The sequence below is a fragment of the Streptomyces aurantiogriseus genome (genome assembly GCF_014649375.1).
Lineage (GTDB): Bacteria > Actinomycetota > Actinomycetes > Streptomycetales > Streptomycetaceae > Streptomyces > Streptomyces aurantiogriseus.
Genome location: NZ_BMSX01000004.1, coordinates 1 through 115343 on the forward strand (window position 1 = coordinate 1; position 115343 = coordinate 115343).

At 71.3% G+C, this 115343-nt stretch carries 94 protein-coding genes, 1 tRNA gene, 2 pseudogenes and 1 riboswitch (1 of these 98 running past the window's edge); of the genes and pseudogenes, 31 read left to right on the forward strand and 66 right to left on the reverse strand.

Annotated elements, in window-relative coordinates; translation table 11 throughout:
- Positions 1 to 372: 372 nt before the first annotated feature.
- Entirely contained in the window at positions 373 to 1377 is a 1005-nt protein-coding gene (locus IE263_RS09535) for a stage II sporulation protein M (protein ID WP_189934387.1), read from the reverse strand.
- A 131-nt stretch (positions 1378 to 1508) separates the two neighbouring features.
- On the opposite strand from IE263_RS09535, the gene IE263_RS09540 reads away from it, so the two are divergent.
- On the forward strand, positions 1509 to 2465 hold the full coding sequence (locus IE263_RS09540; RefSeq protein ID WP_189934389.1) for an RDD family protein: 957 nt from the start codon (positions 1509 to 1511) through the stop codon (positions 2463 to 2465).
- A 26-nt stretch (positions 2466 to 2491) separates the two neighbouring features.
- Here the strand turns inward: IE263_RS09540 and IE263_RS09545 are convergent, their stop codons facing one another.
- The 9 genes and pseudogenes from IE263_RS09545 to IE263_RS09580 form a co-directional block, all read right to left on the reverse strand.
- The gene (locus IE263_RS09545) at positions 2492 to 3106 is read right to left on the reverse strand and encodes a hypothetical protein (RefSeq protein WP_189934391.1); all 615 of its coding nucleotides are present in this window, start codon (positions 3104 to 3106) and stop codon (positions 2492 to 2494) included.
- A gap of 189 nt (positions 3107 to 3295) precedes the next feature.
- Positions 3296 to 4753, reverse strand: coding sequence for an adenosylhomocysteinase (ahcY, locus tag IE263_RS09550; protein WP_189934393.1), 1458 nt, complete (start codon positions 4751 to 4753; stop codon positions 3296 to 3298).
- Between the two features lie 335 nt (positions 4754 to 5088).
- Entirely contained in the window at positions 5089 to 6069 is a 981-nt protein-coding gene (locus IE263_RS09555; RefSeq protein ID WP_189934395.1) for a cation diffusion facilitator family transporter, read from the reverse strand.
- Positions 6070 to 6206: 137 nt separating this feature from the next.
- Positions 6207 to 7358 (reverse strand): mannose-6-phosphate isomerase, class I, encoded by a 1152-nt coding sequence (gene manA, locus IE263_RS09560; RefSeq protein WP_189934397.1) that lies wholly within the window; start codon positions 7356 to 7358, stop codon positions 6207 to 6209.
- A 122-nt stretch (positions 7359 to 7480) separates the two neighbouring features.
- Entirely contained in the window at positions 7481 to 8614 is a 1134-nt protein-coding gene (locus IE263_RS09565; protein WP_189934399.1) for an SIS domain-containing protein, read from the reverse strand.
- Between the two features lie 142 nt (positions 8615 to 8756).
- Positions 8757 to 8927: a Trm112 family protein gene (locus tag IE263_RS09570; RefSeq protein WP_189934401.1), complete on the reverse strand. Its 171-nt coding sequence runs from the start codon at positions 8925 to 8927 to the stop codon at positions 8757 to 8759.
- Between the two features lie 264 nt (positions 8928 to 9191).
- Complete coding sequence (locus IE263_RS09575) at positions 9192 to 10556, reverse strand: phosphomannomutase/phosphoglucomutase (protein ID WP_189934403.1); 1365 nt, start codon at positions 10554 to 10556, stop codon at positions 9192 to 9194.
- A gap of 259 nt (positions 10557 to 10815) precedes the next feature.
- A pseudogene (locus tag IE263_RS48345) lies at positions 10816 to 11115 on the reverse strand (L-lactate permease); the annotation flags it as partial.
- 190 nt (positions 11116 to 11305) lie between these two features.
- Positions 11306 to 11728 (reverse strand): DUF3499 domain-containing protein, encoded by a 423-nt coding sequence (locus IE263_RS09580; RefSeq protein ID WP_187826098.1) that lies wholly within the window; start codon positions 11726 to 11728, stop codon positions 11306 to 11308.
- Positions 11729 to 12023: 295 nt separating this feature from the next.
- Between IE263_RS09580 and IE263_RS09585 the strand changes: the two genes are divergently transcribed.
- Positions 12024 to 12473 (forward strand): metallopeptidase family protein, encoded by a 450-nt coding sequence (locus tag IE263_RS09585; RefSeq protein WP_189934405.1) that lies wholly within the window; start codon positions 12024 to 12026, stop codon positions 12471 to 12473.
- Positions 12474 to 12507: 34 nt separating this feature from the next.
- Here the strand turns inward: IE263_RS09585 and IE263_RS09590 are convergent, their stop codons facing one another.
- The 3 genes from IE263_RS09590 to IE263_RS09600 form a co-directional block, all read right to left on the reverse strand.
- A complete protein-coding gene (locus tag IE263_RS09590) occupies positions 12508 to 14019 on the reverse strand; it encodes a DUF5719 family protein (RefSeq protein ID WP_189934407.1) in 1512 nt (503 codons plus the stop codon).
- Positions 14016 to 17723 (reverse strand): glycosyltransferase family 2 protein, encoded by a 3708-nt coding sequence (locus tag IE263_RS09595; protein WP_189934409.1) that lies wholly within the window; start codon positions 17721 to 17723, stop codon positions 14016 to 14018. The genes IE263_RS09590 and IE263_RS09595 overlap by 4 nt, the downstream gene beginning before the upstream one ends.
- Before the next feature lie 200 nt (positions 17724 to 17923).
- Positions 17924 to 18187 carry a WhiB family transcriptional regulator gene (locus IE263_RS09600; protein WP_030792866.1) on the reverse strand — a complete coding sequence of 88 codons (264 nt, stop codon included), beginning with the start codon at positions 18185 to 18187 and terminating at the stop codon, positions 17924 to 17926.
- Between the two features lie 717 nt (positions 18188 to 18904).
- On the opposite strand from IE263_RS09600, the gene IE263_RS09605 reads away from it, so the two are divergent.
- The 4 genes from IE263_RS09605 to IE263_RS09620 all read left to right on the forward strand — a co-directional run bounded on the left by IE263_RS09605 (position 18905) and on the right by IE263_RS09620 (position 22982).
- Positions 18905 to 19411 (forward strand): cysteine dioxygenase, encoded by a 507-nt coding sequence (locus IE263_RS09605; protein ID WP_189934411.1) that lies wholly within the window; start codon positions 18905 to 18907, stop codon positions 19409 to 19411.
- 85 nt (positions 19412 to 19496) lie between these two features.
- Positions 19497 to 20456 carry a 2-phospho-L-lactate transferase gene (gene cofD / locus IE263_RS09610; RefSeq protein WP_189934413.1) on the forward strand — a complete coding sequence of 320 codons (960 nt, stop codon included), beginning with the start codon at positions 19497 to 19499 and terminating at the stop codon, positions 20454 to 20456.
- Positions 20453 to 21772 carry a coenzyme F420-0:L-glutamate ligase gene (locus IE263_RS09615; protein ID WP_189934415.1) on the forward strand — a complete coding sequence of 440 codons (1320 nt, stop codon included), beginning with the start codon at positions 20453 to 20455 and terminating at the stop codon, positions 21770 to 21772. The genes cofD and IE263_RS09615 overlap by 4 nt, the downstream gene beginning before the upstream one ends.
- A 196-nt stretch (positions 21773 to 21968) precedes the next feature.
- On the forward strand, positions 21969 to 22982 hold the full coding sequence (locus IE263_RS09620) for a DNA-3-methyladenine glycosylase family protein (protein WP_189934417.1): 1014 nt from the start codon (positions 21969 to 21971) through the stop codon (positions 22980 to 22982).
- A gap of 598 nt (positions 22983 to 23580) precedes the next feature.
- Here the strand turns inward: IE263_RS09620 and manB are convergent.
- The gene (gene manB, locus IE263_RS09625) at positions 23581 to 24663 is read right to left on the reverse strand and encodes a mannose-1-phosphate guanylyltransferase (RefSeq protein ID WP_189934419.1); all 1083 of its coding nucleotides are present in this window, start codon (positions 24661 to 24663) and stop codon (positions 23581 to 23583) included.
- A gap of 208 nt (positions 24664 to 24871) precedes the next feature.
- Positions 24872 to 26314: a peptidoglycan recognition protein family protein gene (locus IE263_RS09630; protein ID WP_189934421.1), complete on the reverse strand. Its 1443-nt coding sequence runs from the start codon at positions 26312 to 26314 to the stop codon at positions 24872 to 24874.
- 127 nt (positions 26315 to 26441) lie between these two features.
- Here IE263_RS09630 and IE263_RS09635 point away from each other — a divergent pair, with 127 nt between their 5' ends.
- From IE263_RS09635 to IE263_RS09650, 4 genes are all read left to right on the forward strand, one after another.
- The gene (locus IE263_RS09635; protein ID WP_189934423.1) at positions 26442 to 27200 is read left to right on the forward strand and encodes a TIGR03089 family protein; all 759 of its coding nucleotides are present in this window, start codon (positions 26442 to 26444) and stop codon (positions 27198 to 27200) included.
- A gap of 491 nt (positions 27201 to 27691) precedes the next feature.
- On the forward strand, positions 27692 to 28885 hold the full coding sequence (locus IE263_RS09640) for an LCP family protein (protein ID WP_189934425.1): 1194 nt from the start codon (positions 27692 to 27694) through the stop codon (positions 28883 to 28885).
- A gap of 268 nt (positions 28886 to 29153) precedes the next feature.
- Positions 29154 to 30899: an LCP family protein gene (locus IE263_RS09645; RefSeq protein ID WP_189934427.1), complete on the forward strand. Its 1746-nt coding sequence runs from the start codon at positions 29154 to 29156 to the stop codon at positions 30897 to 30899.
- 82 nt (positions 30900 to 30981) lie between these two features.
- On the forward strand, positions 30982 to 32700 hold the full coding sequence (locus IE263_RS09650; RefSeq protein ID WP_373311927.1) for an LCP family protein: 1719 nt from the start codon (positions 30982 to 30984) through the stop codon (positions 32698 to 32700).
- Positions 32701 to 32728: 28 nt separating this feature from the next.
- Here the strand turns inward: IE263_RS09650 and IE263_RS09655 are convergent, their stop codons facing one another.
- Positions 32729 to 33763 carry a glycosyltransferase family 2 protein gene (locus IE263_RS09655; RefSeq protein WP_189934429.1) on the reverse strand — a complete coding sequence of 345 codons (1035 nt, stop codon included), beginning with the start codon at positions 33761 to 33763 and terminating at the stop codon, positions 32729 to 32731.
- Positions 33764 to 33896: 133 nt separating this feature from the next.
- Here IE263_RS09655 and IE263_RS09660 point away from each other — a divergent pair, with 133 nt between their 5' ends.
- Positions 33897 to 35363, forward strand: a complete 1467-nt coding sequence (locus tag IE263_RS09660; RefSeq protein ID WP_189934431.1) for an LCP family protein — start codon at positions 33897 to 33899, stop codon at positions 35361 to 35363.
- 242 nt (positions 35364 to 35605) lie between these two features.
- Here the strand turns inward: IE263_RS09660 and IE263_RS09665 are convergent, their stop codons facing one another.
- The gene (locus IE263_RS09665) at positions 35606 to 36163 is read right to left on the reverse strand and encodes an acyl-CoA thioesterase (protein ID WP_189934432.1); all 558 of its coding nucleotides are present in this window, start codon (positions 36161 to 36163) and stop codon (positions 35606 to 35608) included.
- A 120-nt stretch (positions 36164 to 36283) separates the two neighbouring features.
- Between IE263_RS09665 and IE263_RS09670 the strand changes: the two genes are divergently transcribed.
- Together IE263_RS09670 and IE263_RS09675 are read left to right on the forward strand one after the other, a co-directional pair.
- On the forward strand, positions 36284 to 37561 hold the full coding sequence (locus IE263_RS09670) for an LCP family protein (protein WP_189934434.1): 1278 nt from the start codon (positions 36284 to 36286) through the stop codon (positions 37559 to 37561).
- Positions 37554 to 38183 carry an HAD-IA family hydrolase gene (locus tag IE263_RS09675; protein WP_189934436.1) on the forward strand — a complete coding sequence of 210 codons (630 nt, stop codon included), beginning with the start codon at positions 37554 to 37556 and terminating at the stop codon, positions 38181 to 38183. Before IE263_RS09670 ends, IE263_RS09675 begins: the two co-directional genes overlap by 8 nt.
- A gap of 26 nt (positions 38184 to 38209) precedes the next feature.
- On the opposite strand, the gene IE263_RS49470 is transcribed toward IE263_RS09675, so the two are convergent.
- From IE263_RS49470 to IE263_RS09690, 4 genes are all read right to left on the reverse strand, one after another.
- On the reverse strand, positions 38210 to 38335 hold the full coding sequence (locus tag IE263_RS49470; protein ID WP_268256009.1) for a hypothetical protein: 126 nt from the start codon (positions 38333 to 38335) through the stop codon (positions 38210 to 38212).
- On the reverse strand, positions 38332 to 38562 hold the full coding sequence (locus IE263_RS09680; RefSeq protein WP_189934438.1) for a methyltransferase domain-containing protein: 231 nt from the start codon (positions 38560 to 38562) through the stop codon (positions 38332 to 38334). Before IE263_RS09680 ends, IE263_RS49470 begins: the two co-directional genes overlap by 4 nt.
- A gap of 58 nt (positions 38563 to 38620) precedes the next feature.
- On the reverse strand, positions 38621 to 38983 hold the full coding sequence (locus IE263_RS09685; RefSeq protein ID WP_189934440.1) for a four-helix bundle copper-binding protein: 363 nt from the start codon (positions 38981 to 38983) through the stop codon (positions 38621 to 38623).
- 179 nt (positions 38984 to 39162) lie between these two features.
- Complete coding sequence (locus IE263_RS09690) at positions 39163 to 40320, reverse strand: acyl-CoA dehydrogenase (protein WP_189934442.1); 1158 nt, start codon at positions 40318 to 40320, stop codon at positions 39163 to 39165.
- A gap of 208 nt (positions 40321 to 40528) precedes the next feature.
- Here IE263_RS09690 and IE263_RS09695 point away from each other — a divergent pair, with 208 nt between their 5' ends.
- Both IE263_RS09695 and IE263_RS09700 read left to right on the forward strand, forming a co-directional pair.
- Complete coding sequence (locus IE263_RS09695; RefSeq protein ID WP_189934444.1) at positions 40529 to 41872, forward strand: UDP-glucose dehydrogenase family protein; 1344 nt, start codon at positions 40529 to 40531, stop codon at positions 41870 to 41872.
- Positions 41873 to 42093: 221 nt separating this feature from the next.
- A complete protein-coding gene (locus IE263_RS09700; RefSeq protein ID WP_189934446.1) occupies positions 42094 to 42492 on the forward strand; it encodes a VOC family protein in 399 nt (132 codons plus the stop codon).
- 8 nt (positions 42493 to 42500) lie between these two features.
- Here IE263_RS09700 and IE263_RS09705 read toward each other — a convergent pair whose 3' ends face one another.
- Genes IE263_RS09705 through IE263_RS09715 form a run of 3 tightly spaced genes read right to left on the reverse strand, consistent with a single transcriptional unit; the run spans position 42501 to position 45396 of the window.
- Positions 42501 to 43679, reverse strand: coding sequence for a dipeptidase (locus IE263_RS09705; RefSeq protein WP_189934448.1), 1179 nt, complete (start codon positions 43677 to 43679; stop codon positions 42501 to 42503).
- A 5-nt stretch (positions 43680 to 43684) separates the two neighbouring features.
- On the reverse strand, positions 43685 to 44209 hold the full coding sequence (purE, locus tag IE263_RS09710) for a 5-(carboxyamino)imidazole ribonucleotide mutase (protein WP_189934450.1): 525 nt from the start codon (positions 44207 to 44209) through the stop codon (positions 43685 to 43687).
- Positions 44206 to 45396 carry a 5-(carboxyamino)imidazole ribonucleotide synthase gene (locus IE263_RS09715; RefSeq protein ID WP_229910927.1) on the reverse strand — a complete coding sequence of 397 codons (1191 nt, stop codon included), beginning with the start codon at positions 45394 to 45396 and terminating at the stop codon, positions 44206 to 44208. Before IE263_RS09715 ends, purE begins: the two co-directional genes overlap by 4 nt.
- Positions 45397 to 45615: 219 nt before the next feature.
- Here IE263_RS09715 and IE263_RS09720 point away from each other — a divergent pair, with 219 nt between their 5' ends.
- The gene (locus tag IE263_RS09720; protein ID WP_189934454.1) at positions 45616 to 46128 is read left to right on the forward strand and encodes a GtrA family protein; all 513 of its coding nucleotides are present in this window, start codon (positions 45616 to 45618) and stop codon (positions 46126 to 46128) included.
- A 495-nt stretch (positions 46129 to 46623) separates the two neighbouring features.
- Here the strand turns inward: IE263_RS09720 and IE263_RS09725 are convergent, their stop codons facing one another.
- Positions 46624 to 47898, reverse strand: coding sequence for a sensor histidine kinase (locus IE263_RS09725; RefSeq protein WP_189934455.1), 1275 nt, complete (start codon positions 47896 to 47898; stop codon positions 46624 to 46626).
- A 204-nt stretch (positions 47899 to 48102) separates the two neighbouring features.
- A complete protein-coding gene (locus tag IE263_RS09730; RefSeq protein WP_189934457.1) occupies positions 48103 to 48780 on the reverse strand; it encodes a response regulator transcription factor in 678 nt (225 codons plus the stop codon).
- Positions 48781 to 49296: 516 nt separating this feature from the next.
- On the opposite strand from IE263_RS09730, the gene IE263_RS09735 reads away from it, so the two are divergent.
- Complete coding sequence (locus tag IE263_RS09735; protein WP_189934459.1) at positions 49297 to 50835, forward strand: peptide MFS transporter; 1539 nt, start codon at positions 49297 to 49299, stop codon at positions 50833 to 50835.
- 79 nt (positions 50836 to 50914) lie between these two features.
- On the opposite strand, the gene IE263_RS09740 is transcribed toward IE263_RS09735, so the two are convergent.
- From IE263_RS09740 to IE263_RS09770, 7 genes are all read right to left on the reverse strand, one after another.
- The gene (locus IE263_RS09740) at positions 50915 to 51208 is read right to left on the reverse strand and encodes a hypothetical protein (protein ID WP_189934461.1); all 294 of its coding nucleotides are present in this window, start codon (positions 51206 to 51208) and stop codon (positions 50915 to 50917) included.
- Positions 51209 to 51412: 204 nt separating this feature from the next.
- Positions 51413 to 52705 (reverse strand): hypothetical protein, encoded by a 1293-nt coding sequence (locus IE263_RS09745; protein ID WP_189935316.1) that lies wholly within the window; start codon positions 52703 to 52705, stop codon positions 51413 to 51415.
- 71 nt (positions 52706 to 52776) lie between these two features.
- The gene (locus IE263_RS09750) at positions 52777 to 53856 is read right to left on the reverse strand and encodes a hypothetical protein (protein WP_189934463.1); all 1080 of its coding nucleotides are present in this window, start codon (positions 53854 to 53856) and stop codon (positions 52777 to 52779) included.
- Positions 53853 to 54665 (reverse strand): COG1470 family protein, encoded by an 813-nt coding sequence (locus IE263_RS09755; protein ID WP_189934465.1) that lies wholly within the window; start codon positions 54663 to 54665, stop codon positions 53853 to 53855. Before IE263_RS09755 ends, IE263_RS09750 begins: the two co-directional genes overlap by 4 nt.
- A gap of 86 nt (positions 54666 to 54751) precedes the next feature.
- Positions 54752 to 55420, reverse strand: a complete 669-nt coding sequence (locus tag IE263_RS09760) for an LPXTG cell wall anchor domain-containing protein (RefSeq protein ID WP_189934467.1) — start codon at positions 55418 to 55420, stop codon at positions 54752 to 54754.
- Between the two features lie 421 nt (positions 55421 to 55841).
- Complete coding sequence (locus tag IE263_RS09765; protein WP_189934468.1) at positions 55842 to 56324, reverse strand: ATP-binding protein; 483 nt, start codon at positions 56322 to 56324, stop codon at positions 55842 to 55844.
- Positions 56325 to 56660: 336 nt separating this feature from the next.
- Positions 56661 to 57038: an STAS domain-containing protein gene (locus IE263_RS09770; protein ID WP_189934470.1), complete on the reverse strand. Its 378-nt coding sequence runs from the start codon at positions 57036 to 57038 to the stop codon at positions 56661 to 56663.
- A gap of 236 nt (positions 57039 to 57274) precedes the next feature.
- Between IE263_RS09770 and IE263_RS09775 the strand changes: the two genes are divergently transcribed.
- Positions 57275 to 58192 carry an RNA polymerase sigma factor SigF gene (locus IE263_RS09775; protein ID WP_189934472.1) on the forward strand — a complete coding sequence of 306 codons (918 nt, stop codon included), beginning with the start codon at positions 57275 to 57277 and terminating at the stop codon, positions 58190 to 58192.
- Positions 58193 to 58691: 499 nt separating this feature from the next.
- Here IE263_RS09775 and hutI read toward each other — a convergent pair whose 3' ends face one another.
- The 4 genes from hutI to hutU are packed head-to-tail and all read right to left on the reverse strand — an operon-like array spanning position 58692 to position 64367.
- Positions 58692 to 59879, reverse strand: coding sequence for an imidazolonepropionase (gene hutI, locus IE263_RS09780; RefSeq protein WP_189934474.1), 1188 nt, complete (start codon positions 59877 to 59879; stop codon positions 58692 to 58694).
- A 38-nt stretch (positions 59880 to 59917) separates the two neighbouring features.
- On the reverse strand, positions 59918 to 61291 hold the full coding sequence (locus IE263_RS09785) for a formimidoylglutamate deiminase (RefSeq protein WP_189934476.1): 1374 nt from the start codon (positions 61289 to 61291) through the stop codon (positions 59918 to 59920).
- The gene (locus tag IE263_RS09790; RefSeq protein WP_373311929.1) at positions 61288 to 62706 is read right to left on the reverse strand and encodes an allantoate amidohydrolase; all 1419 of its coding nucleotides are present in this window, start codon (positions 62704 to 62706) and stop codon (positions 61288 to 61290) included. The genes IE263_RS09785 and IE263_RS09790 overlap by 4 nt, the downstream gene beginning before the upstream one ends.
- The gene (gene hutU / locus IE263_RS09795; protein WP_189934480.1) at positions 62703 to 64367 is read right to left on the reverse strand and encodes a urocanate hydratase; all 1665 of its coding nucleotides are present in this window, start codon (positions 64365 to 64367) and stop codon (positions 62703 to 62705) included. Before hutU ends, IE263_RS09790 begins: the two co-directional genes overlap by 4 nt.
- 442 nt (positions 64368 to 64809) lie before the next feature.
- On the opposite strand from hutU, the gene IE263_RS09800 reads away from it, so the two are divergent.
- The 4 genes from IE263_RS09800 to IE263_RS09815 are packed head-to-tail and all read left to right on the forward strand — an operon-like array spanning position 64810 to position 66973.
- The gene (locus tag IE263_RS09800) at positions 64810 to 65217 is read left to right on the forward strand and encodes a hypothetical protein (protein ID WP_189934481.1); all 408 of its coding nucleotides are present in this window, start codon (positions 64810 to 64812) and stop codon (positions 65215 to 65217) included.
- On the forward strand, positions 65214 to 66038 hold the full coding sequence (locus tag IE263_RS09805; RefSeq protein WP_189934483.1) for a transcriptional regulator: 825 nt from the start codon (positions 65214 to 65216) through the stop codon (positions 66036 to 66038). The genes IE263_RS09800 and IE263_RS09805 overlap by 4 nt, the downstream gene beginning before the upstream one ends.
- Positions 66039 to 66072: 34 nt before the next feature.
- Positions 66073 to 66579 (forward strand): roadblock/LC7 domain-containing protein, encoded by a 507-nt coding sequence (locus tag IE263_RS09810; protein WP_189934485.1) that lies wholly within the window; start codon positions 66073 to 66075, stop codon positions 66577 to 66579.
- A gap of 19 nt (positions 66580 to 66598) precedes the next feature.
- Positions 66599 to 66973, forward strand: coding sequence for a roadblock/LC7 domain-containing protein (locus tag IE263_RS09815; RefSeq protein ID WP_189934487.1), 375 nt, complete (start codon positions 66599 to 66601; stop codon positions 66971 to 66973).
- Positions 66974 to 67092: 119 nt separating this feature from the next.
- On the opposite strand, the gene IE263_RS09820 is transcribed toward IE263_RS09815, so the two are convergent.
- From IE263_RS09820 to IE263_RS09830, 3 genes and pseudogenes are all read right to left on the reverse strand, one after another.
- Positions 67093 to 67686, reverse strand: a complete 594-nt coding sequence (locus IE263_RS09820) for a hypothetical protein (RefSeq protein ID WP_189934489.1) — start codon at positions 67684 to 67686, stop codon at positions 67093 to 67095.
- A gap of 116 nt (positions 67687 to 67802) precedes the next feature.
- Entirely contained in the window at positions 67803 to 68675 is an 873-nt protein-coding gene (locus tag IE263_RS09825; protein ID WP_189934491.1) for a MurR/RpiR family transcriptional regulator, read from the reverse strand.
- Positions 68672 to 68845 (reverse strand): annotated as a pseudogene (locus tag IE263_RS09830) (histidine ammonia-lyase); the annotation flags it as partial. The pseudogene IE263_RS09830 and the gene IE263_RS09825, both read right to left, overlap by 4 nt.
- A 232-nt stretch (positions 68846 to 69077) precedes the next feature.
- Here IE263_RS09830 and IE263_RS09835 point away from each other — a divergent pair.
- Positions 69078 to 69506 carry a hypothetical protein gene (locus tag IE263_RS09835; protein WP_189935318.1) on the forward strand — a complete coding sequence of 143 codons (429 nt, stop codon included), beginning with the start codon at positions 69078 to 69080 and terminating at the stop codon, positions 69504 to 69506.
- Positions 69507 to 69515: 9 nt separating this feature from the next.
- On the opposite strand, the gene IE263_RS09840 is transcribed toward IE263_RS09835, so the two are convergent.
- Positions 69516 to 70277: an SDR family oxidoreductase gene (locus tag IE263_RS09840; RefSeq protein WP_189934493.1), complete on the reverse strand. Its 762-nt coding sequence runs from the start codon at positions 70275 to 70277 to the stop codon at positions 69516 to 69518.
- A 145-nt stretch (positions 70278 to 70422) separates the two neighbouring features.
- Here IE263_RS09840 and IE263_RS09845 point away from each other — a divergent pair, with 145 nt between their 5' ends.
- Entirely contained in the window at positions 70423 to 71292 is an 870-nt protein-coding gene (locus IE263_RS09845) for a helix-turn-helix transcriptional regulator (protein WP_189934495.1), read from the forward strand.
- Here IE263_RS09845 and IE263_RS09850 read toward each other — a convergent pair.
- Together IE263_RS09850 and IE263_RS09855 are read right to left on the reverse strand one after the other, a co-directional pair.
- A complete protein-coding gene (locus IE263_RS09850) occupies positions 71260 to 71682 on the reverse strand; it encodes a DUF6924 domain-containing protein (protein WP_189934497.1) in 423 nt (140 codons plus the stop codon). The two genes, IE263_RS09845 and IE263_RS09850, sit on opposite strands and share 33 nt — an antisense overlap.
- 441 nt (positions 71683 to 72123) lie before the next feature.
- Complete coding sequence (locus IE263_RS09855) at positions 72124 to 73512, reverse strand: cystathionine beta-synthase (RefSeq protein ID WP_189934498.1); 1389 nt, start codon at positions 73510 to 73512, stop codon at positions 72124 to 72126.
- Between the two features lie 152 nt (positions 73513 to 73664).
- Between IE263_RS09855 and IE263_RS09860 the strand changes: the two genes are divergently transcribed.
- The 3 genes from IE263_RS09860 (at position 73665) to IE263_RS09870 (ending at position 77646) form a co-directional block, all read left to right on the forward strand.
- The gene (locus IE263_RS09860; RefSeq protein ID WP_189934500.1) at positions 73665 to 74687 is read left to right on the forward strand and encodes an SGNH/GDSL hydrolase family protein; all 1023 of its coding nucleotides are present in this window, start codon (positions 73665 to 73667) and stop codon (positions 74685 to 74687) included.
- A 635-nt stretch (positions 74688 to 75322) separates the two neighbouring features.
- Positions 75323 to 76540, forward strand: coding sequence for an acetyl-CoA C-acetyltransferase (locus IE263_RS09865; RefSeq protein ID WP_189934502.1), 1218 nt, complete (start codon positions 75323 to 75325; stop codon positions 76538 to 76540).
- A gap of 305 nt (positions 76541 to 76845) precedes the next feature.
- Positions 76846 to 77646, forward strand: a complete 801-nt coding sequence (locus tag IE263_RS09870; protein WP_189935319.1) for a hypothetical protein — start codon at positions 76846 to 76848, stop codon at positions 77644 to 77646.
- Between the two features lie 151 nt (positions 77647 to 77797).
- On the opposite strand, the gene IE263_RS09875 is transcribed toward IE263_RS09870, so the two are convergent.
- A complete protein-coding gene (locus tag IE263_RS09875; RefSeq protein ID WP_189934504.1) occupies positions 77798 to 78109 on the reverse strand; it encodes a hypothetical protein in 312 nt (103 codons plus the stop codon).
- A gap of 104 nt (positions 78110 to 78213) precedes the next feature.
- On the opposite strand from IE263_RS09875, the gene IE263_RS09880 reads away from it, so the two are divergent.
- Positions 78214 to 78441: a DUF4287 domain-containing protein gene (locus IE263_RS09880; RefSeq protein ID WP_189934506.1), complete on the forward strand. Its 228-nt coding sequence runs from the start codon at positions 78214 to 78216 to the stop codon at positions 78439 to 78441.
- A gap of 110 nt (positions 78442 to 78551) precedes the next feature.
- Here the strand turns inward: IE263_RS09880 and IE263_RS09885 are convergent, their stop codons facing one another.
- From IE263_RS09885 to IE263_RS09895, 3 genes are all read right to left on the reverse strand, one after another.
- Positions 78552 to 79466: a Bax inhibitor-1/YccA family protein gene (locus IE263_RS09885; protein ID WP_189934507.1), complete on the reverse strand. Its 915-nt coding sequence runs from the start codon at positions 79464 to 79466 to the stop codon at positions 78552 to 78554.
- A 202-nt stretch (positions 79467 to 79668) separates the two neighbouring features.
- On the reverse strand, positions 79669 to 80844 hold the full coding sequence (locus IE263_RS09890) for a 4-hydroxybenzoate 3-monooxygenase (RefSeq protein ID WP_189934509.1): 1176 nt from the start codon (positions 80842 to 80844) through the stop codon (positions 79669 to 79671).
- A gap of 198 nt (positions 80845 to 81042) precedes the next feature.
- Positions 81043 to 81125, reverse strand: a tRNA-Leu gene (locus tag IE263_RS09895).
- 400 nt (positions 81126 to 81525) lie between these two features.
- Here IE263_RS09895 and IE263_RS09900 point away from each other — a divergent pair.
- Complete coding sequence (locus tag IE263_RS09900; RefSeq protein ID WP_189934511.1) at positions 81526 to 82296, forward strand: ABC transporter ATP-binding protein; 771 nt, start codon at positions 81526 to 81528, stop codon at positions 82294 to 82296.
- Between the two features lie 176 nt (positions 82297 to 82472).
- A complete protein-coding gene (locus IE263_RS09905) occupies positions 82473 to 85001 on the forward strand; it encodes an ABC transporter permease (RefSeq protein ID WP_189934513.1) in 2529 nt (842 codons plus the stop codon).
- A 59-nt stretch (positions 85002 to 85060) separates the two neighbouring features.
- On the opposite strand, the gene IE263_RS09910 is transcribed toward IE263_RS09905, so the two are convergent.
- The 15 genes from IE263_RS09910 to IE263_RS09980 all read right to left on the reverse strand — a co-directional run bounded on the left by IE263_RS09910 (position 85061) and on the right by IE263_RS09980 (position 101620).
- Entirely contained in the window at positions 85061 to 86350 is a 1290-nt protein-coding gene (locus IE263_RS09910; RefSeq protein WP_189934515.1) for an SAM-dependent methyltransferase, read from the reverse strand.
- A gap of 282 nt (positions 86351 to 86632) precedes the next feature.
- Positions 86633 to 88024 carry an NAD(P)/FAD-dependent oxidoreductase gene (locus tag IE263_RS09915; protein WP_189934516.1) on the reverse strand — a complete coding sequence of 464 codons (1392 nt, stop codon included), beginning with the start codon at positions 88022 to 88024 and terminating at the stop codon, positions 86633 to 86635.
- Positions 88025 to 88478: 454 nt separating this feature from the next.
- A complete protein-coding gene (locus IE263_RS09920) occupies positions 88479 to 89471 on the reverse strand; it encodes a Ppx/GppA phosphatase family protein (protein WP_189934518.1) in 993 nt (330 codons plus the stop codon).
- Positions 89472 to 89562: 91 nt separating this feature from the next.
- Complete coding sequence (locus IE263_RS09925) at positions 89563 to 90084, reverse strand: DUF501 domain-containing protein (RefSeq protein ID WP_189934520.1); 522 nt, start codon at positions 90082 to 90084, stop codon at positions 89563 to 89565.
- A gap of 35 nt (positions 90085 to 90119) precedes the next feature.
- Positions 90120 to 90596: an FtsB family cell division protein gene (locus IE263_RS09930; protein ID WP_189934522.1), complete on the reverse strand. Its 477-nt coding sequence runs from the start codon at positions 90594 to 90596 to the stop codon at positions 90120 to 90122.
- Between the two features lie 119 nt (positions 90597 to 90715).
- Positions 90716 to 92005, reverse strand: coding sequence for a phosphopyruvate hydratase (gene eno / locus IE263_RS09935; RefSeq protein ID WP_189934524.1), 1290 nt, complete (start codon positions 92003 to 92005; stop codon positions 90716 to 90718).
- Between the two features lie 372 nt (positions 92006 to 92377).
- Positions 92378 to 93073, reverse strand: a complete 696-nt coding sequence (locus tag IE263_RS09940; protein ID WP_189934526.1) for a LysM peptidoglycan-binding domain-containing protein — start codon at positions 93071 to 93073, stop codon at positions 92378 to 92380.
- A 4-nt stretch (positions 93074 to 93077) separates the two neighbouring features.
- Positions 93078 to 93244, reverse strand: a riboswitch (cyclic di-AMP (ydaO/yuaA leader).
- A 204-nt stretch (positions 93245 to 93448) separates the two neighbouring features.
- On the reverse strand, positions 93449 to 94486 hold the full coding sequence (locus IE263_RS09945; RefSeq protein ID WP_189934528.1) for a LysM peptidoglycan-binding domain-containing protein: 1038 nt from the start codon (positions 94484 to 94486) through the stop codon (positions 93449 to 93451).
- A 230-nt stretch (positions 94487 to 94716) separates the two neighbouring features.
- Complete coding sequence (locus IE263_RS09950; protein WP_189934531.1) at positions 94717 to 96018, reverse strand: cytochrome P450 family protein; 1302 nt, start codon at positions 96016 to 96018, stop codon at positions 94717 to 94719.
- Positions 96015 to 97613, reverse strand: coding sequence for a tetratricopeptide repeat protein (locus IE263_RS09955; protein ID WP_189934532.1), 1599 nt, complete (start codon positions 97611 to 97613; stop codon positions 96015 to 96017). The genes IE263_RS09950 and IE263_RS09955 overlap by 4 nt, the downstream gene beginning before the upstream one ends.
- 127 nt (positions 97614 to 97740) lie before the next feature.
- Positions 97741 to 98733, reverse strand: a complete 993-nt coding sequence (locus IE263_RS09960; protein ID WP_189934535.1) for a nucleoside triphosphate pyrophosphohydrolase — start codon at positions 98731 to 98733, stop codon at positions 97741 to 97743.
- 121 nt (positions 98734 to 98854) lie between these two features.
- Entirely contained in the window at positions 98855 to 99505 is a 651-nt protein-coding gene (locus IE263_RS09965; RefSeq protein ID WP_189934537.1) for a SurA N-terminal domain-containing protein, read from the reverse strand.
- Between the two features lie 192 nt (positions 99506 to 99697).
- Positions 99698 to 100324, reverse strand: a complete 627-nt coding sequence (locus IE263_RS09970; RefSeq protein WP_189934539.1) for a type 1 periplasmic-binding domain-containing protein — start codon at positions 100322 to 100324, stop codon at positions 99698 to 99700.
- Positions 100325 to 100426: 102 nt separating this feature from the next.
- A complete protein-coding gene (locus IE263_RS09975; protein ID WP_229910880.1) occupies positions 100427 to 100762 on the reverse strand; it encodes a hypothetical protein in 336 nt (111 codons plus the stop codon).
- 27 nt (positions 100763 to 100789) lie between these two features.
- On the reverse strand, positions 100790 to 101620 hold the full coding sequence (locus IE263_RS09980; protein WP_189935322.1) for a glycoside hydrolase domain-containing protein: 831 nt from the start codon (positions 101618 to 101620) through the stop codon (positions 100790 to 100792).
- Positions 101621 to 101851: 231 nt separating this feature from the next.
- Between IE263_RS09980 and IE263_RS09985 the strand changes: the two genes are divergently transcribed.
- Complete coding sequence (locus IE263_RS09985; protein ID WP_189934541.1) at positions 101852 to 102247, forward strand: hypothetical protein; 396 nt, start codon at positions 101852 to 101854, stop codon at positions 102245 to 102247.
- 83 nt (positions 102248 to 102330) lie between these two features.
- On the opposite strand, the gene IE263_RS09990 is transcribed toward IE263_RS09985, so the two are convergent.
- The 4 genes from IE263_RS09990 to IE263_RS10005 all read right to left on the reverse strand — a co-directional run.
- Positions 102331 to 102609, reverse strand: coding sequence for a hypothetical protein (locus tag IE263_RS09990; RefSeq protein WP_189934543.1), 279 nt, complete (start codon positions 102607 to 102609; stop codon positions 102331 to 102333).
- 7 nt (positions 102610 to 102616) lie between these two features.
- Positions 102617 to 113554 (reverse strand): LamG-like jellyroll fold domain-containing protein, encoded by a 10938-nt coding sequence (locus IE263_RS09995; RefSeq protein ID WP_189934545.1) that lies wholly within the window; start codon positions 113552 to 113554, stop codon positions 102617 to 102619.
- Positions 113555 to 113954: 400 nt separating this feature from the next.
- Positions 113955 to 114698 (reverse strand): GNAT family N-acetyltransferase, encoded by a 744-nt coding sequence (locus IE263_RS10000; RefSeq protein WP_189934547.1) that lies wholly within the window; start codon positions 114696 to 114698, stop codon positions 113955 to 113957.
- 72 nt (positions 114699 to 114770) lie between these two features.
- Positions 114771 to 115343, reverse strand: the 3' portion of a protein-coding gene (locus tag IE263_RS10005) for an HNH endonuclease family protein (RefSeq protein ID WP_189934549.1). Its footprint extends 168 nt past the window's final position; 573 of the gene's 741 nt are visible here — the last part of the coding sequence; its start codon lies beyond the right edge, outside the window; it ends in the stop codon at positions 114771 to 114773.

Here is a 115343-nt window from a genome sequence, read left to right on the forward strand (position 1 = left end):
ACCCGAGAGACTCTCTCAGGCTTTCCTCCGGGCGCTTCCCTTCGGTCTTGCGTTTCCGAGTCTATCAGATCTTTTCTCGATCCGATTTCCTCGGTGCTTTCCAGGCCACCGCTTTTGTTTCGCGGTTTCCTTTCCGGCGGTTCCGACTTTATCAGAAGTTCCAGGCCGGTCTGACCGGCCACTCATTTCCGATTCATCGGGAGGGGCTTCTGCGGAATCGATGTTCCGAGATGCCATATAGATACTCACTCGCTGCCGACCGAACCACGTCCAGTCCAGGCAACTGTTCGAATCTACCTCCCCACGCGCTCCGTGTCAACGGCTCTTGTGGGGCGAAGAGGAGACTAGCAGTTCAGCAAGCGTTCACGCACATCAGGCGGCCGTCGGCACCGTCGCGCTGCGCTCGGCTGCGTCGACATCGCCCGTGTCTCCGGCGCGGGCAGCCCTGCCGCCGAGGACGTAGACGTAGGCGAGGAAGGCCAGCTCGGCAGCGATGCCGATGGTGATGCGGGTCCAGGTGGGCAGACCGGAGGGGGTGACGAAGCCTTCGATGGCTCCCGAGACGAAGAGGACCAGGGCGAGGCCGATGGCCATGCCCACGGCGGCTCGGCCCTCCTCGGCGAGGGCGGTGCGTCGGGTACGGGGGCCCGGATCGATCAGGGTCCAGCCGAGGCGTAGGCCGGTACCGGCGGCGACGAAGACCGCGGTCAGTTCGAGGAGGCCGTGCGGGAGGACCAGGCCGAGGAAGGTGTCGAGTCGGCCCGCTGAGGACATGAGGCCGACGCCGATGCCCAGGTTGAGCATGTTCTGGAAGAGGATCCAGAGGACCGGGAGGCCCAGGAAGGCGCCCAGGACCAGGCACATCGCTGCGGCCTGGGCGTTGTTCGTCCAGACCTGGGCGGCGAACGAGGTCGCCGGGTGGCTCGAGTAGTACGTCTCGTACTGGCCGCCGGGTCGGGTGAGCTCCCGCAGTTCGCTGGGGGCCGCTATGGAGGACTGCACTTCCGGGTGGGTGCCGATCCACCAGCCCAGGAGGGCGGCGATCGCGGTGGAGGCGAGCGCGGTGGGTACCCACCAGTGCCGTGACCGGTAGACGGCGGCGGGGAAGCCCTGAGTGAGGAAGCGGGTGACGTCGCGCCAGGAGGCGCGTCGGGTGCCTGTCACGGCGCTACGCGCGCGTGCCACCAGTTGACTGAGGCGGCCGGTGAGCTGGGGGTCGGGGGCGCTGGACTGAATGAGGGAGAGGTGGGTGGCGGTGCGCTGGTACAGGGTGACGAGTTCGTCTGCCTCGGTGCCGGTGAGGTTGCGTCGGCGCAGGAGGGCGTCGAGGCGGTCCCACTCGGCTCGGTGGGCGGAGACGAAGACGTCGAGGTCCATCGGTGTGCCTGCTCCTCGGCTGTTTCCTCGGCGGCCGGTCGTAGGTGTCAGCTTGTCGTACTGCGGCGCCGTGTGCGCTCAGCTTGGCAGACTGGCCGTTGTCGGGGCAGGTCAGGGAAGGGACGGCGGGCGTGAGTGAGCTGGTGACCGGTGAGGCGGTGGCGCTGGAGCTGCGGCCTGCCAGGCTGCCCAGCAGGGCCTTGGCCGCGTTGCTGGACGTGACCGTGGCCCTGGTGGCCTACGTCGTCGTGAGCTTCGGCTTGCTGATGGCCACTGCGTCCTTGGACGAGGCGGCGCAGATCGCGGTGTCGATCGCCACGTTCCTGCTTGTGCTGGTGGGTGGGCCGATCGCGGTGGAGACGCTCAGCCATGGGCGGTCGCTCGGGAAGACGGCGTGCGGGTTGCGTGTGGTGCGGGACGACGGTGGGCCGATCCGGTTCCGGCACTCACTGGTGCGGGGCGCGCTCGGTGTCGTCGAGATACTGCTGACAGCGGGGGTGGTGGCGTGCATCGCCTCGCTCGTGTCGGCTCGTGGGCGGCGGCTCGGTGACGTCTTCGCCGGGACGCTGGTGGTGCGGGAGCGGGTGCCGGTGGCGCGGACGGGTTTCCTGCCGCCTCCGCCGCCGTGGCTGGCCGGGCAGTTCTCGGGGCTGGATCTGTCGGGGGTGCCGGACGGTCTGTGGCTGGCGATCAGGCAGTACCTCGGGCGGATGAGCCAGTTGGATCCGCAGGTCGGGTGGGCGATGGGAGAGCGTTTGGCTGGGGATCTGGCGGCGCGTACGGGGGTTCCGATGCCTCAGGGGGTGCCGCCGGCCGCGTATCTGGCGGCTGTGGTGCAGGAGCGGCAGGTCCGGGAGTCGCGGCGGGCGTTCGGGGGTGCGGGTGGTGTCGGGCAGTCCGGCATCGCGCCTGTCCACGGTCCGGCGGGTGCGCCGTCTCGTGGTGCACCGGTCGTTCAGGAGTCTGGTGCGGTCGGCGGGGTTCCGCCTGCGGCGCCGGAGCCTCCCGGTCAGGGCCGGCCGGCGGCGCCTGCGGATCGGATACCGCCGGCCGAGCGTCCGGCCACGGGGTTCGTGCCGCCTGCCTAGCTCCTTCTCGCGTTCGGTTCACGCGCTCAGTCGAAGGTCGACGGGGGCGATTCGAGGTCTTCCAGTTCGATGCCGGGTGCCGCGAGGACCACGTCGCCGGTGATGTGGACGGCGTGCTGTTCGCCCGTGTCCAGGGCTGTGACCTGGTATTCGTCCACGGTCAGGGGGCCGTTGTCAGTGGTGTGTGTTTGTCTGTTCACCAAGGCCCAGGACTGGTCCACGGTGCGCGGGGCGAGGACCGGGTCGGTGAAGGCGACGAGGCGTAGGCGGGTCGCGGGCGTGGAGGGGGTGAGGCGTAGGAGTCGGGTGGTGGCGATGAGGAAGGCGGGGGATGTGCCGGTGAAGGCATGGGCCTGGACGTTGCCTTCCGTGGCGTGGGTGCCGGTGGGGTCGGTGCGGACCCAGGTGACGCCGTCGAGCGCGGCGCCGCGGACCTGCCAGCTGCCGGCATGGAGTTCGAGGCGGAGGGGGCGGCCGAGGTCGTCGAGGGTGAGGTCGACGGAGCCGGTGTGATCGCCGGTGGAGGTGGTCAGCTGGGAGACATAGCGCCAGCCGGAGGGGCCGGGGGCGCATTGGAAGTGCTCGTGGGCGAGGGGGGTGTGATCGTGCGGATCGTGGAGCGAATAACGGCCGCGGGGCATGGGGGTCCTGGGGTGTGACGGGCTGGTCCGGTCACCTCGGCGAGTCGGCGCCGGCGCTTGTGGCGGCGGTCCGGCCGGAGGCCAATGGGGCAGGCCCCCGACACGGGGGTGCGGGGGCCTGCCTCGGAGGACCTGGCCGAGGAGCGCGTCCGTGGACGGGTGCGCTCCTCGGCGGGTGGGGCTGCGGACTCAGTAGCGGTAGTGGTCCGGCTTGTACGGGCCCTCGACCTCGACACCGATGTAGGCGGCCTGCTCGGGGCGGAGCGTGGTCAGCTTCACGCCGAGCGCGTCCAGGTGGAGACGGGCGACCCTCTCGTCGAGGTGCTTGGGCAGCGTGTAGACGCCGGTCGGGTACTCGTCGGGCTTGGTGAACAGCTCGATCTGGGCCAGGGTCTGGTCCGCGAAGGAGTTGGACATCACGAACGACGGGTGGCCGGTGGCGTTGCCGAGGTTCAGCAGGCGGCCCTCGGAGAGGACGATGATCTTCTTGCCGTCGGGGAAGGTCCAGGTGTGGACCTGCGGCTTGATCTCGTCCTTGACGATACCCGGGATCTTGGCGAGGCCGGCCATGTCGATCTCGTTGTCGAAGTGGCCGATGTTGCCGACGATGGCCTGGTGCTTCATCTTGGCCATGTCCGAGGCCAGGATGATGTCCTTGTTGCCGGTCGTGGTGATGAAGATGTCGGCGGTCTCGACGACCTCGTCCAGGGTGGTGACCTGGTAGCCGTCCATCGCCGCCTGCAGGGCGCAGATCGGGTCGATCTCGGTGATGATGACGCGGGCGCCCTGGCCGCGCAGGGACTCCGCGCAGCCCTTGCCGACGTCGCCGTAGCCGCAGACGACGGCGGTCTTGCCGCCGATGAGGACGTCGGTGGCGCGGTTGATGCCGTCGACGAGGGAGTGGCGGCAGCCGTACTTGTTGTCGAACTTCGACTTGGTGACGGCGTCGTTGACGTTGATCGCCGGGAAGAGGAGGACGCCGTCGCGCTGCATCTCGTACAGGCGGTGGACGCCGGTGGTGGTCTCCTCGGTGACGCCGCGGATCTCCGAGGCGAGCTGGGTCCACTTCTGGGAGCCCTCGGTGATGGTGCGGTTGAGGAGCTCGAGGATGACGCGGTGTTCCTCGTTCTCGGCGGTGTCGACGGAGGGGACCTTGCCGTCCTTCTCGTACTCGACGCCCTTGTGGACGAGGAGGGTGGCGTCGCCGCCGTCGTCGAGGATCATGTTGGGGCCGCCGGTGGGGCTGTCCGGCCAGGTCAGGGCCTGCTCGGTGCACCACCAGTACTCCTCCAGGGTCTCGCCCTTCCAGGCGAAGACCGGGATGCCCTGGGGGTTGTCCGGCGTGCCGTCGGGGCCGACGGCGATGGCGGCGGCCGCGTGGTCCTGGGTGGAGAAGATGTTGCAGGAGGCCCAGCGGACCTGGGCGCCCAGGGCGACGAGGGTCTCGATGAGGACGGCGGTCTGCACGGTCATGTGCAGGGAGCCGGTGACGCGGGCGCCGGCGAGGGGCTGGGAGGCGGCGTACTCCTTGCGGATCGCCATGAGGCCCGGCATCTCGTGCTCGGCGAGGGTGATCTCCTTGCGGCCGAACTCGGCCAGGGAGAGGTCGGCGACCTTGAAGTCCTGTCGGTTGTCGACAGTCGTCATTGCGAGCTGCTCCTCGGGGTTGGGTCGAGGTCTGGGTACGGCTGGTCTGCGCGGCGGCGGACACAGGGGTGCCCGAAAGGGACACAGGCATGCCCGCGTCGCGCAGCGCAGTCCGTCGGAGGCCCTCTCTCCCTCGGTCGGTCCGTGCGGGACCGCCCGACCGCCATCAGCAGCGACGTCTGGCTCCGTTCCAAGCTACACCGGAGGCGCGGCGCGGCCCCAGTCCACCTCCGAACAGATCACGCCGATCACGGAGGGTGAGGAGGGGCGGGAGAGAGGGGAAAAAGCCGCGGGGCCCGCCGGTGTTCGGCGAGCCCCGTGGGGTGGAGAGAGGGTCAGTGGTCGGCCGCGGGGTGGGCCGGGCCGCCCGGGGTGGCTTCGGGGTCGGCGCCCTTGGCGGCCTCGGCCTCGCTGTAGATGTCGGGCTCGAGGTAGATGACGCGGGCGATGGGGACGGCCTGGCGGATGCGGGACTCGGCGGCGTCGATGGCGTCGGCGATCTGGGTGGCCGTGTTGTCGTGCTGGACGGCGATCTTGGCAGCGACGAGGAGTTCCTCGGGGCCGAGGTGGAGCGTGCGCATGTGGATGACGCGGGTGACGGTGGCGCCGTCGACGATGGCGGCCTCGATCTTCTGGGTCTCCTCCGCGCCGGCGGCCTCGCCGAGGAGGAGGGACTTGGTCTCGATGGCCAGGACGACGGCGATGAGGACGAGCAGGACGCCGATGCAGATGGTGCCGATGCCGTCCCAGACGCCGTCACCGGTGATCAGGGCCAGGCCGACGCCGAGGAGGGCGAGGATCAGACCGACGAGCGCGCCCAGGTCCTCCAGGAGGACGACCGGGAGTTCGGGGGCCTTGGCATGGCGGACGAACTCGGTCCAGGACTTCCTGCCGCGCAGGACGTTGGACTCCTTGATGGCCGTCCGGAAGGAGAAGGACTCGGCGATGATCGCGAAGACCAGGACACCGACCGGCCAGTACCAGTGTTCGATCTCGTGCGGGTGCTTGATCTTCTCGTAGCCCTCGTAGAGGGCGAACATGCCGCCGACCGAGAAGAGGATGATGGAGACGAGGAAGGCGTAGATGTAGCGCTCGCGCCCGTAGCCGAAGGGGTGCTGCGGGGTGGCCTCGCGCTGGGCCTTCTTGCCGCCGACGAGGAGGAGGGCCTGGTTTCCGGAGTCGGCGAGCGAGTGGACGCCTTCGGCGAGCATGGACGACGAGCCGCTGAAGGCGAACGCCACGAACTTCGATGCCGCGATCGCGAGATTGGCGACGAGTGCCGCCACGATCGCCTTGGTGCCGCCTGACGCGCTCATGTGTTCGCGTGGTCCCTTCGTCCTGGGGGTCGTCCTCGGGGCGCTGGTGCCGTCGTCGGCTTTGCCCGTCCTTTGCGGTGGGTCATTGTTGCAGCCCGGTCCGCCATCCGTGTGCCCGGAGGGGCGAGTGGGATGCGTCAGGCGACGACGGTGGCCCGGAAGACCGTACCGGCTCCGGACACTTCGGCTGTTTCGCCCGCGGGGACGAAGACGGAGTGGCCGGGGGTCAGGGTGTGGTCGCCGGCGTGTACGGAGCCTGCCGTGCAGAGGAGGATCTGCGGGGTCGGGAGGGTGAGGTCGTGAGGGGCGGTGCCCTCCGGGAGGACGTAGCGGGAGAGGCGGAACTCGTCGATGGGGGTTTCGTAGACCTCCTCGCCGTCCGGGGTGGCCTCGGGGCGCAGTACGCCGGGGTCGCCGGGTTCGAAGCGGACGATGCGCAGGAGCTCGGGGACGTCGACGTGTTTGGGGGTCAGGCCGCAGCGCAGGACGTTGTCGGAGTTGGCCATGATCTCGACGCCGAGGCCGCTGAGGTAGGCGTGCGGGATGCCGGCGCCGAGGAAGAGGGCTTCGCCGGGCTGGAGGCGGACGTGGTTGAGGAGCATGGCCGCGAGGACGCCGGGGTCGCCCGGGTAGTGGTGGGCGATGCCGGCGTAGGGGGCGTAGTCGCCGCCGAGGCGGTCGCAGGCGGCTGCGGCGGCCGCGACGGTGTGGGCCATCTCCTCGGGGTCGGCGGTGAGGATCGCGGTGAGGACCTCGCGCAGGGCGGCGTCCTCGGGGTGGGCGTGCAGGAGGTCGACGTACGGCTTGAGGGAGTCGACGCCGAGGCCGTCGAGGAGGTCGGCGGCCTGGACGGGGGCGCGGAAGCCGCAGAGGCCGTCGAACTCGGTGAGGGCGCAGATGAGTTCGGGCTTGTGGTTGGCGTCCTTGTAGTTGCGGTGCGGGGCGTCCACGGGGATGCCGCGGCGCTCCTCGTCCTCGTAGCCCTCCTTGGCCTGTTCCAGGTTGGGGTGGACCTGCAGGGAGAGGGGGGCGCCGGCGGCGAGGATCTTGAGGAGGAAGGGGAGGCGGGGGCCGAATCTGGCCGTCGCCTTGGTCCCGAGTTCTCGCTCCGGGTCGGCCTCGATGACCTCGACGAGGGTGCCCCGGGCGGTGCGGGAGGGTGCGCCCGGGTGGGCGCCCATCCACATCTCGGCCTGCGGTTCGCCGGTCGGTTCGACGCCGAGCAGGCCGGGGATCGCGGTCGGGGAACCCCAGGCGTAGGGGCGGACGGTGTTGTCGAGGCGGTCCATGGTGGTGTCTCTGCCTGTCTGTCGGTCTGTCGCGGCGGCCCGCGGCGGTCGGGGCGCTGCGAGGGTCTGTCGGCGGGTGTCCGCGAGGGGCGTCGTCTGTCTGCGGACGTTCGGTCGCCAGATCAGGATCCCGAGGCGAGCGCCAGGTAAACGGCGGCGAAATCCGTGATGGCGATCAGTTCGGCGAGGCTGACGAGTTCGTCGCCGGCCTCTGGTTCGAGTTCGCTGATCGGCGTGTCGTGGCTGAGGGCCAGGTCACGGGCGGCCGGGGCGGCGGTGAGGCCGCCGATGGGGCGGTCGCGCAGGAGCACCACGCGCGCGTGCAGGGCGGGTTGTTCCTCGACGCGGTCGCGGAAGAAGTCGTCCGGGTCGGCGCTCGCGGCGAGGGGGCCGGCGAGCAGGGCGCTGTGGGAGGAGAGGGCCTCGGGGAGTTCGGAGACGACGGCGGGGCGGCCGGAGAGTTCGGCGAGCGCGGCGGCGAAGCGGCGGCCGGCGGGGCCGGCCGAGGTGCCCTCGGTCCAGATCACGGGGAGCGAGTCGGCGAGTTCGGCGGCCAGCGTCTTGGCCGGGTTGCTGTAGGTCGCGATGGCGGGGCCGCAGCGTTCGGCGATGTGGTCGAGGCGATCGGCGACCTTCTCGAGCGCGTCCGCGGGGGCGGAGAGCAGGGCGATGCGGTCCAGGAGCGCGAGGAGGGGCGTGAACAGGGCCCACAGGACGCCGGGTGCGGACGCGGCGACGGGGGGTTGCTCGTCGTGTTCGTACGGCGCGGTCGCCAGCGGTACGAACAGGCCGTGGGCGGCGGTCACCGCTTCGGTGAGCGGGGAGCGGGTGGGGGCCACGGCGACGACGGTGCAGCCGCGGCGGTAGGCATGCTCGGCGAGGAGGCAGAGGCCGGGTTCGGTGCCGTCGGGGGTGGCGATCAGGAGGAGGTCCACGGAGCCGACCCAGCCGGGGAGTTCCCAGCGCAGGGCGCCTGCGGCGGGGGCGACGCCGGTGGGGGCGAGGCGGATGACGGGGCAGGCGGCGCCGGCGAGGGTGCCGAGGAGGTCGGCGACACAGATGGCGGCGGCGCCGGGGCCTGCGATGAGGATCGCGCGCGGGCGGCCGTCCGGCTTGAGCTGGTGGACGCCGGCCTCGGTGGCGTGCCGGACCGCGGTGCGGACGCGGGCGCCGGCTTCGGCCGCTCCGCGCAGGAGGGCGCGGTGGTCCGCCTCGGCCAGGGCCTCCGGCGTGTCGAGCAGCGATTCGTCGAGCATGGCGTCAGTTCTCCGATCGCCGGGTCGTCGTCGGTGTGCGGGCGCCGGGGGTGCCGGGTTTGCCTGGGGTGGGGTGTTCCCTGCGCTGCCGTGGTCACCCCTGGGTGGGGCGCGGTGTCGGGGCTGCGTGCCGGGGCCGCCCTTACGCGGGGCGGCGGGCCTCGTCGACGAGGAGGACGGGGATGCCGTCGCGGACGGGGTACGCCAGGCCGCAGTCCTGACCGGTGCAGATCAGCTCGGCGTCCTGCTCCTTGAGGGGGGCGTGGCAGACCGGGCAGGCGAGGATCTCCAGGAGGCCGGCTTCGAGCGGCATGGGGTGTCCCTTCGGTTGTGGGGTTGTACGGATGTGCCTGGTCAGCGTACCGCTGGTGGGGGTGGGGTGTTGGGGTGACCGTCGGGGGGGTTTCGCCCTGCCGCCCTTGCCCGTTCCCCTCCCCGGGGTTCTGCCCCTTCGCCCCCGCCAGGGGATTCGCCCCGGGTCGGAGGCGGAACCCCGTCGCGTCACTCCCGCAAGGCTGCGGGGCCGGTCAGGCCCCGCTCGGTGGGCGCGCCCTCGAGCCCCTCGCCCAGCCGCTCCTCAGTCCCGGATGACCGCCAGCACCTCGTCCCGGATCTTCCGCATCGTCGCCTCGTCCCGTGCCTCCGCGTTCAGGCGGAGGAGGGGCTCGGTGTTGGAGGGGCGGACGTTGAACCACCAGTCCTCGGAGGTGACCGTGAGGCCGTCGAGTTCGTCGAGGGTGATGCCCTCGCGGGTGCCGTACGCGGCCTTGATCGCCGCGATGCGGGCCTCCTGGTCGTCGACGGTGGAGTTGATCTCGCCGGAGCCGGTGTAGCGCTCGTACTGGGCGACAAGGGAGGACAGGGGGGACTCCTGGCCGCCGAGGTCGGCGAGGACGTGGAGGGCGGCCAGCATGCCGGTGTCGGCGTTCCAGAAGTCCTTGAAGTAGTAGTGGGCGGAGTGTTCGCCGCCGAAGATCGCGCCGGTGCGGGCCATCTCGGCCTTGATGAAGGAGTGGCCGACGCGGGTGCGGACGGGGGTGCCGCCGTTCTCCTTCACGACCTCGGGGACGGTCCAGGAGGTGATCAGGTTGTGGATGATCGTGCCCTCGCCGCCGTGTCGGGCGAGTTCGCGGGCGGCGACGAGAGCGGTGATCGCGGACGGGGAGACCGGGTCGCCCTGTTCGTCGATGACGAAGCACCGGTCCGCGTCGCCGTCGAAGGCGAGGCCGAGGTCGGCGCCCTCCTCGCGGACCCGCTTCTGCAGGTCGACGAGGTTGGCCGGGTCGAGGGGGTTGGCCTCGTGGTTCGGGAAGGTGCCGTCCAGCTCGAAGTACATGGGGACCGACGTCAGGGGCAGGCCGGCGAAGACCGTGGGGACGGTGTGGCCGCCCATGCCGTTGCCCGCGTCGACGACGACCTTCAGGGGGCGGATGGACGTCAGGTCGACGAGTGAGCGGAGGTGCGCCGCGTAATCGTCCAACGTGTCGGCCCTGGTGATGGTTCCCGGGGTCGGGGCGGGTTCGGGGGCGCCCGACTCCGTCCAGTACTCGACGAGTTCGCGGATCTCCGCCAGGCCGGTGTCCTGGCCGACCGGGGCCGCGCCCGCGCGGCACAGCTTGATGCCGTTGTACTGCGCCGGGTTGTGCGAGGCGGTGAACATGGCGCCCGGCAGGTTCAGCGCGCCCGAGGCGTAGTACAGCTGGTCCGTGGAGCACAGGCCGATCTCGGTGACGTGCACGCCGCGTGCCGCCGCGCCGCGGGCGAAGGCGCCGGACAGGCCGGGCGAGGAGGGGCGCATGTCGTGGCCGACGACGATCGCCCGGGCGTCGGTGATCTGGGCGAAGGCAGCCCCGAACAGCTCGGCCAGCGACTCGTCCCACTGGTCCGGGACCACCCCGCGTACGTCGTACGCCTTCACGATCTGCGACAGATCAGCAGCCACGGCCAAACCTTCCTTAAAGTCCTGTGAGTCACCACAAACTACCCGGCGCGACCGACAGCCCGCCGGGGGTCCGCCGTGTCCGGCCCACAGACGTGACCTCACGCGCGATCCGCCGCGTGACCTCAGGTCCGGGCCGCCCCTACGGAAGCATCCAGTCCCGTACCGGTCGGCTTCCGGCCGACCACGATGAGGCACCTCACGAGCAGCGAGCCGATGCTCCAGGGCAGCACCTTGCGCAGGTCGCCCTCGGCAGCGTGCCGCCCGTCACCGCGGACGCGCGGACCGCCTCGGGGCGGGCACGCGCGCGTGCGGTACGGCGACCAGGGCGCCCGCGCCGGGCCAAGGCGGCGCCGATGTCGGCGAGTTACGCGGCGACGGAGTGGGAGGCGGCCAACTGGGCGACGGCCAAGGCGATTCCGCACACCAGGGCGGTCAGCCAGACCTCGCGCAGACCTCACCGGCCGTCCACCGGGCCGGCCAGCACGAGGGGCACGACGAGGGCCGGCAGCGGGGTCTGACGGGCCGACACCGAGGCCACGGCGACCAGGGGCAGGCCGGCACGAGGGTCAGGGCCACCACAAGGGCGGGCGGCGAGCGGGCCCGCGAGGGGTTGCGGTTCCTGGACGTGGCAGGGCAGCCGTGCCCCCGCCACATGGAAAGCGATTTCTACAATCCCCGCCGAACGGAACCGTCGTGTCCGTGCCAACGGCGCGTCAACGGGTGTGCGTCAGCCCTCGCGACGCAGGGCTTCAGTTGTCCGGCGACCGCAGGACCCGCAGATGGCCGCGGCGCGCGACCTCCATCGGGTCCGCCCCCCGGCCTCCGCCGCCGGCCCCGGCTGCACGTTCCTGCGGGCGGGCCGCTTCACGGACGGCGTTGGCAAGCGCTTCCAGATCGTCGCCACTGGGGCGCGCGGGAGCCGAACCGTCGAGGAGGCGGACGACCTCCCAGCCACGCGGGGCGGTGAGGCGCTCGGAGTGCTCGGCGCACAGGTCATAACAGTGGGGTTCGGCGTAGGTGGCGAGCGGGCCGAGGACCGCGGTCGAGTCGGCGTAGACGTACGTCAGCGTCGCGACGGCGGGTCGGCCGCAGGCGGTTCGCGAACAGCGACGTACAGGGCTCACGACGTTGGACGGTACCGCACTCTTGAGCGGGCCGCGACGACTCTCCACCAGGTCACTCCACCGTGTCGTGTTGTGAAACGCCCCACAGACCACTCCAGTCATACCCCGCTGACCTGCATGAACGCCAGCCCCTGGGACAAGGAAGGCCACACGGTCCGGTCACCACACGGCACAAACACCATCAATTGCCATGAGTTCGTCGGTCTCGGAGAGATACGGAATCGAGCCCAACCTTGGCTGGAATGGTCATCCTGCGACATGCCGTGCGGAGCGGCCGGACGGTGGCGAGGTTGCTGCGTGGGGCCGGGCGGCCGGGCGCGGCGGGGACTACGCTGCAGTAGTGATGGACAGCCCCGTACCGCCCCGTGCCGCAGGCCCCGGGCCCCGTCGTCGTGATCGCCACGGCCGGGGCATGCGGGGACCGATCGCACCCCCTCAGGTGCCGTTGGCCGCGAGCCGCGCCGAGGTGTTCGCGGATCTGGTGCAGGACTCCGTGGAGCGGCTGGAGCGGCGGTGGCCGCAGCTCGCCGAGATCGACTTCCTGGTGCTGGAGGTGCCGCGGCTGGACGGGGCCGCGGGGCCGTGGAACGACGAGGCGGTGCCGCTGGGCGGGACCATGCCCGCGCGGGAGGGGCATCGGGCGCGGGTCGTCGTCTATCGGCGGCCGGTCGAGATTCGCACCAAGGGGCGCGACGAGCGGGCCGCGCTGGTCCACGAGGTTGTGGTGGAGCAGGTGGCGGAGTTGTTGGGGCTCACTCCGGAGACGGTGGATCCCCGATACGGGGAGGACTGAGGGACGCGAGGACCGAGCCGCGGGTGGGCGGTCTTCACCCGCTGCTTTTCTGCAGCACCGTCAGATCCTCGTCCGCCTCCGGTACCGACACCGTTCCCCTGTCGTCCGGCAGCGTCTGGATCGTGAAGGCCGGGAGGTCGTCCACCGAGGTCGTCAGGGTGCGGGAGGCGTAGACGGGGACGGGGGTGAGGGGTTCCACGGTCAGGGCGTAGGTGCCCTTCAGGCCTGTGGGGACGGGCAGTTCGACGTCCTGGGTGGTGCCGGACTTGATCGTGTACGTCTTGGAGGCCGCCGTGCCTCCCCCGGTGCCCGCCGAGGCGGTGACCTTCACCTTCGCGGTGCCTCTGGGGGCGGTCAGGGAGAGGGTGGAGCCCTTGGCGGTGTTGTCGGCGACGGACGCGCGCGTGCCGACCGGGCTCGCGGCGGGGATGAACGCCGACTCCTGCTTGTCGCCCTTGCCGCGCACGATTCGTACGGCGGCGGCGACCGGCACGGACCGGTCGGTGGGGGTCAGGACCAGCGAACCGGCCTCCCCGCGCGTGATGTCGCCCAGATCCATGGCGGTCGTCATGCCCGCCTTGACGTGCAGCGTCTCCTGCCCGGCCGGGGTGATCAGGCCGGAGGGCGAGGCGAGTTGGACTTTCAGATCCGCGTCGGCGTCTCCCGGTGTGAAGGCGACCAGGCGGACGGCCGTGGCGTCCTTGGGGATGCCGGGGAGCACCAGGCTGCCCGCCGGATCGGTGGACGGGGCCAGCCAGTCCCCGCCGAGCTTGTCGTCCAGGGCCTGTGCGGCCGCCCCGACACGGCCGCTGCGGACGTTGACGTGGACGGTGAGGTCGTCCTGCTTCTCGTCGGTGAGCGTGGACAGCAGGATCGGCTCGCTGGAGTGCGGCGGGACGGTGATGTCCTCGCCGACCGTGGTCGCCACGGCGCCGTCCTTGCCGTAGAGCTCGATGTCGGCGACGGCGGCGGAGTCGTCCGGGTTGGTGAGATGGACGTAGTCCGTGCGGTCGGCCGCCGTGCTGACGCCGGGGAACCAGAACTCCGTGTCCGGTGAGGTGCAGGTGACGCCGAGCAGGCCGCGGCCGGTGCCGGCGGCGACCTGGGTGGTCTCCTGGACCGTCCAGCCGGGCGCGAACTTCCCCTCGGCGGTGCCCACGAGCGCGGGCGCGTCGCCGCCGGAGGTGTCGCCGGTGACGGGCGTACCGGGTGCCTTGGGGGTGAGGACGGGCTTGGCCGCCGTCTTCTTCTTACCGTCCGCGGCGCTCCCGGCCGCGGCCGACTCCGCGGGGGCGGACTGGAGTTCGGCCGTGCCGTCGCTTCCCGTGCCCTTGGTGACGGGCGTGAACGACGTGTACGTCGTCTCGGCGATATCGGAGCTGCTGGGCGCCGGGCAGAGCAGGCTGGTGCGCTCCACGGGCAGGACGGCGGCCGCCTTGGCGGTGTCCGCGCCGGGGGCGGCCGCCGGCTCGGTGAGCGTGGCGAAGCCGGTGACGGCGGCGAGCGCGGCCGTGCCGGCGATCAGGGACAGGGTGGTGCGCTTCACTGCTGGCTCCCGTCGGGGCGCTCGCTGCCGGTGCCGTGGGGGTGCTGGGGGTCCGGGTCGTAGCCGGGGTCGTAGCCGCCGTGGCCGTAGGACGACGGGTCGTATCCCTGCTGGTAGGCCTGGTCGTAGGCGGCCGCGGCCTCGGGCCTGCCCTCGTAGGCGTACGGGTCGTACTGGCCGGCCTGGTAGGGGTCGTAGGCCGCCTGGTCGTAGGTGCCCGCCGGGTACTGCTGCTGGGCGCCCTGATACTGCTCGTTGCCGTAGCCGCCGTACTCGGTGCCCGCGTGGCTCGGCGTGTCCCTCCCCCAGGCTCGAACGTCCTCGCCCGGGGGCACCCCCATGCCGTAGGACTGCTGCTGAGGCACCGCGACCGGGGTCTCCTCCTGCGCGGGAGACGGGAGTTCCTCGTCCAAGGCGGGTTCCTCGGACTCGGCCTGGGCGCGCAGACGGCGGGCGCGGCGGCCCTCGCCGGCGGTGGCCTGGGCGGGCAGGGGCTGCTCCTCGGGGAGGTCGTCGTCGACGTCGCGGCGGCGGCCGGGGAGGGCGAGGACGACGAGGACGAGGGCGAGGAAGCCCTGCGCCCACAGCCAGGCGGTGTGGGTGAACGGGTCGTCGTAGGTGACGTCCAGCGTTCCGCCAGAGGCGGGGAGTTCGAAGCCCTGGGCCCAGCCGTCGACGGTGGTGGGGGTGAGCGGCTTGCCGTCCAGGGTGGCCGTCCAGCCGTCTGCGGCGGCGTCGGCCAGGCGCAGGATCCGGCCGTCGGAGCCGTCGGGGACGGTGGTGTGGATGTCGACGGGGCCCGCGGCGACCGCTGTGGCGGTGCCCTTGCCGGACTCGGTGACGATGGCCGCGCGGGAGACCTCCTGGTTGACCCGCCACAGGGCACTGCCGTCCTGCTGGCTGAGCCGCTTCAGGCCGGGCGTGGCGTCCAGGACGCGGGTGACCTCGCGGGGAGCGCCCTTGTGCACGAGGACGTAGCGCACGGCGAACTTGCCGAGCTGGTCGCTCTGGTCGCCGCCGGAGCCGGCGACGAGGTGGGCGACGACCTTGTCGAGGGTGGCGTTCTCGCCGTCGGCCGCGGCGAGTTCGGCGTCGCCGAGGCGGGCGCCGGAGCCGCGGACCAGCATGTAGCCGACGTGGGCGGCGGAGTCGCTGTCGAGGACGAGGGTGCGTGCCTGGTCGCGGTTGCCGGCGTCCTCGGCGACGAACGCCGGCACCTGGACGGGGTCGCGGCGCTCCAGCGGGCCGTCGGCCCCGCCGAGCATCCAGCCGACGGCGACGAGCAGCGGGCCCGCGGCCGACGCGAAGGCGATGAGGGCGGCGACCGGCTGGCGCCAGCCGAAGCTCTGCTCGGCGACACGCGCGCGTGCGCCGTCGGCGCCGAGGACGGCGGCGGCGAGCAGGGCGATGCCGTAGACGAGGGTGGCGGGGCCGGCCCAGGCGGAGCTGTTGGACAGGACGGCGAAGACGAGGCCCACCAGGGCGACCGCCCAGGCCGTCCAGATACCGGACTGGCGCTCGGAGCGCAGCAGGGCGGCGAGCGCTGCCAGCACGATACCGATGAGCATCAGTCCGTCGACCGTGCCGGGTCCGCCGGGACTGGCGCCGAGCAGGTCGAGCGCGGAGGCCGCCGAGGGGCCGTACTCCAGGCCGGCCTCGGTGAAGAAGCCGAACGGCAGCAGCGACAGCGACCAGGGCGCGAGAAGCAGCAGGGGCGTGCCGAGCTGGGCCAGGAGGCGCGGGCCGTAGGCGAGGACGTCGGTGCGGCGCACGGCCAGGACGGCGAGGCCGAGGACCAGGGCGATGGGCCAGACGATCGGCGTGAACGCGGTGGTGATCGTCAGCAGCAGCGCGTACGCCCAGGTGGCCCGCCAGCTGCCGCGCGCCCCCGAGGAGTTGGCCAGGCCGCTCGCGGCGATGCCCGCGCGCGCGATGAGCGGCAGCAGGACGGCCAGGACGGCGGTGCCGATACGGCCGCCGGCGAGGGCGCCGGTGGCGGCGGGCAGGAAGGCGTAGACGACGGCGCCCCACGCGCGCAGGAGACGGGAGGCGACCAGTGGGCGGGAGGCGAAGTAGGCGGTGAAGCCGGCCAGCGGCACCGAGCAGACGAGCAGGACGGTGACGGCGAGGCCGGTCGAGCCGAACAGCAGGGAGGCCAGCAGCGCGACGATCGCGAGGTAGGGAGGCGCGGACGGGGTGCCGCCGGCGCCCACCGGGTGCCAGGCGTCCAGATAGCGCGACCACAGCTCGGAGGCGTCGGCCGGTGCGGGCAGCAGGGCGCCGCCCGCGAGCGCGCCGCCGCCCAGGAGGTTGCGGCAGGCGATGAGGGAGACGAGCAGCAGGACCAGGAAGAGCACCGGGCCGGGCTTGCGGGCGATGCGCTTGAGGCGGGCGAACTGCTCGATCTCCAGGAAGTCGGCGTCGTCGCCGCCGGGACCGGACTCGATGGCGCCGCCGTGCCGCCCCGCGCCGGTGGTGGTCTCGGCGTCGGAGGCGCCGAAGAAGTCGCCGGCGACCTGCTCGACGGTGGCCCGCACGGTCGCGCCGGGCGGCGGGAACAGCGCCCGCAGCTCATCCTTGTCGACCTGTGGGCGGCCGCGCCTGCGCCGGCCGGCGATGATCTTCTCGGGCCGCAGCAGCGTGCCCAGCAGACCGCGGATCTCGTCGACGGCCTGTCCGGGCACCTTGCCGACGAGGTAGGCGACGGTCCGCAGCAGCGTGCCGAGGACCACGCGGACGAGGATCCAGGGCAGCAGGGCCGTACGGCTGTTGACGAGGAGGGTGTAGACGGCGCCGGCCTTGTCGACCTTGTGGGGGGAGGCCGTGGTGCGGCCCGCGCAGTCGACCGTGCGCCGCTCGCGGGAGGCGGCCTCGGCGTGTCGTACGACGGCGTCGGGGGCGACGAGGACGCGGTGGCCGGCGGCGTGCGCGCGCCAGCACAGGTCGACGTCGTCACGCATGAGGGGGAGGCGGCGGTCGAAACCGCCGAGTTCCTCGAAGACGTCACGGCGGATGAGCATGCCGGCGGTGGACACGGACAGCACGGGACGGACGTGGTCGTGCTGACCCTGGTCCTGTTCGCGGCGGTCCAGGCCGGTCCAGCGGCGGCCGGAGTGGGCGATGGTGACGCCGACCTCGAGGAGCTGGCGGCGGTCGTACCAGCCGCGGAGCTTGGGGCCGACGACGGCCACGTCGTCGCGGCCCAGTTCGAGTTCGTTGTCCACGACGCGCAGCAGTTCGGCCAGGGCGTCGGGTTCGGGGGCGCAGTCGTCGTGCAGCAGCCACAGCCACTGGATCGGTTCGCCGTACGGGAGGTCCGGCAGGTCGTAGGCGTCGTCGCGCCAGGTGCGCGTGACGGGGTCCCAGCCGCTGGGGCGCTTCAGGTACGGCAGTTCCTCGGGCGTGAGGACGGGGGCCGTGCGGTTGGCCTCCTCGACGGCCTGGCCGAATCCGGTGCGCCGGGCGAGGTGCAGGACGCGGTCGGCGCCCAGGGCGTCGGCGACCAGCTGGGCGGAGTCGTCCGCGCTGCCGGTGTCGGCGGCCATGGCGGACTGGACGGGTCGCTCCTGGCCGAGCAGCCCGGCGAGCGCGTCGGGCAGCCAGCGGGCACCGTCGTGGGAGACGAGGACCGCGGTCACCACATGGCGCGGGAACTCAGGTGTGGCAGCGTCGTGTTGGGCTGCCGTGTGGCTGTGCACGGACATCGAGGTACGGGCCCCGGTTCGATGGACTGCGGTGGACGCCTGCGCCGTGTGGGGGCGGCGGGGCGTCTCGGACGAGCGACCACACTATCGGCTGGGCATGACGGCGGCCCGCCGCCTGTGGACAACCCCACCTGCGACGGGCCGCGCGCACCGTCCTGCGGATGTGTACGGGCGATGTCCGGCCGTACCTGCGCGGCCGCTCAGACGGCGGCCTTCTTCAGCCGGCGGCGCTCCCGTTCGGACAGGCCGCCCCAGATACCGAAGCGTTCGTCGTTGGCGAGGGCGTACTCGAGGCACTCGGAGCGGACCTCGCAGGCGAGGCAGACCTTCTTGGCCTCGCGGGTGGAGCCGCCCTTCTCGGGGAAGAAGGACTCGGGGTCGGTCTGGGCGCACAGTGCGCGCTCCTGCCAGCCGAGTTCCTCACCCGCGTCGTCGACCAGCAGTTGCTGCACCAGCTCGGTCATGTGCGCCCCTCGCTCTGTCTTTTTCGCAGTCCCCGTGACGTGGCCGTTACCGTTTTCGGCTGAACGACACGAGTGAAATTACAAGTGTGCTGCTCCGGGCGAGTCAAGCCGAGATCTGCTATTGGGCCCCTTATTCACTCTGCGGAACCAAGGCCGCGCGGTAAGTGTTCAAATCACCATAAACCTTGGCAAGCAGATGAGGCCCCGACGGGCCACCGGCCCCGCACAGCGCCTGTACGGGGAAGGACGCCCAGGGGTTCGATCCCGTTCCGACACGCGTGCGGAAACGAACCGGATCACAGTCGGATCACGGGATCGCAACGAGGCTTGCGCGCCCGGCATGTGCGCCATGTGTCCCGGTGAGGGCCTGCACAAACCTTTCACCTGAGAGATGACCCTGATGAGGTGAAGCGGTCCCACATAGCGGCCGTCGAGTTGACACCGGAGGTGTAAACCGGTGTCCTTGTGGGCATGCTCGCGAACTTGGCGCTCACCTCGACCCGCACTGCCGGGTCCCCCGGTGCTGCCCGCGCTCGCTGTAGCTGTTGTTGCTGTTCCAGCTGTTGAGCCCGACGCGTTCCAGCTGATCCTGAGTCCCTGTGACTCGGCTGCTTGTTCCCACGCCCGGACCCGGGCACCCCTCTCGCCCGTGACCCGGGCGGACGGTACGCGACACCCAGCCCCCACTCTTCTCCGCCGAGGAACCACCGCACCCCTATGAACAGCGACAGCGACCTCCAGATCGCCGGCGACATCCTCGAAGTCCCGCATCTCCTGCAGGCTCAGCGCGAACACCCGGCCACCGTCGCCGAGTTCGTCGGCCTGGCCCGCTCCATCGCCGCCGACCGCTCCCAGTGGGAGCACCTCGTCCAGTACGACGCGACGACGCGCTGGTACCACCGGCTGCGCACCGGTCCCGGCTACGAGGTGTGGCTGCTGTCCTGGGTTCCCGGGCAGAGCAGCGGACTGCACGACCACGGCCGCTCCTCCGGAGTGCTGACCGTCCTGGACGGCACGCTGACCGAGCGCACCGAGCGCGGCACGCGCGTGCTGGGCGCCGGCGCGCAGAGGGTCTTCGCGCCGGGCTACGTGCACGAGGTCGTCAACGACGCGCTCGAGCCGGCGGTCAGCCTGCACGTCTACTTCCCGGGCCTGACCGAGATGCCCATGCACACCGCCCCGTACTGCGACGGACGGGTCGAGCCGCGTGCCGTGACCGCCTGACGGCGACTTGCGCGACGCGTTGTCGTACCCGCCTGACGGCGACATGCGCGACGCGTTGTCGTACCCGCCTGCAAGACTTGCCCCCATGCGCATTGTGGTTCTGGCAGGCGGCATCGGCGGTGCCCGGTTCCTGCGCGGTCTGAAGCGGGCCGTGCCGGACGCGGACATCACGGTCATCGGCAACACCGGGGACGACATCCACCTCTTCGGGCTGAAGGTCTGCCCGGACCTCGACACGGTGATGTACACGCTCGGCGGCGGCATCAACGAGGAGCAGGGCTGGGGGCGGGCCGACGAGACCTTCCATCTGAAGGAGGAGCTCGCGGCGTACGGCGTCGGGCCCGCGTGGTTCGGGCTGGGCGACCGGGACTTCGCCACGCACATCGTGCGGACACAGATGATCGGCGCCGGGTATCCGCTGAGCGCGGTGACCGAGGCGCTGTGCGACCGGTGGAAGCCGGGCGTACGGCTGATCCCGATGAGCGACGACCGCGTCGAGACGCATGTGGCGGTCGAGGTCGACGGGGAACGCAAGGCGGTGCATTTCCAGGAGTACTGGGTGCGGCTGCGGGCGTCGGTGCCGGCCGAGGCGATCGTGCCCGTCGGCGCGGAGCAGGCGAAGCCCGCGCCGGGCGTCCTGGAGGCGATCGCGGCCGCGGACGTCGTCCTCTTCCCGCCGTCGAACCCGGTCGTGTCCGTCGGCACGATCCTCGCCGTACCCGGCATCCGGGAGGCGATCGCCGACGCCGGGGTGCCGGTGGTGGGCCTGTCCCCCATCGTCGGGGACGCGCCCGTGCGCGGCATGGCCGACAAGGTGCTCGCGGCGGTCGGCGTGGAGTCGACGGCCGCGGCGGTCGCCGAGCACTACGGCTCGGGGCTGCTCGACGGGTGGCTCGTGGACACCGTGGACGCGGGTGCCGTGGAGCGCGTCGAGGCCGCCGGGATCCGCTGCCGGGCCGTGCCGCTGATGATGACGGACGTCGACGCGGCCGCGCAGATGGCCCGGGAGGCGCTGGCGCTGGCGGAGGAGGTGCGGGACGCGTGAGCGACGCACTCGAGAACGGCTACCGGGTCTGGGCCGTGCCCGGCCTGCCCGAGGTGCAGGCGGGGGACGACCTCGCCAAGCTGATCGCCGCCGCCGAGCCGGGGCTCGCCGACGGGGATGTGCTGCTGGTGACGTCGAAGATCGTGTCCAAGGCCGAGGGCCGCGTCGTCCGGGCGGACGACCGGGAGGCCGCGATCGACGCCGAGACCGTACGGGTCGTGGCCCGGCGCGGGACGCTGCGGATCGTCGAGAACCGGCAGGGGCTGGTGATGGCCGCCGCGGGTGTCGACGCCTCCAACACCCCTTCCGGGACGGTGCTGTTGCTGCCCGAGGACCCGGACGCGTCCGCGCGGACGATCCGGGACGGGCTGCGCAACGCCCTCGGCGTCGATGTCGGTGTCGTCGTCACCGACACCTTCGGGCGGCCCTGGCGCGCGGGGCTCACGGACGTGGCGATCGGCGCCGCCGGGGTGCGGGTGCTGGACGATCTGCGCGGCGGTACGGACGCGTACGGCAATCCGCTGAGCGCGACGGTCGTCGCGACGGCGGACGAGCTGGCCGCCGCGGGGGACCTGGTGAAGGGGAAGGCCGCCGGGCTGCCCGTGGCCGTGGTGCGCGGGCTGGGGCACGTCGTCGCCACCGACGGCGACGGCGACGGGGAAGGGGCGCGGGCCATCGTGCGCGGCGCGCGCGACGACATGTTCCGGCTCGGCACGTCCGAGGCGGTGCGGCTGGCGGTCACCCAGCGGCGGACGGTGCGGTCCTTCACGGACGAGCCCGTGGACCCCGGTGCGGTACGGCGGGCGGTCGCCGCGGCCGTCACGGCGCCGGCGCCGCACCACACGACGCCGTGGCGGTTCGTGCTGCTGGAGTCGGAGGCGGCGCGGGTCCGGCTGCTGGACGCGATGCGGGACGCGTGGGTCGCGGACCTGCGGCGGGACGGCAAGTCGGAGGAGTCGATCGCCAAGCGGGTACGGCGGGGGGACGTGCTGCGGAATGCGCCGTACCTGGTCGTGCCGTGCCTGGTGATGGACGGGGCGCACACGTACGGGGACGCTCGGCGGGACGCGGCCGAGCGGGAGATGTTCGTGGTGGCGACCGGGGCCGGCGTGCAGAACTTCCTCGTCGCGCTGGCCGGGGAGCGGCTGGGGTCGGCGTGGGTGTCGTCGACGATGTTCTGCCGGGATGTGGTGCGGGAGGTGCTGGAGTTGCCGGAGGGGTGGGATCCGATGGGGGCGGTGGCGGTCGGGCATGCGGCGGAGGAGCCGAAGGCCCGGGCGGAGCGGGATGCGGGGGTGTTCATCGAGGTGCGGTGAGCGACGTCGGCGGACGCGTGCGCTCGTTTCTTCTGCTCTGATTGCGTCTGCGCTCGTTGCTTCCGCCCTCGTTTGCTTCTGCCCTCGTTTGCTTCTGCCCTCGTTGCGCCTGCTCCTGTTGCGCTCGTTCTTGTTGCGCCTGCTCCCGTTGCACCTACTCTCGTAGGTCTCCACCGCCTTCCCGAGGACCTCTCTCGTGTCAGGACGATTCGCTCCGCGGCCCACGCGTACGACCGTGCGCGGGGGGCAAGTCGTCGTGCCCGCGGGGGTGCCGCGGCAGGCCGGTTCCCGGGCGGGGCGGGTGCGGACGTGGGTGCCGGAGGGACCGCTCGATCTCGGGCTGGTGCTGGGACCGCTGCGGCGTGGACCCGGGGATCCGACCTTCCGGGCGATGCCCGACGGGTCCGTGTGGCGGGCCAGTCTGACGCCCGCCGGAGCCGGGACGTTGCGGATCAGTGTGGCTTCCGGAAGCGGTGCGGTACGGGGGGAGGCTTGGGGGCCCGGCGCCGAGTGGCTGTTGGAGCAGATGCCGGAGATGCTCGGCGCCGCGGACGATCCGGCCGCCTTCGAGCCTCGGCACCGGCTGGTCGCGATGGCGCGGCATCGGCGGCCGGGGCTGCGGCTGACGCGGACCGGGCTGGTGCTGGAGTCGCTGATCCCGTCGGTGCTGGAGCAGAAGGTCACCACCGATGAGGCGTATCGGGCGTGGCGGTTGCTGGTGCGGAAGTTCGGGGAGCCTGCGCCGGGGCCTGCGGCGGGCGGGCGGTTGTGGGTGATGCCGGCGCCGCGGACGTGGGCGCTGATTCCGTCGTGGGAGTGGCATCGGGCCGGGGTCGACAACAAACGGGCGTCGACGATCCTGCGGGCGGTGCGGGTCGCTGCGCGGCTGGAGGAGGCGGTTCGGATGGAGCCGTGTGCCGCGCAGGAGCGGTTGGAGGTCGTGCCGGGGATCGGGCCGTGGACGTCGGCGGAGGTGGTGCAGCGCAGTCATGGGGCGGCGGATGCGGTGACCGTGGGGGATCTGCATCTGCCGCGGATCGTGGGGTGGGCGTTGGCCGGGGATCGGTCGGCGGACGACTCGGTGATGCTGGAGTTGCTGGAGCCTTATGCGGGGCAGCGGCATCGGGCAGCTCGGTTGATTCTGCTGAGTGGGCGGGTTCCGCCTCGGCGGGCGCCGCGGATGCCGGTGGGGGACATCGGGAGGTTGTGAGAGGGGGTGCGTTGTGGTTGCCGTAGGGGTGTTTTCGCCCCCGCCGCCCCTACCCTTCCCGACCTCCAGGGGCTCCGCCCCTTCGACCCCACCAGGGGCTCCGCCCCCTGGACCCCGGCGGGGCTCCGCCCCTGCACCCACGCCGGACCGCCCGCCCCGCTACCCCGGACGGGCTGCGCCCCTGCAACCCCACCAGGGGACTCCGCCGCCTGAACCCCGGCGAGGGCTGCGCCCCCTACACCCCACTCGGGGCTACCGCCCCTGCATCCCGGCGGGGCTCCGCCCCTGCACCCAACGCCGGACCGCCGCTCCGCTACCCCGGAGGGGCTCCGCCCCTGCGACCCCGCCAAGGGACTCCGCCGCCTGAACCCCGGCGAGGGCTGCGCCCCTGCACCCCACTCGGGGCTACCGCCCCTGCATCCCACCAGGGGCTCCGCCCCCTGAACCCCGGCGGGGCTGCGCCCCCTACACCCTCGCGGGGCTGCGCCCCGCACCCCCGCTTCGGCCCTGAAACGGGCCTCGTCCTCAAACGCCGGACGGGCTGAATGACCCCGACCGGCGTTTGAAGTCACCCGTGTTTACGCCCCTATTTACGCCCCTACTGATCCGAGGAGAACCGCACCGCCCCCGCCGGGATCCGCGCGTCGCACCAGACGCGGGCGCCTTCGCGGAGTTCGTTGTCGGGGCCGACGATCGCGCCGTCGCCGATGACCGTGCCGGTGAGGACGGAGCGTTCGCCGACGCGGGCGCGGGTGCCGATGAGGGAGTCGGTGATGACGGCGCCGGGTTCGATCACCGCGCCGGGGAGGATTGTCGAGCCGAAGACGCGCGCGCCCTCCGCGACGAAGGCGCCCTCGCCCACCACCGTGCCGCCGGTGAGTTTCGCGTCGGGGGCGACCGTGGCCGTGGGGAGGATGAGGCGGTCGCCGCAGCGGCCGGGGACGGCCGGGGACGGGGCGCGGCCGAGGACGAGGTCCGCCGAGCCGCGGACGAAGGCCGCCGGGGTACCCAGGTCCAGCCAGTACGTGGAGTCGACCATGCCCTGGAGGTGGGCGCCGGCCGAGAGGAGATCAGGGAACGTCTCCCGCTCCACCGAGACCGGGCGGCCCAGCGGGATCGTGTCGATGACCGAGCGGCGGAAGACGTACGCGCCCGCGTTGATCTGGTCGGTGACGATCTCCTCGGGGGTCTGGGGCTTCTCCAGGAAGGCCAGGACCTTGCCGGTGTCGTCGGTGGGGACCAGGCCGTAGGCCCGGGGGTCCGTCACCTTCGTCAAGTGCAACGAAACGTCTGCCGACGTCGCCTCGTGGGTGGCCACCAGTCTTCTGATGTCGAGGCCCGTGAGGATGTCGCCGTTGAAGACGAGTACCGGGTCGTCGGGGCCCGAGTGCAGCCGGGACGCGACGTTGCGGATCGCGCCGCCCGTGCCGAGGGGCTCCTCCTCCGTGACGTACTCGATGTGGAGGCCGAGCGACGAGCCGTCGCCGAAGTACGGCTCGAAGACCTCCGCCAGATAGCTCGTCGCGAGGACGATGTGGTCCACGCCCGCCGCTTTCGCCCGCGCCAGTTGGTGCGTCAGGAACGGCACCCCCGCTGCCCTGACCATTGGCTTGGGCGTGTGCACCGTGAGCGGGCGCAGCCGGGTGCCCTTGCCGCCGACCAGGAGGATCGCTTCTGTCACCTTCGTCTCTGCTTCCTGCCGGGACCGGCCGAACTGTCTTTCGGCCGGCCAGTGTATGCAGACCGTTGCGTGGCAACTTCGATGGCCGTGCGGTGTTCCATGCGCTGTCCCCCCGACGGCTGTGGAATGTGCCCCCCACTGGACGTGTCCTCCGCCGCCTCCGGTTTCCGCCGGGGCCTCCCCAGGCCCCCGGCGTCCCGGACCCGCCTCAACGACCCTGGTAGCGGGCCGCCGTTGAGCGGGCCGAGCCGAGCTTGCCGTAGAGCTGCCGTCCTGGGCATTCCGTGGCGAAGCCGTCCCGGTGGCCGGAGATCACGTTCAGTCGTACGTTCTTACCTTTTGCGTACAGATTGCCACCACCCGACTTCAGGTATGTCTTTCCGCGCGGATTCGCCCCGAACAGGCCAAGCTTCCACGCCGTCAGACGGGCGATGGCGTTCACCGCCGCGGCGGACGGCTTCGCGGTGCTGAACGTACCGAGAACGGCGATCCCCATGCTGTTGGTGTTGAAACCCAGGGTGTGGGCGCCCAGGATCGCCTTGGTCACTCCCCCGGCGCGGCCCTCGTAGATGCTTCCGCACTTGTCGACGAGGAAGTTGTAGCCGATGTCCCGCCAGCCCATGCTCTTGACGTGGTAGCGGTAGATACTGCGGATGACTGAGGGCGCCTGGGAGCACTTGTAGTTGTTGCCTGTCGCCGAGTGGTGCACGAAGGCCGCCTTGACCGTATTCGTGTAGCGGAACGCCTTCTCCCGCATGCTCTCGTCGGCGCCCCAGCCGCGTCGGGTGACGATGCGCGGGCGCGGGCCGATGTAGGGCTTGGCCTGCCGGCGCTCCGTCAGTTCGCCCTGGCGCAGGGAGAGAAGTTCACGTTCTGTTCCTGCTCGGTCGAGGGCGGGGATCCCGGTGGCGCCGAGGGGGGCGAGGTCCGTGTTGGCGGCGGAGGCGGCGATGGTCCGAGCGGTCATCGCGGTCGCCGCCCCCCGCGGGGCGCCGACGGGGCCCCATGGGGTCACGGCACGGCTGCGGGGCGGGCCGACGGGCGCGTGGGCGGAGGGCTCCGTTCCGGGGTCGACCAGTTCGAGGCGCAGGCCCTTGGGGAGCGGGGGTGCCGCCGACGCGGTGAGGGGGCCGCGGGCGGTGTCCTCCGTACGGGTGGCGGCGGTGGGGATGACGCGGACCTCCACGCCGTCGGATTCGCCCACCCACAGGGGGGCGGTGGCGCCGCGGACGCGGTGTGAGGCGCGTTCGGACGTGCCGGGGTCGGCGCCGTGCTCGGCGCTGTGGGTCTCGAGGTCCTGCCAGCCGGACCAGGTGCCGGTGCCGGCGGCGCGGGTGCGGACCTGGGCGCCGCCGTGCAGTTCGGCGTCCGGGTCGTCCCAGACGACGCCCACGAGGGAGAAGGGGCGTACGTCCCGGCGGGGCAGGCCCTGTTCCGCGCCGGGGGCACGGTCGCGGGCGAGGGAGGTCAGAGGCAGCGACTGGGTGCTGCCGGGGAGCGGGGCGGCGGGGCTCGTGGCCGGGGCCGCGACGACGGTCGGCTCCGCGGTCGGCGCCGGTCGCGCCGTTGTCGCGGCAGCGGGCGGCGTCAACGGGAGGGCGAGGGCCGCCGCACAGGTGACACCGATCGAGGAAGCAAGCAATCCACGCATGCGACCGATCCTGGACAGGGCCATACGTATCCGCACATCGGGGAACTGACGGCCCGTCGGGTGCGTTCCGCCGAACCGGTGGCCCGGTGGCGGGTGTACGGCGCGGTCGGCGCGTACGCTTGCGCGGGTGAACGCCACCGACCGCACCCCTGCCGACCTGCTGCGTTCCGCGCTCGCCGCGGATCCCGCGCGCCCGCTGGTGACCTTCTACGACGACGCCACCGGCGAACGTGTCGAATTGTCCGTGGCCACCTTCGCCAATTGGGTGGCCAAGACCGCCAATCTGATCCAGGACGGGCTGTCCGCCGAGCCCGGCGACCGGATCGCGCTGCTGCTGCCCGCCCACTGGCAGACGGCGGTGTGGCTGCTCGCGTGTTCGTCGGCGGGGGTCGTCGCGGACGTCGCCGGGGACCCGGCGCGCGCGGACTTCGTCGTCGCCGGGCCCGGTCACTTCGAGGCGGGGCTGGCCTGCCGGGGCGAGCGGTACGCCCTCTCGCTCGCACCGCTCGGCCGGCGCTTCGTCCCGGCCCCGCCGGATGGTTACGCCGACTACGCCGTCGACGTCCCGAGCCACGGGGACCGCTTCGTGCCGTACGCACCCGTGGACCCGGAGGAGCCCGCGCTCATCGTGGCCGGCGCGGAGTACACGGGCGCGGAGATCGTGGAACGCGCCCGCGCCGAGGCGGCGGACCTCGGCCTGACCGGCCCCGGCTCCCGGCTCCTGTCCGGCCTGCCGTACGACACCTGGGAGGGCCTCAGCGCCGGACTGTACGCGCCGCTGGCCAGCGGGGGTTCCGTGGTGCTCTGCCGGAACCTCGGCCAGGCGGACGAGGAGACCGTGGCCAAGCGCATCGAGAGCGAACGGGTGTCGGCCACGGCCCGGTGAGGGGCGCGGCGCGGCTGCGGTCGCAGGGGGCCGTGCGCACGGGCCACTACGACCGCAGCCGCGCCGCCACGGCCCAGGCCGCACGCCCCGATACGGCTGCTGCCCGGCGGGCGCCCGGCAGGCACGGCCCGGTACCACCCCCGCCGGGGGCGACCACCCACCAGACCCACACCCCGATACGGCCATCACCGGACGGGCAGCAGGCACGACCCAGCACGATCCCCGCCGGGCGACCACCCACCAGGCGCTCGCCCTGCCACACCCCCTTCGGGCTGCCACCCGCCAGGCACGCGCCCTGCCATTCCCCCCTTCGGGCAGGCGCCCGCCCGGCACGACCCGGCATCACCCCCACCACGGCAGAGCCCCGTTCACCCGTTCGGCCCACCCCCGCCCGCAGCCCCGGGCCACCCGGGCGATCGTCGTAGGAGCGGCACGACGTGCGCGGCGCGGCACAGTCGTTCGTACGGCAAGCAGGAGGGGTGGAGTCCGGCGTGAGCAGAGACGCAGGGGTGTCCGGGACCCTCGGGCCGGGGGCGGGGGCCTCCGCCCGGGGCCTGCGGCTCGTGCGGCGGCGCCGGCGGCGGTGGGTGCGGTACGGGGCGGGGGCGGTCGTCCTGCTCGCCGTGGGGAGCGGGGTGGCCGGGTGGGCGCTGTACGCGAAGCTCAACGGGAACATCACACCCGACGAGGCCGCCGCGGCGGAGCTCGCGCGGTACGCGAGGGAACGGCCGACCGCGTTGGTGAAGGACGCGCGGAACATCCTGCTGATCGGGTCGGACACACGGTCGGGGGACGGGAATCGCAAGTACGGGCGGGACTCGGGGACCGAGCGGTCGGACACGACGATCCTGCTGCACCTGGCCGCCGGGCGGCGCAGCGCGACCGCCGTCTCGATACCCCGCGACCTGATGGTGGACGTACCGAGTTGCCGGCGGCGGGACGGGAAACGGGCCGAGCCGACGTTCGCGATGTTCAACTACGCCTTCCAGACCGGCGGCTCGGCCTGCACGATCCGGACGGTGGAGAAACTCACCGGGATTCGCATCGACCATCACGTCGTCGTCGACTTCAGCGGATTCAAGGAGATGGTCGACGCCATAGACGGGGTGGAAGTCTGCCTCAAAGAGCCTATTCGCGACAAAGCGGCCAAGCTGCGGCTGCCCGCGGGGCGGGTGACGCTCAACGGAGAGCAGGCCCTCGGGTACGTCCGCGCCCGCAAGTCCCTCGGGAACGGAAGCGACACCGACCGCATGGACCGGCAGCAACGATTCCTCGGCGCGCTCGTCAACAAGGTGCAGAGCAATGACGTCCTGCTGAATCCCGTGAAGCTGTATCCGGTGCTGGACGCGGCCACGTCGTCCCTCACCACCGACCCGGATCTGGCGAGTCTGCGCGGGCTGTACGAACTCGTGCGCGGCCTGCGCGACATTCCCACCGAACGCGTGCAGTTCCTGACCGTTCCGCGGGAGTCGTACGTCTACAACGCCAATCGCGACCAACTCGTGGAACCCGAGGCGGAGAAACTCTTCGAACTGCTGCGCGCCGACGGACCCGTGACCGTCTCCCCGGAAGGTCCCTCGAATTCGGGCTCTGCGCAGTCGTCCGATTACGACCCGTACGGATCGTCGCCGTCGCCGGTCCCCACTTTCCGCGGGAACACGGCCGCGGAGGACACCTGTACGTGAGCCCCGCAGCGCCTCCGCGAGGTAAAGCGCTTCCCAAGCGGGTGTTTCCGGCGAACTCCAGTTCAAGGAAATGGGATGGATTGCCCGGTTGTAGGGACGTGGAATTTGTCACCGTCGTCGCCCGACGCTGAACTGGGCGGATAGTGTGAGCGATCCGGTGCACCCGGCCAGAGGACCGTCCTGGGGTCGTGCACTGTGTGACCGAGACCCGAGCGCCTTTGAGGGGGGAAAGGCGCCGCGTGGCCCCGACGGAGGATTCGAGACAACCGTGGACGCGCAAGGCCGTGGGCGGGCGGACAACATCGATCCCGCAGACCAGTGGGTGCTCAATCCGAACACCGGCGAATACGAACTGCGACTGACTCCTTCCGCACCGCAGTCGGCGGTCCCCGGACCCCGCAGAGGCGGCTCCCCCACCTCGGGGGGCGCGGGCGCGGTCCGCAGCCGTACGGCGGCACCGGACCGGGACACGCCGGACCTGCCGGGGCCGCGACGGCGCCGGGGCGTGCCGGAGGAGCCGCCGCCCGGGCGGCGCGGGCGCCGGCCGGTGAAGAAGAAGTCGAAGGCGAAGAAGGTCCTGCTGTGGACCGGCGGGATCACCGCCTTCTCCCTGGTGGGCACCGCCGGTGCGGCCTACTTCTATCTCGAGCACCTCAACGACAACATCACGTCCCTCTCCGACGACGGCGCGAGCACCGGTGGCTTCAGCAAGGACAAGGCGATCAACCTCCTGCTGATCGGCACCGACAAGCGCACCGGCTCGGGCAACGAGGGCTACGGCGACTCCGGCAGCGTCGGCCACGCCGACACCACGATCCTGCTGCACGTCTCCAAGGACCGGACGAACGCGACCGCGCTGAGCATCCCGCGCGACCTGATCGTGGACGTCCCGGACTGCGAGACCCAGCAGGAGGACGGCTCCACCAAGGTCATCCCGGGCACGGAGAACGCCCGCTTCAACACCAGCCTCGGCCAGGACGGCCGTACGCCCAGCTGCACCATGCGCACGGTGACGGAGCTGACCGGGATCACCCCGGACAACTTCATGGTCGCCGACTTCAACGCGGTGAAGACGCTGACCACGGCTGTCGGCGGGGTCGAGGTGTGTCTGGCGAAGGACATCGACGACCCGGACTCGCATCTGAAGCTGTCGAAGGGCACGCACACCGTCGAGGGCGAGCAGGCGCTGGCGTTCGTGCGCACCCGGCACTCGGTGGGCTTCGGCGGTGACCTGAGCCGGATCGCGATCCAGCAGCAGTTCCTCAGCTCGCTGATGCGCAAGCTGAAGTCGAACGACACGCTCACCAGCCCCAGCAAGATGATCAAGCTGGCGGAGGCGGGCACCAAGGCGCTGACCGTCGACTCCCAGCTCGACAGCATCGGCAAGCTGAAGGACCTGGGTCTGGAGCTGGGCAAGCTCAACACCAAGAACCTGACCTTCACGACCGTGCCGGTGGTCGACAACCCGGCCGAGAAGGTGAAGGCCACGGTCGTCCTCAACCAGTCGACGGCGCCGACCGTCTTCCAGATGATCAGGGACGACGTCTCTTTCACCGAGGTGAAGGAGCAGCAGAAGGCCTCCAAGGACGCGGCGGCCGCGGCCGCGGCGGCCCGCCTCAAGGGCACCCAGTCCGCGGCCTCCGAGGTGCGGGTGCGGGTCATGAACGGCGGCGCCCCCGCCGGCAGCGCACAGGAAACTCTTAACTGGCTGCAGATCGATGAGGGCGTGACGAAGTCCGAGAATGCGGGCAACGCGCCCGCGGAACTCAGCAAGACGACGCTCGAGTACGCGCCCGACCAGGCCGCGCAGGCCCGCAAGCTCGCCGCCGTCATGGGGCTGCCCGGGACCGCGCTGAAGCCGGGCAAGAGCGTCACCAACGCCCAGGGTCTGCCGACGATGACGCTGACGCTGGGCAAGGACTTCAAGGGCGCGGGCGTCTCGCTCACGACTCCGACCAAGGTGCCGGACACGGTCGACAAGTCCACGGCGGACAAGGTCGAGTGCGCCAAGTAGGTAACCCTACGGGCCCGTCAAGCGTCTGACTTGACGCGGGACGGGCCCGTGTCATGTCAGCGCGGCGGGGAGGGCAGGGGAAGTGGCGGGGAGCAGTGTGCGGGGGGCGGTTCCCGAGGTCGAGGACACGACGTCCACGACGGCGGAGGGCCAGGACGCGTCCGAGGGCGGGCAGGGCACGGACGGCGGCGGGAAAGGCAGCCCGGACGGCGGGAAGGACACCGGCGCGGACGCCGGCACGGACGGCGGCGGCACCGGCGGTGACGACGGCGTGCGCGGAGCCGGCCGCGGCGGGGACCGCAGACGGCGCAGACGGCGTGTGCTGCGCTGGTCGGCATCGGTGCTGGCGCTGGTGATACTGGGCAGCGCGGGCGCGGGTTACCTCTACTACCAGCGCCTCAACGCCAACATCAAGAGCGACGACCTGAACATCGGCGAGGCCAAGGACCGGGCGGCCGAGACGAAGGCCAACGCGGCCGGGCAGAAGCCGCTGAACATCCTGCTGATCGGGTCGGACGCCCGCAACACCGCGGAGAACCAGAAGCTCGGCGGCGCCAGGGACACCTTCAACGGCATACCCCTCGCCGACGTCCAGATGCTGCTGCACGTCTCCGCGGACCGCAGCAACATGTCGGTGGTGAGCATGCCCCGCGACACGCTGCTGAACATCCCCAAGTGCACGGACCCGGACACCAAGAAGGTGTACCCGGCGCTCGAGCGGGAGATCACGAACGCGTCGCTGGGGCGCGGCGGGCCGGGCTGCACGGTGGCCACGTGGGAGAAGCTCACCGACATCCACATCGACCACTTCATGATGATCGACTTCGCCGGTGTGGTGTCGATGGCGGACGCGATAGGCGGCGTCCCGGTGTGCGTGGACGCCAACATCCACTCGCTCACCCGGGACGGCAAGGGCTCCGGGCTGAAGCTGGAGAAGGGCACGCACGACATCAAGGGCAAGCAGGCCCTGCAGTGGCTGCGCACCCGCTACGGCTTCGAGGACGACACCGACCTCGCCCGCGCCAAGGCGCAGCACATGTACATGAACTCGATGGTCCGTCAGCTGCGCTCCGAGGCCAGACTGACCAACCCGAACGGGCTGCGCAGGCTCGCCGAGGCGGCCACGAAGGCGATCACCGTCGACGACGGCCTGGACAGCATCAAGAAGATGTACGACCTGGCGACCGAGTTGCAGAAGGTGCCGACCGAGCGCATCACCATGACGACGATGCCGAACCGGTACGACACCTATCAGCCCGGCCGGGTGGTGCCCACCGAGGACGCCGAGAAGCTGTTCCGGCTGGTGCGCGAGGACATCGCCCTGGACGGCAAGGACACCACGAAGGCCACCGCCGCCCCGTCGCCGACGACGGCCGCGGACGCGGCCGCCGCGGACGACGAGATCGCCGTACAGGTCCACAACAGCACCTACACCGACACGCTGGGCGCGGCGCGCGGACGGGCGGCCACGGTGACGCAGTTGCTGGTCGGCAAGGGCTTCACCAAGGCCGTGGCGGACCGCTCGCCCGCCACCGCGGAGAAGACGACGGTGATCCGCTTCCCGAGCGCCGACCTCCAGGGCGACGCCCAGCGGGTGGCCAAGGCCCTCGGCATCCCGTCGAGTCAGGTGAAGAAGTCCACCGACGTCTCCGGGGTGACGCTGTTCGTCGGCGCGGACTGGCGGTCGGGGTCGGCGTACAAGGCGCCGGAGCAGGACGACAAGACGCCGAAGTCGGCGCAGACGATGAACGCGGCCGACACCAGCCAGTGCATGCACGTGGACCCGGACTACACCTGGTAGCCCGGGTCCCGGTGACGCCTCGCGACTCTCAGCTCGCCTCCGGGCTGAGGACCGCGGGGCGCCGGGAGGCGATCACCTTCTTCGCCAGTGACCTCGGGCTGGTGAGGAAGCCCCAGCCCCACGACATGTGCATGGTGGCGAGCGCCACGGGGATCCGCAGCCGCGCCTTCAGCGGCAGCCCCTTGCCGGCCGGCACCGATCCGGCGACGATCGCCGCGAGGTAGCCGCCGGGGACGACGAAGCCGAGCGGGGTGACGGCCGCGCCGACCACGATCCCGGCCGCTATCGCGCACACCGCGGTCGGCGGCGCGAGGTAGCGCAGGTTGATGGAGCCCTCGTGGTAGCGGGCGACCACGTGGCGCCAACGGCCGTAGTCCTTGTACTGCTTGGCGAGCGCCTTGACGCTGGGCCGCGGCCGGTACGACACCTTCAGCTCGGGCGAGAACCAGATCAGTCCGCCGGCCTCGCGGATGCGGAAGTTCAGCTCCCAGTCCTGGGCGCGGATGAACTCCTCGTTGTAGCCGCCCTGTTGCTCCAGCGCCTCACGCCGGAAGACACCGAGGTACACGGTCTCGGCGGGCCCGGCCTGTCCACCGGTGTGGAAGGCGGCGTTGCCGACCCCGATCTTCGAGGTCATGGCGGCGGCGACCGCGTGCTCCCAGTCGTTCTCGCCCTCGGCGTGCATGATGCCGCCGACGTTCTGCGCGCCGGTCTCCTCCAGGAGCCGTACGGCGGTGGCGATGTAGTTCGGCGAGAGCATGCCGTGCCCGTCCACGCGGACGACGATCGGATGGCGGGAGGCCTTGATCGCGGCGTTGAGGGCGGCGGGCGTACGCCCGGTGGGGTTCGGCACGGTGTGCACACGCGCGTCTTCGGCCACGAGCTGAGCCGCGATCTCGTCCGTGCGGTCCGTGGACGGACCGAGGGCGATCACGACCTCCATCTCGCCGGCGTACTCCTGCGCGAGGATCGCTTGGACGGCTCCGCGCAGATGCCGCTCCTCGTTGAGGACGGGCATGATGACGGACACGGCGGGGAGCTGCACGTCGGACTTGGCGTTCATAGGGGGTTCACGTTACCGCGAACGGGGGACACCCTCGCGCCCCGCCGGGTGCGCTGCCCCGGACCACAGATCGTATGGGCCTACGGTGCTCACGGCTCCCCCTCGTACGGCCGTCGCCCGGAGGTGACCCGCTTTGCCCCCCACCCCGCCCCGGTCCCCCGCCTCCAGGCCCCAGCACCGCCCACGGCGTCCACCGGCGCGCCCCGTACGGAGGAAACGCCCCCGCTGGGCCGTGCGGGCGGTGATGACGCTGTCGGTCGTGGTCCTGGCCTCCGCCGGCATCGGCCACTCGGTGGTCAGCACCCTCGACGCGGACATCGCCCGCGTCGACCCCTTCAAGGACATGAAGAACCGTCCGCGGGCCGGGCACGGCATGAACGTCCTGCTGGTCGGCACCGACGGCCGCGACCGCATCACCGAGGAGGAGCGCCGGAGATACCGGCTGGGCGGCGCCCCCTGCCACTGCACCGACACCCTGATGATCGTGCACATCTCGGAGGACCGGGAGCGGGCGAGCGTGGTCAGCCTGCCGCGCGACTCCTACGCCGAGACGCCCCCGCACACCGACGCGACCACCGGCCGGGAGCACCACGGCCACCCCGTCAGGATCAACGCGGCGTACGCGGAGGGCGGGCCGCAGCTGACCGTGCGGACGGTCGAGCACATGACCCATGTGAAGATCGACCACTACCTGGAGGTCGACTTCACCAGTTTCATGAAGACGGTCGACGTCCTCGGCGGGGTGAAGATCTGCACGGCGCAGCCCCTCAAGGACACGTACACCGGCCTGGAGCTCCCGCCCGGCACCCACACCCTCACGGGCGGCCAGGCCCTCCAGTACGTCCGCTCCCGGCATGCCGACGCCTCCTCCGACATCGGCCGGATGAAGCGTCAGCAGCGCTTCCTGGCGTCCCTGATCGACCACGCGACCTCCTCCGGGATCCTGCTGAACCCGCTGAAGTTCCGTGACGTGGCGCGGGCGGTCCTCGGCTCGGTCCGCGCGGACCGCGGCTTCGGCACGGACGAACTCCTCGACCTGGGCCGCGCGATGCGCACCTTCTCCCCCTCCTCCTCGGAGTTCACGACCATCCCCATCGGTGAGATGGGACACGTGGTGAAGGGCATCGGCTCGACCGTGAAGTGGGACCCGGTCAAGGCGGAGCGCGTCTTCCGGTCCCTCCGCGACGACAAGCCCCTCGCCACCACCGTCGCCCCGGCGCGCAGCGCGGCCGTGCGCGTCGAGGTGGCCCCGCAGCGGATCCGCGTCCAGGTCGAGAACGGCACCCGCACCCCGGGCCTGGCCAAGCGGGTCGACGCGGCCCTGGCGGCCACCGGCTTCCGGACCACCGGCCACCCGACCACCGCCCCGGTCGACACCGTCCGGCGCACGGTCATCACCTACGACCCCCGCTGGGACCGCTCCGCGAGGTCCCTCGCGGCGGCCCTGCCGGGCAGCGAGCTGCGACCGAAGCCGGGGCTCGGGGCGACGCTGAAGGTGACGGCCGGGGCGGACTTCCGCCAGGTGCGGAGGGTGCGGGCGGAGGATCCGGTGCGGGGGGAGTTCGGGGTGGTGCGGGGCAACGAGGTGGGGTGCTCCTGAGCGGCCGCCGCGGAGGGCCGGGGCGTCGAGGGCGCGACCGTGGGGAGCCCGGCCGTCCGGGGTTCAGTCGTCCTGGGGCCGGCCGTCCAGGGGCCAGCCGTCCTGGGGCCGGCCGTCCAGGGGCCAGCCGTCCAGGGTTCAGTCGTCCAGGGTTCAGTCGTCCTGGAGCCAGCCGTCCGGGGCCAGCCGTCCAGGATTCAGTCGTCCTGGAGCCAGCCGTCCAGGGGCCAGCCGTCCAGGGTTCAGTCCTCGAACCCCTCCGCCGCCCGGCGTTCCCGCAGCTCCATGATCGCCCGGCGGCGGGCCAGCCGGTGGGTGCGGCGGATCTGGGCCTCCTGGTAGCGGCGCTTGTCGCGCTCGGTCTCCGGGAGGACCGGCGGCACCCGGCGCGGCTTGCCGTCGGCGTCGACGGCGGCGAAGACGAGGTAGGCGGAGCCGACCTGGGTGGGCGGCGTGGACTCGTTCCAGCGCTCGGCGAGGACGCGCACGCCGACCTCCATCGAGGTCCGGCCGGTCCAGTTGACCTGGGCCTTCACATGGACGAGGTCACCGACGCGGACCGGCTCCAGGAACGCCATCTCGTCCATGGAGGCGGTGACGGCGGGCCCGCCGGAGTGCCGGCCGGCCACGGCGCCCGCCGCGTCGTCGACGAGCTTCATGATCACACCGCCGTGCACCGTGCCCAGGAGGTTGGTGTCGTTGTGGGTCATGATGTGGCTGAGGGTGGTGCGGGAGGCGGATGTGGGCTTGCCCGGGATGTCCGGGGTACCCGACTCCCCTGCGGTGACCTGGTCTGTCATGTCCTCCACCTTATGCCGAGGGGGACAAGCCGGGATTTTGTGTCAGCTTGGCAACAGCGGCGCTCTTATTTTCCGACTGCCCTTGTAAGGCACACAGCCCTGACCGGCACACTGGGGCCCATGAACAATTGGCCCGAGGGATGGTCCGACGACAACCGCGGCAACCACTACGGCAGCGGCAGCGCGAGCGCACAGCCCGAGGGCGCGCGCGTCATGCGGCAGGTCCGTCGCGGCCCGGCCGCCCCGCCGCACAACCCCGGCGTCCCGCAGCAGCCGTCGTACGTCGACGGCCAGGGATACGGCGGCGACTTCACGAACGCCCGGAACACCGGGTACGACAGCGGCTACAACACGGGCCAGGTCTACGGCGGCGGATCCGACGGGCCGGGGGACTACGACACCCGCGCCGCGCGCCCCGCGCCGAACTGGCGGCGCCGCATCAAGTGGACCGCGATCACCGTCGTGACCGTGCTGGTCGTGACGACCGTCGCCACCTACTTCTGGGCCGACTCCAAGCTGAAGCGCGAGGTCGACCTGTCGAAGGTCATCGACCGGCCCGAGGCGGGCGAGGGCACCAACTACCTCATCGTCGGCTCCGACAGCCGTGCGGGCATGTCCGCCGAAGAGAAGAAGAAGCTGCACACCGGCTCCGCCGAGGGCAAGCGCACGGACTCGATGATGATCCTGCACACCGGCTCCAACGGCGACACGCTGATCTCCCTGCCGCGTGACTCGGACGTGGAGATACCGTCCTTCGTGGGCTCGGAGTCCGGCAAGCGGTACGAGGGCACCGGCCGGCACACCAAGCTGAACGCCGCGTACGCGGAGGACGGCCCCGAGCTGCTCGTCCGCACGGTCGAGTTCAACACCGGTCTGCGCATCGACCACTACGTGGAGATCGGCTTCGCCGGCTTCGCGAACATCGTGGACGCGGTCGGCGGTGTCGAGATGGACATCCCGCAGGACATCAAGGACACCAAGTCCGGCGCGAACTTCAAGAAGGGCAAGCAGACGCTGAACGGCGAGGAGGCCCTCGCGTTCGTCCGCACCCGGTACGCGCTCGCGGGCTCCGACCTGGACCGTACGAAGAACCAGCAGAAGTTCCTCGCGGCCCTCGCCAACCAGGTGGCCACGCCGGGCACGGTTCTCAACCCGTTCAAGCTCTACCCGACCATGGGCGCGGGCCTGGACTCCCTGATCGTCGACAAGGACATGGGCCTGTACGACCTGGCCTCCATGTTCTTCGCGATGAAGGGCGTCAACAGCGGCGACGGCAAGTCCATGAACATGCCGATCTCCGGCTCCTCCGGCGGCAACCTCGTCTGGGACAAGGCGAAGGTGAAGCAGCTGGTGAGCCAGCTGAAGAACGACGAGAAGGTCACGGTGTCGAGTGGCTGACCTGCCCGGCGCCGGACGGCCGTTCGACGCGGTCCTGTGCGACATCGACAACGTGATACGGCACTTCGACTCCACTCACCTGGAGGCGCTGGAGCGCGCCGCGGGGCTGGCGGAGGGCACCACCAAGAAGGTGGCCTTCGCCCCCGAGGTCGACGGGCCGCTGCTACTGGGCCGGATCACCGAGCAGGAGTGGGTGGCGTCCATCGCCCGCGGGCTGGCCGGGCTCGTGGACGAGGAGACCGGCTGGGCGCTCGGCACCGCCCTGCTGGAGTCGCCCTTCCACGCCGACGAGGCCGTGGTGACCCTGCTGCGCCGGGCCCGCGTCCGGGTGCCGCTGGTCCTCGTCTCCAACGCCACGCTCGGCCTGGAGCGGGACCTCGACGCCCTGGGCCTGACCGAACTCGCCGACCACGTCGTCAGCAGCGCCCGCGTCGGCCTCGCCAAGCCCGACCCGCGCATCCTCGAACTCGGCGCGCGGCGGGCGGGCGTACGGCCCGAGCGGTGCCTGTTCGTGGACGACACCCTGGAGAACGTCGAGACGGCCGCGGCGCTGGGCATGACCGCCGTGCACTTCCACGAGGCGGCCGACCTGGAGCGGGCCCTGGAGCCGCTGTTCGCCTGAGCGGGACCCCGGCGCCGGGAGGACGTCTACGCCCTCCCGGAGGCCGGCAGGGCGATATGCGGCAGCGCCGGCCTCCCGTCACCGAACTCGGCGCTCAGCCGCTCGTACTCCTGCCGGATCCGCGCACGCGTCCCCGGCGCCTGGGAGGTCACGACAAGCCCGACGGTGGCGATCCCGCAAAGAAGTTCCCGACGACGGCATCGAACCACCCGTCGGAGAAGGGGAGTTCCGGCAGCACGGCCGTCCGTGCGTCGACCGCCGCCACCATCCCGGCGTCGGCGTCCACGGCCACCGCCCGATCGGCCCGCATCCGTCGCTCGGCGGCGTCGAAGGCGTCCGTCGCTCCCGTGTCGATCATGCTTCTCAGCCTCTTGCGCACAGGAACACAGGAGCAAGGGCACCCGCGGGGGGTGCCCTTGGACGCGTTCAGGCGGCGGTCACATCGAGGCGCCCGCCATCGCGCGGCACATCTCGGCGCAGCGACGACAGGACTCGGCGCAGCGCATCATCTGGGCGTCCTCCGGCATGGCCATACACGCCTCGGCGCACATCTCGCACGCCCTGGCGCACATCGCGCACATCTCGGACGACATGGGCGAGCGGCGCATCATCATGTCCGCGCACATGCGGGTCGCCTCGGAGCAGTCCATGAGCGCGCGCATGATCTGCATCTGGGCCTGGCCGCCCATCTGCATGCAGGTGCTCATGGTCTCCTCGCACACACTGTGGCAGGACATGCACGCCTCGACGCAGTCCTGCATCTCCTTGCTCATCGCGGTCATGCCTGCGGGCTGGGTCATGGCTCCTCCTGGGGAGAGAGGGGTGGGGCACGGGCGGTTCCCGTCTGCCCCTTCCGTCGTACGCCTCCCGGCCGCCCCGCGCCATCGGACGACAGCGCAACGGCCCCCGGCACGATGCCGGGGGCCGTTGTGCCCGCAGGTCAGGAGCCCTTGCGTCGCCGACGCGGCCCAGGAATCCGTTACGGCAGGTTCCGCGCCATCACGATGCGCTGGACCTGGTTCGTGCCCTCGTAGATCTGGGTGATCTTGGCGTCGCGCATCATGCGCTCGACCGGGTAGTCGCGGGTGTAGCCGTAGCCGCCGAGGAGCTGGACCGCGTCCGTGGTGACCTCCATGGCGACGTCCGAGGCGAAGCACTTGGCGGCCGCGCCCTGGAAGGTGAGGTCGCTGTCGCCGCGCTCGGACTTGGCGGCGGCGGCGTAGGTCAGCTGGCGGGCGGCCTCGATCTTCATGGCCATGTCGGCGAGCATGAACTGGATGCCCTGGAAGTCGGCGATCGGCTTGCCGAACTGCTTGCGCTCCTGGACGTAGTTCTTGGCGTAGTCGAAGGCGCCCTGGGCGACACCGAGGGCCTGGGCGGCGATGGTGATGCGAGTGTGGTCGAGGGTCTTCATCGCCGTGGCGAAGCCGGTGCCCTCCGCGCCGATCATGCGGTCGGCGGGGATGCGGACGTTGTCGAAGTAGACCTCGCGGGTCGGGGAGCCCTTGATGCCGAGCTTCTTCTCCGGGGCACCGAAGGAGACGCCCGGGTCGGACTTCTCGACGACGAAGGCCGAGATGCCCTTGGAGCGCTTCTCGGGGTCCGTCACGGCCATCACCGTGTAGTACTCGGAGACGCCCGCGTTGGTGATCCAGCGCTTCACGCCGTTGAGGATCCAGTGGTCGCCGTCGCGGACCGCCTTCGTCTTCATGCCGGCCGCGTCCGAGCCCGCCTCCGGCTCGGAGAGGCAGTACGAGAACATCCCGTCGCCCTTGGCGAGCGGCGCCAGGTACTTCTTCTTCAGGTCCTCGGAGCCGGAGAGGATCACCGGGAGGGAGCCCAGCTTGTTCACCGCGGGGATCAAGGAGGACGACACGCAGACGCGGGCCACCTCCTCGATCACTATGACCGTGGCGAGCGCGTCCGCGCCCGCGCCGCCGTACGACTCGGGTACGTGCACCGCGTGCAGGTCGTTGGCGACCAGCGCGTCGAGGGCCTCCTGCGGGAAACGGGCCTCCTCGTCCACCGCGGCGGCATACGGCGCGATCTTCGCCTCGGCCATCGAACGGACGGCGTCGCGGAGCATGTCGTGCTCCTCGGACGGGCGGTACAGGTCGAAGTCAGCCGATCCGGCCAAGGTCTCTCACGCTCCAAAACACTGGGGGTGATCTCGCTAATTACCGTTAAGTAACTCAAAGTTTAGGGGTCCGCCCACGCGAGTGATACGTGAGCTTGGCGACAGGGGGAATAGCACCGGAGCACTGCCCGGCGAGGGGCATTCGTACGCCTCTCCTTACTATGCTCGGGCACCGCACCCGATCCACGTCCAGCCCAGGAGCACATTCATGGCCCTCAAGATCACCGTGATCGGCACCGGTTATCTCGGCGCCACCCACGCCGCGGCCATGGCCGAGCTGGGCTTCGAGGTCCTCGCCCTCGATGTCGTGCGCGAGAAGATCGAGATGCTGGAGCGGGGCGAGACCCCGATGTACGAACCGGGTCTGGAGGAGCTGCTGCGCCGCCACGTCGCCGGGATCGAGGGCTCCACCGGGCGGCTGCGCTTCACCCAGGACTGGGCGGAGGTCGGCGCCTTCGGCGACGTGCACTTCGTCTGTGTGAACACCCCGCAGAAGCACGGCGAGTACGCCTGCGACATGTCGTACGTCGAGTCCGCGATCGCCTCCCTCGCGCCGCATCTGTACGGACCCGCCCTCGTCGTCGGCAAGTCGACCGTGCCGGTGGGCTCGGCCGACCGGCTCGCCCGCACGATCGCCGCGCTGGCGCCCGTGGGCGAGGACGCCGAGCTGGCCTGGAACCCGGAGTTCCTGCGCGAGGGCTTCGCCGTCCAGGACACGCTGCACCCCGACCGGATCGTCGTCGGTGTGCGCAGCGAGCGGGCCGAGAAGCTGCTGCGGGAGGTGTACGCCGGCCCGATCGGCGAGGGGTCGCCGTTCGTCGTCACCGACTTCCCGACCGCCGAACTGGTGAAGACGTCCGCGAACTCCTTCCTCGCCACGAAGATCTCGTTCATCAACGCCATGGCCGAGGTGTGCGAGGCCGCGGGCGGGGATGTCGCCAAGCTCGCCGAGGCCATCGGGTACGACGACCGGATCGGGAAGAAGTTCCTGCGGGCCGGGATCGGCTTCGGCGGTGGCTGTCTGCCCAAGGACATCCGGGCGTTCATGGCCCGCGCCGGTGAGCTGGGCGCCGACCAGGCGCTGACCTTCCTGCGTGAGATCGACTCGATCAACATGCGCCAGCGCGGGCAGATGGTGGAGCTGGCCCGGGAGGCCGTCGGCGGTGGCCCCTTCCTCGGCAAGCGGGTCGCCGTGCTCGGCGCGACCTTCAAGCCCGACTCGGACGACGTACGCGACTCGCCCGCCCTCAACGTCGCCGGGCAGATCCACCTCCAGGGCGGCCAGGTGACCGTCTACGACCCGAAGGGCATGGAGAACGCCCGCCGGGTCTTCCCGACGCTGGGCTACGCCCGTACGGCCCTGGAAGCCGCGCGGGGCGCCGATGTCGTCCTGCACCTCACCGAGTGGCGGGAGTTCCGTGAGCTGGACCCGGCGGCGCTCGGAGAGGTCGCGGCGGCCCGGGTGATCCTCGACGGGCGCAACGCGCTCGACCCCGCCCTGTGGCGGCAGGCCGGCTGGACGTACCGGGCGATGGGCCGCCCCACCGCCTGACGGACGAAGGGCTGACGGGCGAAGGCCTGATGGACGAACGGGCGACGCCGGTTCGGCCGAGGCTCAGTCGGCCGAACCGGCGTCTGGGTGCATTCTGCCGTACCCGGGTGCCGTGTGCGGTGTGAACTCCCTGTGGGTTAGGGCGGTTGGGCGGCGGGGCACTCGGCTTCTCCGTGTGTCCGCCGCGTCCGCCGGACGCCGGCCCGAGCGAGGAGGCCCGCATGGCACCCGTCGTCCGTCTCCGTTCCGTCGTGCTCGATTGCCCCGACCCGCAGGCGCTCGCCGCCTTCTACGCGGCCCTCGTGGGCGGGACGCCCCAGGCCGACGAGGAAGACGACGACTGGGTCGTCCTGCAGGTTCCGGGCGGGCCCCAGCTCGCCTTCCAGAAAGCGGACGGCCTGACCCCGCCCGAGTGGCCGCGCGCCGACCGGAACTCCCAGCAGTTCCACCTCGACTTCGACGCGGGCGCGACCTGGGAGGAGGTCGACGCGGCCCACGAGCGGGTGCTGGCGCTGGGGGCACGACCGCTGGACCTGGAGGACCGGGACAGGAAGGACTTCCTGGTGTACGCCGATCCGGCCGGGCATCCGTTCTGCCTGTGCCGGATCGAGCAGCCCTAGCCGGGCCTTCAGCCGTCCAGTTCGGCGATCGTCGCGTCGGACGGCCCCCGGGTCGCCCGGAGGTCCCGTGCCACGTCCTCCGCCGCGCCGAGGACCCGTACCGCGTTCTGCCAGGTCAGCTTGGCGAGGTCGGGCTTCGACCAGCCTCGGTCGAGGAGTTCGGCGATGAGGTTCGGGTAGCCGGAGACGTCGTTCAGGCCCTCGGGGGTGAAGGCCGTGCCGTCGTAGTCGCCGCCGATGCCGAGGTGGTCGATGCCGGCGACCTCGCGCATGTGGTCGAGATGGTCGGCGACCGTGGCGACCGTGGCGGTGGGGCGGGGGTGCTGTTCCTCGAAGGCGCGGTGGACCTTCATCGCCTCGGGGGTCGTGGCGAGGTCGTGGAAACCGTGGGCGCGCAGGTTCTCACCGGCCGCGGCCGTCCAGTCGACGGCCGCCTGGAGGACGAACTTCGGTACGAAGGTCACCATCGCGACGCCGCCGTTGGCGGGCAGCCGCTCCAGGACGTCGTCGGGGATGTTGCGCGGGTGGTCGCAGACGGCGCGGGAGGAGGAGTGGGAGAAGATCACCGGGGCGGAGGTGGCGTCCAGCGCGTCCCGCATGGTCGTCGCCGCCACATGGGAGAGGTCCACCAGCATGCCCAGGCGGTTCATCTCGCGCACGACCTCACGGCCGAAGGCCGTGAGCCCGCCCGCCTTCGGTTCGTCGGTCGCCGAGTCGGCCCAGTCCACGTTGTCGTTGTGGGTGAGCGTCATGTAGCGCACGCCCAGCGCGTACAGGCCGCGCAGGGTGCCCAGGGAGTTGGCGATGGAGTGGCCGCCCTCGGCGCCCATGAGGGAGGCGATACGGCCCTGTGCGCGCGCCGCCTCCATGTCGGCGGCGGTCAGCGCCCCCTTGAGGTGGTGCGGGTGACGGGCGATGAGCCGGCGTACGCAGTCGATCTGCTCCAGGGTCGCCGGGACCGCGTCGGGCAGGTCCGCGCGCACGTACACCGACCAGTACTGCGCGCCGACCCCGCCCGCGCGCAGGCGGGGGATGTCGGTGTGCAGGTGGGTGTGCTGGTCGGTGGCGATGTCCCGGGCGTCGAGGTCGTAGCGGACCTGCTCGCGCAGCGCCCAGGGCAGGTCGTTGTGCCCGTCGACGACCGGGAACTCGCGCAGCAGGTCCCGAGCCTCCTCCAGCGAGGTCATCGGCGTCACTTCCCGAAGCCGAAGCCGTTGCCGGATCCCTCGACCTTGGCGCGCAGCCGCTTGCCCTTCTCGGTGGCCTGGTCGTTGAGGTCCTGCTGGAAGTCCCGCATGCGGGCCAGGAGGTCCTCGTCGTGGGCGGCCAGGATGCGGGCGGCGAGCAGGCCCGCGTTGCGGGCCCCGCCGACCGAGACCGTGGCGACCGGCACGCCCGCCGGCATCTGCACGATCGACAGCAGGCTGTCCATGCCGTCGAGGTACTTCAGCGGCACCGGCACGCCGATGACCGGCAGCGGGGTGACGGAGGCGAGCATGCCCGGCAGGTGGGCGGCGCCGCCGGCGCCCGCGATGATCACCTTCAGCCCGCGGTCCGCGGCCTGCTCGCCGTACGCGACCATCTCGCGCGGCATACGGTGGGCGGAGACGACGTCGACCTCGTAGTCGATCTCGAACTCGTCGAGGGCCTGGGCGGCGGCCTCCATGACGGGCCAGTCGGAGTCCGACCCCATGACGATGCCTACTACGGGGCTCATTCGGTGATCGTGCCTCTCAGGTAGCCGGCAGCGTGACGGGCGCGTTCCAGCACGTCGTCGAGGTCGTCGCCGTAGGTGTTGACGTGGCCGACCTTGCGGCCGGGCTTCACGTCCTTGCCGTACATGTGGATCTTCAGCCGGGGGTCGCGGGCCATGCAGTGCAGGTACGCGGAGTACATGTCGGGGTAGTCGCCGCCGAGGACGTTCACCATGACCGTCCACGGGGCGCGCGGGCGCGGGTCGCCGAGGGGGAGGTCGAGGACCGCGCGGACGTGGTTGGCGAACTGGGACGTGATCGCGCCGTCCTGGGTCCAGTGGCCCGAGTTGTGCGGGCGCATCGCGAGCTCGTTGACGAGGATGCGGCCGTCGCGGGTCTGGAACAGCTCCACGGCGAGGTGGCCGACGACGTCCAGTTCCTTGGCGATCGTCAGGGCGAGCTCCTCGGCCTTGAGCGCGAGGGTCTCATCCAGGTCGGGGGCGGGGGCGATGACCGTGTCGCAGACGCCGTTGACCTGCTGGGACTCGACCACGGGGTAGGCGACCGCCTGGCCGTGCGGGGAGCGGACGACGTTCGCCGCGAGCTCGCGGACGTAGTCGACCTTCTCCTCGGCGAGGACGGGGACGCCGGCGCGGAAGGGCTCGGCGGCCTCCTCGACGTTGTCGACGACCCAGACGCCCTTGCCGTCGTAGCCGCCGCGGACGGTCTTGAGGACGACCGGGAAGCCGCCCGCCCGTCGCCCACCACCACCCTTGCCGGAGGGCACTTCGTGCCCGCCCCTTTCGAGCTCGCCTTCGGGAAGGCCTTCCGCCGCGAACGCCGCCACGTCCTGCGGGTCGCTCACGATCCTGTGCCGGGGGCACGGGATGCCGATCGCGTCCAGTTTCGCGCGCATCACGCCCTTGTCCTGGGCGTGCACGAGCGCGTCCGGGCCGGGGCGGACGGGGATGCCGTCCGCCTCCAGGGCGCGGAGATGCTCGGTGGGGACGTGCTCGTGATCGAAAGTGATCACGTCGCAGCCCCGCGCGAAGTCACGCAGCGTGTCCAGGTCGCGATAGTCGCCTATGACGACATCGCTCACCACCTGGGCCGCGGAATCCTGGGGAGTGTCACTGAGGAGCTTGAACCTGATGCCCAACGGGATGCCCGCCTCGTGTGTCATACGAGCGAGCTGGCCCCCGCCGACCATGCCGACTACCGGGAACGTCACGCCCCTAGGGTATCGGCCACGCCAGACGGCCGGATCCCGCGCCTCTCACCCGGCCCTTCCCCGCCTCTTACCCCTCTCTTCCGGGCTTCTTTCCGGCTGGTTCGCGACCCGTGAGTCCCACCACAGGAAACCTGTGGGTGGGGTGGTTAGCATGGCTGGGTTGACGAAACCGACACCCGGACGGGGGCCTGTACGACCATGGGACATGGTTCCTCGGGGGAAGGGCGGCTGCGCAGACTCGTCCACGAGCTCGTCAAGTTCGGCGCCGTGGGTGGAGCGGGGCTGCTGGTCAACCTGGGTGTGTTCAACCTCGTGCGGCATGTCACCGATCTGCCGGTGGTGCGGGCCAGTGTCATCGCGACGGTCGTCGCGATCGCGTTCAACTACGTCGGGTTCCGGTACTTCGCGTACCGCGACCGGGACAAGAGCGGGCGGACGCGGGAGATGACGTTGTTCCTGCTGTTCAGCGCGGTGGGGCTGGTCATCGAGAACGGGTTGCTGTTCCTGGCGACGTATGGGTTCGGGTGGGACAGTCCGCTGCAGAGCAACGTGTTCAAGTTCCTGGGGATCGCGGTCGCCACGTTGTTCCGGTTCTGGTCGTATCGGACGTGGGTGTTCCGGGCGATTCCCCTGCGGGGGGCTGTTGCGGGGGCCGAGTCGATGCTGGCGGCTGAGTCGCGGAAGCCGACGCCGAAGCAGCGGGTCAGCTGAAACGGGGGTTCTTCGCCCCCGCCGCCCCTACCCGTCCCGTCTCCAGGGGCTCCGCCCCTTCGACCCCGGCGGGGGCTCCGCCCCCTGCACCCCTGGCGGGGCTGCGCCCCTGCACCCCGCTTCGGCCCTGAACGGGCCTCGTCCTCAAACGCCGGACGGGCTGAAATGCTTGCCAGGCACCGCCGGGCGGGTTGAGCGTGAGGCCGGCTTTTCAGCCGACCGAGTCGGGTGGCGGGGTGGGCATAGGCCCGGGGGTCCAGGGGGCGGAGCCCCCCCTGGACGGGACTGGAGGGGCCTCGGCCTCGGACGCCGGGTGGGTTGAGCGTGACGCCCGGCTCTCGTCCGACCGAGTCGGGCTCAGGCCCGGTCCAGGGGGCGGAGTCCCCTGGGGTGGGACTGGGGAGGCCCTGGTCTCCGATGCCGGGCCAGGTGAAACACGGCCCGGCTTTCGACCGGCCGGGTCGGGGCCCGCGAGCGTGCGTCGTCAGGGCGCGGTCATCTGACCGTCGGCTCGTCCGGATCGCCCGACTTCTTCGCCGGGGCCGTGCGGGAGAGGAACAGGCCGAAGATTGGGGGCTGGGCCTGGAGCATCTCCAGGCGGCCGCCGTCGGCTTCCGCCAGGTCGCGGGCGACGGCGAGGCCGATGCCCGTGGAGTTGCGGCCGCTGATCGTGCGTTCGAAGATGCGGGCGCCCAGGTCGGCGGGGACGCCGGGGCCCTCGTCGGTGACCTCGATGACGGCCTGGTTGCCGGTGACACGGGTGCGCAGGGCGACCGTGCCGCCGCCGTGCATCAAGGAGTTCTCGATCAGGGCCGCCAGGACCTGGGCGACCGCGCCCGGCGTGCCCACCGCCTGGAGGTGGCGTTTGCCGGAGCTGACGATGGCGCGGCCGACGCTGCGGTAGGCCGGTCGCCACTCGGCGAGCTGCTGCTGGATGACCTCGTCGAGGTCGAAGGTGACGGCGGAGCCGGTGCGGGGGTCGCGGGAGTTCGTGAGCAGGCGTTGGACCACGTCCGTGAGGCGTTCCACCTGGGTGAGCGCGATGGTCGCCTCCTCCTTCACCGTATCCGGGTCGTCGGTGAGGGTGATCTCCTCCAGACGCATGGAGAGGGCGGTGAGCGGGGTGCGCAGTTGGTGGGAGGCGTCGGCAGCCAGCCGGCGCTCCGCCGTCAGCATGCGGGCGATGCGTTCGGCGGAGGAGTCGAGGACGTCGGCGACCCGGTCGAGCTCGGGGACGCCGTAGCGCTTGTGGCGGGGTCGGGGGTCGCCGGATCCGAGGCGTTCCGCGGTCTCGGCGAGGTCGGTGAGGGGCGAGGCGAGCCGGTTCGCCTGGCGGATGGCGAGCAGGACCGCGGCGATCACCGCCAGCAGCGCCACCAGCCCGATGATCAGCAGGGTCCGGCCGACCTCCCGGGTCACGGAGGAGCGCGGCTCCTCTATGACGACCGTCTCTCCCTCCTCGCCCTGGGCCTCACCCCGGATGACGTCGCCCTGGGGTTCGCTGCCGACCTCGATGGGCCGCTGCCCCGGGATGCGGATCACGGCGTAGCGGTCGTGCGTGACCTGGTCGCGCAGGACCTCCGCGTCGACGGTCCCCGCCCCCAGCAGCCGGCTGTCCACGATGCTGGCCAGCCGCGCCGCCTCCAGCTCGACCCGCTCCTGCGCGCTGTTGCTGATCGTGCGCGTCTCGACGATGACGAGGGACACGCCGAAGACCGCGATCACGACGAGCACGACCGCGAGGGTGGACTGGATCAGACGGCGACGCACGGGCCTCTCCGGGCAGCGACATGAACGGTGACCAAGGTGCCCCGGGCGGGGCAGCGTCCCTCAGGGGCGCGGGCTGCGGCGGTATGCGGCTCGCCGTCGCCGCGTGGGCGCGGCCGGTCCTCGGCCACCCGCACCCTCGCAGCAGCCTCGCCCCCTGTGAAACCCCTACGTGCGGCGACGCGATTCCCGCCCCGGCACCAAAGATCAGCTCTTCTCGAAACGGAAGCCGACTCCCCGCACCGTCGCGATGTACCGAGGGTTCGCCGCGTCGTCACCCAGCTTCTTCCGCAACCAGGAGATGTGCATGTCCAGCGTCTTGGTCGACGACCACCAGGTCGTGTCCCACACCTCCCGCATCAGCTGGTCCCGCGTGACGACCCGCCCGGCGTCCCGCACCAGCACCCTGAGCAGGTCGAACTCCTTGGCCGTGAGCTGGAGCTCCTCGTCGCCCATCCACGCCCGGTGCGACTCGACGTCGATGCGCACGCCGTGGGTGGCGGGCGGCTGCTGGGGTTCGGCGGAGCCGCGCCGCAGCAGGGCCCGGACGCGGGCGAGCAGCTCGGCGAGGCGGAAGGGCTTGGTGACGTAGTCGTCGGCGCCCGCGTCCAGGCCGACGACGGTGTCCACCTCGTCGGCCCGCGCGGTCAGGATCAGGATGGGCACGGCGTGGCCCTCGGCACGCAGCCGGCGGGCCACCTCCAGGCCGTCCATGCCGGGCAGGCCGAGGTCCAGCACGACCAGGTCGACGCCGCCCTGTATTCCGGCGTCGAGCGCGGACGGTCCGTCCTCACGTACCTCGACCTCGTACCCTTCCCGGCGCAGTGCACGGGCCAGCGGCTCCGAGATGGACGCGTCGTCCTCGGCGAGCAGTACTCGGGTCATGCGCTGATGGTAGTCCGCACGGGGCACGGCCAGAGGTGTGATGCAGACCCCGATTTCTTACCCAGGGACATCCCGGACAGCGGCCCCTCCCCCAGTCGGCCGATCTTGGTACGGACCTGCGGTCCAGGGATGCCATCCTGGTATGGACCTTGGAAACCCCGCACGCAGTTCCTCGATCGCCTGTGATCTATGCCTCAAGTCCTTCCATATCCGGCACTGTCCTGTCGTATGGTGAAAGAACGCCTGTAGCACCGCAGGGACCTTTGGCGCTCGACTTGACGCTGAAGGTCTCTTTTGTGTGCGGGCCGGCTTCCGCCGGCCTTCGAAAGGAACGACCTGTGGCCGGGCCCCCCACCGTCGAGGGGCGTGGATCCCGGTGGTCGCCGTCCACCGCTCCGAGACCCGGAGCGGACTCCCCCGTGGGCGTGGGATGGGCGGGCCGACCACGCCGGTGCCGGCCGCCCCGACCGGGCGCGTAACGCTCCACTCATGCGTCCCGACCAGCAAGGAACGACCATGGCGTCCAGCCTGACGAAGGACTCGACCCTGCCGGGCACCCCCGGCTCCGGGAAGACCTTCTTCGGCCACCCCCGCGGACTGGCCACTCTCTTCATGACCGAGATGTGGGAGCGGTTCTCCTACTACGGCATGAAGGCCCTGCTCACCGTCTACCTGCTCTCCGGCGGCCCCGACGCCGGCAAGGCGAGCATGGGCGGCGGCCTCGCCATGGACGTGGCGACCACCACCGTGATCGTCTCCGTCTACTCGGCGATGGTGTACTTGCTCGCCATGCCCGGTGGCTGGCTCGGCGACCGCGTCTGGGGCCCACGCAAGACGGTGACCATCGCGGCCGTCACGATCATGTCCGGCCACATCGTCCTGGCGCTGCCCGGCGGTCAGGCTCCGTTCTTCGCCGGTCTGGCGCTGGTCGCGGCCGGTTCGGGTCTGCTCAAGGCCAACATCTCCACCATGGTCGGCCACCTGTACGACGGCCCCGATGACCCGCGTCGCGACGGCGGCTTCACGATCTTCTACATGGGCATCAACGCGGGCGCTTTCTTCGCCCCGCTGGCCATCGGCACCGTCGGACAGGAGGTCAACTGGCACCTCGGCTTCGGCATGGCCGCGGTCGGCATGGCGATCGGTCTCGCCGCCTTCCTGATCGGCACCCGCAACCTGAGCCCGAAGAGCGACATCGTCCCCAAGCCGCTGTCCTCCGAGGAGCGGAGCTCCTGGCTGCGCCGGGGCCTGACCTGGATGCTCGTCGCAGCCGTCTTCTACGGCATCGTCGGCTTCACCGGCCACTTCACCCTGAACTGGGCGATGATCCCGCTGACGATCATCGGTCTCGTCGTCCCGGCCGGTGTGCTGCTGCGCATCAAGCGCGACAAGGACCTCTCGGCTGTCGAGCAGTCGAAGATGTCCGGCTACATCTGGTTCTTCGTCGCAGCTGCCGTCTTCTGGATGATCTACGACCAGGGCGCCTCCACCGTCCAGGCGTTCGGCGAGGGCAAGGCCTCCGGCTCGCTGCTCGGCTTCGACTTCCCGTCCTCCTGGTACCAGTCACTGAACCCGCTGTTCATCATGGCGCTGGCCCCGGTCTTCGCCTGGGTCTGGCTGTGGCTGAACCGCAAGGGCAAGGAGCCGAGCACCATCGTGAAGTTCGCGATGGCCCTGGTGCTCATCGGTGTCTCTTTCTTCTTCTTCCTGATCCCGCTGGGCATGGCGGCGAACGGCCAGGCGGTCAGCCCGATGTGGCTGGTCGGCATCTACTTCATCCAGACCGTCGGTGAGCTGTGCCTGTCGCCGGTCGGTCTGTCGGTGACGACGAAGATGGCCCCGGCCAAGTACGCCAGCCAGATGATGGGCGTCTGGTTCCTCGCGGTCACCGCGGGCGACTCCATCACCAGCCTGCTGTCCAACCCCGCCATCGCCGGCGTCGACCTCAGCGGCACGTCCGCCGTCTTCGCGGAGGCGGCCCTGGCCGCCCTCGCCGGTTTCGCGGTGTGGATGTACCGCAGGAAGGTCAAGTCGCTGATGGGCGACGTCCACTGACACTCCTGTCCCCGACGGCGAAAGGGCCGCCGCACCGGAGGGTGTGGCGGCCCTTTCGCATGGCCTCAGGGGACGGGCCTCAGGCTTTGGTCTCGACCGCCCAGGAGCGGGTGAAGCTGCTGAAGCCGCACATCACAGTCGACTTCTGGCCCGGCTTCACCCACGGCCCGTACAGGACCCTGGGGACCTCGTGTGGGGTGCCCCGGCCGCGCACCACGTCGCACACCAACTTCACGCGGTGCTTGCTCACCTTCTTGCCCGACGCGGACTTCTTGCACGAGGACGTGGCCTTGGGCCGGCCGAGGTCGAGGTGCGCCTCGGCCACGCACTTGTACTTCGCGCCCGCCGCCGCGGCCGGCACCGCCGTCGCCATGCTCGTTCCCGTCACCATGAGCACAGCGGCGAGCGCACCGCCCGCCACCCTCTTCCCCCCAGGCCATTTGCTCCTCTTTCCTCCGCCGGGCACCACAGGCGATAGTCAATCGTTCAACTGCACGTCGATCCGACGGGACGTACCATTGCTCGCTTGCTTACGCGAATGACGGGACGTTATGCCAGGTTCGATCTTGGAGCAAACTCAGCGCACACGCCGCCGTCCCGGCAAGTACGTGAACACCGCCGCGCCCAGCAGCACCGCCGTGCCCGCGAGGAGACCGAGGGCCTTGAGGGTGCCGTGGTCGGCGGCGCCCGTCTCGGCGAGGCCGCCGCTGGTCGACGTACCCCCGGCGGAGGACGAGCCGCCGGACGACGAGCCGTTGCCGCCGCCGGAGGCGCCGCTCGCCTGTTCGGCGGTGTCCAGGGTGAGGGAGACCAGAGACGTGTCGGGGGTGCAGGTGGTGGTCGTACCGAGGGCGTTGATGGTGAGGACGCCCGGGGAAAGGGTGGATGTGCCGGTCGCGCCGGGCTTGTACGTGCCGGTCAGGTCGGGGATCTCGATCGGGGCGCCCGATTTGATGGCCGCCGGGTTGGTCGGGCCGGTCACCTTCACCGAGCCCTGGTCGGCGCCGCCGAGGACGATCTGCATCGACGGTTTGACGGAGTTGGCCGGGATGTCGATCGGGCTGTCCATCACCGACTTCTTGAACTGCACGGTGAGGCCGTAACTCCCGCCGCTCTTCTTCGCGTTGATCTGCACGGGCGAGGTCGCCTTCTTCTCGCCGATGGGCGAGGCGCAGGTGTAGGGGACCTCCACGACCTTGCCGGTGAAGTCGGTCTGGCCGCCGCCGGTGCCGGAGGGCGAGGGGGACGCCGAGGGGGTGCTCGACGGGGACGTCGAAGGGGACGAGGAGGGGGACGACGACGAGGACGGGGACTGGCTGGGAGAGGCGGACTGCGACGGGTCGGGCGAGCCGCTCGACGAGTTCCCGCCCCCCGCCGTCACCGTGATGGTCGCCGCCGGCTGCACCGGCTCCGTCGGCGCGCACTTGGTGTCCGTCGACAGGGCGTTGACGACGTACGCGTCCGGCGTCAGCGTCACCTGTCCCGCCGCCGTCAGCTTCAGGGTGCCCTTCATGTCGGACAGCGTCATCGCGCCGCCCTTGGGGATCGGCGGGTTCTCGCGCGGGCCCTGCATCGCGATGTCCGCGGTCTGCGCGCCGGCCGCCTTGAGCGTGCCGGACGGCTGCACCGAGTTGGCGGGCAGGTCGATGATGTCGGGGTTCTTCGACGCGGCCTGCGTGAACTTCCAGACCACGTCGACGGTGTCACCGACCTTCGCCGTGGCCGGCGCGGTGATCTCGACCTTGGTGGTCCCGTTGACGTCGGGCAGGCCGATGCCCGAGGGCGGGACGCACTTGGTGGCGTAGGCCACCTCGGCGGCCTGGGCCTGCCCGGCGGTCACGCCCAGCAGGGCGGCGGCCCCGGCGAACAGGACGGCGGCGCCGGCCGCGGCAGCTCTCTTCCGCCGTCCGGTCCCGGGCGGTGCGGCTCTCTCGCTCTCGCTCACGTGGATCCCTTCCTGCTCGAAGTCGTGGGGCTGGTCGGTTGGTCGTCGTGCGGTGCGGAGAGCCGGCCCGCCGTGCCCGGGTCGGAGTCCGGGGTGAACCACGGCAGGGTCGAGGCCGGGGCGGGAGCCGCACGGTCCGGGGCGGCCCTGCGCCAGGTGGTGCGGGAAGGACCGGAGGACGGACGCGGACCTCCTCGGTGCCCCCCCGCCGGGCGCGGCCGCACCCGGTCCACCACCGCCATCCCGACGCGGAACACCGCCGCCGGTACGACGAGACAGACCAGGATCCAGAACAGGGTCACGCCCCAGGGGCGGCCGACGCCCCACGGCTGCTCGGCGAGGACCTTCCCGCCGTACTTCAGGGAGACGGTGTAGTCGCCGTGGGCGCCGCCGGTGAGTTCGACGGGCAGTTCGATGCGGGCCTTCTTGCCGGGGGCGATGGTGCCGCGCCACTGCCGTTCGTCCCACTGCGGGGCGAACACGCCGTGGGCGGTGCCGACCTGGAAGACGGGGTCCCGCACGGGCGCGGTGCCGACGTTGCCGACGGTGAGGACCAGCGTGCGGGCGGGCGGGGCACCGAACCAGGTGAGCAGCCCGTCGTCGCCCTCCAGCCGGGTGTCGGAGAGCACCGACAGGCGTCCGCCGGCCGCCTCGGCGGGCAACGGTTCGACGGCGTGCCCGGCCACCTGGAAGGCCGCGTCGGCCTGCGCCTTCGCCCCGGTCGCGGTCGCCACGTGCACCACGCACGGGCACGGCACCGGCGGCTCGGCCACCGGCAGCTCCCGGCTGAAACGGCCGTCGGCGTCGGTGGTGACGGCCCGGCCGTCCGCGTTGGCACAGGAGTTGGTGCCGCCGACGATCCCCCTCGACGGCGTGGCCTGCCCGCAGATCAGCAGCATCAGCAGCGCGCGCGGCCGCCAGCCGCTGCCGCTGACGGTGATCGAACCGCCGGTCCCCGCCTGGGACGTGGACAGCTTCACGGTCGGGGCGTCGGCCGCCGAGGCCGCCCCGGGCCAGGGCAGCAGCAACAGCGCCAGCACCACCGCCAGCCCCGCGATCCGTGCCTTCCCGCTCACGTCGGCTCCCCCTCCGCGCGCGCGACTTCAGCCGTACGGCGCCGACGACGGCGTACGGCAACGGGGGCGGCGGCGATCAGCAGCGCCCCGGCCGCCGTGCCCGCCGCCGTGCCCCACGGCACGAACCGCGCCGACGTCCGGCCTGTGGCGTGCGCGCCGCCGGGCGCGGTGACCGTCAGGCGGACGGTGACGGCGTCCAGGGCGGGGCGGTCGGGCCAGGGTTCGTCGAGGTGCAGGCGCCGACCCGGGGGCAGGCGGACGGGCAGGGTGCGCGGGGCACGGTCGAGGACGGGGCCCAGGACACCGTCGGCATGCACCGCGAGGCGCGGGACGAGGGCGGTGGTGCCGCGGTTGACCAGCTCGTACGTGATGCGGTCGGCGCGTACGGCCACGTGCTCGACGGTCAGCGCGGACAGCTCGGGCCCGCCGATTTGCAGCAGCAGCCGTACGGTCGCCTCCCGGCCGCCCGTGTCCCGTACGACGATCGCACCGGAGCGGTCGCCGGGGGTCGCGTCCGGTGGGACCGTGAGCGTGAAGGGGACCTCGGCGCGGGTGCGGGCGGGAATGCGCAGAGCGGTCTCGGCGAGGGTGACCGGGAGGTTCGTGCCGTGCAGCCGGACGGTGAGCGGGCGGGTGCCCCGGTTGGTCACGGAGAGCGTGTCCTGGAGCACCGCGCCGGGCGCGCCCTCCGCGTAGAAAGACGGCCGCCCGCCGCCGGAGGGCGCGGCGGACCAGCCGTCGGCGGCGGGCGCGGCGGCCGGCAGGAGCGGCAGGGTCAGCAGCAGGGCACAGACGGCGGCGTACGGCATCGGCGGCTCCGTGGGGCCGGGGCGGCGCGAAGCGCCTCGTTGAGGGGTGGTGGTCGGGCGACGGGCGGGCGAGACGGAGGTGCCGGTCAGCGCGTCTGGTTCCGCCGGGTCAGCCACAGGGTGCCGGCCGCGCCCGCGAGGAGAACCGTGCCGCCGAGGGTGGCGAGGGCGATCGCGGAGTCCTCGGGACCGGTCTGCGGGAGCTCGCCGCCCGAGCCGCTGTTGCTCTGCGTTCCGCCGCCGCCCGTGGCCGTCACGTCGAGGGTGAGCGACGGGCCGGGGTCCTTGGTGGGCGTGCAGGTGGTGGTCGTACCGAGCGCCTTGATGGTGAGCACGCCCGGGGTGAAGGTGACCTTGCCGGTCTTCCTCGGGGTGTACGTGCCGCTCAGGTCGTTGATCTTGATGGGGGTGTCGGCCGGGATGGCCTCCTGGTTGGCGGGGCCCCTGACGGTGAGGGTGCCGCTGTCGGCGCCGCCCAGCTTGATGGTGGCGCTCGGGTTCATCGCACCCTTGCCGAGCTCGACCGGGCTGGAGGAGACGCCCTTCTGCCAGGACATGGTGATCTTGTAGCCGCCGCCGCTCTCGACACCCTTGATGTCGATGGGCGAGACGGCGCTCTTGGCGCCGATGGGCGTCTGGCAGGAGTAGCTGACATCGACGACCTCGGCCCTGGCCACGGGGGCGGCCGTCCACACCGCCGGGCCGGCCAGGGCCGCGGCAGTCGCGAGCGCGGCGGTTCGCTTCCGGTACGACACGGTCCCCTCTTTCCTGCAGCTCGCTTGCGCCAGTTCCTGACGGCGCATCAGATCGGGCCGTCAAGGTACGCCCGAGGCCGTGAGGAAGGAAGGGGAGGCGCACGCCGGAGTTGTGACGATCCGACGGACAGGGGAGGGGGTTCGCGTGGAGGGCGGGGGTACTCGAGCGCCACGGGTGGCAAGCGGCTCGCGGTCGGCACCGAGGCGTTCAGGGCGGCGGATGGCGGATGGCGAGCCGGCCACCGGCCCGGGGCCCGGCAGGCGCGGGCGTCCGGCAGGCGCGGGCGGGGGAAGGGCGGGGTCCGGCAGGCGCGGGGTCCGGCAGGCGCGGGGTCCGGCAGGCGCGGGGTCCGAGAGGGAGGAAGTCAGGCCGGGCCGGGCCGGGCCGGGCCGGGACCGATGCGGCGGAAACGATCCCGCGTTACGCCGGAGCGCCCAGCTCCGCCCACACCGTCTTGCCGGAGACGCCCGGTGTCCGTACCACACCCCAGTCCAGGCAGAGCCGCTGCACGATGAACATGCCGTGGCCGCCGGGGCGGCCCGCGCGGTGGGGGGTGCGGGGGGCCGGCTGGCCGGTGCCGCGGTCGGAGACCTCGACGCGGATGACCTTCTTGTCGCAGCCGAGGAGGAGCTGATCGGGACCCTCGGCATGCAGGCAGGCGTTGGTGACCAGTTCGGAGACGACGAGCAGCACGTCCTCGGCGGCGGCCCGCTGGTCGGCGGTGGCGGCGGGCAGCCAGCCCCACGCGTACAGCGCCTGGCGGGCGAAGTCGCGGGCGAGCGGAACGACCCCGCTCTCGCCGTCGAAGCTCAGCCTGCGGACCTGACGACCCGCCGACGCCCCGGAAGCGCCGCTGGGCTCCGGGCCGCGGTCGCCCGGCGAGTAAGGCCGGGTGGTGCTCATCAGCGCTTCACCTCACCGATTCACCAGTCATGATTCACACGATTCGAGATTTCAAGAGTGCACGAGACTTCAGGGGTACAGGAGCCAGTACACACGGTTCCCGGCCGTCGCACGGTCGGTCCGCTCATCCCGCCCCCTCCTCAACGTGCTGTGCCGCCGACATGTTCAGGATGTTCTCCTGCCCGACGGAACCGGCGGAACACCCCCTGTTCGCCCGTATGTGACCCGTCCTGCGCGCCCGGCCGCCCGTCCGGCGGAGCCGTGACGTGTGGGACCGGGCCGGTCGCGCGGGGTCGGCAGGGGCTCCCGGGGCGGGCCGCCGGGCGGTGCGCGGGGTCAGCCGTCCCCGTCGGCGAGGGCCGCCTCGACCGTGTCGTGCACGGTGAAGACGGCGTCCGCGCCGGTGATCTCGAAGACCCGCGCCACCACGGGCAGCATGCCCGCCAGGTGCACTCCGCCCCCGGCCGCCTCCGCCTTCAGGCGGGCGCCGAGCAGGACGTTGAGCCCTGTCGAGTCGCAGAACTCCAGCCGGGAGCAGTCGACGACGAGCCGGCTCAGTCCCTTGGCGAGGCAGTCCTCGAGTGGCTCACGCAACAGATCGGCCGTGTGGTGATCCAACTCACCGGCCGGGGTCACGACGGCACTGGAGCCCTCTTGCCGCACCTCCACCAGAAGCCGGCCAGACTGTGCGCTGCCGACCGTCCCGCGGTCCATGCCGTGTCTCTCCCGAGGTCGTGACTGCTTGCTGACGCCCTCGAACACTACGCCTTCGATACGCACTCCAACAGCCGAACAATCACCCACAAACGGACATAACCCAACAAAATGCACTTGCGATCGGCTGAGTAAAGCGGGTAGGGCTAGAGGAACACGTACCCGACACGGCCGGCTTTGGAGGCGCCGCACACCGTAGTGCACGCACTGGCTTCGGCAGCCATATGCCGAGAACGATGGAGGACATCATGTCATCCCGGCTCGACGCACCGCATACCCACAGGGCGACGTCGACACCCCCTCCGGAAGAACTGAATCCCCTCGCACAGGGCATCGAGCCCACCGGCGCACTCGCCGGGCTCCCGGAGATCCCCCCGTACGACGAGGTCGGACCCGTCGATGCACGGGCCCTGTCCAAGACCCTCTTCGAGCGGCTGGAGTCGCTGGAGGAAGGCACGTACGAGTACTCGTACGTGCGCAACACCCTCGTCGAACTGAACCTGGCGCTGGTCAAGTTCGCCGCCTCCCGCTTCCGCTCCCGCAGCGAGCCCATGGAGGACATCATCCAGGTCGGGACGATCGGCCTCATCAAGGCGATCGACCGGTTCGAGCTCAGCCGGGGTGTGGAGTTCCCCACCTTCGCGATGCCAACCATCGTCGGCGAGATCAAACGTTTCTTCCGCGACACGTCATGGTCCGTGCGCGTCCCGCGCCGGCTCCAGGAGCTGCGGCTCGACTTGGCCAAGGCGGGTGACGAACTGGCCCAGAAGCTCGACCGCGCCCCCACCGTGGCCGAGTTGGCGGAACGTCTCGGCCTCTCCAACGACGAGGTCATCGAGGGCATGGCCGCCTCGAACGCGTACACCGCCTCCTCGCTGGACGCCCAGCCGGAGGAGGACGACTCCGAGGGCGCCCTCGCCGACCGCATCGGCTACGAGGACCACGGGCTCGAAGGCATCGAGTACGTCGAGTCGTTGAAGCCGCTGATCGCCGAACTCCCGCCCCGGGACCGGCAGATCCTCTCGCTGCGCTTCGTCGCCGGCATGACCCAGTCGGAGATCGGCGAGGAACTGGGCATCTCCCAGATGCACGTCTCGCGCCTGCTGACCCGCACCCTGGTGCGGCTGCGCAAGGGCCTGACGCTGGAGGAGTGAGGGCACCTCCGCCCGAAGAGCCAGTGCGGCCCGCGCCCGGATGAGCACCGCAGAGTGCCCACCGGGCGCGGGCTTGACCTGTCGGGCCCCCTCGGCCCCGTCTCGAGCGCGAGTCCGCCGACGGACGCCCGGGCCACCGGCCCTCGCCCCCCGTTCGGCCCTGTTCCGCGGGCTCGGCCCATCGGGCCCGTCAGCCCACCGTCTCGGACACGGGCCCGCCGACGGACCCCCGAGCCGTCGGCCCCCACCCCCGGTCACCCGACCAGCCCCACTCCGCGGGCCTGGCCCATCGGACCCGTCAACCCACCGTCTCGGACACGGACCCGCCGACCGACGCCCGGGCCGTCGGCCCCTCGACCCCGATCGCGGGACTGCCCTTGGGACGAGGAGGGCGGGCTGTCCATGGAGCCGTTGGACGGGCGTACGGGCAGCGGTGGCCGGCGAAGGCGTGAAGCCCCCTGCGAGGCGCCTCAGCGCCGTTCAGCCCCGCACTCGCGCCTCAGACCACCCGGACGCCCCTGCGCCACACCTCCGACACCAGCGGTACGCCCGGCCGGTAGGCCAGGTGGACGTGGCTCGGGGCGTCCAGGACGGCCAGGTCGGCGTATGCGCCGGGGGCGAGGCGGCCGATGTCGGTGCGGCGCAGGGCTGCCGCGCCGCCCGCCGTGGCCGACCAGACGGCCTCGTCGGGGGTCATGCGCATGTCCCGCACGGCGAGCGCGATGCAGAACGGCACGGACGAGGTGAACGACGAGCCCGGGTTGCAGTCCGTGGACAGGGCGACGGTGACGCCCGCGTCGAGGAGACGGCGGGCGTCCGGCCACTCGGCGCGGGTGGAGAACTCGGCGCCGGGGAGCAGCGTGGCGACCGTGGAGCCGTGCGCGAGGGCGTCCACGTCGGCGTCGGTGAGGTGGGTGCAGTGGTCGGCGCTGGCGGCGTCCAGTTCGACCGCCAGCTGCACGCCGGGGCCGTGGGAGAGTTGGTTGGCGTGGATGCGGGGGTGCAGGCCCTTCGCCCGGCCGGCGGTGAGGATCGCACGGGCCTGGTCGCCGTCGAAGGCGCCCTTCTCGCAGAAGACGTCGATCCAGCGGGCGTGCGGGGCGCAGGCGTCGAGCATCTCGCCGGTGACCAGGGCGACGTAGGCCGCCGGGTCGTCGGCGTAGTCGGGGGGGACGATGTGGGCGCCGAGGTAGGTGACCTCGTCGGTGTGGGCGGCGGCGATCCGCAGGGCGCGGGACTCGTCGGCGACCGTCAGGCCGTAGCCGGACTTCGTCTCGAAGGTGGTGGTGCCCTGGCGGAGGGCCTCGGTGAGGTAACGGGTGAGGTTCGCCTCCAGTTCCTCGTCGCTCGCGGCCCGGGTGGCGGCGACCGTCGTACGGATGCCGCCCGCCGTGTAACCGCGCCCCGACATACGGGCGTTGAACTCCTCCGTCCGGTCGCCCGCGAAGACGAGGTGGGAGTGGGAGTCGACGAATCCCGGAATCACCGCCCGGCCGCCGGCGTCGACCCGATTGTCAGTGGCGGGTGCTTTGCTTGATTCACCGGTCCACGCGACGCGGTCGCCGTCGATGACGACGGCCGCGTCCTGGACCAGACCGAGGGGGGAGCCGTCACCGAGGGAGGGATCGTTGGTGACCAGCGTGGCGATGTTGGTGATGACGGTGGTCGTGCCGGTGGTGCTGCTCATCGTGTCCTCGTGGGCGTGGGCGTGGGCTTCGGTGGAGGTCAGGCGCGCAGGGCTTCCACGGCCCGCGCGAGGGCCCGCGGCACATCCGGTACGAGCGTGTGGGCCCCGTCGCGTACGACGTGCCGGCCCGCGACGACCGTATGCCGTACGTCCGCTGCCGTCGCCGCGAATACGGCCGTCTCGGCGCCCAGCCGGGGCAGCGGGCCCGCTGTCCTGACCGAGTCGAGCGCGACCGTCGTGAAGTCGGCGACGGCGCCGGTCTCCAGGGTGCCCGCGTCGTCCCGGCCGAGCGCCGCGTGACCGTCGGCGGAGGCGGCCCGCAGCAGGGCGGCGGCCGTCCAGTGGCCTCGGGTGCGGGTGCGCAGGCGCTCGTTCAGCTCCATCGCGCGGGCCTCTTCGAGGAGGTCGATCACGGCGTGGCTGTCGGAGCCGAGGGAGAGCGGTGAGCCGGCCTGCTGGAGGGCGACGGCCGGTCCGATGCCGTCGGCGAGGTCCCGTTCCGTCGTCGGGCACATGCAGGTGCCGGTGCCGGAGCGGCCGATGAGGGCGATGTCCTCGTCGGTGAGGTGCGTGCTGTGCACGCCGGTGGTGCGCCGGCCGAGGACGCCGTGCTCGGCGAGGAGCTGTGTCGGCGTGCAGCCGTGGGCCGCTCGGCAGGCGTCGTTCTCGGCGGTCTGCTCGGACAGGTGCACATGCAGCGGCGCCCCGCGCTCCTGAGCCCACCGCGCCACGGTCGCCAACTGCTCGGCGGGCACGGCCCGTACGGAGTGGACGGCCGCACCGATCCGTGCGTGATCCCGTTCCTTGAGAAGTGAACAGCGTTCGGCCCAGGCGTCCGCGCTGCCGTCGGAGAAGCGGAGCTGGTGGGGGTCGGGCGGCTGTCCGAAGCCGGAGGACAGGTAGGCGGTGTCGAGGAGGGTGATGCGGATACCGGCTTCGGCGGCGGCCTCGATCAGGGCCTCGCCCATCGCGTTGGGGTCGGCGTAGGGGGTGCCGCCGGGGGCGTGGTGCACGTAGTGGAACTCACCGACGGCGGTGATGCCGGCCAGCGCCATCTCGGCGTACACCGCGCGCGCGAGGGCGTGGTACGTGTCGGGGGTCAGCCGGTCCGCGAAGGAGTACATGATCTCGCGCCAGGTCCAGAAGGTGCCGGACCCGACCTGGACGGTGCCGCGCAGGGCGCGGTGGAAGGCGTGGCTGTGGGCGTTGGCCAGGCCGGGGAGGGTGAGGCCGCGGAGGATCTCGGCGCCCGGGGGCGGGGAGTCGACGCCCGTACGGACGGCGGTGATACGGCCGTCCGAGCCCGCGGCGGAGCCGCTGATGGTCACGGTCAGGGCGACGCCCGGCTCGACGTGGGTGTCGAGCCAGGCGTGCTCCAGCCAGTACGTCCGTGTCCGCTGCGTGGGGGTCACGTGCAGGCCAGCCCTTCCAGTACGTCGGCGAGTGCGCGCACCCCGGCCACGCAGTCGTCCTCGGCGGCGTACTCGGCCGGGGAGTGCGAGACGCCCGTGGGGTTGCGCACGAACAGCATGGCGGTCGGGATGCTCCCGGAGAGGATGCCGGCGTCGTGTCCGGCACCGGTGCCCAGGACCGGGACCTCGAGGCCGGTGTCCTTGCCGAGGATGCGGGCGAGTTCGTCGCGCAGGGCGTGGTCGAACTCGACGACGGGCGTGAAGGACTCGCGGACGACGTCCAGGTCGACGCCGTGGGTCGCGGCGTACTCGCGGGCCGCCTTCTCGACGCCGTCGACCACTTGGTCGAGGCTCGCCTGGTCGGCGGCGCGGGAGTCGAGCCAGCCGCGCACCAGGGAGGGGATGGCGTTGACGCCGTTCGGCTCGACGGCGATCTTCCCGAAGGTGGCGACGGCACCGGCGAGTTGCGCCTCGCGGCGGGCGGCGAGAACCGTCTCGGCGTACGGCAGCATCGGGTCCCGCCGGTCCACCAGCCGGGTGGTGCCGGCGTGGTTGGCCTCGCCCCGGAAGTCGAACCGCCAGCGTCCGTGCGGCCAGATGGCACTGGCGATGCCCACCTGGTCGCCGCTGAGGTCGAGGGCCCGCCCCTGCTCGACGTGCAGTTCGACGAAGGCGCCGATGCGGGCGAGCCGCTCCGGGTCCGGGCCGATGGCTTCCGGGTCGTACCCGGCGGCCTCCATGGCCCGGGGCAGCGTGATGCCGTTCCCGTCGGTCAGCCGGTGCGCCTGCTCGAGGGTGAGCTGCCCGGCGGTGAGCCGCGATCCGACACAGGCCAGCCCGAACCGGGCCCCCTCCTCGTCCCCGAAGTTGACGACGGCCAGCGGCTTGGCGAACTCCACTCCCCTCCCGCGGAGTTCGTCGAGCGCGGCGAAGGAGGACACGACCCCGAGGGGCCCGTCGAAGGCGCCGCCGTCGGGTACGGAGTCGAGATGAGACCCGGTGACGACGGCGTCCCCGGCGGCCGGATCCCCGAGCCAGGCCCACTGGTTGCCGTTCCGGTCGACCTCGTAGGCCAACCCCCGAGCCTCGGCCTGCGTCCTGAACCACGCCCGGCACTCGGCATCGGCTCCGGTCCAGGCGAACCGGCGGTAGCCGTGGGAGTCGGGATGCCGCCCGATGGGCCGCAGCTCGCGCCACATCGAGTGAAAGGAACTGCCGCCAGGCTGTGAGGCAGGGCGGTCTGAGGCCGCAGTCGGTCCGGGCTGCCGGGCAGAGTCGTCCGAGGCTGCAGTCTGTCCGGGCTGTGGGCAGTCGTCCCGCAGGGCGGAACGGGTGGGCACAGCCGAACCCGCGCCCGGCGACGAGACCTCAGCCCCCACCGGAGAGTTGCCGCGCCCGCCCTGATACTCCGTCACGCGTCGTCACCCTCGCGCATGGGCACCCGCACGCCCCGCTCGTCGGCGACCGACTCCGCGATGTCGTACCCGGCGTCGACATGCCGGATGACGCCCATGCCGGGGTCGTTGCTCAGCACGCGCCGGATCTTCTCGCCGCCCAGCTTCGTGCCGTCGGCGACGGTCACCTGGCCGGCGTGGATGGACCGGCCCATGCCGACGCCGCCGCCGTGGTGGATGGACACCCAGGAGGCACCCGAAGCCACGTTGACCATGGCGTTCAGCAGCGGCCAGTCGGCGATCGCGTCGGAGCCGTCGAGCATGGCCTCGGTCTCGCGGTAGGGGGAGGCGACGGAGCCGCAGTCGAGGTGGTCCCGCCCGATGGCCAGGGGAGCGGCCAGCTCACCGCTCGCGACCATGTCGTTGAACCGCTCACCGGCCTTGTCGCGCTCGCCGTAGCCGAGCCAGCAGATACGGGCGGGCAGCCCCTGGAAGTGGACCCGCTCCCCCGCCATCCTGATCCAGCGGGCGAGGGATTCGTTCTCGGGGAACAGCTCCAGGATCGCCTTGTCGGTCTTCGCGATGTCGGCGGGGTCGCCCGACAGGGCCGCCCACCGGAAGGGGCCCTTGCCCTCGCAGAACAGCGGACGGATGTAGGCGGGGACGAAGCCGGGGAAGGCGAAGGCCCGGTCGTAGCCGGCGAGTTGTGCCTCGCCGCGGATCGAGTTGCCGTAGTCGAAGACCTCCGCACCGGCGTCCATGAAGCCGACCATCGCCTCGACGTGCCGGGCCATGGACTCACGGGCACGAGTGGTGAAGCCGGCCGGGTCCTTGGCGGCGTAGGAGGCCATGTCGTCGAACTCCACACCCAGCGGCAGGTACGCCAGGGGGTCGTGGGCCGAGGTCTGGTCGGTGACGATGTCGATGGGCGCGCCCATGGCGAGGAGCCGCGGGACGAGGTCGGCGGCGTTGCCGAGGACGCCGATGGAGAGCGGCTTGCGCTGGTCACGGGCCTCGACCGCCAGCTGCAGGGCGTGCTCGAGGCTGTCGGCCTTCACGTCCAGGTACCGGTGCTCGATGCGGCGCTCGATGGCGCGGGGATCGCAGTCGATGCAGAGGGCGACGCCGTCGTTCATGGTCACGGCGAGCGGCTGGGCGCCGCCCATGCCGCCGAGGCCGGCGGTGAGGGTGATCGTCCCGGCGAGGGTGCCACCGAACTTCTTCGCGGCGACGGCGGCGAAGGTCTCGTAGGTGCCCTGGAGGATGCCCTGGGTGCCGATGTAGATCCAGGAGCCGGCCGTCATCTGGCCGTACATGGTCAGCCCCAGGTGTTCCAGCCGGCGGAACTCCTCCCAGTTGGCCCAGTCGCCGACGAGGTTGGAGTTGGCGATCAGGACGCGCGGGGCCCACTCGTGGGTCTGCATGACGCCGACGGGGCGGCCGGACTGGACGAGCATGGTCTCGTCCTGCTTCAGCGTCCGCAGGGTGCGGACCATCGCGTCGAAGGAGCGCCAGTCACGCGCCGCCTTCCCGGTCCCGCCGTAGACGACGAGCTTGTCGGGGTGTTCGGCCACCTCGGGGTCGAGGTTGTTCTGCAGCATCCGCAGGGCGGCTTCCTGCTGCCATCCGAGGGCGCTCAGTTCCGTACCACGCGGCGCTCGTACGGCGCGGGGTCCTGACATGGTCTGCCTCCTTGCGGCTGGGGTGCTCCCGGCGGACTGTTGCAGTTGTTATTCACATCCTGACTTCATGAATAGGGCTAGTCAATACGGCGGGGCGCGACACCGGCGGCAACAACCACGGCAACGGCGAGGGCAACGGCGACGCGGGCGACGGCGCGCACGGCGGCACACGTGAAGCGTGAACGGCGACAGACGCGAAGGAGGCAGCCGGATCCCGATGGGGGGCACACGCCGCCACCCCTCACCACCCCGTCCCCACCCTCGCGCCCTTGACCCGCGCCCGCCGACCTGGTGTTGAACAGTCGGGAAAACAGGGACAGTTGACCCACCTTAGTCATCCCGCGCATGTTCCGCTGGAAAATGCCAGAACCATCACCCGTCGCGCACACGTTGCGTAGCCTCTCCCTCACTCAGCCGAACCGCAGGCGGGAGGGGAGCCACGGTGCCCGGAATCGATGAGTGCCTACTGGAGGCCATGCGGCTGCCCGGGGCCCGGGGAGCCGCGCTGGTCGACTGGACCAGCGGGCTGGCCCTGGGCACGGTCGGGGAGTTCCCGGGCGGCGACCACGAGGCCGCGGCCGCCGAGGCCGCGGAGGTCGCGCGGCTCACGGCCGAGCAGCGGGCGTTCACGCCCGGCGACCACGACGACGGCAGCGGGGAGGAGGCCGCCGACCCACCAGTCGAGGACCTGATCATCAGCAACCGGGACAGCTACCACGTCCTGCGGTTCGTGCCGACGTCCTTCGACAGCAGTGTGTTCCTGCACGTGTGGCTGGCCCGGTCGGACGGCAATCTCGCGCTGGCCCGGATCCGGCTGGGCGAGATGGCCGGACGGCTGGTGCTGGGATGACCGTCGTGGGGACGACCCCGCCGCCCCGGCTGCCGGTGCGGGACAAGGCGGCGGGCCGACACCGCGCGGGTGGCGAGGTGTCGCCGATGCTGACGCGGCTCGCGGCCGAGCGGGCCACCGGAGTCCTGGAACGGGAGCGCGGCACGCTCTACCTCACCGAGGGCCGGGTGGCGCACGCCGAGAGCCCGCTCGCCCCCGGTCTCGACGTACTCCTGCTGACGCACGGCACGCTCGACGCCGGTGCCTGGCGGGAGGCCGTCGAGCAGGCCGACGAGGAGCACGGCGCCGCCCGTCTGCTGCTCGGGGCCGGCCGTATCGGGCAGGGCGCGCTGGAGGTGTGCCACCTGGGGGCGTTGTACGACGCCGCGTACTTCGCCCTCGCCCCCAGCAGCACGCCGGGCCGGTTCCGGTACGGCACCGGGCACCCATTCGGGGCGCTGCGGCCGGTCGCGGTCGACGCGCTGGAGCGCGAGACGCTGCGCCGCCGTGCGCTGCTGCACCGCCTGTGGCCGGATCCGCTGCCGGACACCGCGCCGCTGCTGCGGGCCGAGCCGGTGGCGGCGCCGGGGCTCACCGCCCGGCAGCGCGCGGTGCTCGCACGGGTGGACGGGGTGCGCACCGCGTCGGACATCGCCCGGGCGCTGGGCCGGCACGCCTTCGCCACGCTGGTGGACGTCCGCCGGCTGGCGGCGGCAGGCCTGCTGACCGCGCAGTTCCCGCCGCCCGTCCCGCAGCCTCCGCCGGGGCTGACCCTGCCCCGTGTCAACGACCCCGACATCACCTTGCTGAAGAGGCTCAGGGATGCGCTGGAGGCCCTTTGAACGGCAGCGACCGCGTGCCGAGAGGAGAGCGCTGATGGCCGCCCAGCCCGAGATACGCGCCGAGCTGCTGCGGCTGCGGGCCCGGGTGCCCCAGCTGACCGGAGCGCTCGCGGCGGGCGTGGACGGCCTCGTCCTCGCCCACGACACACCCGGTGTGGAGCCGGAGGGCGTGGCCGCGCTCACCGCCACCGCCCTCGCCGTGTCCGTACGGATGGCGGACACCACCGGCCAGGGCGACTTCCGCGAGCTGCTCGTGCGCGGGGTGTACGGCTACGTCGCCACGTACGCGGCCGGGGAGAGCGCCGTGCTCACGGTGCTCGCGCAGGACCGCGTCAACGTCGGCCGGCTGCACCTGGAGGGCCGGCGGGCCGGGGCCCGCATCGGGGAGCTCGCCGACGCGGCGGCGGCCCTCCCGGCCACCCCGGCCAAAGCCCCGGCGAAGGCCCCCGCCGACACCGCCACCGCACGGACCAGAAGTGCGCGCACCCCGCGCACCCCACGCACCACGACAACCAACGCCCCTACCACCACCGAGAGTTGAAGGAACCGAGGAACCAGTCATGGCCAACACCGAAACCGCACTCAAAGAAGCGCTCGCCTCCATCGAGGGCGCCACCGGCGTCGCGCTCGTCGACTACACCAGCGGCATGGCGCTGGGCACGATGGGCGGCGGCAAGAGCTTCGACCTCAACGTCGCCGCCGCCGGCAACACCGACGTGGTGCGCGCCAAGATGCGCACCATGGAGCACCTCGGGCTCAAGGCACAGATCGAGGACATCCTGATCACGCTGTCCGACCAGTACCACCTGATCCGTCTCATCAGCGGCCGCGGCGGCAACGGGCTCTTCCTCTACCTGGTGCTCGACGCCAAGCGGGCCAATCTGGCGATGGCCCGCCACCAGCTGAAGAAGATCGAGGAGGACCTGGAGGTCTGAACCGCCGGGGGTTCCGACCCCCAGGCCTCCAAGCCCGCAGGACGGAACCGTCCGCGGAACCGAACCGGCGCAGGACCGGACCGAACCGTCCGCAGAACCGAACCGTCCGCAGAACCGAGCTAGACGAGTGCCGCGGTGCGGCGGCGCGCTCCACCCGGGGCCGCGTCGCCCGCCGCGATACCCGTGCTGCGGTAGGCCTTGACCGCCTTGCCGGCCGGACGGCCGCCGTTCCCGGCGAGCCAGTCGACCCGCACCCACAGCAGCGCGTCCTCGGCCCGCTCCAGCCGCCCCAGCCAGGCCGCCTTCAGCCGCAGCCCGGTCCCGCACCCGGCGAGCAGCATGCCGCCCGCGGCGGGCACGGCGAACGCGCTCCCCAGCGCGGCGGCGAAGGCCAGCAGCAGCCACCAGCGGTGGCCGCGGCGCCAGGTCCGGACGGTCACCCCGCGGTCCTGGAGCACGTCGTACTTGCTCGCCCTGGCGGCCGCGCGCGCGAGGGTGGCGTACCGCCCGCGGCGCAGCAGCGCCACCACCGCCGCCGCCACGATGAACAGTGCGGCTCCCGCCATCACACCGATGCGCCGGCCCGTCAGTCCGGGAACCAGTACGCCGACGCCCGCCGCGAACACCCCGAGCCACCACATCGGCGCGGCTCCGGCCCTTACGACCACGGCCACCCGAGCCAGACCTTGAGCTCTGCGATCCCCGCGTGCCACGTTCCGCCTCCTCGTCGACTCGACAACACACGCAGTTGCTGGTCGAGCAGATTAGCGAGCGACCGTGAGACCAGTCTGAGAACGGCGCGGAGCGCGAGAACGAGGCACCGGGGCCGTCACTCCACGAACAGCCCCCGCGCCGCCGCCTTCGCGTCGAACTCCTCCAGCCGCGCCTGCGCGTCCGGCAGGTCGTCGCACATCGCCTCCAGCAGCACCCGCCCGAGCAGCATCGGCGCGCACGCGGTGTCGAAGGCGAGCCCGGTGCCGACGGCGGCCGGCAGCAGCAGGTCGGACACCTTGGCGACCGGCGCGAACGCCGAGTCGGCGACCGTCACCACGGTCAGCCCGGCCTCCTTGGCGTAGGTGAGGGCGTCGACGACCTCGCGCGGGTGGCGGGGCAGCGCGAAGCACAGCAGGGCGGAGGCGCCGGCGCGTACGGCCGCGTCGACGCGGTCGTGGAGCATCGAGCCGCCCTCGTGCAGCAGCCGCACGTCCGGATGGACCTTGGCGGCGAAGTACGCGAAGCCGTACGCCTGGGCGGCGGCGGCCCGCAGACCGAGCACGGGCAGCGGCCGTGAAGCCGCGAGCAGCCGCCCGGCCCGCTGCACCGGCCGTGGGTCGGCGAGCAGCTCCGCCAGATGCCTCAGGTTCTCGATCTCGGCCTCGACGGCCTGCTGGTACTCGTTGTACGAGGCCGAGTCGGCGGCCTGCTCGACGGGCGCGACCTCGCGCAGGTGCTTGCGCAGGGCGGGGTAGCCGTCGAAGCCGAGGGCGACGGCGAACCGGGTGACGGAGGGCTGGCTGACCCCCGCCAGTTCGGCCAGCTCGACGCTGGAGAGGAACGGCACGTCGGCGGCGCGCCGCACCATGCTGTGCGCGATGCGCCGCTGGGTCGGCGTCAGCCGGTGCCCCTCGAAGAGCGCCTGCAGCCGTGTGGCGGGGCTGTCCGTCACGCCCGTGCCCGCGCCCGTGTCCCTGTCCGCGCTCATGCCTCGCTCCCCCTCCAGAGGTCCGTGCACCGGGCCGGCCGCCGGGCCGCCGGAAGTCCCGGGCCGGGCCGGACGCCGCGCCGGCGCAACGCCCGTACGGCGGCGACGAGTTCGCAGCCGACGACGAGACGGTACGCGCCGCGCGCCCGCGGCGTCTGCCGGGCGGCGAGCGGCACGTCCACGACCCGCGACGACGTCAAGCCCCGACTCCCTCGATCCGGACACCGACCCGTCGACAATCCATTCACTCACCCAGAACTCTGCATGACGTCATACAGCAGGGACAAGGGGGATCGCCCAGGTGCCACCGGGCGAACCCCAGCCCGGACAGGGGGGCTAACCCCAGTGCCGACGCCGCGACCGCTCCCTACCGTGGAAGCCATGACGGGACGGGAGACCACCATGGACGCGCGGGACGCCGAGCTGAAGAAGGAACTCAACGCCACCCTGCGAGCCCGCAGGGAGCTGGGTGAGGAGTACGAGTCCGCGCTGGTGGACTCGTTCCTGGAGAAGGTCGACCAGCGCATCGACGGCGCGGTCGAGCGCCGGGTGCGCCGCCAGTTCGCGGAGCAGCAGATGGTCGTGGCCCGGGACGCCCGCTCGCCCCGGGCGACGGACTCCTGGGGCGAGCGCTTCGGCTTCGGCATCGTCTCGCTGGTGCTGGCGGTGCCGCTGTCGGCGATCGGCGTGGGCGCCGCGAACCTGCCCGGTCTGATCGTCTCCTGGGTGGGCATCGTCGGCGTCAACGCGGTCCAGGCCGCCCGCACCAACCCGGGCCTGTTCGGCGGGCGGCGCCGCAGGTCCTCCCAGGGCGGGGACTGGGAGGACTGACCGGCGGGGTCAGGCCTGGCGGGTCGGCAGCACCATGATCTGGCGCAGGTTGACGTGCCGGGGCCGGCTGGTGACATAGGCGACGACATCGGCGATCTCCTCCGCCGCCAGTCCGCCGACGGCCTCCAACAGACCGTCCAGCTGCGCCGACAGCTCGGCACTGGCGACATGGGTCGCCAGCTCGGTCTCGGTCAGCCCCGGCTCGATGTTGGTGACCCGCACGTCCCGCGGCCCGAACTCGGCGCGCAGCGCCTGGGAGAGGTAGGTGACGGCGGCCTTGGTGGCGCCGTAGACCGCGTAATGGGGGAACACGAGGTGCGCGGCCACGGACGACACGTTCACCAGGTCCGCGGTGCCCCCCTCGGCGGCGGTGTCGACCAGGTCGGCGGTGAAGGCGCGGATCACCCGCAGCACACCGGTGACATTGGTGTCGAGCATGCGCTGCCACTCGTCGGCCCGGCCGTCCTCGACCGGGTGCGGCAGCATGACGCCGGCGTTGTTCACGACCAGGTCGACCCGCCCGTACGCCTCCCTCACGCGCGCGGCGGCCGCGGTCACGGACGCGTCGTCGGTGACGTCGGCGACCACGGCGAGGGCCTCGCCCCCGTCCGCGCGGATCTTCCCGGCGAGCGCCTCCAGCCGCTCCCCGCGCCGCGCCACCAGCGCGACCCGCGCGCCCCGGGCGGCGAGCAGAACGGCGGTGGCCTCACCGATGCCGCTGGCGGCACCGGTGACGACAGCGGTACGGCCGGCCAGGTTCTCGTACGACATGAGGTGCTCCTCGGCTGCGGGCCGGGGCGTCTCCCCGGCGGCACACACCACCCTCGCCGCCCGCACCGGCCCCACCCAGGGATGCGTTTTTCCTGGGTCTGCCAGTACCAGGTTCGCCGGCCGCCGCTCCCCTACGATCGAACCCATGGACGGGGACCTCGGAGACTTCCTTCGCTCACGCCGCGCCCGCATCCGGCCCGAGGAGGTCGGCCTGCCCTCGCACGGCCGCCGCCGCGTGCCCGGCCTGCGCCGCGAGGAGGTGGCGCAGCTGGCCGGGGTGAGCGTCGACTACTACGTCCGCCTGGAACAGGGCCGCGGCCCCGGGGGCCCCTCCCGGACGAAGACCGGGGGAGTCTCGGACGCCGTCCTGGACGCGCTCGCCCGCGTCCTGCGCCTGGACGAGACCGAGCACGCCTACCTGCGCGCGGTGGCCCGCCCCCGCAGACAGCCCGGCCGGCCGCCCGCACCCCGCGTCCGCCCCGGCGTCCAGCTCCTGCTGGACAGCATGGACCGCACCCCGGCGTTCGTCCTGGACCGCCGTATGGACGTCCTGGCCTGGAACGCGCTCGGCAACGCGCTCTTCGGCTACGACGGGACACCGCCCGAGGCCCGCAACGTCCCCCGCCGGATCTTCCTCGACCCGGCCGCCCGCACCCTCTACCCGGAGTGGCACGCGGTCGCCGTGCAGTCCGTCGCCTACCTGCGGATGCTGGCCGGCCACCACCAGGACGACCGCGGGCTCACCTCACTCGTCGGCGAGCTCTCCCTGAAGAGCGAGGACTTCCGCCGCCTGTGGGCCGACCACCCGGTCGCCGAGTGCGCGTACGGCGTGAAGCGCGTCCAGCACCCGGTGGCGGGCCTGCTGACCCTCCCCTACGAGACCCTGGCGATCTCGGCGAGCACGGACCAGACGCTGCTGGTCTACACGCCGGAACCCGGGTCGGAGACGGAGGAGAGGCTCGCGCTGCTGGGGAGTTGGACGTCAGCCGTCCCCGAAGCCACGGAACGTGCCTGAGGCGTCGGCGCAGTCGGCGAAGTCCTCGAAGTCCATGTTGGCGATGGACAGGTTCGCGGATATGTCCGGGAACCAGGCCGGCGGCACCCGGAAGGTCCGTCCGGGCTCGTCGTAGAGGTCGAGGGCCAGCAGGCGGTGCTGCGGGTCGGCCAGGGCGGTGGCGTCGGCGAGGAACAGGTGCGTGAGTTGTTCGTCCTCGTCGGCCGCGTTGTCCTCGTGCAGGAGCTCCGGGATGCCCACGCCGGCGAACCGCGGGTCGCTGACCCAGGTGGCGTGCGGTCCGCCGTCGAGGGCGTGGACCGCGGCACGCAGGGCGTCCCAGGCCGCGTCGTCACCGAAGTCGGTACGCAGCACGAGCGAGGTCAGGTCATCGGGTTGCGGCAGGGCCATACGGCGATGGTCGCATCCGGCACTGACATCCGGCCCCGGCACCGGCATCCGGCACCGGCATCCGGCCCTGAAGGAGCCGCCGGAAAAGACTTGCGCGGGGACCGCCGCACCCCCGTTGCCGGGGGGCGGGACGACGGCGGTCCCCGCGAGGGACGCGGGCCGGGTCAGGCCGGGCTTGCGCGTCCGTGGCGTCTGTGGAGGTCCGGGAGCCGCTCCGGAGGTCCGTGACGCCGTTTCGGTGCCGGCGGGGGCGGGGAGCCGCTCCCGCCCTGCCGACACCCACTAATGTGCCGGACCCGTGTTAAGCGTGTGCTGCGCGGACGTGACGCGCTCGTACCACTTCCGCGAAGTCCACCACTTGGGTGGGCAAACGGAAGTTCGCCGCCGGCGGGGCCGGTTCACCGCAGGTTTCCCGTGAGTTCGGCTCCCAGGCGTCGGAAGCTACTTCCCGCCCTTGGCCAGGAAGGCGAGGAGGTCCTGGCGGCTGACGACTCCGGTGGGCTTGCCCTCGACGAGGACGATCGCCGCGTCCGCCGTGCCCAGCACGGACATCAGGTCGCCGAGGGGCTCGCCGGAGCCGACCTGGGGCAGCGGGGCGGACATGTGCTTCTCCAGCGGGTCGTCCAGCGAGGCCTTCTTGCTGAACAGGGCGTCGAGCAGTTCGCGTTCGACGACGGACCCCACGACCTCGGCGGCCATGACGTCCGGGTGACCGGCGCCCGGCTTCACGACCGGCATCTGCGAGACGCCGTACTCGCGCAGGACCTCGATGGCCTGGCCGACGGTCTCGTCGGGATGCATGTGGACGAGGGACGGGATGGCGCCGGCCGCCTTGTCGCTGAGGACGTCGGCGACGCGGGCGCTGGGGCCCTCGTCCTCGAGGAAGCCGTAGTCGGCCATCCACTCGTCGTTGAAGATCTTGCTGAGGTAGCCGCGGCCGCTGTCGGGCAGCAGGACGACGACGACGTCGTCCGGCCCGAGCCGCTCGGCGACCCGCAGCGCGGCCACGACGGCCATACCGCAGGAGCCGCCCACCAGCAGGCCCTCCTCCCTGGCCAGCCGACGGGTCATCTGGAAGGAGTCCTTGTCGGACACGGCGACGATCTCGTCGGCCACGGTCCGGTCGTAGGCGGTCGGCCAGAAGTCCTCACCGACGCCCTCGACGAGGTACGGCCGCCCGGAGCCGCCGGAGTACACGGAACCCTCGGGGTCGGCACCGATGACCTGAACCCGGCCGTCGCTGGCCTCCTTCAGATACCGCCCGGTCCCGGAGATGGTGCCGCCGGTGCCCACACCGGCGACGAAGTGGGTGATCTTCCCCTCCGTCTGCTCCCACAGCTCGGGGCCGGTGGAGTGGTAGTGGGAGAGCGGGTTGTTGGGGTTGGAGTACTGGTCGGGCTTCCACGCGCCCGGGGTCTCCCGGACGAGCCGGTCGGAGACGTTGTAGTACGAGTCCGGGTGCTCGGGGTCGACGGCGGTGGGGCACACGACGACCTCCGCTCCGTAGGCCCGCAGCACATTGATCTTGTCGGTGCTGACCTTGTCGGGGCACACGAAGATGCACTTGTACCCCTTCTGCTGCGCCACGATGGCGAGGCCCACCCCGGTGTTGCCGCTGGTCGGCTCGACGATGGTCCCGCCGGGCTTGAGCTCCCCGCTCTGTTCTGCCGCCTCGACCATGCGCAGGGCGATGCGGTCCTTCACCGAGCCGCCCGGATTGAAGTACTCCACCTTGGCCAGGACGGTCGCCCGGATGCCCTTGGTCACGCTGTTGAGCTTCACCAGCGGGGTGTTGCCGACGAGGCTGATCATCGAGTCGTGGAATCGCACCGTTGTCTCCGGTTGCTTGCAAAAAACAGTGGTCGTGGTTGGTGTCGCCAGCCTACGGCCCCGGCAGGGACGTTCACTCCCCGTTGAGATTGGCCGACGGTCCGTACGGGGCAAGGAGTGGGTGTACGGACACGAGGAGGTGGCGTCGAGGCATGACGAGCATGTCCAGGGCAAGGGTGGCCCGGCGCATCGCGGCCGGCGCGGCCTACGGCGGCGGCGGGATCGGACTGGCCGGGGCGGCGGTGGTCGGACTGCTGCTGGCGGAGGCGCAGCTGGCGCGGCGCCATGTCAACGGCAACGGCGCGAACGGACGCGTCCCGGTCGCGGACGGCCTGTACGGCAGGTCGTACGCCACCCCCGGCGAGGAGGCCCTGCGCCTCACGCTGCTCGGCGACTCCACGGCGGCGGGCCAGGGTGTCCACCGGGTCGGCCAGACGCCCGGCGCGCTGCTGGCCTCCGGCCTCGCGGCGGTGGCCGAACGCCCGGTGAAGCTGCGGAACGTGGCGCTGCCCGGAGCCCAGTCCGACGACCTCGACCGGCAGGTCGCGCTGGTCCTCGGCGATGTCGACCGGGTGCCCGACATCTGCGTGATCATGATCGGCGCGAACGACGTCACCCACCGCATGCCTCCGACCCGCTCGGTACGTCATCTCTCGGCAGCGGTACGACGGCTGCGCACCGCCGGTGCGGAGGTGGTCGTCGGCACCTGCCCCGACCTGGGCACCATCGAGCCGGTGGGCCAGCCCCTGCGCTGGCTGGCCCGCCGGGCCTCCCGCCAGCTGGCGGCAGCCCAGACGATCGGCGTGGTGGAGCAAGGCGGCCGCACGGTCTCCCTCGGCGACCTACTGGGCCCCGAGTTCGAGGCGAACCCCCGCGAGTTGTTCGGCCCCGACCACTACCACCCCTCCGCGGAGGGCTACGCCACGGCGGCGATGGCCGTCCTGCCCACGGTCTGCGCGGCCCTGGGCCTGTGGCCGGCCGAGGAGGAACGCCCGGACGTCTCCCGCCGCGAGGGCTTCCTGCCGGTCGCCCGGGCGGCGGCGGAGGCCGCGGCGGAGGCCGGCACAGAGGTCACGGCGGCGATGCCGACGGGTCCGCGCGGCCCCTGGGCCCTCCTCAAGCGCCGCCGGCGCCGCCGGGTCCCCGAGCCGGAACCAACACCGCTGTCTCCCTGAGGCGCACCACGTCCAGCTCGCCCGGCGTTCGAAGCCGAGCCCCCTCCAGTCCCGTCCAGGGGGCTCCGCCCCCTGGACCCCCGGGCCTATGCCCACCCCGCCACCCGACTCGGTCGGCTGAAAAGTGGGCCTCACGCTCAACCCACCCGACGCCACCTGACAAGCGCCGATCAGCGCAATCCAGCCCGCCCGAGGGCACCTGGCAAGCGCCGGGCAGGGCAACCCAGCCCGCCCAGGGCACGTGGCGAGCGCCGGGCAGGGGCAACCCAGCCCGTCCGGCGTTTGAGGACGAGGCCCGTTCAGGGCCGAAGCGGGGTGCGGGGCGGCAGCCCCGCGAGGGGCGCAGGGGCGGCAGCCCGCCGGGGGCAGCGGGCAGTCCCCCCGTCGGAGGGCCGGGAGCGCAGCCCCCGCCAGGTGCAGGGGCGCAGCCCCGCCAGGTTCGGCGCGGAGCCGCCGTCGGGGTCGAAGGGGCGGAGCCCCTGGGATGGGATGGGTAGGGGCGGCGGGGGCGAGAAAAAAGCAAGCGCTTAGAAAATTGCGGTCAGGGTCACACCTCGCCCCCGGTGACCCCGCCCATACGGACGGGTAACTTCCCACACAGCCATACCCATCCCCGTACCGCCAATGGAGCCGTGATGCCCGAAGCCGTCATCGTCTCGACCGCCCGCTCCCCCATCGGCCGCGCCGGCAAGGGCTCCCTCAAGGACCTGCGCCCGGACGACCTGACCGCCACGATCATCCAGGCGGCCCTCGCCAAGGTCCCCGAGCTGGACCCGAAGGACATCGACGACCTGATGCTCGGCTGCGGCCTCCCCGGCGGCGAACAGGGTCACAACCTCGGCCGGATCGTCGCCGTACAGATGGGCATGGACCACCTGCCCGGCTGCACGATCACCCGCTACTGTTCCTCCTCGCTCCAGACGAGCCGCATGGCCCTGCACGCCATCAAGGCCGGCGAGGGCGACGTCTTCATCTCGGCCGGTGTCGAGACGGTCTCCCGTTACGGCAACGGCACCTCCGACATGCCGGGCACGCACAACCCCCTCTTCGCCGAGGCCGAGGCCCGCACGGCCGCCGTCGCGGCGCAGGAGGGCACCACCTGGCACGACCCGCGCGAGGACGGCCTCGTCCCGGACGCCTACATCACGATGGGCCAGACCGCCGAGAACCTCGCCCGCTGGAAGGGCGTCACCCGTGAGGAGATGGACGAGTTCGGCGTCCGCTCCCAGAACCTCGCCGAGGAAGCCATCAAGAACGGCTTCTGGGAGCGCGAGATCACCCCGGTGACCCTCCCCGACGGCACGGTCGTCAGCAAGGACGACGGCCCCCGCGCCGGCGTCACGATGGAGGGCGTGGCGGGCCTCAAGCCGGTCTTCCGCCCCGACGGCCTGGTCACCGCCGGCAACTGCTGCCCCCTGAACGACGGCGCCGCCGCCCTCGTCATCATGAGCGACACCAAGGCCCGCGAGCTCGGCCTCACCCCGCTCGCCCGCATCGTGTCGACCGGCGTCTCCGGCCTCTCCCCCGAGATCATGGGCCTCGGCCCGGTCGAGGCGAGCAAGCAGGCCCTCCGGCGCGCCGGTCTCACCATCGACGACATCGACCTGGTCGAGATCAACGAGGCCTTCGCCGCCCAGGTGATCCCCTCCTACCGTGACCTCGGCATCGACCTCGACAAGCTGAACGTCAACGGCGGCGCCATCGCCGTGGGCCACCCCTTCGGCATGACCGGCGCCCGCATCACCACCACGCTCATCAACTCCCTCCAGTTCCACGACAAGCAGTTCGGCCTGGAGACGATGTGCGTCGGCGGCGGCCAGGGCATGGCGATGGTCATCGAGCGCCTCAGCTGACCCACTGACAGCCGTCGCGCGCAGACCTCTCGGTAGCCGCGACGGCACCCACCGTGAGCCGATGGCCCGGAGTCCGGGAAACGCCTGGATTCCGGGCTCTTTTGTGATCCAATCTCCCCCAGGATGTGACCTATCTCCCTCGCCGGAGGGATTTACGCAGCTCAGAGCCGTTTCACCACTAAACCCCAGGCCAAATGCCCTGTCCGTTTCGTGACGTTACGCACTGACAGCTGGATAGTCCGCCCTTCAAGCTGATGTAGGAAGTCGGGGGTCGACTTTGAACCGGGAGTACGTCAGTGAGCGCCATGCCGATCGCCTTGCTGGTCACCACGGCCGCCACGGGCGCCGTGGGCGTCGCCGTCCTGCGCACCCTCGTGCTGCTGCGCCGACAGGTGGCAGCCCTGCACACCCAGCTCGCGCAGAACAACGCCGCCGAGACGCACGGCCTCGTTCCGGCCGCCCGCACCGCGGCCGACACGGATGAGATACGGGCCGCGGTGGCCGAGGCGCTGGCCGAGGAGCGGGAGCGGGAGCTGGCCGAGGCACGCGCGTTCTGGGCCGCCCAGGAGGCCCGTGACGTCCCCGACGGCCCCTCCCTGCTGGGCCTGCCGGACAGCGAACTGTTCCTGCCCCGCCAGGCCGACTTCGTGGGCCTGGAGCACCTGGAGCCCGTGACCGAGCCGACCGCGGACGCCGACGAGTTCGCCGCGGGCACCCCCTTGGGGGGAGAGTCCCCGGAACTGGCCGCGGCCCGCCGCCGTCACCCCTCCCACCCGGACTTCGTCCCGGTCCAGTCACCGGTCGTGGGCGACCACGAACGCACGGTGGCCACCCTCGAGGAACTGGCCGCCTCCCGCACCGAACTGACCGACGTCCGCCCGGGCCCCCTCGGCACCCTCGACGTCTACGTCTTCGCCGACGGCACCACCCTCTGCATGACCCCGGGCCACCGCGAGACAGCGGAACGCCTGGCAACGGCCCTGACGGTCGGCGAGACGCCGTACCTCCTGGGCGGCTCGGGCATCTCAGGCGCGTACACCCTGACGTTCGCGTGCGGGGAGGAGAACGTCTACATCCTGGCGGACAGGGTCATAGCGAGCCTTTAGCTCCTGGCTTTCCGGAGCTCCCTGGCTTCCGGAGCTTCCTGGCTTTCCGGGGCACACGGCCGCATCGGTGTGCGGACCGCCGCGTGGGCGCGGCCGGTCAGGCCCCGTGGGCGCGGCCGGTCACCCCGCGACCGGCCGTCGCGCGCCCACCTCAGACGCCCGCGCGCTTCTGCGCCTCTTCGACCAGCAGCACCGCCTGAGCGACTTCACCCTCACTCGTCAACACAACCGCCAGATCATGCCCCGCCACAGTGATCTGATCGGCGGCGGCGAACATCCCGGCGTCAGGCATCACCCGAGGCTCGCGCTCGGCATCCTCGAGAACCTGCGCCCACCGAGCCAGCTCTCTGGCGAGCGCCAGCGCCTCCGCGGCGGCCCCCCGCTGCAGGCGGGACTGCGGCGCCGCCCTCAAACGATCGGCAAAATGTTCCACCGCACGGGACAGAGGCGTCGTATCAACCACGCGGTGAGCGTACAGCGCCGCAGCAGGACTGTTGCCAACAGGCGAACGCTCAGGCACCGTGACCTGAAGGACCGGCTTACACCCCATTGCGTCCGGAGGCGCCGATGTCCCACGTCCTCTCCGAGGAGACCCACCGCAACATTCTCGCCCGCATCCCTCACTGCACCGGTCGTGAAGTCTCCGACTGGCTGCGCACCGTCGACGAAGGCCCCGCTCTCCGCTTCGAGGAGAAGGTCAGCTGGCTGCGCCACGAGTACGACCTCGCGTACGGCCACGCCAAGGCGATCATCCACGAGTACGACCTGAGGAGGGCCGCGCGCAAGCTGCTGTAGCGCGCCAGCAGGACACCACACCGGACCCGAACACGACGAAGGGGCCCCGGGAGATCCCGGGACCCCTTCAGTGCTCACACGTGCTCACTCACACGTGCTCACACCGAGTGCTAGTCGTCGCTGTTGAGGATCGCGAGGAGTCGCAGGAACTCCATGTAGATCCACACCAGCGTCAGCGTGAGGCCGAAGGCGGCGAGCCAGGCCTCCTCGCGCGGCGCGCCGTAGGCGATGCCGTCCTCGACCTGCTTGAAGTCCAGGGCGAGGAAGCAGGCGCCGAGGATGATGCCGATGACGCCGAACACGATGCCCAGGGCACCGCTGCGGAAGCCGAGTCCGTCACCACCGCCGAAGACGCTGAACAGCAGGTTCACCGCCATCAGCAGGACGAAACCGAGCGCGGCGGCCATGACGAAGCCGACGAAGCGGCGGTTGACGCGGATCCAGCCCGCCTTGTAGGCCACGAGCACACCGGCGAAGACCGCCATGGTGCCGAGTACGGCCTGGGCGACGACGCCGTCCGCGATGTACGTGGACACCGCGCTGGAGATCACGCCGAGGAAGACGCCCTCGAGGGCGGCGTACGACAGGATCAGCGCGGGCGCCGGGCGGCGCTTGAAGGACTGGACGAGCGCCAGCACCATCGCGACCAGACCGGCGCCGACGGCGATGCCGTAGGACTTGCCGATGTTGGCCTCGTCGACGGGCAGCAGCAGCCAGGACAGGACAGCGGTCACGACCACGGTGCCGAGCGTCGTCGCGGTGCGCGCGACCACGTCGTCCATGGTCATCACACCGGTGGTGGTGACCGGGGCCTGCGGGGCGCCGTACTGCACGTCCTGCTGGGCGTAAGGGTTCTGCGCGTAGGGGTTGCCGGCCGGCTGGGCATACGGGTTGCCCTGCGCGTACGGGTTGCCCTGCTGCGTACCGACAGCGGGACCCCCGGCCTGCGGCGCGGCGTTGAAGCCCGCGTAGCCGTTGTCGCGGCTGAACCCCCGTCGCGAGAAGACCGGGTTTCTGCTCCTCATTTCACTCCTCCATGGCCACACAGCGCGGCCTTGGCTCAAGAGTAATAGGTAGGCAAAGGATTGACCCTAGTGCTTGGGGAGGATCTTTCCCTCGTCGTGCTGGCCAACACGCTACGTGCCTCCCTGATTCCCGGCACCAGAGGGCCTCATTCATGACCAACCCGGTACACGTCCGGAACCGTCCGGAGATCACCCCCGCACATCACCCGAACGGGAACCCCGTGTACCCCTCGGCCAGGTCGGTCTCCGCGGCCCGGGAGGAGGCGATCCGCTCCAGGCGGGCGAGCTGGAGCCGGTCCTCGAAGGGGGTGGCGTCGGGGGCGCGGTGCAGCAGGGTCGTCATGTCGTACGAGAACCGCTCGGCCTGCCAGATCCGGCGCAGACAGGTCTCCGAGTAGGCGTCGAGCAGCTCGGGCGAACCCGCCTCCTTCTCGTACGTCAGGGCACGCGCGAAGGTGACGACGTCACCGACGGCCAGATTCAGCCCCTTGGCGCCGGTCGGCGGCACGATATGGGCGGCGTCGCCGGCGAGGAAGAGACGGCCGTGCCGCATGGGCTCGTGGACGTAGGAGCGCATGGGGGTGACCGACTTCTGGGTGATCGGGCCGCGCTCCAGCCGCCAGTCGTCGTCCGTCTCGAAGCGGCGCTCCAGCTCGGCCCAGATCTCCTCGTCGCTCCAGGCCTCGGCGTCGGTGCCCTCGGGCACCTGGAGGTAGAGGCGGGAGACGAACGGGGAGCGCATGGACAGCAGGGCGAAACCGCGGTCGTGGCGGGCGTAGACCAGCTCGTCGTGGGAGGGCGGCACGTCGGCGAGGATGCCGAGCCAGCCGAAGGGGTACGTCCGTTCGAAGACGCGGGTCAGCTCGGCAGGTATCGCCTTACGGGAGACGCCCCAGAAGCCGTCGCAGCCCACGACGTAGTCGCATTCCAGGACGTCCTCGCGGCCCTCGTGGCGGAAGCGGACGCGAGGGTGGTCGGTTTCGGCCTCCTCGACGGCAAGCGCCTCCGCCTCGAAGAGCAGCGGGCCGCCCTCCTTCAGCTGGAGGGCGATGAGGTCCTTGCACACCTCCGTCTGGGCGTAGACCATCACTGACCGGCCACCGGTGAGGGCGGGGAAGTCGACGCGGTGGCGCCGGCGCGCGAACCGCAGCTCGATGCCGTCGTGGCGCAGGCCCTCGCGGTCCAGGCGCTCCCCGGCGCCGGCCGCGCGCAGCACGTCCGCCGCGCCCTGCTCCAGGATTCCGGCGCGCTGGCGCTGCTCCACGTAGGCCCGGTCGCGGCTCTCCAGGACGACGGAGTCGATGCCTGCGTTGCGCAGAAGGCGGGCGAGGAGGAGGCCGGCGGGGCCGGCGCCGATGATGCCGACGGTGGTGCGCATCGGGCGTTCCCTTCAGACGGGCGTCATTGCCGCGGTGGTCCGGTGGTGCAGAGGGGTTCGAGACTGCGTTCGCGTAGTGAAGTTTTTTTCACCATTGCTGGACGTGAGTCTGCGCCCGCTTTCAACGGGTGTCAACGGTTCCGCACGGAGACGATCAAGGCCTCAATGGAGGGTGCAACGAACGGGAGGCGTCGGAGGTGCCCGGAACCGGACTTGAACCGGTACGCCCGCGAGGGGCAGCGAGGTTTAAGCTCGCCGTGTCTGCATTCCACCATCCGGGCAGGCCATGGGCTCCGCGTCGAGGTCCGAGCCTATCGGTGAGCGTCCCCCCAACAGCCGCAGAGCGACCCGATGTTGTCTTATTTTATTGAGGTCTGAGGGAGCATCAGCACCGGGAACTCGCCATCCGCACTTGCCAGTAGCCTCGCGCGCGGCAGTCGGCCGTAGACGCGGAATGACGGAATTTCACCGTCCGAACGAGGGTGCTCCACCGGTTCTTGACGTTCTCTGACGAGGCGGCATCTCAGGGACCGTGTCATCCCCTGGTATGACCCGGCGGCCGTCGGTCCGACCGAAGTCTGCCTTCGGAACCGGAACAGCGGGTGACTACACGGCCGCGGGTGGCCGGGACGATGGTTCACGTCCCCGAGCAACGACGTCGTCCCGACAGGAGCCCTATCCGTGACCACCACCCCTCTCGCCGACCGGACCACCGCCGTGGCCGCACGTGCCACGGACCTGTCGAAGATCTACGGGCAGGGCGAGACCCAGGTGGTCGCCCTGGACCGGGTCTCCGTCGACTTCCGGCAGGCCGAGTTCACCGCCATCATGGGCCCCTCCGGGTCCGGCAAGTCGACGCTGATGCACTGCGTGGCCGGTCTGGACACCTTCTCCTCCGGCTCCGTGCGCATCGGCGACACCGAGCTGGGCTCCCTGAAGGACAAGCAGCTCACCAAGTTGCGCCGGGACAAGATCGGATTCATCTTCCAAGCGTTCAACCTGCTGCCCACGCTGACCGCGCTGGAGAACATCACCCTCCCGATGGACATCGCGGGCCGCAAGGCCGACAAGCAGTGGCTGGACAGCGTCATCCGGATGGTCGGGCTCGCCGACCGGCTCGGCCACCGGCCCTCACAGCTCTCCGGCGGCCAGCAGCAGCGCGTCGCCGTCGCCCGCGCCCTCGCCTCCAGGCCCGAGATCATCTTCGGCGACGAGCCGACCGGAAACCTCGACTCGCGTTCGGGCGCCGAGGTGCTGGGCTTCCTGCGCAACTCCGTGCGGGAACTGGGACAGACGGTGGTGATGGTGACCCACGACCCGGTGGCCGCGGCGTACGCGGACCGGGTGGTGTTCCTCGCGGACGGCCGGATCGTCGACGAGGTGTACGGGCCGACGGCCGACTCGGTGCTGGACCGGATGAAGCAGTTCGACGCCAAGGGCCGTACCAGCTGACCCGTCGGCACCAGCTGACCCACGTCACCAGCTGACCCGTCGTCACCAGTTGACCCACCGTCGTCACCAGCTGACCCGTCGTCACCAGCCGGATCGGCCGGCCCGGCCGATCCGGACAGGCCGCTCGACCCGGTTGACGCGCCCTCTCACACTCGCACCCTGGACTGAGACAACCCATGTTCCGTACCGCCTTGCGCAACGTCCTCGCGCACAAGGCCCGGCTCCTGATGACCGTGCTCGCCGTGATGCTCGGCGTGGCCTTCGTGTCGGGGACCCTGGTCTTCACCAACACCATCTCCGACGCCTTCCAGAAGAGTTCGGCCAAAGGCTTCGACCAGGTCGACGTGGCCGTGACCGCCAAGTACCAGGAGAGCAAGGGTGACCAGGTCGGCAGGACGCCGGACCTGACCCAGGCACTGCTGGAGCGGAGCACGAAGGTGCCGGGCGCCGCCGGCGCGATCGGCGTCGTCACCGGCTTCACCGCCATGGCCGACAAGGACGGCAAGCTGATCGGCGACGGCTTCCAGTCGCAGGGCGGGAACTACTGGGGCGACAAGGACCCCCGGTACCCGCTGAAGTCCGGCAGCGCACCGCAGGGCAAGGACCAGGTCGCCATCGACTCGGAGACCGCGCGGCGCGCCGGCTACAAGGTGGGCGACACCCTGCGCCTCTCGGTCGACGGCCCGGTGCTGGCGCCGAAGATCACCGGCATCTTCACCACCGACGACGGCAATGTCGCCGCCGGCGGCAGCCTGGCCCTGTTCGACACGGCGACGGCTCAGCAGCTGTTCGGCAAGGTGGGCACGTACGACGAGATCGACGTGAAGGCCGCCTCCGGCACCTCCCAGACCACCCTGAAGGCCGCGCTGGACAAGGCGCTGCCGCAGAACCTCGTCGAGACCACCACCGGCAAGAAGCTCGCCGACGACCAGGCCGAGCGGATCGCCTCCGGCATGAGTGGCCTGCGTCAGGGCCTGCTGGTCTTCGCGGGCATCGCGCTCTTCGTCGGCACGTTCATCATCGCCAACACCTTCACCATGCTGGTCGCCCAGCGCACCAAGGAGCTGGCGCTGCTGCGGGCGGTCGGCGCCTCGCGACGGCAGGTCACGCGCTCGGTGCTGATCGAGGCGTTCGTGGTCGGTGCGGTCGCCGGCGTCACCGGTCTGGTGGCGGGCATCGGCATCGGGGCCGGGCTGCGGTCGCTGATGGGCACGCTGGGCGCCACCGTGCCCGACGGGCCCCTGGTGATCTCCCCCGGCACGATCGTCGCCGCCCTCGCGGTCGGCATCGTCATCACCATGCTCGCGGCGTGGCTGCCGGGCCGCCGGGCGGCGAAGATCCCGCCGGTCGCGGCGATGGGCAGCCTGCACGCACAGCCGACGACCAAGTCGCTGGTGCTGCGCAACACGCTGGGCGCGCTGTTCAGCGCGGCGGGTATCGCCACCGTCCTGGCCGCGACGACGATGAGCGGCTCGGACGGCCAGGCGCCCATGGGCCTCGGCGCCGTCCTGCTGATCATCGGCGTGTTCATCCTGACCCCGCTGCTGTCCCGCCCGCTGATCGCGGCGGCGGCTCCGGTGATGCGGATCTTCGGGGTGTCGGGCAAGCTGGCCCGCCAGAACTCGGTGCGCAATCCCCGCCGTACGGCCGCCACGGCCTCCGCGCTGATGATCGGGCTCACCCTGATCACCGGCATGACGGTGATGGCGGGCAGCCTGCAGAAGTCGATCGACAAGATGGCAACGGCGGCGATCCGCGCGGACTACGTGGTCTCCATGGCGAACGGCAACGAGCTCTCGCCGGACGTCGAGAAGAAGCTGGGGCGGATCGACGGCGTCACCGACGTCAGCCCGATGCGCAACGCGAACTCGCGCATCGACGGCGAGACCGAGTTCCTGACCGGCGTCAACGGCACGGCGATCGGCAAGCTCACCGATCTGAAGGTCGACGAGGGCACCTTCGCGGTGGGCGGCACGCGCGTCGTCGTCGACGACCAGCGCGCCGAGCAGTACGGGTGGAAGGCCGGTTCGACCTTCACGGTCGCCTACGAGGACGGCAAGAAGCAGAAGCTCACGGTCTCCGGGATCTACGAGGGCAACGAGCTGATCAGCGGCATCCTCCTCGACAACGCGACACTCACGCCGCACCTGTCGGACAAGGCCGACATGATGGTGATGGTGAAGACGTCCGACGGCGCGTCGGACGCGACGAAGGACAAGCTGGAGAAGGCCCTCGGTTCCAACCCTGCGATCCAGGTCCAGGACAAGAAGGACCTCTCCAACGAGATCGCACAGATGTTCACGCTGATCCTGAACATGGTCTACGGCCTGCTGGCCATGGCGGTGATCGTCGCGGTCCTCGGCGTCATCAACACCCTGGCGATGTCCGTCTTCGAGCGCTCCCAGGAGATCGGCATGCTCCGCGCGATCGGCCTGGACCGCAAGGGCATCAAGCGGATGGTCCGCCTGGAGTCCCTGGTGATCTCCCTGTTCGGCGGCGTCCTCGGCATCGGGCTCGGCGTGTTCTTCGGCTGGGCGGCCGGTGAGCTGCTGGGCACGAGCATGGCGACGTACGAACTGGTCCTGCCCTGGGGCCGGATGGCGCTCTTCCTGCTCCTGGCGGCGACGGTGGGCGTCCTGGCGGCGCTGTGGCCGGCGCGGCGCGCGGCCCGGCTGAACATGCTGGCGGCGATCAAGTCGGAGTAGCGGGAGGCGTGTTCCGGGGCCCCGTCGCGGATGCGGCGGGGCCCCTTCGTGTCGTGAGGTCAGTTCCAGGTGCGGGCACGCAAGGGCATGCCGGAGGTGCCGGAGGGCTGGGTGCGGACGGCCAGGACCTGGTTGACGCCGATGCGGTTGCGTTCGAAGGCGAGGGCGGAGGCCGCCATGTAGAGGCGCCAGACACGGGCGCGGCCGGGGCTGGTGAGCTGCACCGCGCGGGCCCATTCGGCCTCCAGGCGGGCGACCCACCGGCGCAGGGTGAGGGCGTAGTGCTCGCGGATCGACTCGACGTCACGGACCTCGAAGCCGGCGCGTTCGAGTTGGGTGACGGTGCTGCCCACGGGGGCGAGTTCGCCGTCCGGGAAGACGTAGGCGTCGATGAACTCGTCCACGTGGTAGGTGGATTCGTCGCGGTGCGGGCGGCGGGCGATCTGGTGGTTGAGCAGGCGGCCGCCCGGCCTGAGGAGGGCGTGCAGCGCGGTCGCGTACTCCAGATAGCGCGTGGAGCCGACGTGCTCCGCCATACCGATGGAGGAGATCGCGTCGTACGGGCCGTCGGTGACGTCGCGGTAGTCCTGGACGCGGATCTCCACCCTGTCGGTGAGACCGGCGTCCGCGACGCGTTTGCGGGCGTACGCCGCCTGCTCCTGGGAGAGGGTGATGCCGACGACGCTCACGCCGTGCTCACGGGCCGCGTGGATCGCCATCGAACCCCAGCCGCAGCCGACGTCGAGGAGACGCTGATCCGCGGTCAGGGCGAGTTTGCGGCAGACCAGTTCGAGCTTGTCGCGCTGGGCGTCCTCGAGGGTGCCGGCCGGGGACTCCCAGTAGGCGCAGGAGTAGACCATGGAGGGGCCGAGGACGAGCTCGTAGAAGTCGTTGCCGACGTCGTAGTGGTGGCTGATGGCACGTCTGTCGGTGCGGCGGGTGTGGAGGTGGGTCGTACGGCGGACCTCCTCGGGGGGCGGGCTGGGGGGCAGCGGAGGGCCGGCGAGCCTCAGCAGGCCGCGGGCCGCCGCACGGAACTGGGGGTCGCGAAGAGCCTCGCTGAGCGTACGGGCGTCCTCGCCCCGCTCCCAGATGAGGCCGGCGAGGAGGTCGAGGGCGGTGTAGAGGTCGCCCTCGATCTCCACGTCGCCGGCCACCCAGGCGCGGGCCAGGCCCAGTTCACCGGGTTTGAACAGGAGGCGGCGCAGCGCCCTGCGGTTGCGTACGACCAGGGTGGGCGCGTCGGGCGGGCCCGCCTGCGAACCGTCCCAGGCGCGGACGCGTACCGGGAACGGGGCTCCCAGCAACTGTTCTACAAGGGCATGGAGCCGCGGCGCGGCGTCGGCCATGGTGCACACCTCCGTGACGGTAATCCCGGAATGTCCTGACACCACGTAAACACCCGGAGGGCTCGGTCGCAGTCCCCCGTGCGCGTTACGGCTGGGCAAATCATCCGAGCGGGTTTGTTTCCGGCGGGGCCTTGCCCACCCACCCACCCGACTCGCTCGGTCAACAGGCCGCCCCCACGGGGCTCCGCTGGCGACTGCGGGGGTGGGGGGCCAGGTACGCCGAAGGGGCCGCCTGCACCACGGATGGCAGGCGGCCCCTTCGGGGTGTTCGGTGACCGGAGGTCAGGAGGCCTTCGCCTTCTCCTCGGTCTTCTCGGCCTTGGGGGCCGCGGCGACCGGGGCCGGCTTGGCGGCCTCATAGAACTCCTCGCGCGGGGACTCCAGGGCGCCGAGGGCGACGACCTCGCGCTTGAGGAACATGCCGAGCGTCCAGTCGGCGAAGACGCGGATCTTGCGGTTCCACGTCGGCATGGCCATACCGTGGTAGCCGCGGTGCATGTACCACGCCAGGCGGCCACGCAGCTTGATCTTCATCTTGCCCATGACGATCATCGCGACGCCCTTGTGGAGGCCCAGACCCGCGACGGCGCCCTTGTTGGCGTGGCTGTAGTCCTTCTGCGGGAAGCCCCGCATGCCGGAGATCACGTTGTCGCCGAGGACCTTGGCCTGACGCAGGGCGTGCTGCGCGTTCGGCGGGCACCAGGCGTTCTCGTTGCCCGCCTTGCGGCCGACGAGGTCCGGGACCTGGGCGTTGTCGCCGGCGGCCCAGATGTAGTCCGTGCCCTTGACCTGGAGGCTCGGCTCGCAGTCGACGTGACCGCGGGGGCCGAGGGGCAGGCCGTAGCGCGCCAGGGCGGGGTTCGGCTTGACGCCGGCCGTCCAGACGATGGTGTTGGAGTCGACCTCGAGGCCGTTCTTCAGGACCACATGGCCGTCCACGCAGGAGTCCATGGAGGTGGAGAGGTAGATCTCCACGCCCCGGCTCTCCAGGTGCTCCTTGCCGTACTGGCCGAGCTTGGGGCCGACCTCCGGCAGGATCTTGTCGGCGGCGTCGACGAGGATGAAGCGCATGTCCTCGCGGGACACGTTCTTGTAGTACTTGGCCGCGTCGCGGGCCAGGTCCTCGACCTCACCGATGGTCTCCGCGCCGGCGAAGCCGCCGCCGATGAAGACGAAGGTGAGCGCCTTGCGGCGGATCTCCTCGTCGGTGGTGGAGTCGGCCTTGTCGAGCTGCTCGAGGACGTGGTTGCGCAGACCGATGGCCTCCTCGATGCCCTTCATGCCGATGCCCTGCTCGGCGAGGCCGGGGATCGGGAAGGTGCGGGAGACCGCGCCGAGCGCGATCACCAGGTAGTCGAAGGGCAGCTCGTACGCCTCGCCGACCAGCGGGGCGATCGTGGCGACCTTGCGGTCCTGGTCGATGGTGGTGACCCGGCCGGTGAGGACCTCCGCCTTGGGCAGCACACGTCGCAGCGGGACGACGACGTGACGCGGGGAGATGTTGCCGGCGGCGGTTTCGGGGAGGAAGGGCTGGTAGGTCATGTACGACCGGGGGTCGACGACCGTGACGGTCGCCTCGCCGTAGCGCATCTTCTTCAGGATGCGCCGAGCTGCGTACAGGCCTACGTACCCACCGCCTACTACGAGGATCCTGGGACGCTCCGTGGTGCTCATGCCATCGAGTATCCACCCGCCCCGGGGGGGTAGCTCGTGCGCCCCTTCACAAGCTTCCGCAGGGTGTGTGCTATCCTCCGCGCCCCGCGTGATCCACGTCATGGCGGGAAACGGGAACCTGTGCCCAGCACGCACCGTTGTCAATGCCGCGTGAGCTGCCTCTCCGGGCGAGCGGAGCCCGGGTGAGGGCTCCGAAACACCACCGCCGCGGACCCCGCGAAACACCCGCGCCTTCCGCTTTTGAACACGTTCACAGGGGCGGCGAGCCCCCGGAAGGGTCAACCGGGGCGTCCGTGTCCTCCGACAGGGCCGAATTCCTTGTGAAGAACTTCACGAACTTTTTCGACGGGGTCCGGCCGGAGTGCCACAGAGGGGCCCGCGAAGGCCCCTCAGGCACGCTCATACGTTATCCGCACTGCTCAGCAGAGTGCTACCCATCAGTAACAAAAGAGAGCTACGCCACCGACCACGCGATGCCGTCGAGGATGTCGTGCTCGCTCACCACGACCTCCCGCGCACCGATCCGCTCCATGATCGACAGGAGGACCAGGGCACCCGCGGCGATCACGTCCACCCGGCCCGGGTGCATCGACGGGACGGCCGCGCGCTCGGCGTGCGTGGAGTGCAGCAGCCACTCGGTGATCTCGCGGACCCGGTCGAGGGAGACGCGGGAGTGGTGAATGGCCGTGGAGTCGTACTCGGGAAGCTCCTGCGCGATCGCCGAGACCGTCGTCACCGAGCCCGCCAGCCCCACCAGCGTGTGCGCCTCGTGCAGCGGGACCGTCTGCTCGACGAGGTCCAGCGCGGCCTCGATGTCGGCGCGCATCGCCGCGATCTGCTCCGCGGTGGGCGGATCGGTGACCTTCCCGCCCACGACCAGGTGCCGCTCCGTCATCCGCACACAGCCGACGTCGACGGAGCGGGCCGCCCGCACATGGTCGTCGCCGACGACGAACTCCGTCGAGCCGCCGCCGATGTCCACGACGAGGTACGGCTTGGTGAGGTCGCCCGCCCGTCGCCCACCACCCTCGAACGAAGGGCGCTCCGTGCCCCCCTGGTTCTGCCCGGTGAGTTCCCCGGTCGCTCCCGTGAACGAGAACTCGGCCTCCTGATCACCGGAGATGACCTCGGGTTCCACCCCCAGGATGTCCAGCACCCCGCGCACGAACTCGTCCCGGTTCTCGGCGTCCCGGGAGGCGGAGGTGGCGACGAAGCGCAGGTGCTCGGCGCCGTGCTCCTTGATGACGGCCGCGTACTCCCGGCAGGCGGCGAAGGTCCGTTCCAGCGCCTCGGGGGCGAGCCGTCCCGTGCGGTCGACGCCCTGGCCGAGACGGACGATCGTCATACGACGGTCCAGCTCGACCAGTTCACCGGTGGCCGGGTCGGCGTCGGCGACGAGGAGGCGGATGGAGTTGGTACCGCAGTCGATGGCGGCGACGCGGGTCATGGCATTCCTTGTCGTCTGGGGCGGGTGTCAACAGCCCGTCCGGGCACTCCCTCTGGGGGAGTTCGAGCGGGAAGGGCAGGGGCGGGGGCGATCATTCCGCGGTCGGCACCACGCACGCACCCTTGGTCCACCACTCGGGCAGCATCGCGATCGCCTCGTCGCCCAGGGGGTTCACGCCCGGGCCGGCGGCCAGGGAGTGGGCCACGAGTACGTGCAGGCACTTCACCCGGTCCGGCATGCCGCCCGCGCTGGGGAAGCCCTTCAGCTCCTCGATCTCGTCGCGGCGCCGGATGTAGTCCTCGTGGGCGGCGCGGTAGGCGGCGGCCAGCTCCGGGTCGGTCTCCAGGCGGGCCGTCATCTCCTTCATCACGCCGTTCGCCTCGAGGGTGCCGATCGCGGAGTTCGCCTTGGGGCACGTCAGGTAGTACAGCGTGGGGAAGGGGGTGCCGTCGGGAAGGCGGGGCGCCGTCTCCACGACGTCCGGCCGGCCGCACGGGCAGCGGTGCGCGATCGCGCGCAGACCGCGCGGCGGGCGCCCGAGCTGCTGCTTGAAGGCCTCGACGTCCGCGTCGGTGGGTTCGGTGCGCGGGGTGGTCGGCGGGGGCGTTTCCATGCCGTACGAAAGTCTCTCTGCTGTCTTGGGTGGATTCACTGGTCGGAGGCGTCGGACTTGTCGACCCCGTCCCAGACGTTGGAGTACCAGGGGCGGTCGGCGGCCCCCAGGTCGGTGCGGGCCTGCTTCGCCGCGTCCGGGTCGATGACGACGAAGCCCGTCTCCCCCGGCATCACGTAGTGGAGCCGCTGCCGGATCTGCTGCTCGGCGTACGCGTCGTCCTGCCAGCGTGCCTTGAGGTCGCGCAGTTCTTCCACCCGCTCCTCGGCCCGCTCCCGCTCGCGCTCCAGATCGGCGATCTCGGCGCGCTGGGAGACGTACTGCCGCATGGGGTAGGCCAGGGCCACGATCAGCGAGCACAGGACGAGCGCGAGGAGGGCCGCGCGGCCGGTGAGCCGGGAGCGGCGGGCCTGGCGTCGGGTCTGGGAGCGATAGACGCGGGCCGCCGTCTGTTCGCCGAGCAACCTGATCCTGGTCGCGGTGGAGAAACGGTCCCGGTCCCTCGCGGCCACTGTCCCCCGCCTCCCGTCTCACACGTGCGTACGTCCCCGGACACGGTACGGGACCGAGTACGGGGACGTACGTACGACTGGCTGAGGCTTGGCCCGCCGAGGGTCAGCCCTTGCCGTTCTTACTGGTTCGCGGAGCGAAACCGCGGGAACGCGCTGCGACCCGCGTACACCGCCGCGTCGTCGAGGATCTCCTCGATGCGCAGCAGCTGGTTGTACTTGGCGACGCGCTCGGAGCGGGCCGGGGCGCCGGTCTTGATCTGGCCGCAGTTGGTGGCGACGGCCAGGTCGGCGATGGTGACGTCCTCGGTCTCGCCGGAGCGGTGGGACATCATGCACTTGAAGCCGTTGCGCTGGGCCAGCTCGACGGCGTCCAGGGTCTCGGTGAGCGAACCGATCTGGTTCACCTTCACCAGCAGGGCGTTGGCCGCGCCCTCCTCGATGCCGCGGGCCAGGCGCTCCGGGTTGGTGACGAACAGGTCGTCACCGACGAGCTGGACCTTGTCACCGAGCTTCTCGGTGATGGTCTTCCAGCCGGCCCAGTCGTCCTCGAACAGCGGGTCCTCGATGGAGACGAGCGGGTACGCCTCGACGAGCTCGGCGTAGTACTCGGTCATCTCGGCGGCGGAGCGGTCCTTGCCCTCGAAGGTGTAGGAGCCGTCCTTGTAGAACTCGGAGGCGGCGACGTCGAGCGCGAGGGCGATCTGCTCGCCCGGGGTGTAGCCGGCTTCCTTGATGGCCTCGAGGATGAGGTCGAGGGCCTCGCGGTTGGAGCCGAGGTTCGGGGCGAAGCCGCCCTCGTCGCCGAGGCCGGTGGACAGGCCCTTGGACTTCAGGACCTTCTTGAGGGTGTGGTAGACCTCGGTGCCCCAGCGCAGGGCCTCGGAGAAGGACTCCGCGCCGATCGGGGCGATCATGAACTCCTGGATGTCCACGTTGGAGTCGGCGTGCGAGCCGCCGTTCAGGATGTTCATCATCGGCACCGGCAGCAGGTGCGCGTTCGGGCCGCCCAGGTAGCGGAAGAGCGGCAGGTCGCTGGCCTCGGAGGCGGCGTGGGCGACGGCGAGGGAGACGCCGAGGATGGCGTTGGCGCCGAGCGAGCCCTTGTTGTCAGTGGCGTCCAGGTCGAACATCGCCTGGTCGATCAGGCGCTGCTCGGTGGCGTCGTAGCCGACCAGCTCCGGGCCGATCTGCTCGATGACGGCGAGGACGGCCTTCTCGACGCCCTTGCCCTGGTAACGGTTGGGGTCACCGTCGCGGAGCTCGATGGCCTCGAAGGCGCCGGTGGAGGCGCCGGACGGGACGGCGGCACGACCCGTGCTGCCGTCGTCGAGGCCGACCTCGACCTCGACCGTGGGGTTGCCTCGGGAGTCCAGGATTTCCCGGGCTACGACGACGTCGATGGACGGCACGAGCATCTCCTTCTTGGGATGTGACGCTGGTAGTGCGGGGCACGTGTGGGCCGTGATGAGCCCTTGCTGAGCCTTGCGACTAGAGCCTAACCGCCCCGGGGCCGTCGGCAGCCGACCGACCGTCCCGTGGACAGCCTGACGGTACACATTGTTTCCGTCCGGAACAAAGGGGGTGGGGAAACTCCGGGAACTCCAGGGGAACGGCGGGACACCGGCGGGACACCGGCGGGCGAAGAAAAACCCCGCCCCGGTGCGTACGGGGGAACACGCACCGGGACGGGAGCCCGTGGGGACGGGGGGGAGGCCCTCACGAGGCCCTCAGTGTGCGGGCCTCGGTTGTGAGGGGGCTGTGCCCCTGCTGGGGGCCAGGTGTCACTTGAGGTGCAGCTGCTGGCCCGGGTAGATGAGGTCGGCGTCCTCGACGATGTCCTTGTTCAGCTGGAAGAGCTTCTCCCAGCCGCCCTCGACGTTCTGCTCCGCGGCGATGGAGCTGAGGGTGTCGCCCGCGACGACCTTGTACTCGCCGTCGCCCTTCTTGACCTTCTTGCCGGTCGGGGTGGTGACGGTCTTCTGGGACTTGGCGGCCGGACGCTCGGACGAGCGGGAGGCGCTCCGCTCCTCGGTGGAACGGGTCGTGGTCTCCGAGGAGCCGGAGCCGTTGGAGGAGCCGTTGCCGGAGGAGCCGCCGTTGTACGCGGCGTTCGACAGACCCTTGCCGCAGACCGGCCAGGCACCCTTGCCCTGACCCGCGAGAACCTTCTCGGCGATCTCGATCTGCTGCGCCTTGGAGGCCTTGTCGGCGGTGGAGGCGTACTGCGTGCCGCCGTACGCGGCCCAGGTGGAGGCGGAGAACTGCAGACCGCCGTAGTAGCCGTTGCCGGTGTTGATGGACCAGTTGCCGCCGGACTCGCACTGGGCGACGGCGTCCCACTCGGAGGCGGTGGCGGCGGAGGCGTTGCCGGCCGCCATCAGCGGGGCGGCGATGGCGACACCGGTGACGCCGGCGAGCGCGGCGGCACGAGTGGCCTTGGACGGACGACGGTGCTTGCCCTTGCCGGAAAACAGCATGGATCGATCCCCTCACCGACGCCTGCGAGGTGAGCTGTCGGGTTCGGGCCGGTTGAGTTGCCCGGCCACTCCTCCGTGGGAGGCGTGGCTTCACCCCTAGCCGCGGCCGTCAACTGCCCGGTGCGGCACTTACCTTGGGTCCCCCGCTCCTGCCTGCGGCGCTTGACGCGACGACTGTTCCCGGGCAGCCGCTGGCAGGATTCGGCGTTGCGACAGCCGGGGCTCGGGTTGCCGAGCGGTCATGACCGTAGACACGCAATCGGCGGAATTTCAAAGACGATCAGGGCTTCTGAGACTCATCCCACACTTTCGCCAAAGCGGACATTTGACGCGAAGTGTGACGTGAACTCCGGCCGTTTTCTCGGGGTTTCCGCCCTATTCGACCCCGGTCGCAAGGGTCTGACCGGGGGAGATGTTGCTCGGATCGGCCCCGATGAGGTCCTTGTTCTCGGCATAGAGGGCGCGCCATCCGCCGTCGAGGTCAAGGGAGTCGGCGATGGAGGCGAGGGAGTCGCCCGCCTGGACGGTGTAGGTGCCGGCCGTGCCGCCGAGGGTGCTCGCGGCGTGACGACCGGAGGAGGCGGCGGGCGCACCCTCGGTCGCGCTCTCGTCAGCGGTGCCGCCACGGTGGCGGCCGGAGCCGGCGGCGGCGTCGACCGCACCGGTGTCGACGAGGCTCCAAGAACCGGCACTCTGCTCCGAGTTGTCCGAGCCGCCCGCTTCCGGGGTGCCGCTGGGCGAGCTGTCGTCCGCCTGCGAACCGCTCGCGTCGGAACCGGCGGCCGCATCGGACTTCGAGGGGCTGTCCGGCGTGGAGGAAGAAGAGGACGAAGGGGACGAAGGGGACGAGGAAGGCGTATTCGCGGTATCCGAGGAGGAATCGGCGGACGGGTCGGTGGAGGTGTCGCCGGAATCGCTCGAGGAGCCGGAGGAGTTGGAGGATCCGGACGAGCCCCTGGACAGGTCGGACAAGCCGGATGTTATGGAGGAGTCGGACGAGTCGTCCGCCACGCCCGTGTCCAGGTCCACCGAGCCGGACTCCTTGCTGAGCCCGGACGTCAGCCCGCAGGTGCCCCACGCTCCGACGCCCTGGTCGGCGAGGAGCTTCTGAGCGACGGAGATCTGCTGGTTGCGGCTGGCGAGGTCGGGGCGCGAGGCGTAGTCGAGGCCGCCGTGCGTCTCCCAGTCCTCCTGAGTCAGGGACAGGCCGCCGTACTCGCCGCCGCCCTCGTTGGCGCTCCAGGAGCCGCCGGTCTCGCACTCCGCGACCTTGTCCCACACCGTGCCGTCGGCGGCGCTCGCACCGGAGGCGCCGAGCAGCGGGATGGCGATGGCGGAGCCGGTCACGCCGGCCGCGACGAGGAGGGCCGGGGCCTGGCGGGGGCGACGGTGACGACCGTTCCCGGAGAGCATGCGGGGGCCTTTCTCGAGACAGCAGTGCCCGCGCGGCGGGTGAAGCAGGGTCGCCGCGTTGACGAGTGAACGTATCGCCAGACGATCACTTGTCACAAGTTAATGCCGCGCAGATCACGTGAAGATCACAGAGGTGAGGAACGGTCACCTTTGCTTCGCCGTACGGGCACATCACGGCGGGTCAGCGGGCGGGTGCTGGGGGTGGGGTGGGGTCAGTCGGTGGTGCGGGTTCATTGGCTTACGGGTTCTACGGGTGCTACGGGCTCTACGGGGCTGAACTCCACGGGCAGGGTGCGCAGGCCGCGCATGATGAGGCCCCCGCGCCATCTCAAGTCGGCCGGGTCGGCGGCCAGTCGGAGGTCGGGGAGGCGGGTGAGGAGGGTGGCGAGGGCGGTCTGGCCCTCCAGACGGGCGAGGGGGGCGCCCAGGCAGTAGTGGATGCCGTGGCCATAGCCGAGGTGCTGGTTGTCGCGGCGGGAGAGGTCGAGGACGTCGGGGTCGGTGAAGCGTGCCGGATCGCGGTCGGCGGCCGCGAGGACGACGAGGACGGGGTCGCCGGGGGCGATGTCCTGGCCGCCGATGGTGAGGGGGCGGGTGGCGAAGCGCCAGGTGGCGAGTTCCACGGGGCCGTCGTAGCGCAGGAGTTCCTCGACGCCGGTTTCGAGGAGGGTGCTGTCGCCGGTGGTCAGGGAGGCCTGGAGCCGGTGGCGCTGCTCGGGGTGGGTGAGGAGGGCGTAGGTGCCGTTGCCGATGAGGTTGACGGTGGTCTCGAAGCCGGCGAACAGGAGGATGAAGGCCATGGCGGCGGCCTCGTTCTCGGTGAGGTGCTCGCCGTGGTCGGAGGCGCGGATGAGGCCGGAGATGAGGTCCTCGCCGGGCATGGGCTCGGCGGGCAGGGCCTCACGCTTGCGGTGGATGAGCTCGGCGAGATAGCCGCGCATCTTCTTCACCGACCGCGCGACACCGCCGCGCGGGCCTCCGCCGTGCCGGATCATCATGCCCGCCCAGTCGCGGAAGTCGTCCTGGTCCTCGCGGGGGACGCCGAGGAGGTCGCAAATGGCGTAGATGGGGAGGGGGAAGGCGAAGTCGTGGATGAGGTCGGCGGTGCCCTGCTGGGCGAACCGGTCGATGAGGTGGTCGGTCAGCTCCTGCACGCGGGGCGCGAACTCGGCGACGCGGCGGGGCGTGAAGGCCTTGCTGACCAGGCGGCGCAGCCGGGTGTGGTCCGGCGGGTCGATGTTGAGCAGATGCGTCATCAGCTCGGCCTTGCGCTCACCGGGGATCCCGGTCTTGCCCTTCGCGTGCGCGGGCTCGTCGTGATGCGCGGGGTTCTTGCTGAGCCGCTGGTCGGCGAGGGCCTGCCGGGCATCGGCGTAACGCGTGACCAGCCAGGCTTCCACGCCGCTGGGCAGTTCGGTGCGGTGCACGGGGGCGTGCTCGCGCAGCCAGGCGTAGGCGGGGTAGGGGTTGGTGGCGAATTCCCAGGTGAAGAGGTCGGGGGCGGGGGTGGCGGGGGTGGGCTGGTTGGTCACTCCTTGACGGTAGCCGGGATGTCGGCGAGAGCTTTGCGGAGGGCGGTCAGCTGGGTGGCTGCCGGCTTGGAACCGGCTTCGGCGGCCTGGGCCAGCCAGTGTTCGGCGCGGGTGAGGAGGAAGGGGCCGATGTCATGGACCGCGACGGGGTTACCGGCCCCGGCTGCCGCTTCGTAGTAGCGGATGGCTTCGGCGTGCTCACCCCGTCCGGCGAGGTATCGGGCGAACAGAAAGGTCCCCCAGATCCTGTTCTGGTCCGCCAGCCTCTCGTACCAGAACCTGGCGTCGGTGTGGTCCCCGGCAAGGGACGCGAGGATGCCGAGGGTGTTCATGGCGTTGCCGTCCCCCGCCTCGCCCAAGGCGCGAAGGGCTGCGCGGCCCGCCCGGACCACGTCGTCGAGGTCGTCCGGGCTGTGCTTCTGCGCCTCCTCGGTAGCCCTCACCCACTGGTCGTGCTTCAGGGGTGACAGGTCCGGCGACCGCAGGGCATCCGCGACCAGGGGTCCGCTCGCCCGCCACGTCCCGGTTCCCTCTCCCCGGACGAGAAGGCCGACGGCGCCGAGCCGGGGCCTGACCGCCCATTCGAGAGCCTCGTCCAGCCAGGGCCCGGTCAACGTCGTCAGGGCCTCCAGCGGCACCGCCGCCGTTACCCCGCACCGGGCCAGGTCGACGGCCGCCCGCACCAGCTCGTGCCCGCGCTTCCGCGCCAACGACCGGCCTGCCCGCAGCCACTCCTCCCACAGCTCCGGCCCGACCGCGAGGAACTGGGTCACGCCCAGCGTCCCGCGATGCCGGCGGGCGTCCACGAGGCGCGGATCGGCTGCCTCGGCGAGGCGGGCCCGTTCTGCCTCGCTCCAGTGGCAGGTCAGCTGCACCGTGGACGCCCCGCTCAGCACGCGGGCCGTGGGCCCGTCCCCGAAGCGACGGTCGTCGTAGGCCGCGTCGCGCATGGTGGCCAGGACGAGGACGCCCTCGTGGACGCACTGCGCCAGCAGACCGGCCGTCAGGCCCTGTTCGCCGAGGTGTCCTTCGAGGTCGTCCAGCCAGACGACGTGGTTGCCCGAGCGGTCCCGGCCGCGCAGGGCGGTCGGCAGTCCGCGCAGGTCCGTGCCCGGCTGGGCGTTGTGGACGCGGGTCCGGACACCGCCGCCCACCCGGCGCAGTGCCGCCCACGCCGTCCTCGACTTGCCGGAGAGCGGTTCCCCCGTGACGACGACCAGTCCGCCGGTGCGCAGGCGCTCCTCGACGATCCGGTCGAGTACGTCGTCGGCGTCACGGCGCACGTACGGCGGCAGCGTGGGCTCGTCGCCGAAGCGGCGCACGGGGCGAACACCGAGGGTGAGACGGCGGACGGCGCGGAGTTGAGGCCAGGTGTCGGCGGGGGTGACGGGGGTGGGGGCGGAAGCGTAGTTGTACTGGGCGCCGATCACGGCGGCATGGAAGGTTCCGTGGCTGAAGTCGACGTGGTCGCGGGTGGCGGCCGCGGCAGCCTCGGCGGGGACCACGGGAACGTCGACATGGTCATGGGCGGGAGCGGGGGCGACGGGAACCGGGATCGACTCGGCTTCCGGTTCACGCAGGGGCGCACCGCACACCGGGCAAGCGCTGTCACGGCTGCTCGTGGAGGTGCCGCACCCCCGGCAGCTCACAGAGCGAGACCTCGTGTTCCTCCGCGCCATACAAGCCCCCGCGCCCACTTCGACGAGTCAGAACCCCACCGTACTAATCCCCCACGCCCTCAACCCCCCGAATCGCATCCCGATAAGCCCGAGCCGCCGCTCTGAGCGCCGCCTCCGGGTCCACCCCCTCCGACTCCGCCCGCGCCGCCAGCGCCAGCAGCTCGTAGCCGATGCCCTCGGCCGTCGGCAACGGCACCTCCAGGTCCGCCGACCGCACCCGCGACGCCAGCTTCGCCGCGAGGGCCAGGCCCGGCTGGTGGAGGGGGATGCCGTCCGTCACCGACTCACGGCGTTTCTCCACCGCCTTCGTGCGCAGCCAGTGCTCCTTGACCTCCTCCGGGGTCGTCGCCGTCGCGTCGCCGAAGACGTGGGGGTGGCGGTGGATGAGCTTGGTGACGATGGTGGCCGCCACGTCGTCGATGGAGAACGGGGAGTCCGGATCATCCTCGGCGATCCTCGCGTGGAAGACGACCTGGAGGAGGACGTCGCCCAGTTCCTCCCTCAGTTCGTCCCGGTCGCCGTCCTCGATGGCCTCGACGAGTTCGTAGGCCTCCTCGATGCCGTACTTCGCCAGGCCCTTGTGGGTCTGCTGCGACGACCAGGGGCACTCGGCGCGGATGCGGTCCATGACCTGGATCAGGTCGAGGAGGCGGGCGCCTGGGAGGTCGTAGGAGGCGGGGAGGAGTTCCAGTTCGGGCATGGCGACGCGGCCGGAGCCGGCCAGGCGGGCGAGGCCGTCCGTCAGGGTCGGTTCGCCCTCGCCGGTCGCCACGACGACGACCGTGTGACCGCCGGCGCAGGCGGCGACCAGGTCCTCGGCCGTCGGGGACGCCTCCTCGACGCGTATGCCGGCCTCGCGCAGGTACGGCAGCTGGGGGTGGGCGCCGTCCGCGCACAGGACGCGGTCGGCCGTGCGCAGGGCCTGCCAGGCGGGCCAGGACAGCAGGCCGGGGGCGACACGGTGGCTGGTGGTGAGCAGGACGACTCGGCCGGAGGGGTCTTCGGGCGTCACACTCGTTGCGCTCGTTGCGTTCACACCTCGAACGTAACCCACGCCTGCGGACGGCCCCGCCGGTTGTCCACAGGACGGGCCGGCCGGTCATATGGTCAGGTCGTCCGCCGGTTCCCAAGGTCAGGCCGTCCGCCGGTTCCCGCGGTCAGGTCGTCTGCTGGGTTCCTGCCGACGTGACCTCCCGCACCCACGGCGTCTTCGCGTTGACGCGGCTGACCTTCTTGACGTCCCAGGCGCCGTAGCGCGGGTTGAGGTCGACGCCGAGTTCCTGGGACGTCCTGGACAGGGCGCTCCAGAAGGCGGGCTGGCTGGTGTCGGTGCCGAGCCGGGCGGCGAGTTGCTGGGCCTCGAGCTGGAGGCGGAGGTTCTCGTCGAGGCGCTGCGGCGGGATGCCGTACTGCTGGAGCCAGGTCATCTCCAGGCCCTTCCCGCCGCCCGCCTGCTGTTCCAGGCCGGCCCGCATGTCCTGGACCTCCTTGCGGGTGACGGTGATGCCCGCGTCCTCGGCGGCGCGGTGCAGGACGCGGTCGAGGACCATGCCGTGCAGGGTGTCGCGGGTGAGGGTGCCGGTCTGGGCGATGACCTGCGCGTACTGGGCGTCGTCGGTGACGGCGGCGCGCTGGGCCGCGCGGACCTCCTTCACCCGGTTCTCCAGCTGGGAGACGGTGATCCGCTGGCCGTCGACGACGGCCGCCGCGCCGGGATGCGCCTCGTTTCCGCAGGCGGTGAGGAGGGGTCCGGCCGCGACGATCGCGGCGGACAGCAGGAGCGCGGTGCGACGACGGCGGCTGTGCAAGGAAGCCTCCCGAGGAGATTGTGCGACGGTGCACAAAGTCTTGCGGTGATCGATGGTAGGCAGTGGTGCGGCTGTGGCCAACCCATTCGACCAACGATTCACCGGGACTTGCGGCACCGCCGCGCCCGCCCGCCGGCCGCCGGCCGCCCGCCGTCCACCGACCGTCCCCGGCTCGTCCACGCGCGCGTGGCGTCAGTGGCTCGCGTCCGTCGTGCGCTCGACCGCCTCGGCCACCTCCGCGCGCAGGCCCTCGCCCGCGCCGACGGTGGTCACGTTCGCGCCCGCGTGCGCACCGCCCACGAGGACGAAGGCGACCTTCTTGTACCGCGGTGCCGTCTGCTCCGCCGCCGTGACCTCGGGCGTGCCCACCGCCAGGACGACGTCGCAGGAGCGCTGGAGGAGGCCGTTGAGGAAGGGGCGCGCGTTGCCGACGCTCTGCTCGCCGGTGACCTGCGCGTAGCTCACGCGCGCGTGCGTCTTCAGGGACGCGTCCTGCATGCCCTGCCAGACGGTCGCCGCGGGGGTGCCGGCCGTGATGCCCCGCTCGCCGGTGAGCAGGCACGTGTCGACGTCCGTGTAGGCGCGGGCGCGGGTGGCGGGGACGGGCGGGCGGTCGTCGTGCGCGAAGAGGAGGACGGCGGTCACGGCCAGGGCGGCCGCGACGGCGAACGCGCCGGCGGTGAGGGCGATCGTGCGCCCGCGCAGGGTGCGCAACCACGCGAGGAGGGCGCGCCCGGCGGCGGATGCACGCCCTGCGCGCGCCGTGCGCGCCGTCTGCGCCGAGCGCGCCTGGGACACCTGTCTGACCTGCTTGCTCACCGCACCCGCCCTCTCCTCACCGCGCCCGCCCTCTTCACCGCTTCCGCCCCGCTCCTCACCGCTCCCGCCCCCGCTCGTCACCGCTCCCGCGCCCCCCGCTCGTCACCGCTCCCGCCCCTGCTCGTCGGCCGGCCTGCGCGGCCAGGACGTCCACGCGTGCGTGGCCGCGCCCGCCGTCGACAGCAGGATCAGCAGCAGGTCGAGGGCGAACAGCGGCCCGTGTGTGTCGACCGGGGTGAGCGAGAGCTCGGTGAGCCAGGCCGCCAGCACGGTCGTGAACCCGGCGAACGCCCACCAGTCGGCGCGGGAGCGCCGGCGCAGGGCCAGGACGAGGGCCGGGACGGGGCACAGCAGTCCCAGGCTCACCACGGGCAGCAGCGCGAACCCGAGCCGGGCCACGGGCGTGCGCAGCACGGCCCCGGCGACGACGACCTTCATCTCCCGCCCCCGCTCCCTCGGTCCCGCTCAGCCCACGATCGCGACCGGCGCGTCCCACGCGTCGCGGTCCACGGTGATCGTGTAACCGCCGCGGGTCTCCTTGCTGTTGACCATGTACTGGTGGCCGCGGCTGTGGTTCGTGTACTGCGTGGCACCCCACGGCCAGTCCGCGGTGGTCGTGTTCTGCTTGTCCCACAGGGCGTACCAGAGGTTGCCGGGCAGGTCCGTCTTGTCGGTGGCGGTGGCGATCGCCTTGGCGCTGGAGCTGGAGAAGCCGTAGTAGCCGGCCCGGTAGACCTTGGCGCGCAGCGTCCTGGTGAAGGAGCGGACGTACGTCAGCACGGCGTCGTTGCACGCCTTGTTGGTGATGTCGTACGGCTCCATGTCGAGGTAGATCGGGCTGCCGGCCTTCATGCCGAGCGCGGAGGCCTTGGCCACGGCGTCGGCGGCGTCGGTCGCACCGAGGGAGGCGGCCGTGGAGGCCGAGATCTTCTCGGGGCTGGAGCCGGTCTGGCAGGGCGGCTGGGCGCCGACGTAGATCGGGATGAGCTTCCAGCCGAGGGAGTTGACCGACTTCACCCAGGACGCGGTGAGGTTGGGCTGGGCGCAGCCGCGGTTCTTGCCGCCGACGTAGACGGCGGCGGCGCCGTAGAAGCCGTCGTTCTTCCAGGCCTTCATGGCGGCCAGGGAGGGCGCGGCGCAGGTGTCGAAGGCGCGGCCGGTGTAGGTCTTCTGGGCGGGCCAGGTGGTGGCCGCCATGGAGGTCTGCGCGGCGATCCCGGCACCGGCGACGACGGCCGCGCCGGCCACGCCCCACGTGATGTATCTGCGCTTCCTGGACTGCCGGTGCTCGGCCATTCCCACCCCATCGTTGTGGTGCACGCGGTTGGTCGTGCACGCTCGCTCGGTTTCGGAGCCCCCGGTTCGGATCCCCCTGAGTCGGAACGCACCGTAGCCTGCGGCGGCTCTGTGATCGGGAAACACAGGCCTCTCATAGCGACAAGATTCCCTCATGCCGCGGTAAAGAAGGGAGGTCGGCAGCGGTCCTGCCGTGCCCTACCCTTGCCCTCTGGCTACTTGGGGGGCGAGATGACGACGGCGACGACGACGAGACCGGAGAAGCGGCTGGAGGGCGGCTGGTTCCAGCGACTGGCCTGGGCTGCCCTGGCGTGGTTCTCCTTCGGCCTGCTGGTGTGGGTGCCCTTCCTGTACGTGGCGATCCGGCGGGGGCGCTCCTCGGACTGGGGGGCCTTCGCCTCGTTCGCGCTGTACGAGGTCCTGACCCTGCCGTGGGCGCTGATCACGTCCGGCGGCGAGGGCGACCCGTTCCTGGGCATCACGGTGATCGTGACCCTGCTGATGGCGACGTGGATGCTGCTGTTCGCCCTGTTCGACCGGCGGACGCCGCCGGTGCCGTACGGGATGCCTCCGGGGCCGCACGCCCAGCCGCCGTACCAGCAGCAGGGCTACCCGTACGGGCGGTAGGCCCGCCTCGAGCGGGGAGTCGAGGACGTCGAGCAGCGGCAGCGGGCGGAGCGGGCAGAACGCTCCGCCGGGCCGCGCTTCGGTCAGGACCACTCGCTGAGGCGGATCCACACGTTCTCGTCGCCCGGTCTGACCCTGGCCGAGTCACCGACACCGAGCTCGCTGAGCACGGCGAAGATGCCGCGCAGAACGACTTCTTTGGCCACGTCCTCCTCGACTTCCACATCGAGGTTGGAACCGGACTCCCCGGTCCCCGCCCCCACGACCTCACCCATTCCCGCCAATTTCTCGTTGAGGGCGTCCTCGACGTCGTCCCGATCCACCGGAATGGGGCCGTCCAGCCAGATTTCCACAAAGTCCACTGCTACCTCACCGCGATAGGAGCTCGTCGAAGAAAGAATCCATCATCTGGACTGATTTCCGCCCGCGCGGCGTCTTGGAGAATCCCAGTGCCGGGGATTCGGGACTGTTCAGCAAGTCCGCGCCACGCTGGGCGAATCCCTGGGTGAAGAACTCCTCGGCCCCCTTGTTGGCCTCGGCACTCCCCTGGACGTCAACCACATGCGGAGTGAAGTCCGGATTCTCCTTGAAGATGTCGTGACCTCGCGATATGCGCCCCTTCATCACCTGCAGGGGATTTCCCTTCCCTTGCGCACGTCCCACGTACCGAACGTTTCCTTCAGCGTCTTTGGCCACGTAGGTGATGTAACTCCTCCCGTTGGACGCGGAGGGCTCGCTGAGGTTGAGGTTCTTGCCCGGCTCCACCCCGAACGTGTCGAAGAGGTCCGCATCCTCGTCCACATCGCAGTTGTGGACGAGGACGGGGGTGGCCCCGGCTTCCACATAGTACGTGTGGAGGTCGCCGACGGTGAGGTCGTACGTCGTGGTGTTCGCGTGGTACAGGCGGACACCGGCGACCTGCGCCGTGCCGGTCGGCGTCTGGAGGACGTCGCCGGGTCGGAGGTCCTTCGCCTCGACGAAGGCCGACTGTGTCTCGTCGTAGAAGGGGTGGTGGAAGGTCGTCTGAAGGTGGGCTTCCTGCCCGGTCGCCCCGGATGCCGTGCTGACCGCCGCCACCGGCTGCGTCGCCGGCGCGTTGCCGTCGCCGTGGCCGTGGCCGGCCGACAGCGCACCCAGCAGGGCCGCCGACGCCGCCAGACCGAACGCCGCCTTGCGAGCCGCCTTCCGGGCGAGCGACTTCACCGCGGACTTCTTCGCCCCGGCCTGCGCGGTGGACTTCTCGGCGGTCTTCCCCGCCGCTCCCTCTACCGTCACGTCCACGAAGTCGTGGTCCGTGTGCGTCACGATCACCTCGGTGACCTGGTGCGCCTGCGTGCCCGTGGCGCCCGGAACCGAGTTGGCGATCTCGTCGCCCACCCGCACCCGGTCGATCGCCTTGGTGGTGCCGTCGGCCATCAGGACGCGGGTCGAGCCCGTGAAACTGTGCGGCATGCCGGGCCTCGTGCAACTCGGCCCCGCCTCGTCCGAATGCGACTGGGCCCGAGAGCCCGCCCCTTCCGAATCCGCCCGTGCGGCCGCCGCTTCCGTCGCGTCCGTGGCGGCCGTCTCCTCGGCCTCCGTCGCGCCCTTGCCGAAGAGACCGCCGACGACCTTCATCGCCTTCGGCGCCGCCTTGGCGAGGAGCCTGCCGCCGATCTTGCCCAGGGCGCCGCCCACCGCACCGGCCACCGCGCCTGTCACCGCGGCGCCCGCGAAGGCGCCCGCGCTGCAGTCGTCGCCGCCGTTCTCGGCGCAGGCGAAGCCCTGCTCGACCAGGGAGCCGACCGCGCCCGCGGCCGCCGCGCAGCCGATGGAGCCGACACCTGCGGTCAGGGCCTCACAGCCGGCGAAGACCGCCGTGGAGACCACGAAGGAGGTGATCGCGGCCGCGTGGTGCTTGACGAAGGTCGCCGTGGCCTTCGCCGCCTTCACGGTGGCGTGGTAGGCCGTCCGCGCCGCGTGACCGACCGCGTGGGCCGCCTTCTTCACGGCGTGCGCGACCTTCTTCGCCGCCTTCTTGACGGTGTGCACCACTCTGTGCACCGCGTGCGACACCTTGTGGTACGCGGTGTGCACCGCGTGGACCACCCGGTGATACGCCCGTCGCACATGTCGTGCCGTGTAGTGGTAGACGCGGCGCACCACCCGCACGGTCGCGTGGTAGACGTCCCGCACGTGGTGCACGACCCTGTGGGCCGCGTGCTTCACCGCGTGGACGACCTTGCGGGCCGCGTGCTTGACCGCGTGGTAGACCTTGTGCGCCGCGTGCTTCACGGCGTGGGCCACATGGTGGACGGCCTTCTTCGCCCCGCACACCACGTCGTACCAGGAGCAGTTGCCCGACTCGTCCGTGCCCGCCAGCGGGTTGTCGTCGACGTATGCGAAGGGGTTCGCGGACACCGAGTTCGGGACCGGGTTCAGCGACAGGCTGTCCTTGTTGAGGAACACGCCCGTGTCCGGGTCGTACCAGCGGGACGCCGTGCCGACGTCTCCGGTGCCGGGCTCGGTCCAGCCCGACTGGAAGCCCAGGTGGCCGACGACCGTGTTCGTCGGGGAGACCACCTTGCCGAGCGGGTCGTAGGACGCCGAGCCCGCCAGGGTCGTCGCGCCGGAGGTGAACGAGCCCACCACGTCGTTGTGCTGGTCGGTCAGGGCCAGCACCCCGGAGCCGCCCGTGTCCTTGACTGCGACCAGGCCGCCCGACGGGTCGTACGTGTACGTGTCGTCGCCGTCGGAGGCGATGGTGTTGTCGCCGCCGGAGTAGGCGAAGGTGCGCGTCGCGCCCGTCGTGGTGTCCCGGTCGGTGATGTTCCGGCCGGTCGCGTCCAGCGTGTAGGACTGCTCGCCCGCGACGATCTGCCCGCCGAAGGCGTCCGTCCTGTACGCGACCGTGCCGCCGGCCGTCGACGACTCCTGTGTCATCGTGCCGCGCGCCGAGTAGGAGTAGGTGTGCGTGCCGTCGGACGTCAGCTCGTCGCGCGCGTCGTAGGTGTAGACGTCGGCGCCGTTGCGGATGCGGTTGCCGGAGGCGTCGTAGGCGTACGACGTCGTGGATGTGCCGTTGTTCCAGGACGTCAGGCGGTCGGCCCAGTCGTAGGTGTACGTGTTCGCCGACGCACCCGAGACGCCCGTCGTCGTCTTCGACGTCAGGTTGCCGTTGTCGTCGTAGGCGTAGGCGAAGCTCGCCACCGTGGAGGCGCCCTGCACCAGCACGTCGTTCGTCAGCTCGTGCCGGGTGTTGTAGGTGAAGGTGCGGGTCTGGCCCGTCGAGCCGTACCTGACCGTCTTCAGGTCGTTCAACTGGTCGTAGGTGTACGTCAGTTGGGTGCCGGTCGCCGGGTCGTTCAGGGAGGAGAGGCGGCCGGCGGTGTCGTAGCCGTAGGCCGTCGTGCCGGCGGCGTCGGTGCGGGAGGTGACGTTGCCGTCGTCGTTGTAGGCGAAGCTCGAGGAGCCCGCCGAGCCGGACGTCGTCAGCAGGTCGTCGCGGTCGTCGTAGGTGAACGCGTCGTGGGTGGCGTCCTGGTGGTCGACGGCGCCGGAGACGCCCGCCTCGTCGGTGTCGGCGGTCAGGACGCGGCCGTCGGCGTCGTAGGTGAAGCTCCGCCTGGCGGTCGCCGCGTCGGCTCCCGCACCGGACATGGTCTTCAGCCGGCCGAGCGAGTCGTACGTCATCGCCGTCGTCGTCCCGCCGGGGAGCGTGACGTTCGTCAGCTGCCCGTCGGCGTCATAGGCGAAGGTCGTCGTCGAGTCGGCGGCCGAGGTGTACTGGGCCGTCGTCGGCTCGATGATCCTCTCCTGCTGGCCCCACGGGGTGTACGTGTAGCGCCAGGAGTTGCCGCGGCCGTCGGTGAAGCGGGTGCGGTTGCCGGCCGCGTCGTAGCCGAAGGTGGTCGTGATCGAGGTGGAGGCGTCGACCGGCTGGATCTCCTGGGTGAGGGTGCCGGCCGCGTCGTAGGTGAAGTGGCTGGTGTGGCCGCGGGCGTCGGTGGCGGCGACGAGGTTGCCCACGCCGTCGTACTGCTGGGACGTCGACCAGAGCTGGTTGTCGTTCGCGTCGTACGCGCGCGTGCTGAACGGGTCGCCGTCGGCGTCGTAGTCGGTCTCGGTCCAGGTGCCGTCGGCGAGGATCGTCTTCTGCTGGTTGCCCTGGAAGTCGTAGGTGTAGCGGGTGGTGTTGCCGGCGCCGTCGGTGACCGAGGTGAGGTCACCGGCCCTGTTGTACCCGTAGCTCGTGGTCACGCCGCCGGGGGTGGTGACGGAGGAGGCGTGCGCCCCGTAGGGGTTGCCGGTGGTGACCGCGTAGGAGGTACGGGTCGTCAGGGTCTTCGTCGACGGGTAGCGCTCCATTGTCGTCGAGGTGACCTGGCGGCCGAGGAAGTCGTACGTCGCCTGCGTCTGCGCGCCCGTGCCGTCCGTCGCGGAGAGCTGCTCGCCGTTCTTGTCGTAGAGGGCGTGCGTCTTCGTGCCGTCGGGCTCGGTGATCTGGGCGAGGTCGCCCATCTGGTCGTACAGGTAGGAGGTGGTCTTCCCGCCGGGCGTGGTGACGGAGGTCTGGTCGCCCTCGCTGTCGTACGTCCACACGGTGGTGCCCGCGTTGGGCGTGGAGGCGCCGGCCGGGGTGTACGACGGGAGGGTCTCGGAGACCTTGTCGCCCTCGGCGTCGTAGACGGTCGTCGTCACCAGGCCGCTGGGGTCCTGCTCCTCGACGGCCTCGCCGAAGGTGTTGAAGCCGCTGGTGGTGATGGGGCGGACGGTGGAGGCGGTGGTGCCGTCGGGTTCGGCCTGGACGGCGGGCGCGGTGCTGACCGCGAGGTTGCCGGCCTCGTCGTAGGCGTAGTCGGTGGTGTGCTGCTCGGCGTCCGTCATGGACGTGGTCAGGCCGCGCCGGTCGTAGGTGTACTTGGTGGTCTGCGCGTCGGAGGAGCCGACCGTGCCGCCGGTGCGGCCCTTGCCGTAGAGCGAGGTCACCTCGGACGCGGACAGCGCCCGCTGGTAGACCTGCACGTCGCCGACCTCGCCGTTGACGACGTCGGAGGTCGTGCCGCCCGCCGTCCTGGTGCCGCCGATGGTCAGCGGCCCGGTGCCGGTCCACGGTGAGGTGTTGGTGTCGGAGCCGGCCTGCGCGCCGTTGACGTACAGCTTCACCGAGCCGTTGCTCGCGTCGAACACGCCGACCAGGTGGGTCCAGGTGTTGAGCGGGGCGGCCGTGGCGGCCTGGGCGTCGGCGAAGGAGGACGGTGAGGCCACGTCGGAGTCGGGCACGTGGAAGCGGAAGGCGTTGGCGGTCTTGTTGTACTGCAGGTAGAAGGAGGCCCGGTTGGTGCCGCCCTGCGCGACGAAGGTACGGAAGGCGGAGGTGTCGGCGAGGTTCACCCACGCGGAGACCGTGTAGGAGGCGGTGGTGTCCAGGACCGGGCTGTTGGTGGCGATGACGTCACCGGTGCCGGAGGTGGTCCCCGCGAACCTGGCCGCGTCGTCCGCCCAGGTGACCCCCGGGCCGGCGGTGGCGGTGTTGCCGGTGCCGGAGGAGTCGGTGACCGAGCGGCCGGCGGTCTGGTTCAGCTTCCACCAGCCCGCCGGGTGCCCCGAGGCGTCCCCGTACAGCGTCTCGCTGAGCAGGTTGCCCATGTCGTCGTAGGTGTTGGTGGTGGTGCGGTCGTAGCCGGACGCGTCGTGGTCGTTCTCGGAGGCGACCTGGTCGTCCGGGGTGTACGACACCGTCGTCACCCGGTCCACGCCGGTCGGGTCGAGCTCCGTGGAGGTGGTCCGGGAGGCCGCGTCGACCGTGTACTCGGTGACGTTCTCGCCGTTGTCGGTGGTCGACCGGGTGAGGTTGCCGGCCGCGTCGTACAGGTCCGACTCCAGGACGTAGGTACTGGTGCCGTCGGCGCTGGTCCGCTTCACCGTCGCCGTCAGACCGTCGTCGGTGTACGTGTACGCCGTGGTGTTGCCCATGGCGTCGGTGACGGACGCGAGCCGCCCGGCCGGGTCGTAGGCCCGGGAGGACTCGGTGAGCAGGGTCGCGGTCTGCGGGTTCACCGGGTCGCCGGTGTACATCAGGCCCTGCGTCAGCAGGTTGCCGTTGTCGTCGTAGGTGTACCGGGTCTCGTTGCCGGCGCTCGTCACCTCCTTGGTCTTGTTGCCGGAGGTGTCGTACGTGTACGTCGTGGTGTTGCCGTTGCTCGCGCCCTCGGCCGCGTTGGCGTCGGACTCGGTCAGGACGCGGTCGTAGGCGTCGTAGGTCCAGGTCTGGGTGCGGGCGTGGTCGCCGCCGCTCGCGTCGGCCACCGTCTGGGAGGTGACGTCGCCGTCGTCGTCGTGGACGGAGGTGGTGACGGCGGCGTGGGTGGCGCCGGTGACGCGGTCGGTGAGCGGCGGGTCGTGCTCCTCGGTGACCTGGCCCGCGGCGTCGTACCGGTAGGTGGTGACCAGCCCGTCCGGGTAGGTGTCGGAGACCACCTTCTGGCTGAGGACCTGCCCGAGACCGTCGTAGGTGTACGTCGTCACCAGGCCGATGGCGTCGGTGGTGGAGGCCACGTCACCGTTCTTGAAGTACGACACCTGGTTGACGGCCCCACCGGGGCTGATCGTCTTCACCGGCAGGCCCTTGGGGACCACCCCTCCGTCCGCGGAAGGGTAGGTACTGGTCCCGTCGCTGTAGACGGTCGTGGTCGTACGGCCGCCCGGGAAGCCGGGGACGGCGGGGCCGGTGATGGCGGTCTGGTTGCCCGCGGAGTCGTAGGTGTACGACGTCAGGTAGGTGGTGTCGGTCGCCGACGCCGACCTGCCGTCGCGCTCGGTCAGCAGCTGGTCGTTGCGCGGGTCGGCGGTCGTCAGCTGAGCTGTGGTGTCGTCGGGGTAGTACGTGTAGTACTCGGTGTTGCACTTGTTCGCGGCCTGGTCCTGACAGGACGTCGAGGAGACCACGTTGCCGCGCACGTCGTGACCGGTGATCGTCATCGCCCCGTCGGGGTCGGTGACCGTGTGCTCGAATCCGGCCGAGTCGTAGCCGAAGCTGGTCTTGTCGCCCAGACCGTCGATCTCGGTCAGGGCGCGGTTTCCGTTGGTGACGTCGTAGGTGTACGTCAGGGTCGAGGTGGTCGGCGAGGTGACCTTCACCGTCTCGACGGGGAGCAGGCCGGTGGAGTTCTTCGCGGCTTCCACATGGGCCGCGACGTCCGCCGCGGTCAGACCCGTCCGATAGAAGGCGGCCTCGGCGATGGAGCCCTTGAAGTAGCTGATGTCGGCAGGCGAGTTCACCCAGGACTTCGCGAAGCCGGCGCCGATGTACAGGTGGCTGTCGGACTGGTCGTTCGGGGCGCCGCTGTAGGTGGCCTGCTGGACACCGTCGAGGTAGAGGGTCTGGGTGGAGCCGGTCACGGTGAGCGCCACGTGGTGCCAGGCGTTGTCGGTGACCGTGCCGGTGGAGCCGAACGCCGTGGAGCCCGAGCCGCTGCCGGACCAGAAGTGGCCGTGCAGCTTGTTGTCGCTGCCGACGTACAGTACTGGCGTCCAGCTGCCGGACGGCGTGCTCGCTCCGGCGAGCGGCACCGACTGGTCGCCGATCAGCACACCCTGGTTGGCCGTCTTGAACCACAGCTCGACACTGCGGTCGTTGCCGGCGTGCAGCCCGGCGGCCGGGACCTCCACGTACGAGGTGGAGCCGTCGAAGGTGGCCGCCTTCTGGTCGCTGAACGGGCCGGACGCGCCGAGGGTGACGGAGGTGTACGTGCCGTTGCCGCCGCGCACCTGGTCCACGGCCGTGGCCGCGCCCGCCGCCTCACCGAGCCGGAAGTACTGTGAGGGCGCCCCGCCGAGGACCGCGCCCCGGTAGGTGTCGCTGGAACCGGTGACGGTCGGCGCGCCCATCACCCAGGTGCCGCCGTTCTCGTCGGTCATCTGCGACAGCGCGGTGGTGTTGGTGTCGTACGTCATCGCCGCGTACGTCTTGCCGGACGGCCGCTTGACGGAGGTGAGCAGGCTCGCGCTGTGGGTGCCGTACGTGTAGAGGGCGCTGACGTCGGCGGCGACCAGCGGGCGGCTGTACCAGGCGACGTCGGCGAGGGAGCCGTTGAACCAGGTGGCGTAGCCGGTGTCGTCGGAGGTGGAGGCGTGCGGTTCGTCGGGCCAGGTGCCGCCGAGGAAGCCGGTGCCGAGGTAGTTGAACGACTGGTTCTTGCCGAAGGCGGTCGCGCTCTTGATGGAGATCGTGCCGGTGCGGGAGCCGACCTTGGTGTTGTCGAGGTAGAGGCTCTGCGAGTTGCCGGCGGCGGAGAGCACGACGTGGTGCCACTTGCCGTCGGCGACGGACGCCGGGGAGACGATCGGGTTGACGCCGCCGCTGTACCAGAACTCGGCGTTCAGCTTGCCGTCCGTGCCGACGTAGATCGACGGCGTGTAGAAGCCGGCGGCCTGACCGGAGCCGATGGGCTGGGAGGCGTAGGAGTAGAGGACGCCGGGGCCCGCGGACGTCTTGAACCAGAGGGAGATCGCGCCGGAGTCGGTGTCGTTGCCGAGGTTCTTCGGCAGGGAGATGTCGGAGGAGGTGCCGTTGAAGCCGGCCGCCTTCGCGGAGGAGCCGGTCAGCGGGCCGGTCTGGCCGAGGGTGACGTTCTCGTACGTGGCGTTCGTGGTGCCCTCGTTGGCCAGAACGGCGTCCTTGGCGGTGGTGCCGGAGGTCTCCGACAGCGGCCAGAAGGTGTGCGGGTCGAGGTCGAGGGCCGCGTTCTGGTAGCCGGAGCCGGTGGTGTAGCCGTACGTCGTGCACTTGGTCGTCGACAGCGGCGAGCAGACCTTGGTGAGCTGGTCGCCGGTGTAGCCGTACGTCCAGGTCTGCGCGGTCGACGCGTCGCCGGCGGTGACGGGGTCGGTGACGACGGTCGCCACGTGCGCGGCGAGCGCGCCGGACGGGGTGGACCAGGTGAGGTTGAGGGAACGGCCCGAGACCGCGGAGGTCATCGTGGTGATGTGGCCGCCGGCCCAGGTCAGGTTGACGGCGCGGCCGTTGGCGTCGGTGACCGAGGTGAGGCCGTAGCCGCCGGAGCCCAGGGACTGGGTGAAGGTGTAGAGGGTGTCGTCCTTGTCGGTGAGGGTGTAGCCGCCGGTGACCGGCTTGAAGGTGGCGAAGCGGCCGTTGCCCGGGGTGAAGGTGCCGTCGCTGTTCCTGCCGTAGCCGACCTGGGAGCCGTCGGGATAGGTGACCTGCACGCTCGCGACCGCGCCGGACGCCGTGTACTGCTCGGTGGCCCGCGCGTCGAAGATGCTCGACCAGCCGGCGCCGAACGCGCCCGTCCAGCGGGGGTCGCGGGAGTTGTAGTCGCGGTCGACGTCCAGGGACGGGCCCACGGTGGAGACCGAGGCGTCCGTGTCGGAGGTCGTGTAGTTGCCGATCGACGCGTCGAAGCCGTGGTCGCTGCTGTTCTGCGACAGGCCCGAGGTGATGACCGTCTGCGGGACCTGGACCGAGATCTCGTACGGGGTGGCCGGCGAGTAGAGGTTGGTCGCCGAGTCGTAGGCCTGGACGGTCCACGAGTACGACGTGCCCCAGGCGAGCTTGCCGGCGGGGACGGTCCAGTCGCCGGTGGCGACCAGGCCGGAGTCGGCGACCTTGGTGCCATTGGCGTCGTAGACGCGGAAGAGGTACTGGTTGCTGCTGCCGCTGGTGGAGTTGGCGCCGCCGGCCCAGGCGGTGAACTCGGGGGTGGTGGTGCCCACGACCGCGTTGTCCGCCGGGAACTGCTCGTAGAGCTGCGGGGCGGTGTTGCCGGTGTAGGTGACCTCGATCCAGGGGCCCTTGCCGGGGTCGTTGAAGGAGCCGAACTGCTTCCAGTGCAGGGTGTCGGCGGTGGACGCGTACACCGCGAGGCCGTGGTCGGCGGTGGCGCCGCTGAACCAGCCCTGGATGGCGGAGGTGGACAGGGAGACGGTCACCCAGTCGCCGACGGTGCGGTCGGCGGCGGTGTTGGCACAGGCGTCGGGGACGCTCGGGGTGGCGTTGCCGATGGAGGAGCCCTTGGACGGGCCGGGGTAGCCGGTGACGCCCTCCGGGGTCCAGGCGCTGGTCACGAGCGCGACGTCGAAACGTTCCGCCGTGCAGGTGGAGGCCCAGGTGTCGAACAGGTGCAGGGACGCGGAGGTGACGGTGGCGTTGCTGCCGTCCCAGGCGGTGTCCCAGTGGTTGACGAAGCTGTTCGCGGAGTGGGTGCCGGAGTCGTAGGAGCCGACCTTGATGGTCTGCTCGTAGGAGTGGTCGATGTTGTTGCCGGACCCGGACTCGGCGTAGGTGGTGGTCCAGCCGTCGGAGACCGTCGGGTCGACGGTGACGGGGAAGACGCGGCTCTTCGCGTGGAGCCAGGCGCTGTCCAGGGTGATCTTCAGGGCGTGGCCGCCGTGGCTGTCCCGGACGAGCTCGGTGGTGACGGCGTGCGTGGTGGCCGGGTCGCCGGAGCGCGGGTCGGCCTTGGAGTCGTAGGCGTACGCGGGCGGGATGCGCTCGACGGTCCTGCCGGAGGCGTCGGTGAGGTCGATCCAGCCGGTCCTGGTGTCCTGGACGGGGGTGAGGCCCTTGAGGGTGAGCGGGAAGGTCCAGGTGTTCGTCGCGTCGGCGGAGTCGAGGACGACGGACTCCTTCACACCGGTCGCGGTGGGCTGGAGCTTCAGGTCGGTGCCGGGCAGGACCTGCTCGTACGTGACGGTCGAGCCGTCGACGGTGCCCCGGACGGGGGCGGCGCCCTGGAGGGCGTAGGCGACGCGGTGCTTCGTGTCGGTCGCGAGGGAGGCGAGCGCGGGGTCGGTGGCCCGGTCGGCGAAGTCGACGGCGAGGGAGTTGGCCGTCTCGTGCCAGCGGCCGTCCGGCCCGGCCCGCACGTCCACGTCGATCGGCGCCCATCTGCCCTTGCCCACCTGGTAGTTGACGGGCGTGGGCGAGATCCGGCGGGTGGTGGAGCCGTCGGCGTTGTCGTAGACGGTCTCGGTGCGCGTGGAGTGGGTGGCGCTGCGCTTGCTGGTCTTGGCGTCGAACCCGGTGGCGCCGGCGCTGCGGCCCTTCTTGATGTCCGGCTTGTGCGGCTGGTAGGCGGGCAGCTCACCGTGGCCCTCACCGGGCGCGCGGCCGGTGCCGCGGTGGGCGGCGGTCGCGGCGGCCGGGACGTGGTGGCGGTGGCCGGCCGCGGTACCGGACTGCTGGTGCGGCAGCTTGCCCCACTGCGGGTCCGTGAACCAGGACGCCAGAGAGGCGAGGCTCAGGCTCGGCAGCTCGATGCTGCCGAGCTCCAGTCCCTCCGCCACGGCCTGATCCGTCGTCAGCATCAGGGCGAGGGCGGTGAGGACGAGGGCGGCTATGCCGCGCAGGGCTCGGCGGGAGCGGAGTGCGGTGCGTCTCGGAGGGCGTGGACGGCCCGCACGGCGCGGTCGGGACGTACGGTGCGGGCGGCGGCTCATCGGCCGGAGGGGCAGCACGGCGTGGACTCCAACGATCGGAAAGCGACACGAAGCGCGCTGATCTTGCCCTCTGTGAACAAGCTGTGGACAGGCTCAAGGCGCGATCTTGCACCTGGCTTGACCAGCTCTTGCTGAACCCGGCCGATTTGCCGGGGCATGCGCGTTTGCGGCCTGTGAAGTCCTTTACCGGCTCATCGAACGGTCCGCACCGACTGTTCATGTGCGGGGCGTTCCCATGGAGGCGCGGGGCGCTTCCCGCGACCGCTGGTCAAAGGCGGTGCCGCAGCCACACGTTCGGCTCGACGTACACCGCGTGGTCCCGCCCCGGCTCACAGCGCACCGGCACCAGCGCGCCGGGCACCTCGACCTCCCCCTGTGTGTCGAAGGGCAGGCCCGTCCAGCGGCGCCACTCCTCCAGCGAGGCGGCCACCGTCATCGACGCCGGCGCCATCCGCTCGATCGTCGCCCCCACCCGCACGTGCACCCGCAGCCACGGGTCGTACGGCAGCCCGTCCTCCCGCACCCGATGCGCGTACTCCTCGATGGGGGTGTGCGGTTCGCGGTGCTTGGCATTGGGGCGGACCGGGGCGACGACCTCGGTGAAGCCGTGCGCCCGGGCGTTGTCCCGCATCGCCGCGAGCATGCGCCCGGACAGGCCCAGGCCCTGGGCGTGCGGGGCGACCACGATCGAGATCGCGCTCACCGTGTCCGGCCGCGCCCCGCTCCGCCGGTCGGCGAAGGCCCACACGAGCACCTGGTCCCAGCCCCGGGCGGGCAGTTCGCCCCGGCCCTCGGTGTGCAGGGCGAAGGGCACGCTGTAGGCGTGCGCCACGACCTCGCCCCGCTCGTCCTCCGCGAACAGCACGTACTCCGGGAACTCCACGGGGATCCGCCCGTAGTGCGCGTTGCCCACGGGATCCTGGGTGGCGAACTCCGGCCAGGTGTCGGGCATGTCACGGACCGGCCCCAGCATGTCGGGGCGGTCGGCGAGGGAGGAGACCTTCAGTTCCATGCGGCCACCGTAGGTGGGGGCCCGAGGTGCCGGAAACGGGTTTTGCGGCGTCCCCGGGCGCCGGGCGCGCGCTCAGTCCGCGTGGAACCGCTCCGGTGCGTTCGTCGGATTGCCGCCGGTGGGGAGTCTCTGGCCGGGGCAGCCCGCCAGGACCTTCTCCATCGCGGTCTTCTCCGCCGCGGTCACCCACAGCCCGTACTTCTTCTTCACGGCGACCTGCGCCGCGACGTACGGGCACCGGTACGCCTTGTTGGGCGGCAGCCATGTCGCCGTGTCGCCGTCCCCCTTGGAACGGTTGGTGCTCGCGTCGACGGCCAGGAGGTTGAGGGGGTCGTTGGCGAGGGCGATCCGCTTGCCCGCGTCCCAGTACTTCGCGCCCTTCTGCCAGGCGTCGGACAGGGCGACGACATGGTCGATGTCGACCTTGCTCGCGCCGCGCCGGTAGACGACCTCCTTGCCGGAGTACGGGTCCGACTCCAGCACGCCGTAGGACACCTTGCAGGTGCCGTCGGTGAACCTCACCTCGTCCAGGTCGCGTTTGAGTATGTCGTCCCGGGTGCCGCAGTCGTTGGAGTCCGTGTCCGCCCAGGGGCTGCCGAACCGGTCACGGTCGTAGCCCGTCCTGGGCGCCCGGCCCTTCACCGG

What these genes read in the sequence shown, in the direction of transcription:
- IE263_RS09535 (WP_189934387.1), bottom strand. Translation starts at nt 1,377, where the DNA reads ATGGACCTCGACGTCTTCGTCTCCGCCCACCGAGCCGAGTGGGACCGC.
- IE263_RS09545 (WP_189934391.1), bottom strand. Translation starts at nt 3,106, where the DNA reads ATGCCCCGCGGCCGTTATTCGCTCCACGATCCGCACGATCACACCCCC.
- ahcY (WP_189934393.1), bottom strand. Translation starts at nt 4,753, where the DNA reads ATGACGACTGTCGACAACCGACAGGACTTCAAGGTCGCCGACCTCTCC.
- IE263_RS09555 (WP_189934395.1), bottom strand. Translation starts at nt 6,069, where the DNA reads ATGAGCGCGTCAGGCGGCACCAAGGCGATCGTGGCGGCACTCGTCGCC.
- manA (WP_189934397.1), bottom strand. Translation starts at nt 7,358, where the DNA reads ATGGACCGCCTCGACAACACCGTCCGCCCCTACGCCTGGGGTTCCCCG.
- IE263_RS09565 (WP_189934399.1), bottom strand. Translation starts at nt 8,614, where the DNA reads ATGCTCGACGAATCGCTGCTCGACACGCCGGAGGCCCTGGCCGAGGCG.
- IE263_RS09570 (WP_189934401.1), bottom strand. Translation starts at nt 8,927, where the DNA reads ATGCCGCTCGAAGCCGGCCTCCTGGAGATCCTCGCCTGCCCGGTCTGC.
- IE263_RS09585 (WP_189934405.1), top strand. Translation starts at nt 12,024, where the DNA reads ATGGACAGCCCCGTACCGCCCCGTGCCGCAGGCCCCGGGCCCCGTCGT.
- IE263_RS09595 (WP_189934409.1), bottom strand. Translation starts at nt 17,723, where the DNA reads ATGTCCGTGCACAGCCACACGGCAGCCCAACACGACGCTGCCACACCT.
- IE263_RS09600 (WP_030792866.1), bottom strand. Translation starts at nt 18,187, where the DNA reads ATGACCGAGCTGGTGCAGCAACTGCTGGTCGACGACGCGGGTGAGGAA.
- IE263_RS09605 (WP_189934411.1), top strand. Translation starts at nt 18,905, where the DNA reads ATGAACAGCGACAGCGACCTCCAGATCGCCGGCGACATCCTCGAAGTC.
- cofD (WP_189934413.1), top strand. Translation starts at nt 19,497, where the DNA reads ATGCGCATTGTGGTTCTGGCAGGCGGCATCGGCGGTGCCCGGTTCCTG.
- IE263_RS09630 (WP_189934421.1), bottom strand. Translation starts at nt 26,314, where the DNA reads ATGCGTGGATTGCTTGCTTCCTCGATCGGTGTCACCTGTGCGGCGGCC.
- IE263_RS09655 (WP_189934429.1), bottom strand. Translation starts at nt 33,763, where the DNA reads ATGAACGCCAAGTCCGACGTGCAGCTCCCCGCCGTGTCCGTCATCATG.
- IE263_RS09665 (WP_189934432.1), bottom strand. Translation starts at nt 36,163, where the DNA reads ATGACAGACCAGGTCACCGCAGGGGAGTCGGGTACCCCGGACATCCCG.
- IE263_RS09670 (WP_189934434.1), top strand. Translation starts at nt 36,284, where the DNA reads ATGAACAATTGGCCCGAGGGATGGTCCGACGACAACCGCGGCAACCAC.
- IE263_RS09685 (WP_189934440.1), bottom strand. Translation starts at nt 38,983, where the DNA reads ATGACCCAGCCCGCAGGCATGACCGCGATGAGCAAGGAGATGCAGGAC.
- IE263_RS09695 (WP_189934444.1), top strand. Translation starts at nt 40,529, where the DNA reads ATGGCCCTCAAGATCACCGTGATCGGCACCGGTTATCTCGGCGCCACC.
- IE263_RS09700 (WP_189934446.1), top strand. Translation starts at nt 42,094, where the DNA reads ATGGCACCCGTCGTCCGTCTCCGTTCCGTCGTGCTCGATTGCCCCGAC.
- IE263_RS09705 (WP_189934448.1), bottom strand. Translation starts at nt 43,679, where the DNA reads ATGACCTCGCTGGAGGAGGCTCGGGACCTGCTGCGCGAGTTCCCGGTC.
- purE (WP_189934450.1), bottom strand. Translation starts at nt 44,209, where the DNA reads ATGAGCCCCGTAGTAGGCATCGTCATGGGGTCGGACTCCGACTGGCCC.
- IE263_RS09715 (WP_229910927.1), bottom strand. Translation starts at nt 45,396, where the DNA reads ATGGTCGGCGGGGGCCAGCTCGCTCGTATGACACACGAGGCGGGCATC.
- IE263_RS09720 (WP_189934454.1), top strand. Translation starts at nt 45,616, where the DNA reads ATGGGACATGGTTCCTCGGGGGAAGGGCGGCTGCGCAGACTCGTCCAC.
- IE263_RS09730 (WP_189934457.1), bottom strand. Translation starts at nt 48,780, where the DNA reads ATGACCCGAGTACTGCTCGCCGAGGACGACGCGTCCATCTCGGAGCCG.
- IE263_RS09735 (WP_189934459.1), top strand. Translation starts at nt 49,297, where the DNA reads ATGGCGTCCAGCCTGACGAAGGACTCGACCCTGCCGGGCACCCCCGGC.
- IE263_RS09740 (WP_189934461.1), bottom strand. Translation starts at nt 51,208, where the DNA reads ATGGCGACGGCGGTGCCGGCCGCGGCGGCGGGCGCGAAGTACAAGTGC.
- IE263_RS09755 (WP_189934465.1), bottom strand. Translation starts at nt 54,665, where the DNA reads ATGCCGTACGCCGCCGTCTGTGCCCTGCTGCTGACCCTGCCGCTCCTG.
- IE263_RS09765 (WP_189934468.1), bottom strand. Translation starts at nt 56,324, where the DNA reads ATGAGCACCACCCGGCCTTACTCGCCGGGCGACCGCGGCCCGGAGCCC.
- IE263_RS09770 (WP_189934470.1), bottom strand. Translation starts at nt 57,038, where the DNA reads ATGGACCGCGGGACGGTCGGCAGCGCACAGTCTGGCCGGCTTCTGGTG.
- IE263_RS09775 (WP_189934472.1), top strand. Translation starts at nt 57,275, where the DNA reads ATGGAGGACATCATGTCATCCCGGCTCGACGCACCGCATACCCACAGG.
- hutI (WP_189934474.1), bottom strand. Translation starts at nt 59,879, where the DNA reads ATGAGCAGCACCACCGGCACGACCACCGTCATCACCAACATCGCCACG.
- hutU (WP_189934480.1), bottom strand. Translation starts at nt 64,367, where the DNA reads ATGTCAGGACCCCGCGCCGTACGAGCGCCGCGTGGTACGGAACTGAGC.
- IE263_RS09805 (WP_189934483.1), top strand. Translation starts at nt 65,214, where the DNA reads ATGACCGTCGTGGGGACGACCCCGCCGCCCCGGCTGCCGGTGCGGGAC.
- IE263_RS09810 (WP_189934485.1), top strand. Translation starts at nt 66,073, where the DNA reads ATGGCCGCCCAGCCCGAGATACGCGCCGAGCTGCTGCGGCTGCGGGCC.
- IE263_RS09815 (WP_189934487.1), top strand. Translation starts at nt 66,599, where the DNA reads ATGGCCAACACCGAAACCGCACTCAAAGAAGCGCTCGCCTCCATCGAG.
- IE263_RS09825 (WP_189934491.1), bottom strand. Translation starts at nt 68,675, where the DNA reads ATGAGCGCGGACAGGGACACGGGCGCGGGCACGGGCGTGACGGACAGC.
- IE263_RS09835 (WP_189935318.1), top strand. Translation starts at nt 69,078, where the DNA reads ATGGACGCGCGGGACGCCGAGCTGAAGAAGGAACTCAACGCCACCCTG.
- IE263_RS09840 (WP_189934493.1), bottom strand. Translation starts at nt 70,277, where the DNA reads ATGTCGTACGAGAACCTGGCCGGCCGTACCGCTGTCGTCACCGGTGCC.
- IE263_RS09845 (WP_189934495.1), top strand. Translation starts at nt 70,423, where the DNA reads ATGGACGGGGACCTCGGAGACTTCCTTCGCTCACGCCGCGCCCGCATC.
- IE263_RS09850 (WP_189934497.1), bottom strand. Translation starts at nt 71,682, where the DNA reads ATGGCCCTGCCGCAACCCGATGACCTGACCTCGCTCGTGCTGCGTACC.
- IE263_RS09860 (WP_189934500.1), top strand. Translation starts at nt 73,665, where the DNA reads ATGACGAGCATGTCCAGGGCAAGGGTGGCCCGGCGCATCGCGGCCGGC.
- IE263_RS09865 (WP_189934502.1), top strand. Translation starts at nt 75,323, where the DNA reads ATGCCCGAAGCCGTCATCGTCTCGACCGCCCGCTCCCCCATCGGCCGC.
- IE263_RS09870 (WP_189935319.1), top strand. Translation starts at nt 76,846, where the DNA reads ATGCCGATCGCCTTGCTGGTCACCACGGCCGCCACGGGCGCCGTGGGC.
- IE263_RS09880 (WP_189934506.1), top strand. Translation starts at nt 78,214, where the DNA reads ATGTCCCACGTCCTCTCCGAGGAGACCCACCGCAACATTCTCGCCCGC.
- IE263_RS09885 (WP_189934507.1), bottom strand. Translation starts at nt 79,466, where the DNA reads ATGAGGAGCAGAAACCCGGTCTTCTCGCGACGGGGGTTCAGCCGCGAC.
- IE263_RS09890 (WP_189934509.1), bottom strand. Translation starts at nt 80,844, where the DNA reads ATGCGCACCACCGTCGGCATCATCGGCGCCGGCCCCGCCGGCCTCCTC.
- IE263_RS09905 (WP_189934513.1), top strand. Translation starts at nt 82,473, where the DNA reads ATGTTCCGTACCGCCTTGCGCAACGTCCTCGCGCACAAGGCCCGGCTC.
- IE263_RS09910 (WP_189934515.1), bottom strand. Translation starts at nt 86,350, where the DNA reads ATGGCCGACGCCGCGCCGCGGCTCCATGCCCTTGTAGAACAGTTGCTG.
- IE263_RS09915 (WP_189934516.1), bottom strand. Translation starts at nt 88,024, where the DNA reads ATGAGCACCACGGAGCGTCCCAGGATCCTCGTAGTAGGCGGTGGGTAC.
- IE263_RS09920 (WP_189934518.1), bottom strand. Translation starts at nt 89,471, where the DNA reads ATGACCCGCGTCGCCGCCATCGACTGCGGTACCAACTCCATCCGCCTC.
- IE263_RS09925 (WP_189934520.1), bottom strand. Translation starts at nt 90,084, where the DNA reads ATGGAAACGCCCCCGCCGACCACCCCGCGCACCGAACCCACCGACGCG.
- IE263_RS09940 (WP_189934526.1), bottom strand. Translation starts at nt 93,073, where the DNA reads ATGCTGTTTTCCGGCAAGGGCAAGCACCGTCGTCCGTCCAAGGCCACT.
- IE263_RS09945 (WP_189934528.1), bottom strand. Translation starts at nt 94,486, where the DNA reads ATGCTCTCCGGGAACGGTCGTCACCGTCGCCCCCGCCAGGCCCCGGCC.
- IE263_RS09975 (WP_229910880.1), bottom strand. Translation starts at nt 100,762, where the DNA reads ATGAAGGTCGTCGTCGCCGGGGCCGTGCTGCGCACGCCCGTGGCCCGG.
- IE263_RS09980 (WP_189935322.1), bottom strand. Translation starts at nt 101,620, where the DNA reads ATGGCCGAGCACCGGCAGTCCAGGAAGCGCAGATACATCACGTGGGGC.
- IE263_RS09985 (WP_189934541.1), top strand. Translation starts at nt 101,852, where the DNA reads ATGACGACGGCGACGACGACGAGACCGGAGAAGCGGCTGGAGGGCGGC.
- IE263_RS09995 (WP_189934545.1), bottom strand. Translation starts at nt 113,554, where the DNA reads ATGCTGACGACGGATCAGGCCGTGGCGGAGGGACTGGAGCTCGGCAGC.
- IE263_RS10000 (WP_189934547.1), bottom strand. Translation starts at nt 114,698, where the DNA reads ATGGAACTGAAGGTCTCCTCCCTCGCCGACCGCCCCGACATGCTGGGG.